A 115,343-nucleotide genomic window follows, 5' to 3' on the forward strand; every position below is an offset into this window, starting at 1 on the left:
TGTTTATCATGTAAATTCAAATAAAATAAATTTGATACGTAATCCTTTTTCTCTTTTTCGATATGTGTTTGTACGAATACAACTTCCTTCCCATTTGGAGAAAATTGTGGATCTACTATTGATTTCAACTCGTATAAATCTTCAGCTTGGATACCGCTTTTTGCCATTCAAATCACCTTCCACGTATTCAATCGAATTTAATATATTAATACATACCCTACCTATTTATTTCGCCACCCAAAACATTATACCTGCATTTATTTTTCAATTTTTTGATAATCGTGTCGATAATCTGCATTTTTATGGAGAAACTACCCGTCATAATTAACTTGAAATTTTTGATCATCACGCGTAAAATATATACGAACACATGTTCTTTTAAAAAGGAGGACTATCCAATGACAAAAATACCTGAAAATGACCGAAATATTATTGAGAAGGCCATTTATCTACCGATGATATTGATTGTATTAAATCGCGATTTGGAAATTATTAATAGTAGCCCATTCAAACTTAAAAATCCATATATTGAATGGATTGAGGAAACAATGAAATGTATCCAAAAAGAATTAGCCAGTGTGAAGCGTTATATGAAACAGCAGCAAATTAAAGTAGAAAAAATAAAATCGGATGATGCCTTTACAATGTATATGTTTCTTTATAAAGGTTATGAGGAAGAGCACAATTATTTTAATCCAAGACTGCGAAATCGATCAGAGGAATTAATGAAATACTATCTTTTTCAAAGATTTCAAAACGATTTAAATATAATGAAAGCCTAATGAAGAAAAAAGCAATCATTAGAGTTAGATTGCTTTTTCTTCATCAACTAGGCTTCTATTCCTCTAAAAATCTTTTGTAATCATATTCCCTTCTTCGCTCTGAAGCTTCCATGTTTAAATAAAAGCCGGTACGTTTATATTTATTATCCATAGTTTCTATATGTTGATAATATTTTATTTGCAGCTGCGAAGCCCTTCGCAATTGGTTGGTGAATGAACTGAAGGAGATTGGAATTTCTAACGTCTGTTTATTACGAAGAGTAACTAAGGTGTTATTAGATGATGATCGTTCGTGGTGAAGAATATGATTAAGTGAAAACCATATACAATCCGGATTCATAGGAGATGTGGTTGGAAACAAGTAAATAGACGAGTAAGGATCAACCATAATAGGTGCTTTATGCGTAATTCCAATAAGGCGTCTTGTCCCATTTTTCCTACCTTCATAGGAAGCCCCATAATACTCACAACTATTTTTCACGATTTCTAGTGGTTTAAATGGTGATATGCACCGATTTTCAACTTCTATTATTTCCGAATAAATTTTTGATCCATACGTGATCGGCAAAATTGCCATAGTAAATGGTGAAATCTCAAATTCTTCAATTATTTTTTCTGACACTTTTTTCTCCCCTTTTCAACAAAAATAGTTAAATATATACATATTATAATGTAAATTTACAATTTTGGCACTATTTATTTATAAATAACTAAAGTATTTCCAAAAGTATCTATCGGAATATTCAAAGTATTCAATTGACTTTTAGTGTAAATACCTTTACACTAAAAAAAAGGTTAGAGGTGATCATCGATGGAGAAAAAAGAATCCTACACAGAGATGGTTAATGCGTATGCGATGACACAAATAAAAAATGAAAAATTTATGGCAGAAATTTATGCAGAAATGATTTTAAATGAATTGCTGTTAACTCGGAGGAAAGAAGTAATAGTAAAAAAAATTGATCTTGCTCTAGACTGCAAAGACAAACGAGCATTTTTATTATTAACAGATGAATTAAAGGAACTGGAAAAACAATTCGGTTCATGATTAGAGCCCTCTAATGATTATTAGAGGGCTTGTGTTTTTAACGTTTGTTCTTTTCCTTAAAATCTTCAACCATCCTTATCCGTTCCAGCATCGTCGGATGATCGTAGCGGAAAATTTTCACCAGATATGGTGGATTTACTTGGCTAAGTCCGGATTTCGTTAAGTCATGGAATGTTTGAACAGCCGCTTTTTTATCATCGGTCATTTTCATTCCATAGCGATCTGCCCGCATTTCCTCATAACGCGATACCCAATTCGTAATCGGACTCGCAGCAAAAAGTAAAACGGAAGTAATTAATAAAAATAATGGGAGTGAACTTAAACTGGAAACAGCTGTAACTTTCAACTCTGTTCCTTTTTTCCGAACTAGTCTATTCATCACCCATGCGGTTATCCATAGGCCGATTCCAGTAAGGATAATGTAGCCTGCAATGCCAAAGTAAATATGTTTTTCTACATAGTGTCCCATTTCATGTGCCATGATAAAAAGAATTTCATCCTCATTCAGCTGTTCCAATGTCGTATCCCATAAAACTATTCTTGCATTGGAACCAATTCCCGTCACATAGGCATTTAATGAGTTTGTTTTTTCTGACATATTTACTTCATACACATGTTCAGCAGGAATATTTGCTTTTTCGGCTAATGCTAAAATTTTCGTTTCTAAGTCTTTATTTTTTAAAGGGTAAAAGTCATTATATAATGGATCTATAACAACGGGCTGAATAAACATCATGAAAATCATAAATGGAATCGATAGGAGCCAAGCTGGAACCCACCATCTTCTTTTAAAACGTTTCATCAGCCAATATAGCACCGATACGATTATAAACATTTCAATAAAATTCACCCAAAAATCAATCACTTCATCTTTCATCCATAATGAAAAGGTTTGAGTTGAAATATTATAAGTCTTTGAAAAGCGGTACGAAATATAACTTAACGGAAAAGTGACGATAAATGAAATGACAGATAACAAAAATAGGTAGATAGCAGACTGTACAATGTGAAACCTCGATGTACTTTTCGCCCATCTTTCAAACCCTTTTGATATTCCAAAAATAAGGATTAAAAAGTAAAACAGCCACTCATAAGGTGTAGAAATGAAAAATAGTAGGTTTCTGATTTTGGAATATTCCTCGCTAAGCATAATTTCCCTGCTATTTAAGAATGTTGCAGGATCAACACTTGTCCCTTTTAGATGGTCAGGAACAGAAGCACCCGCTAAATAAAATAGATAAACATATATGGCTATTCCAAATAGCAAATAGGCGATGACTGCACGAAATGTCCATTTTCTTAACAAAATTTCTCCCCTCCTTGTCCCTCTTTATAAATGTAAGTAACATAAGAAAATTTTAGAACGGAAACTTTTGTCATAGTAGAAATATGCCCATTTTTACCATTGTTTATTTTAACCTAGGCTGTTTTCATGAAGTTTGTTGTTTTGAAATTGTCCGTTCCTTTCCGCTGCAGGAGCTTGCTTTCCACGGGGAGGAAGTCGAGCCTCCTCGGCGCACCTGCGCCTGTGGGGTCTCGACCTTTCCTCTATGTCCCGTAGGAGTCAAGCTCCTTCCGCTCCAATCCACTCTGCGTTTCCAATATTATTTAGTTTTTTGAATCCTTTAGAAAAGGGCCTAATCCTAAAATAAAATATCGGTTATCTCTTTTCAGTGATAACCGAATCAATGTTTTTATAGTGAATCATAGCCAAGTTTTGCAAGGGCGTCAGCAATCATACAATAACCGTGATGGTTCGGGTGAATATGGTCTGAGGATAATACTTTCTTCTCTCTGCCAATAAAAAGCTGATGTATATCCGCAACTTTGATAAGTGGTGATTTTGTAAGTCGTTCTATGTTTTGATTATATGCTTCAACCCACTTGTCAACACCATTTATTTCGGGAAAAGGATTATACAGATTCATCATGCGAATGATATATCGTTGATCATATTGTTTTAATTCAGTGATTCGCATGATGATATTGTCTAAGTTTCGCTTCCCCTGTTCTAATGCAATGAAAAAGTCTTTTTCCTTTTTATCTTGTAAAAATTTTTTCGCGGCATCGATTAAATCATTTCCGCCAGCTGTAATAGTGATAATATCTGCTGCTTTCATACCTTTATATAGAAATGGATGATTCAAACTCTTTAAAATATCACCAGTCGTTGCTCCTGTTTTTCCAAAAACGGCCGGATGTACGCGTGCGTGTAATGCCTGATGAGTTAAATACATATATCTCGTAATAAAGCCTTTTGAAAATATGTCTGAACCAATTCCAACAGTTAAAGAATCCCCGATTGCACAATAACGAATAATCCTTCGTTCCATCCCCTTCACCCCGATAAATAAGTATTACTACCAAGTTTATTCGGCTACAAGGGATTTGGAGATAGTGTTATTAATGATTCTACCCGCGAGAACTATTTATTTCCCCTTAAAATTAGGCTTTCTTTTTTCTGCAAATGCATGAAGAGCTTCGACCCGGTCCTCTGTAGGAATCGTCATTTCATAGGCTTTTCTCTCAATCTCTAAACCGGTATGTAAATCGACATTCATTCCATTTTTTATTGCAAATTTAGCTTGTTGAATAGCGATCGGTCCATTTGCTTGAATTCTACCTACAAACTCATTTACTTCGTCAAAGAAACGAGCTCGTTCGACCACCTTTGTCACTACACCGTATTGATACGCTTCATCGGCTGTCATTCTTTTCGCAGTTAAAATTAATTCCATCGCCTTTGCTTCACCAATCAACCGAGGCAATCTCTGTGTTCCACCGGCTCCAGGAATTATTGCTAAACTAGTTTCTGTAAGGCCCATTACTGCATCGGAAACAGCAATCCTAAAGTCACAGGATAAAGCAAGTTCCATCCCGCCACCAAATGCATAACCGTTCATAGCGGCAATGGTTGGTTGCGGCAGATTTGCAATCGATTCGAAAACTTCTCCGATTTTGAAAACATTTCTTCGGACCTCATAATCGGATAAAGTTTTTCTTTCTTTTAAATCCGCTCCAACACTAAAAGCCTTTTCACCTGCCCCTATAAAAATGACCGCACGAACTTCCGAATTCGTTCTAATTGATTCTACAACACTTGCAAGCTCACAAAGTGTATCGTAATTAAACGCATTCATTGCCTTTTCACGGTTCAGTGTAACATATCCAATATAGTTTTTAACCTTAAATAAAATATTCTCCATCGTACCCCTCCTCGTATCTACTACATTATTATTTCAACAAAGCTTATGAAAACCCTTTCCATTTTATAATTTTCCGATATATGAATGTGAAAAAATACAGATTTTCATCTGTATTTTTTGCAATCTACATTTTTATTTTTGTAATAATTGATCCTTCAACGCTCTTCTTAAAATTTTCCCTGTTGTATTTTTCGGTAGTTCTTCGATAAATTCAATCGAATGAGGCAGTTTATATTTGGCTAGATGCTGTTTACAGTATTCCATGAGAACTGCTTCTGTTAATGCGTCGTTTTTACGTACGACAAAACATTTAACAACTTCTCCTTGTTCAGGATCCGGGACGCCAATGACAGCTGCTTCAACTACATCTGGATGTTCATAGAGGACCTCCTCTACTTCCCTTGGATACACATTAAATCCGCCGACAATAACCATATCCTTTTTGCGATCGACAATGTAAAAATATCCTTCTTCATCCATTTTCGCTAAATCACCTGTGTAAAGCCAACCATCACGAATCGTAACAGCTGTCTCTTCAGGCATGTTGTAATAGCCTTTCATGACATTTGGTCCACGGACAACCAACTCACCAACTTGTCCCGGAGGTAGTTCTTCCCCTAATTCATTCACAACTTTATTTTCCACATGAATAATGTTTGTTCCAATTGACCCTGCTTTCCGGGGACGATCTAGTGGATTAAAGCATGTAACCGGTGATGCTTCAGACAATCCATAACCTTCCGATACAAACACATTAAATTTCTTTTCAAAGTTTTTCAGCAACGCAACGGGTAGTGAAGAACCTCCGGATATGCAAAGACGCAGGGAGGAGAAATCACTAGGGTTCCCCTCCGGATATTGATATAAAAAATTGTACATTGTCGGCACACCGGCAAAAACGGTTGCCTGATATTTTTTTATTAATCTAAAAATATCTTTTGGACTAAATTTAGGCACAATGATGATGGTTGAACCACTAATAAGTGGGGCATTCACGACAACACTTAAGCTAAAAACGTGAAACATAGGTAAGGTTGTAATTACCGTATCATCACTATTCATTTTTAAATAATCGCCAATATCTTTCGCATTGGAATAAAGATTTTTATGTGTTAACATTGCCCCTTTTGGGCGGCCAGTTGTTCCGGAGGTATATAAGATGACTGCAACATCATCTTCTAAAAGTTCAGGTCCTTCAAATTCGATTCTTCCTGAGGAAACAACACTTGAAAACGATTTCATTTTAGTGTTCGCTGGAAACTCCATTTTCTTCGTAGGATCTGACTCACAAATAATATAATTTTCCACCTTTGGAAGCAAGGAACCCATTTTCTCTGCCAATGGAACGAGTAAATCCAATGCAACAATAGCTTTCACATCACCATTAGTTACTATGTAGCCAATTTCATCCGGTGTGTAAATCGGATTAATCGGTATGACAGTGGCTCCTAAACGCATCGCGCCGTATAGCGCAATAACAAAATGTGGAGAATTACCTAATAATAAAGCAATATGATCACCTTTTTGTACCCCTAATTGCGCCAACCCACTTGCAAATTTTGTTACAGCTCCATCAAATTCAGCATATGACACAGGCTGATCCATAAAAAAATAAGCCGTTTTTTCTGCATTCTCCTTAGCTGTATGTTTCAAATGTGAAGATAAATTCATATTCCCTCCCCTTTCTGAATGAATAATCATTCATAATAATTTTCTAAATTTATTATATAGAAAGAATATTAGGCATTCAAGTATTATTGAAAAATTAAAATATTGTCATCTCAGAAATATACCATTACTACCTATTTTTCAAAAAAAGCCCGAAGCGATTACTTCGGACTTATTATTCGATACAACATTAATAAATCAAATCAATTAATTCTTCTTTTGTAATATTACCAAAATAATGTTTCACTTCAATATCGGTAAGTGCTTTTTCTATTTCAGACCGATCATAGCGCACGCCAGTCAACTTTTCCTCAATATCACTTACGTTTCCGACACCAAAGAAATCACCGTAGATTTTACAATTTTCGATTATTCCTTTGTTCACTTCTAAGCGTACGTCAATACCGCCAACTGGAAAACGATGTGTATGCTGTAAATTGAATTTTGGTGATTTCCCATAATTCCATTCCCAATTTTGATAACGTTCTTCAGAAATCTTATGAATTTTTGCCCAGTCATCGTCAGTTAGTTTGTATTCTTGAATATTTTCACTGCCGCCAAAAATATGTTTTAAGATTAATTGACGGAATTCTTCCATTGTTAATTTTTCTTCTAAAAATTCGGAGATATTCGCTACACGGCTACGAATAGATTTAATGCCTTTTGATTCAATTTTATCTTTTTTTACTTTTAATGCTGAAACAACATTTTCAATTTCAGAATCTAACATTAGTGTTCCGTGGCTGAACATTCTACCTTTTGTGGAAAATTGAGCATTTCCGGATATTTTTCGACCACCTACTTGAATGTCATTTCTGCCGCTTAATTCAGCATTTACTCCAAGTTTTTGCAATGCTTCAATAACTGGTTCCGTAAACTTCAAAAAATTGTGGAAGCTTTCCCCATCGTCTTTCGTGATAAAGCTGAAATTAAGATTTCCTAAGTCATGATAAACCGCTCCACCACCAGATAAGCGGCGTACGACAATAATATTATTTTTATCTACGTATTCTGTATTAATTTCTTCAATTGTATTTTGGTTTCTTCCAATAATAATTGAAGGCTGATTAATATAAAATAATAAATACGTTTCGTTAATATCTAAATGATTCAATGCATACTCTTCTATCGCTAAATTAATTTGTGGATCAGTAATCCCGTTATTATCAATAAACAACATCTGAATTTCCCTCCTGAATCAAAAATAATAAAATTCTACAACAAATCTATAACTAGACCTTCTTCTGCAATGAAAATAGTACCTGAAAACTTTTCAGCTGCTTCACTCTTCAATTGATTCAAGTCACCATATTGTGGTAAATGGGTAAGGATTAAATTTTTTACTTGAGCAGCTCTTGCGATTTCTCCCGCTTCATAACTTGTCATATGTCCTGCTGCTGAACCATCCATATCTCCATAAAAATTACTTTCACATAGAAGGATGTCCGCATTAGCAGCGAATGAAGCAAAGGTTTCTAAATAGGATGAATCTGCTGTGAAAACGAAAATAGCGTCTCCTGCTTCAATCCTCATAGCAAAACAGGATACAGGGTGTTTTGTTCTTAAAAAGGTGACCTTAAATGGGCCAATGGATACTTCTTCATTTTCCTCATAAGGCACACCTTTTGTAACATCATCAAAAAATAATGACTGGAACCCATGCTCATCTTCATTATGTCCGTATATTGGCAGCGTTTTTATGTTCTTGTCCATATATTTCCCGATAATTAATGCATGCTGAAGTACACCAATATCAGCGATATGGTCTGGATGATAATGTGAAACAATCACTGCATCTAACTGTTCCGGATTTATGTATTGTTGAAGTTTAGATAATACTGCACTGCCGCAATCGACTAAAAGGGAAAATCCTTCATGCTCAAGCAAATATCCTGCACTGGCACCATTTACTTTTGGGTAACCTCCCCAAGGACCGATGACCGTTAGCTTCATATATATCACTCCTAAATTATAATCTATCTAATCTATGTTATCAATTTCACTATACTCCTAAATACCCATTTATCGCAAAAAAAGTTGTCCATGCAGTATAACATGAACAACTTATAACGTAACTATTAGTTTCCCTTAATCAAAAACTTGATGTTCATGTAACCTTTTTTTATTTTCTACATGAACCTTACATTAATGGTTTCCTGCTTCTTCTTAATGATGATGATTCCCTTCCTCAGTTGATTTCACTTTGGATAGATCGGGATTCCCTACCACTACTGATTTTTTTGGCATCATGTGCATGTCTCTTGCCGTTACATGAACTTGTATCGTATAAACGCCATCATGGTCAAAAGCAACTTTTCCTGTATACTTACCATTTTTCTCATTCGTTGCTTTAATCATTTTACTAGAATCTTTAGCGCCTTCTTCCCAAACTTCATATTCAACTTTGGCTGCATCAGATACTTTTTCCTTGCCCTGTGTTACTGTAGCACTTAAAGGAATATTTTCATTTACCTTCGCTTTTTCTTTAACATCCAGCACTACATTTATTGGTTCAACACTGTTTCCGCTTGAATCGTTCCCATTATATTTCGTCCCACACCCAGCTATAATAAGAGTCGAAATAAACAGTACAGATAATAGCATTTTCTTCATTATCATAATGATTCCTCCTCAACTAACATACCCCCATAATAACACTTCAATCTAAGAAAAAATTTTACTATTTGTTAATAAGTATTGACGATTATGTGAAAATAATATGGTAGGAAAAGAAATAAATTATGTCTTTTTATTGAAATAAAACTAATAACCCAATACTCCGCACCAATATCATTTATAATAAAAAGAAAAGAAAGTGGGAGGGTACATAATGAAACATTTCCGCCTTTCATTTTTATTGATTGCAGCTATTATTTTAGTCAGTCTTAGTGCATGTTCAAACGTTAATAAAAATGGACATAAAATAGAAAATTTCACATTTACAGACCAAGACGGAAAAAAAGCAGGACTAAAGGATTTAAAAGGGAAAGTTTGGGTCGCTGATTTTATATTTACAAACTGTGCGACGGTTTGCCCCCAATTGACAAGAGATATGAGTGATGTACAAAAAGCGATTAAAGAAAAAGGGTATGATGACGTTAATTTCGTTTCATTTAGTGTCGATCCGGAGGTAGATACGCCAAAAGATCTAAAAGCCTATGCCTCTAAATTTGGAGCAGACTTTTCAACGTGGCATCTTTTTACGGGCTATTCTCAAGACGATATTAAAGACTTTGCAATGGATAATTTCAAAAATGTAATTGTTAAACCTGAAAACGATACACAAGTTGTCCATGGCACAAGTTTTTATCTAGTAAATAAAGACGGAGAAGTTGTAAAAGACTACTCCACACAAAATGGTTTTCCATTAAGTGAAATTGTAAAAGATATTAAAGCATTACGATAAAAAAACGGGAGCTATGATTCAATCATAGCTCCTGTTTTTTATGCTGTTGCATCATTCATCGTTGTTTTATGTGCCTTTTTGGATTTAAAAATAAAATATCCTAGAGTTAAAATCAAGAAGCTTACTAGATAGATAGCAAGTATTCCTAAATTATGCCACATTAATGAATAATCTCCGTTGGATATAACGGCCCTAAAGGCTTGAAGAGAATAAGTCATTGGCAATGCTTCATGAATCGGTTTTAATGCATTCGGTAATAACTCTAGTGGGAAAGTTCCGGCACTAGATGTTAATTGCAAGATTAAAACGATAATGGCAATATAGCGACCCGGATTATCCAGTGCTGCAACGAAAAACTGAATAATGGCCATAAATGTCAAACTAGTAACGATTGCTGACACGATAAATAATGGTACGCTTTTCACATCTACTCCAATCATACCGACGATAATCCAAACGGCGATTAGCGCTTGGAAAATACCGACGATAGCCATGATACCGTATTTACCCAAGAACCAAGAAAAGGCATTTTTCGGCACTACAGCTGGTTCGCGAACATTGAAAATGATTGTTAATAATAGTCCTCCGACAAATAATCCGAGTGATAAGAAATATGGAGTTAATCCTGTTCCATAGTTAGGGACATGATTTACTACATCCTTTTTAAGATGGATTGGGTCACTCATCATATCGTACTGCTTATCATTTCCCTTAACAGAGTTAGCATCTTTAGATGCATCGGATAATTTTTCTTTCATTTCTTTTGTTCCGTCTTTTAAATCTTTTGTACCATCATCCAATTTTTTTGAACCATCGGCAAGTTTCTGACTGCCGTCTTTAATTTGGGTAGAGCCATCGGCAAGCTGATTCAATCCATTATTGAGCGTTTTCGCTCCATCGGATAATTGATTTGCACCGGTTGCGGCATCATCCATTTTGCTAGTAAACAATCCCAAACTCTTAATATATTGATTTTGGCCATTTTGTAATTTAGCAGCCCCATTACTTAGTAATGTTGAACCTTTTGCAAGCTGCTCAATTCCCTTTTGAACTTTTACTTGGTTTTTATTAATGGTGTCAACACCGGCAATTAATTTATCAAATTGTGGATCTGTTTGATCCTTTATTTGTTTTTCTATTTGATCTTTATTGCCTGTCATTTGCTGATTCACTTGTTTTTTGAATGCAGTGAATCCCTGATTCATACCTTGATGAATACCTTGTGCTAATTGTTGTTCCATTTCCTTTGCTTGATCTTCGGCATTCGCTGTCAATTGTTGCTGAATTTGTTGAAGTGTTTGATCATCAACTTTTCCGTTTAGTGCAGCAAATAATTGTTGCATTTGTTCCGTTTGCTTATCCTTAATTTGCTTTGCAATTCCTGCTGTTAGCTGTTTCTCCATTTCACTTTGCAATTGATCGACACCTTGATTTATCCCTTTAACACCGTCAGTCAGTTGAGATGAAAAGGCCTTAGCAATTGCAGGAGGAAGTTCATCTTTAAATTTCCCAAGCCCATCCTGAACTTTCTTGGTACCATCTACTAGTGCAGGCATTCCTTTATTTAATGCCCCAAGCCCATCACTTGCTTGATTAATTCCTTTTGTTAATTCCTTTGTGCCGCTTTGCATATCTTTTGATGCATCATATAATTGATTGCTTCCATCATTCAGCTGATTTAATCCATTTGCTAAGTCATTCGATCCTTTTGATAAATCTCCGGCACCTGATTTAGCTTTCACTACTCCGTCATTAAATGTAATCGAATTTTTGGCGAGTAGTTCCAGATTTTCTTTAAGTGATTTCGTTCCATCACCTAATTTTTTTGCCCCATCATTTAATTTCGATGCCCCATCACTTGCAGTATTAAATCCATCACCCATTTTTTTAATTGCATCAAACATTTCTTCTGCATACGTGGTGGACACTTCTTTTGATACAGCATCCTTTATTTTGGTCATGGCTGATTCGCCAATTTTTGAGGATGTATAGTTTGCACTTTGATTTTGAACATATTTTAATTGTAATCGTTTTGGATCCTTATCAAGTAATGTTGTAGCATTTTCAGAAAAGTTTTCCGGAATCTCGATGACCATATAGTATTTTTGATTTTCCAATCCTTTATAAGCCGTATCCTTTGAGACGAAATGAAAATTCATGCTTTTCTTCTCTTTTAGATTATCAATTAACTTATCACCAATCTCAATTTTTTCATCCTGCATTACCGATCCTTTATCCTCATTTATTACGGCAACCGGTAATTTCTCTAACCGTCCATATGGATCCCAAAACGCCCATATAAACATCCCTGCATAAAGAATGGGAACTAAGATAATGGCCAAAACTTGTATTAAGGACATCGGATGGCGGACAATTCCTTTTAATTCGGCTAAAAATAATGAGCCTTTCATATAATAAGTTCGCTCCTTTCTAATTGACTGAATTGTTCAATTGGTCAGTTTTGTTTAAAAATATGAGGATCATCGTGTCGACAATCCTTTAAATAGGTATGCTTCAAACAAATCTGCAATTTCTTCCTTTTCAAGTGGACGATGATGCTGTTCCCAGTCAAATATCAATGAAATATAAAGTTTCAAAATAATAAACGCGGTGATTTCTGGATCACATTTTTTTATTTCTCCCTTATCCATTGCACGTTGAATGATTCCCATAATGTAATTTAAGACTGCAGTTTCCACTTTTTGAATAACATCAGACACAACAGGTGTTCCCATATCTTTTTCTTCTTGAAAAAGTTTAATCGTTAATTGATGCTTTTTGCGAAACTCCAATATCCGAAAAAGTACATTATGTACATTTTCAAAGAAAGGAAGATTAGGATCCATTGACTCTTCTGCAGATTCTTTCATATCCTTAATAAGAGTTGTCACTATTTCATCAAACAATTCATCTTTGTTTTTAAAAAAAGTATAGATCGTACCCTTTCCAACATTAGCAAGTTTCGCAACTTGATCCATTGTCGTGGCTTTATAGCCGAACAACGAAAAAGATTTCGTAGCTGCATCAATAATTAGTTGTTTACGATCAATCGCCAAAGTTTTTCACCTCAATCCACCAAATTGACCAAATGAGGAAAACAGTCAATAAGTTCACAAAAAGGAATATATCATATCCTCAAAAAAAAAACAAGTGAATAATTCATATTAGAATTATTCACTAACTAATTCGTTCTTAGTCGTATCCAATTTTCTTAAATACTGTAAAACATCTTTCACTATGGATTCACCCTGACTAATACAATCAGGTACACTCATTCCCTCAAATGAACTTCCACCAATAATAACACCTGGCAGATTTGCCCCAATGTTGTCTTTTAATTCTTTTACTCTATCTATATGCCCTATTGTGTATTGTGGCATTGCATTTTTCCATCTTGATACGATGGTAAAGTCGGGTTTATCTGAGAGTTCTACTAATTTATTTAGATCATCGAAAACAATTTGTTCAATTTCTGAGTCTGATAAATCAACGACTGTTTCATCTCCAGCTCTGCCAATATAAATGCGAAGCAATACTTTGCCATCAGGTGTTGAATGTGGCCATTTTTTATGTGACCATGTACAAGCATTGATTGTATAGTCACTATTTCTAGCCACTACAAAACCAGTTCCATCAAAGTTTTTTCTTATCGCTTCTTCAGAAAATGCCATTGCTACTGTAGCAACTGAAGTAGCCGGAACCGTGGAAAGTGGTTCAAAAAAGTCATACCCCGGCAGTATATCTGGGAGTAAATAATGTGGGAGAGCTATAATCACACTATCTGCTTGGAGATGCTCACCATTATTGAGGAAAATTTCATAACCTTGGTTCCTTGTCGACTTTTCCATATTAACAACCCGAATACCCTTCATAATAGCATTGTCCTCAAGCTTCTCTTCCATAGACTCTACAATTGATTCTAACCCATTCTTTAAGGTTAGGAATCTATTTGAATAGGTTTTATCCTTTTTTGTCCCAATTATTAAGCTCCGATATCTTTTTTCTGCCTCATAGAATTGTGGAAAAATTGACTTTAAGCTTAATTGATCAATATCCCCTGCATATATCCCTGAAAGTAAAGGTTCGATGAGATTTTCTACTACCTCATCACCAAAACGCCGGCGAAAGAATTGCCCAATTGAAACATCTTTTTTTCCTTTTAATCGTGGAATAATTAAATCAGCTGCAGCTCTTACTTTGCCAGAAAACGAAAATAAACTAGAAAGAATAAAAGGACTTAATTGAGTGGGAATTCCTACGACTGCCCCTTCCGGAATTAAATAAAGCTTATCGTTCGATATGACATATGTTTTATCCGTTTCACTTTCAATTAACTCATGTTGGAGACCTAATTTATTTACCAGTTTAGAAAAACTTTCTTTCTTTGTTAAAACAGAGTCCGGCCCCGTTTCTATGACAAAGCCATCCTTTCGAACTGTTTTGATTTTCCCGCCTAATCTTCTACTAGCCTCTATTAATTTAAACTCAATAGGTAAATTATTTTGTTTTATTTCTTGCTGTAAATAAAATGCTGAAGTTAAACCGGTAATCCCTCCACCGATAATAACCACTTTATGTTTTTTACCCGACACTGGGAATCACCTTCTTCGGCAATGATCATCTTTATTTAAGGTAGCTTACTTTTCTCGAAGGAACCTACGTGTATTTTTGTCTGCTCAGTATTTTTACAATGTTTAGATTTTAGAAAGCAGTGCTGTTTTAAAAATTATTGAGTAATAAAGTAACATCAGGGAAAATCCCTGATGCCGTTAATTATTCATTCATATTTAACTTTTTTAATATAACTGTTGTTAATGCGTCAATAAATTGAGGTTGTGCATTTGGCATTGGTGGTCGATGGTAGCTTGCCCCAACTTCCTCAGTAACCACTTTACATTCATAATCATTATCATAAAGAACTTCTAAATGTTCGGCAACAAATCCTACAGGAACATAGACAAATGCTTTATAGCCTTTTTCATTGTACAGATCACGAGTTAAATCTTGTACATCCGGCCCTAGCCATGGATCTGGAGTATTTCCAGCACTTTGCCATCCAATTGCATATTCCTTAATTCCTGCCTTATTAGCTATTAAATCAGCTGTTTCCTTAAGTTGTTCCGGATATGGGTCACCGTATTGAAGAATCTTCTCAGGTAAACTGTGTGCAGATACGATTAAACATGCAGAGTTACGCTCATCTTCTTTCATGCCCGCATAAGTTTCAGACAATCTATCTACCCAATAGTCGATAAATTTCGGTTCCTTATACCAGCTTTCAACGGATGTAATTGTAAGTCCACCTAATTTTTCAGCCGTTTCCTTTGCACGTTCATTATAAGACTTAACACTAAAAGTAGAGAAATGTGGTGCCAATACAAGTGAGACCGCTTCTTTAATTCCATCGTTATGCATTTGCTCTACTGCATCTTCAATAAATGGTTCGATATGCTTCAAGCCAATATAGACTTTAAATTCCACTTCGTCTTGGATTTCATTTAGATGGTTCTGAAGACCATATGCTTGTTCTTCAGTAATTTTCGCTAACGGTGATATTCCGCCAATTGCTTTATAACGGCTACGCAAATCTTCTAACATTTCTTCGGATGGCTTACGTCCGTGTCTTATATGGGTGTAGTATCTTTCAATGTCTGCTTCTTCATATGGCGTTCCGTAGGCCATAACGAGAAGTCCTACTTTTTTCTTAGTCATTTGTCAAACCTCTTTCCGTTTCTCGTATAGCTAGCTCTGTCTTTTTTTATTTTGCGCTATATTCATGAATGAATGATGTTAATCTTTTTAATGTTTCAGGGTTTACTTGAGGGAATACACCATGTCCTAGATTAAAAATGTAGCCCGGTGTTTTCATTCCTTGGTCCAATATAGTCTTTGTTTTTTCTTCAAGTACTTCCCACGGAGCTAATAAAAGCGCCGGATCTAAGTTTCCTTGAACAGCTTTTGAAATCCCCTTTTGTCTCGCCTCTTGAATTGGTAATCTCCAATCAAGTCCGACAACATCTAGAGGAAGGTCCTGCCACTCAAGCGCAAGATGGCTTGCACCAACTCCGAACATTATAAGTGGAACATTTTCTTTTCTTAACTCACTAAAGATTCTTTCCATAACAGGCTTAATATATATCCGATAATCTTCCACATTTAATGCGCCAACCCATGAATCAAAAATTTGAATCGCACTTGCTCCAGCCTTTATTTGTGCCCGAACATAAGTGATAGTCATATCCGCGAGCTTATCCATTAAGGCAAACCATGCTTTTGGCTCCGTATACATAAATGCTTTCGTTTTTTTATAATCTTTTGAAGGTCTCCCTTCAATCATATAACTGGAAACTGTAAACGGTGCTCCTGCAAAACCAATTAGAGGCACTGTCAATTGTTCATTGGTTAATAATTTGATAGTATCTAACACATAGGGAACATCTTCTTCAGGTGTAATTTCCCCTAATTTTTCCACATCTGCAAGGGATTGAATTGGATTATTAATAACCGGTCCGATCCCAGATTGAATTTCAACATCAACACCAATAGCAGGTAACGGCGACATGATATCTTTATATAAAATAGCTGCATCTACATTGTATTGCTCTACAGGCAATCGAGTAACATATGCACATAATTCAGGCTGATGGGTAATTTCAAATAAGGAATACTTCTCCTTCAATTCACGGTATTCTGGTTGTGAGCGTCCTGCTTGGCGCATAAACCATACAGGTACATGACTTGTTTTTTCACCTTTTGCAGCTCTCAAAAGGGTATCGTTCGTAATTTTTGTCATATGTAAAATGTCCACCTTTCAAAACAATCTTTTCATATTATATAATAATAATTATAAAAAGAGAAAAGTTCTAGTTCGATCTTCCTTATTAATTATGTAATCAATATAGTCTTTTTCATTCTAAATGTATAGTTCGCCTAACGAAATGTCATAAATTCTCCCTTTTTCTCGCCTTAAAATCGTCAAAAGTTACAATTTATCATTCGTTTTTTAATTTTTCATGAATATACTATCAATTAATTTTCAGAAAATTACTTTTTAACGTTCTTTAAATGGGTATAATAAAATGGAGGTGATAAAAATGAATCTTTATATGACGACCGGAACTTATGAATTTCTCATAAAAATATTGAATAAATATAAGGATGAACAAATGCTTTTAATGCAAAATGCTCAAAACTCGCTCATCATACATGAAACGATGAACAAATCTGTATTTGGTTCTCCAAGAAAATATGAGGTAATTGATGGAGAAGGGCATTTTCCAAATGAAGGATATGTTGTTTTTTACAATATTCCTATTTCCGATGAAGCCAAGCCCGTCTACGAATACAATGTGCAAAAAAATATGCAGCTTATTCAATCCGCACCAGGTATCGTTGCTATTCGTTTCTTAAAGCCGAAAAAAGGTGATACGTATATCATTTTAACCATATGGGCAGATGAAAAGGATTATAATAATTGGACAAGAACGGAATCATATCAGACAATGATAGCTCAGCAATCATTTGACGCACCATTATCCAGTAATACAATTTTTAATGGTACACCTTATGAAACCTACTATACCATCCCAAATGATGAAAAATAAGAAAGCGCAGCAATTATGTGCGCTTTCTTTTTTGAAAAATATTATTTTACTAATGTGATATTTTGCCGATTTGCATATATGGCTGCTTGTGTTCGATCAGATACCCCAAGTTTACTTAAAATATTACTAACATGGGTTTTTACCGTCTTTACACCAATAAACAAATAGTTACTAATTTCTTGATTTGTCATTCCCTCACCTAAACATTTAAGAACATCTAGTTCTCTTTCTGTTAAATCATCATGCGGTTTTTTTTCTTGTCTGAAGCGATTCATCATTTTATGAGCAACTTTAGGTTCTATTACCGATTCACCCTGTATCGATTTATAAATCGCTTCAGTAACCTCCTCTGCACGAGAAGTTTTTAAAAGATAACTATGAACACCAGCTTCTAAAGCCGGAAATACTTGTTCATCATCGTAATAGCTTGTAAGAATAATAATTTTGCAATGTGGCAGGAATTTCATAATTTCTTTTGTTGCCTCAATACCTGTTCCATTTTCCATTAATAAATCCATTAATATAACATCAGGTTCGTGGATTTTTGCTAACTTAATTGCCTCATCCCCGGATTTTGCTTCACCAATTAAATTAATATTTTCTTCCGTTAGTAGGTAAGACCTCATACCAAGTCTCACCATCTCATGATCATCAACAATCATCACGTTTATTTTGTCCACCATTTCCCCCCCTAAATCATCCGAATGATTCGATGGAATCGTTCATCCTTATTCATTCGAAAATGGTATTCGAATATTAATATATGTACCTTCTTCTTCCATAGAACGTATTTGAAATACCCCACCTAACTCTTCACACCGTTCCCGCATGGTCTGTAACCCGTATGAAGTCATTAAGCTTCTTTCAACTTTAAATCCCTTGCCATTATCACTTATATACAGATGAAGGTTTTCCTTAATCCGCTCTAGCGTAATCCTCACCTTTGTTGCTTGAGAATGCCGTAAAATATTTGAAAGCGCCTCTTGGACAATGCGAAAAACATGCTCTTCAATCGCTTTAGAGAGATATTCAATATTCTCAAGACGGCATTCAATATCTAACTGTGTCCTTTCTTTTAGCTCTTTTACTAATTTATTTAAACCATCAATTAATGTATCACCCTTTAAATCAATCGGACGCAAGTGTAATAGCAATGCTCTCATTTCCCCTTGGGCCTTTGCAGAAATATCCGCCACTTGTTTAAGTAATTCTTCCGTTTGTATTGGATTTTTCGATACAGTCCTCAAGGCAGCAGATGAAATCATCCCTAACGCGAATAACTGTTGGCTAACTGAGTCATGAAGGTCTCTTGCTAATCTTTGCCTTTCCTCCATCACTGCGGCCTGATGCGCTTGATTTGCTAAATCTGTTTTTTCATCTGCTAGTCTTTGAAGTGACCTAACTTGATCTTGAATGACAATAGCTAACTGATTCATTTCTTCAAAAATCAATCCTATTTCATCTTTTTCAATTTCTACTGCCCTTGCAGAATATTTCCCACTTCTCAAGATGGAAACAAAAGATAGTAACTCATCAAGTCTTTTTAATACATTTCTGCCACTGCGGTAACCAAATTGAACACTTAAAATTAAAAAAACCATTAGCATTAAAAGAGTTAGCATTAATATATTTTTTGTATTTAAAATTTGATCTCCATTCATATATAAATAAAATTGTAAAAATACAAAGTAAATTAATGATCCCATACATGTCATCATAATAAAATTTTTTATAAACCAAAATCTTACACTAGTCACCTTTCTCAAAAAATCCCCTCCCTTCTATACTCTATCAATTCGAATATCGCCAATCCCCATTTCAATTGTAATATCGATCTTTTTAATTGCTTCATGATAAGTAGGAGATTCATAATACAAATGGGGTTTCATATCCGTAGATTTCAAATCAAAAAGACGGATGTCCCCTACTTTTGTTTTCACTTCAATTTTAATAGGGATATCCTCAGGAACTAGCATTTTTACATCACCAATACGACTTTTAATCTTTATCGTGGTTTCTTCCTCGGGTATAAAAGCTTTATTAAAATCGAAATAAAAGTCTCCGATATTTGTATGTAAATCCATTGATTGTAATGGCCAATTTTGCTCATTAAAATGCATATCATTAATCAGTGATTTTTTATACCTTTTCCCTTTTACCTTTTTCGTTTTCTCATCTTCACTATTTTGAGTTGAATTAAATTCGACAACAATTTGAGCCTTCCCTTTAAAAAACAACATATTTACCGCTAAATAAATAAAAAACACCGGCCAAAGCTTCCACCAATCCCCGTAAGTGAATGATATTATCTTTTGCTGATTTAACATCAATAGCGATCCATATATTGTAAAATACAGTGCGAATAAAATAGATATGGAGGATTTATTACGTATACATTTAATAAAATAAACGATTCCAGCAAGAACCAACAATATAGGAATAAACATGACAAAAAACTCTCTTATTTCCAAGGAAATGACACCCACATTAATTAAAAGAAGGGCAATTCCAATTACAAGCAAAACCACTGAAAACAACATTATCATTCCCCGCCTTTATAAACCTTCATTTAATACAATTCTAGGAAAATAATAAAATTCCTTTTATTTGATGATAATTATACAAAACCAAATCGTTTTACATGAAGGTCCTCTCGCTTTACATTACGTCCGTCTTCAGACGGATTATTTTTTAATATTTATCACTCATCTTTAATTTCCACATATTTTATTACATAGTTATTAGCCTATATTTTCAAAATTTTCGTTTGGATATCGCTCATCTGCCCAATGGAAAATGCAACCTTTTGACTAAGTTTCACTAATTAAGGAGGAGTTTTTTATGTCAGTTGATCTTACAGCCATTCACTGGATCTATATCATTTTTATCGTATTAATTATCGGTTTAATGATTTTCCGCCGCGATACAACCATCATCTGTATTGCAGGAATTTTTATGATAGCTTTAACGGCAACCGGTTCAATTACTGCCTCTATTAGTAGTATTTTCACAAGTTTTATTTATGCAATCACAGAGCTATTATCGATAATTTTAGTCATATCAATAATTGTTTCGATGAGTAAAAGTTTAATGGCTACTGGCATTAATGATGTAATGATATCTCCTTTTGCCAAACTTATTAAAACCCCTTCTTTAGCCTACTGGACAATTGGTATTGTCATGATGGTGATTTCCCTGTTTTTTTGGCCATCACCAGCTGTTGCATTAATGGGGGCGGTTTTACTTCCTGTAGCGATACGTGTAGGCTTACCTGCAATTGGGGCTGCAATTGCGATGAATTTATTCGGTCATGGCATCGCTTTATCTGGCGACTACATTATCCAAGGTGCACCGAAAATTGCCGCCGATGGAGCAAACATTCCAGTAAATGATGTGTTACAAGCAAGTATCCCTCTCGTTATTACGATGGGGCTTGTTACAACGATAACTGCCTTTTATTTTCTAAAAAGGGAGATGAAAAATGGCAAGATAAAGCCAAGTAGTACAATGAACACTCCCCAGTTACCAGAGAAGAAAGAAATTACCCAACTTTCCACTTTTTCCAAACGACTCTTTGCATTATTGATTCCAATCTTTTTTATTCTTGATATCGTCGCAATGGTTGTCTTTCATCTTCAAGGGGGAGATGCAACTGCACTAGTTGGAGGCACTTCCATATTTATCTTATTACTTATTACCTTTGCAGGATATAAAAATAAAGCGCTTGAACAAACAACAAACTATTTAATAGAAGGATTGCAATTTGGATTTAAAGTATTTGGTCCAGTTATTCCTATAGCTGCATTTTTTTATCTCGGAGATGCTGGATTCCAATCCATGATTGGTGATTATTTACCTAAGACTTCACAAGGAATTGTAAATGATTTAGGTGCATCTTTAGCAAACATTGTCCCTTTAACAAAAGAAGTTGGGGCGATTACCGCAAGTGGTGTAGGAATCATTACCGGTTTAGATGGGTCCGGTTTTTCGGGACTTTCACTTGTTGGATCGGTTGCTAAGTTATTTTCACATGGGTTGGAGTCAGGTGTTGCCACCTTAACATCATTGGGTCAAATTATGGCAATATGGGTTGGGGGCGGAACACTCGTCCCATGGGCATTAATTCCAGCCGCAGCAATTTGTGGTGTTGATCCATTTGAACTTGCGAGGAGAAATCTCTTACCTGTTACGATTGGGATTGTAGTAACGACAATTGTCGCTATGTTTCTGCTTTAATATTTCACTATCAAAACTTATATACTAGTAATTGTATGGGAGGATACAAAATTTGTATTCTCTCATTCTTTTGTAAACTATGGATATTCATTTTTCACACAGTTTTGCCTATTTAAATGTTATAATAATAGCAAGATTTTGATTTTTTATAAAAAGGAGATGCGTAACTAACAATGACGATTCAAACTTTATCTCAAAAACTAGAACAATCATTTGATGAAATGGTAAGTATTCGAAGATATTTACATCAGCACCCGGAATTATCCTTTCAAGAGGTTCAAACCGCTAAATATATTGCTGATTTCTACAAAGACTTAGGAATTGAAGTAAAAGAAAATGTTGGTGGAAATGGTGTTGTTGCAAGAATTAAAGGAAAGTTACCGGGAAAAACAGTGGCACTGCGAGCAGATTTTGATGCATTGCCAATTAATGAAGAAACAGATGTACCATATAAATCCAAAGTACCTGGAGTGATGCATGCTTGCGGGCATGATGGTCATACCGCAACACTGCTCGTTCTTGCCAAAACCTTAAATGAAATGAAGGAAGAATTATCAGGTGAATATGTAATGATTCATCAACACGCAGAGGAATATGCGCCTGGTGGAGCTATTTCGATGATACAGGATGGTTGCCTAGAAGGTGTTGATGTCATATTCGGCACCCACTTATGGTCCCCTATCGAGTGCGGCACGATTTCATATCGAAAAGGACCGATTATGGCTGCAGCTGATCGTTTTGAAATCAAAATCCAAGGGTATGGAGGACATGGTGCCCAACCACATAAAACAAAAGATGCGGTGGTCATTGCTTCTCAATTAGTGATGAACCTGCAACAAATTGTTAGCAGGCGCGTCGACCCCATTGATTCCGCTGTCGTATCTGTAGGATCGTTCGTTGCCGAGAACGCCTTCAATGTGATTGCGGATTCTGCAAAATTATCTGGTACAGTTAGGACCTTTAATGAAAAAGTACGTGATTTCATCGAAGAAGAAATTGAACGTATCGTTAGAGGAACATGCTTAGCAGCTGGTTGTGAATTTGAGTATGAATATCATCGCGGATATCCAGCAGTTGTCAATCATGAAGAGGAAACAGACTTTTTGGTAGCTTCTATAAATCAGGTCCCCGATGTTCTACATACTGAAATTGCTGCACCTGAAATGGGCGGAGAGGATTTTGCCTATTATTTGCAACATGTAAAAGGTACGTTTTTCTTTACTGGTGCCAAGCCTGATGATGTAGAAATTCCTTATCCACATCATCACCCGAAATTTGAAATTAATGAAAAGGCATTACTCATTGCCGCAAAAACATTAGGTACCGCAGCGTTAAACTATCAAACTAACCAAAAGACCGTAGAAGTATAAAATGATGATCCCACTTGATTATCAAGTGGGATTCTCTGTTTGGATACGTTTTTGATTCAACCAACGAATGCGGTATGCATTTTTTACCGTTTCACCTAACTGATCCAGCAAATTATAGTTCGCATAGGCACCTATAACTGCCCCTATACCTGGGACAAGCTGAAGCATTTTCACAAAATCAATAAAATCACGATATTCCTGCTGTAATATTCTCCAATCAACATCCTCTAAATCGTTTTTCACCTGATCCCAATTCTCAATCGTTTGTAAAACAAGCTTTCGGTGATCATCACTAGAAAAGGCTAATTGGAATACATATAAAATAAACAAACGCTCATCATATTTCTTTACATCATATCCATAAAGTGAAGCAGCCTCAAATAAAAATTTCATTTTTATCGAAAGCAGCAAAGGAAAATCTGCTAATCCTAGTAAAATCCCCCCCGCTCCTGTTCCTGCACCTTCTACAGCTGCAACCTTTCGAAATTTATTTAAACTTTCCTCTATTAATTTTTCCTTTTCCTCTAAAGAGAAATTGGTGGTGTCCTTCTCTTTTGTTAAATATTCTGAGCCAAAAAGCGTAGCTTGCACCATTTTCTTAATACTTTCAGTTATTACTTGGTGTGCTTTTTCTGGAATGATATTATTTACTTTTCCTTGTGCCCTCTTCGTTAATCGATTGACGATCCCCGATTTTCTCATTAATTTACGTTTCCAGTAATCTACATCACTTTTTATTTGTTGTTCACTTGTCATTTGTGTGCTCCTTATTTCTCATTTTTATATACTACGATTTTAAGGAGGGGAAGTTTCACATACTCCGACTCATTTTCCGAAGCCTAATTGGAACATATGATTTTGCAAAAATGACAGAAAACAGGATACCAACCAAACATACAATTAGCCCGTTTAGCCATGATTGACTAAAAAGAACGATGACTCCGAAAAAGAGAGACTGAATGAAAATAGAAATTGTTAAAATGGTTAAAAATGATTTTTCCTTTAATGTTCGATCTACCGGGTAAAGATACTGCCAAATTTTCAATTCATGATAATTCACCATAGGTATTAGCTGAAAGCCTGTTAAGTAAAGAAATAAAATCGATATTCCAATCGACAAATAGATTTGGTTACTAAAATATAGTAGTATCCCACCAATGATGGATAATCTCATGTATAATCCAAAGAATTCACTTGAACGAATCAACGTTCTGGCAAATAGAAATGTGTATGTGTTTTTCTGATTGTATGGAATAAATTGGAATATCCCATCTAACCATTTTCTTCGTTTAATCTGACCTTTTAGTTTCGGAACATCTGTAAATAGATTTGCAAACCGATAAAATGTACTTAATCTTTTATGTTCCTTATCAATTAATACATCCCATTTTAAAGTTTTCCCTTTTACTGACTGATGATAAAAAACAAATAATGCTAAATAAAGAATAATAAACAATCCATAAATCCACGGATTCGCTCTTTCGATAATAAAATAAATAAAGCAAATATTTAATACGAAACGAATCAACCAATCAATAATGGCTGCTCTTTGATCCTGAATTTTCAACATATCCCATTGTAAGTAGAGGTTCCATACCTTCAATATAAATAGAACAATAAGGATATAAAGAAAAGATTGAAATCCATTACCGCTTGCTTGTACATACATAGGCATACAGACAGCGAGTAGCATAAGTAATAGATAGGCTTGTATGACAAAACTAAATAAAATTGATTTGCGGAAATAAGACGTCATTTTCATTTCTATCGGCAATAAGTATACTTTATCTGCTTCTTTTAATAACGTATAAATAGGACTCATCGTTAGGAAAAGGCCAAGCAAGATCCCCATAACTACACCGATAGGAAAATTCTCATCCAATGTTTTTACCCATCCGTTATAATAATAGGCACCCGCACCTAAAGCAAAAATAGCTACAAACAATAAATGATCATTAAATATATATTTTAAATACTTTCTTAACTCATGAATATATAGTTGGACTCGTTCTTTCCATAAACCCTCAATCTGTTTCATCGTTATCTTCCTTCGTTAACTGAATATAAATATCATCTAATGTAGCACCAGGCATATTAAATTCATCTTGAAGTTCTTTCAACGTTCCTTTTGCTCGAATATGTCCATTATGTAAAATAATAAAACCATCACAGTATCTTTCAGCTGTAGCAAGAATATGGGTAGAGATTAGAATCCCCGCCCCATTCTCTTTCATCTTCTTCATTAAATCCAATAAGGATTGAATTCCTAAGGGATCTAAACCGACAAATGGTTCATCTATAATATACAAATCAGGTTCCACTAAAAAAGCGGACATAATCATTACTTTTTGTTTCATCCCTTTTGAAAAATGGGCAGGAAACCAACTTAGTTTTTTTTCTAAACGAAACTCCTTTAACAATGGAGTAATCCTTGTTTGAAATGTTTCTTGATTTATTCCGTATGCCATTGCAGTGAGCTTCAGGTGCTCGTCCAATGTTAACTCATCATAAAGAATTGGGGATTCAGGGATATAAGAAAATTGTTTTCTATACTCATCAGGACCTTTTTTAAGTTCAAGATCATTGATATGAATCTTACCTTTTTTTGGTTCCATCAATCCAATAATATGCTTGATTGTAGTGCTTTTTCCGGCCCCATTTAAGCCAATTAAACCAATCATTTGATTTTTTTCAATCGTAAATGAAACATCTTTTAAGACAGGTTTTTTAGTATAACCACCAGTTAGATTTTGTACCTCTAGTAACGACATATCTATACGTCCTTTCCTTTTCTCAATATTCGTAGTCCACATCATAAAAAACGTAAAAATTCATGAATACTATTTTCTATATTGTACATGATAATAAGCGAAGGGGTTAACAAACGCAATTAATCGGGGTGGTTATTAAAGACCAAAACCGTAAAAGCGAATAGGGCAGGTCTAGGATATGGCAACAACGTTACAAATACACTTATCATAAATGAGGTGTTTGTCGAAGATCACTTACTGTTTTAAACGTTGAATAAATGTTAAAACAATAAGGGGATGATCGCGTTGAACAAAGGTCATTTACTCCGTTAAATTTGAAATAACACTCTTATCATAAATGAGGTGTTTATCAAAGGCAGACCATTGATTTTATAAACCCTTAATGTGTACCCCCTTCAATTGGGACGGGATTTCATCGGAATTCCCCGTCCCTTTTCTTTTATCTGTCCAGCACGAGAAGCAGACCAAAGCGCTTATGCTTTTCTTGTTCCATTATTAGCCATTATAAGATATACTAAATAAAAATTGAAAGGTGGGATAGTATGAGTGATTGTATTTTCTGTAAAATTATAAATGGTGAAATTCCATCCGCAAAAGTATTTGAAAATGAACATGTCCTTGCTTTTCTTGATATTAGTCAAGTAACAAAGGGTCATACATTAATCATTCCAAAGATACATAAAGAAAACGTTTTTGAATTGACTCCAGAAATCGCCAAGAATATTTTTGAAGTGGCTCCTACGATTGCAAATGCCTTAAAAGCTGAATTTAATCCGATAGGTATGAATCTTGTCAATAATAATGGTGAACATGCTGGCCAATCCGTCTTTCACTTTCATTTACACCTAATCCCACGTTATGGAAAAGGTGATGGCTTTGGTGCCGTTTGGAAAAATAATCAAAGTGAATACACACAAGATGATTATAAAAAAATCGCAGAAGCAATATCCAAAAATATTCAATAAATGTTTAAGATAATCCTGCTATTTAGGCAGGATTTTTTATGTCATTATTAACAATATAACAAATAATAATAAAGAGATAATCCCACCACTGCCTAAAAACACAATCCTCTGTTTTAAAATTTTTTTAGGCGGATAGACCCCCGGTCTTTGGTAATTTAAAACATTATAAATTGATCCTATCAAAAAGAAAATACATATAAGGAGGAGGCAAAAAATGATTCCACTCAATATCCACACCTCTTTCTCCATTTGGATTGAACAATTCCCTCGTTGATTCATTATATTTTTAAAATACTTCACACGATAAAAATATGCAAAATAAGCGAACTTCATGATTCTTAATTCCAATAAAATGTTAATAAAGTAGTTAATTTCAGTGCATTTTTTTAAAAATTGTACTATAATTTAAATATTCATGCAGGATTTTGCAAATTATTGTAGAAAAATAGATTATGGGGTATGCAAAAAATTCTTAATAATCACTTTATATTATAAAATGGGGTGTGGTCATGAACAAAAAAATGTTTGCTTACGGGATAATAGTAGGAGGAATTGCCGGTACTCTTTCAGCCTTATTAACAACTCCTACATCAGGTAAAGAATTAAGAAAACAACTATCCGATTCAAAAAACGATTGGATGTCATCTGCAAAAGATATAACAAAAAATGTACATGAGCTAAAAAACTCAATCCATGTATTATCATCGGAAGGTAAAGATATCGCAATCAAATTCGTCTCCGATATTAAATCCGCGATTTCCGATTGGCAAAATAATATTGAAGAAAATAAAGAAAGTATTTTTCATGAAGTACAAGCATTGAAAGATTCAATTGAGGAATTAGAGTCAAAAATCCAAGAACGGCCAAGCTCCCGCTAATTCCAAAGTGAACTTTTCCGAGACAAAATTTTTGTCTAAAAATTTTGTTAATTTACATCTTTATTAATCTTTATTTTATTGGCATAATAAATATATATATATATAAAGTGGGTGAAGTAATGACAGAGAGTCCTTATTCAATAAAGGAAGCCTTGCTGTTCAGTCAAAGAATTACGCAAATTAGCAAAGCGATTTGGAAAATGATTGAGAAGGATTGGCAGCAATGGATAAAACCATATGATTTGAACATTAATGAACATCATATTCTTTGGATTGCCTATCATCTAAAGGGGGCATCCATATCGGATGTAGCAAAATTTGGAGTAATGCATGTTTCAACAGCTTTTAATTTTTCAAAAAAATTAGAAGAACGGGAATTACTGGAGTTTTCTAAGAAGGAAAATGATAAAAGAAACACCTACATTCAATTAACAAAAAAAGGGGAAACTTTATTACTTGATTCGATGGAATCATTTAATCCTTCAAATAGCGTTGTATTAAATGGTGCATTGCCAATTAAAAATTTGTATGGAAAATTTCCTGAATTTATCGAATTAATGGCCATTATTCGTAATATATATGGGGAAGATTTTATGGAAATATTCGAAACTTCCTTTCATAATATAGAAACAGAATTTATTGAAGAAAACGGAAATGTTAAAAAGCTTCCAACAGAGAGTGAAAGCTTGAGTAATTTTTAAGATAAATTTTTATTTAGGATTTCCATAAGCTCTGGAAAAATATTTTGTTTTAAACAGGCTTGGATGACTTGTTCAGGATCTAACTTGGGATGAAGCTCATCTTTAAACTTTTTGAAAAGTGGGGAAAAAAAGACGAATTTATCAGCCTTTTGTTCTTCACTTTCTTTAGTTAATGTTTTACAGAGTCTATAGAAATCCTCCACATCTTTTTCTTGTAGATGGTTTTCAATAACGATTCGATAAAAATCATATTGATTTTCAGCAATCATTTTTAATAGTAATTTTTGGTGAAACTCTATACGCTCAAGCCTTTGTTCCATTGATTCCATATCATTTCACCTCATTTAGTTCTTTTCGATGACTATACCGTTTGTATTTTCCGTTATCATTAGCTTGTATCAGTATAATACCATTTTTCCCCTGTCATATTCATCTCATTGGGGAATAAAAATAGATGGTTTTTTATTTTAAACCTTTAAACACTTATCTAACGCTTTAATTACTATTTTCCAAAAGTAAATTACCATTTATTTGATTCTGATATCTCTTAAAATAGCTATCTTTTTAATTTAAAATTTGGTATCTTAAGCATAAACATTTAGGAAACACAGGAGGGATTGATAGTGATCTCCATTTTTATTCTATTTGCGATCATTATTGTTTATCTAATAAACAATATGACTAATTCACTTTGTATACAAAAAGAGATCCCGGAAGAGAGACAACCAAAGGTATTTAGAACCATTAATATACTTGTTACTATTTTACTTCTTTCTTCATATGTAGAGATTTTGTATACATAAGAAATAAACCGAGGAGTTTCAACTCCTTATATGACAACGTACGGAAATACATTTACGTAATATTTTTTAATGAAAAAGGTTATCTTAGAATGATTTATTTTACATCTAAGATAACCTTTTTTCAATTAATCATTTAACATGCCTCTCCTGGGAACCTATAATGGGTTTTTGGAATATTTTATAGAATATTAAGGAGGCCTATCTGACCTCATTGCATTCTATCCCAAAAGAGATGCTGTCGTGCCGCAATAGTGTGTTTCCATTCCCCTCGGGGTAATTTCTACAATCTACTACCTTTATTGGATAGTTTCCATCTCTTTAAATTATAAGACAAAGGCAACTTCCATTTGTAGCCAACCGCAAACATACGTGTTGTGACAACAATAATAACAATAAAAGTGAGTTGGACAGGATTTGTCCAATTTAACCAAATACAGATTGCACAGATTATTGTTAAAACAGCGTGTATTTCTTCTTTTAATGCCAATGGTTTACGACAAACTAATAAATCTCGAATCATTCCTCCTCCTACTCCGGTAAACATGGATGCTAAAATCGTTATCCCTAAATTATCGTACACTTTTACTGCTGCTAATGCCCCTTGAATGGCAAACGAAGCAAGCCCAATAGAGTCAAAAAAAAGCCCCCATCGTTTTCGATGCCGGATCCATTTCATTGGCAAAAATATAATAATAGTTAATGTCACTAAAACCGTTAAAATCGTTAAATGATTCCATATTTGTGAAAGTGGGATTCCGATAATTAGATTACGGATTACCGCTCCACCAAATGAAGTTGTTAATCCCAACACATAAATTCCTATAAATGAGTACCTAGCTGCAAGTGCGACCAAGGCACCACTAACAGCATAGGAAATAATTCCGATGACGTATAAAACAAGCCAAGACAAAACCAAAAACCTCCTATCGAATAATTGTTGTATTGAAATGATAAGCCATATATTTTTTCATTTTATTGAAACCAAAAAAACCGCCATAAAATAGAATCTGTAATTTCCATACAGATTCTATTTTATGGCGGGCTAATAACTAAACAGTTGTATCTGCCAATTATCCGTCACACCACCTTCAATGAAAATACAGGAGGTTAGGGCATTATTGTTACCCAACATCAATGATCTTTTCTTATTGCGTTTCGATTTAATTATTCAAATAATAGATTATTATTATCAATTAATAGGTTTGTCAAATACATAAACGGTCATTGCAGTATCAGTCTCTAAATCAATGTCCGTAAAGATGTTCACAATTTTCGCCTCTGTTAACTCCTCAAACTTTTTCATAACCACAGGATCCTTATAAATTTGCTTTACTAATTTAGTTCGTGCTTCATGAACAACTCGTTGTCCTTCTGTCGAGCTAATCATAAAATGTTCCACATTCGTTAGATTTCCTTTCATCTCACTAATAACCCAATTACCTACAAAACGGGTAGTAATTTCTCTAGGTCCATTCCCAACATACTCTTTGCGTACTTCACGAAGCAACATATTGAATTGATGTTCCATATTTTTTTCATTTCATTTCTCCTATCTGTCCTTCACTCATTTTATTTTCCGCGATAAATATGATGATGACGTGGCTTATTGTCAGTAAAAATCGCTAATGTTTTGGTTCCCCTTTGTTTACTATAATAAATCAAAATGCGGCCGCTATTCTAATGTATAAAAGATATCGTAACGGGAAATGGGTAATCAAAAAGCCCGCCATAAAATAGAGTGTATAATGAAATACACGTCCTATTTTATGGTGGGCTAATAACTTAGCAGTATTATCCTACTAGTAATCCTTCTCACCACATTTAACAAAAAAACATAATGTTAAAGGCAATTTATCATTACCTAACATCATTAATCTTTTCTTATTTACAATATATTTTTATTATAATATTTTACCGTACCCCTAACAAGCTTTATTAGGATTTTGAATAATAAAAGACTTTATTCTTGTTTCATTATTTCTCGCGAATGATAATTTCACCATTAACTAAATCTGCGACCAAGTCTTTGGCTTCCAAATGATCCAAATAGAAGTCAGTAACCTTGTCACGAATCTGTTGTTCAATCACACGACGCAATGGCCGTGCGCCCATGGCTTCATCATAGCCCTCTTCAATTAAATAAGCTTTAGCTTCATCACTGACCTCTAACGTCAACTCTTTCTTAGCCAACGTTTTGTTGACATCGGTAATCATTAAGTCAACAATTTGCTCTAGATCGCCCTTAGTCAAATGGCTAAACTCAACGATCGCATTGAAACGATTTAAGAATTCCGGACGGAAGAAAGGAGCCAGTTTGTCCATTAACGGCTTGTCCTTGGCTTCATCACCGAGCAATCTCTCATTTCCGAAACCGGCATTCGATGTCGCGATAATTACCGTATTCTTGAAGTTCACGACGTTACCTTGTCCGTCAGTCAAACGACCATCATCCATCACTTGCAATAAAAGCGTCAAAACTTGCGGATCCGCCTTTTCGATTTCATCGAGCAAAACAATCGAGTACGGATTTCGGCGTACACGTTCGGTCAACGTGTTGCTGTTGTCGTCATAACCAACGTAACCCGCAGTCGTTCCAATTAATTTTGAAACCGCTATGCGATCCGAATATTCACTCATGTCCAGTCGGATAACCGCATCTTTATTACCAAACATATCGAATGCTAATTGCTTAGCAAGCTCGGTTTTACCAGTACCGGTTGGACCAACAAATAAGAAACTCCCGATTGGCCGATTGCCTTCATCAAAACCTGCTCGATTCCGGCGAATCGCCCGGCTAACAGCTTCAACTGCTTCATCTTGGCCAATCACGCGCCCCTTCAATCGTTCACCAATCGTTTTCAAGCGTTCAATATCTGATGCTCCCATTTGCGAAACGGGAATACCAGTAAGGCGTTCTACACTTTCCGCTACATCGTTGACAGTTGCCACAACTTCTTCTGGTGGCTTTTCACCAGCGGTGATTTTACTTTCAAGATCATTCATTTTATTCTTTAATGCCAGCGCCTTTTCATAGTCTTCTTCACTAACTGCCTTGTCACGCTCGGATTTTACTGTTTTTAATTCAGCTTCTAAACTAACTACGTCACTCATTGGGTGTTTTGCCGACAAATGCGCCGCTGTCATATCGATTAAATCAATCGCCTTATCTGGCAATGAACGTTGCGGGATGTATTGAATGGAATAGTCCACAGCTGCTTTTAAAACATTATCCGGCATCTTGACGTTATGATGTTCTTCGTAAAGCTTGCGAATACCCTTTAAGATTTCAAAAGTATCTTCTGCACTTGGCGCATTCACTGTTACTTCATTGAAACGCCGCGCCAACGCCGAATTTTTCAAAATTGTGTTGCGGTATTCATCTTGTGTTGTTGCCCCAATTACGGTTAATTCACCACGACTCAACGCTGGTTTTAAAATATCCGCCAAGCCCTTAGAACCACTATCGCCACCGGTTGAGCCTGCGCCGATCATTTGGTGAATCTCATCAAAGAAGATAATCACATTCCCGGCCGCTTTGACATCGTCCACAAGTTTTTGTACGTTTTCTTCAAATGCACCGCGGAATTGTGTTCCCGCTTCTAAATTAGACAAATCAATTGAGTAAATTTCTTTGTTTTTAATGGCGGCGGGCACGTCACCATTGACAATCGCTTGCGCCAAACCTTCCACAACAGCTGTTTTACCAACACCTGCATCACCGACTAACACCGGATTATTCTTAATTCGACGACTTAATATTTCCGCCGTTTCTTGAATCTCCGCATTGCGGCCAATAACTGGATCAAGTAAACCTTCTCGCGCTTCTTGTGTCAAATTCCGGCCCAACTTAGCCAAAATACCATCTTGTTTAAGTTGACCATTTTGAGCTGGTAATGTTTGGTCACCCTGATTGCCCGGTAATTGTCCCGTTTGGCGATAATAAGCAAATTCTTCCGGGGTGACTTCACGACCGTTAATCAGATAACGACGCTCTGAGTTCACCCCATTCATCCCTTGCATCATTTTATTAAAAATTTCATGCATATCCGAATTAAATCCGAATGGATCACGATAATTTGCCATATTTGTTCACCTTCCCATGGATTGAAGTTTATTATCAAATTTAGTCTTTTTTACTTGACTAATTTTGACCGGTTTTAATTTTGCTCTTATCTATATAATAGACTTCTTTTGACCAATACAAACATTTCCCTTTTCCTTCAAAATTTAAATCACTTCGTAAATGTAAGGAATGGAACTTTAATGGGTTAATCCTTTAATCCTTCAATCCTTCTCCTAGTCCTTTCAAAAAGTTGATTCCAAACCCCATTGCACGGTTAACATCAGGATCTTTCATTATTTTAATTAGATCAAAAATAGTTACTCTTTTGTTTAATTGAAGTCCTTCCTCCGCTTTTTGAAGGCCTTTAGACAACCCTCCCATCATTTTTTTCATCATTTCGGGATCAAGTTCCGTTAACATGCCAGCTGCGGCCATTGCATTATTAAGTGCATTTGTTACAGGCGGTCGCAACATTTGTCCTACGGCTATTTTTGCCACTTCTTCTTTAGCTTCAACAAGATTATTGATGGCACCAAGAATTCCACTGACATGGAGTTCTTGGAGGAGTTGAATCGTTTCTTTTATCCCATCGGTATTTTGAGATAAGTCTTTTAAAATTTTTTCAAGTAACTGATCTTGTTTTTCTTTCTCGGTCAGAATGGGTTCATCTATCTTCGTAATTGGCTTTGCCATTATTTGTACCCTCCTGGTATATTCACGTCAGCAATTGCTTCGTAATCTTCACGTGCCCATTTACGTTCCACTTGAACACCTAGTTGTGGATTACGTGTTGCATATCTAGGATTATACATTGGAAGTGGTCTTTTTCCTTTTGCTTGAATTAACTCCATTTTTACTTTTGTTTCTTTATAGGCTGGGGTTTGGGTCCGAACATCCCCAACACTTCCGGTTAAAAGATTAACCGCATTTTCATGGCTTACCGAGTGCATAGGAACATACAATTCTTTTCCTTGGACTCGATCGGTTACAACTGCACGAAGCTTAATCGCACCATATGGAGAAACAAGCCGTACTAGAGAACCGTCCTCAACCTTTCGTTCTAGGGCAAGTTCAGGTGAAACTTCTACGAAAACTTCGGGCAATTTGTATTGAAGACCTTGCGACTTATTTGTCATATTACCTACATGGAATTGTTCCAAAAGTCGTCCGTTGTTTAACGTTAGGTCAAAGTCTTGTGTAAATTCTACAGGTGGAACATATTCCGTAAGTGAAAAGCGAGCCTTCCCATCCGGAAAGTTAAAGCGTTCTGTATATAGAAGCGGCTCATCTGTTCCATCTTTTTGCACCGGCCATATTAAACTATTCCATCCTTCAAGCCTTTCGTATGATACCCCTGCAAATGTCGGACAAAGATCAGCAATTTCGTCCATAATTTCACTTGGATGTTTATAGTTCCAATCGTATCCCATATATTTAGCAATTTGCCCTATAATCCACCAGTCCGGTTTTGATTCTCCTAATGGATCTAGCACTTGATACAAGCGTTGAATTCGGCGTTCCGTATTGGTGAACGTTCCGTCTTTTTCAAGGGACGGGGCAGCCGGTAGTACAACATCTGCGAATTGGGCTGTTTTTGTTAAGAAAACATCTTGTACAACAAAGAATTCTAACTTGCTAAGGGTTTCATGCACATGATTTGCGTTTGAATCCACCCATGCCATGTCCTCTCCCATAAGATACATAGCTTTTAGTTTTCCCTCTTCCACTGCCTCTAGCATATCAATGTTCGTAAATCCTGGTTTCTCAGAAATTTTTACGCCATAAGCTTTTTCAAAATTAGCACGTGCCGTATCGTCTGTTAATCGCTGGTTGCCTGCCAGCCATTGTGGCAACGTACCCATATCACATGAACCTTGTACATTGTTGTGACCACGAAGCGGAAATGCCCCTGCTCCATTACGACCGAAATTACCTGATACCAACAAAAGGTTAGCAATAGCACCAGACGTATGGGAACCCGCGATATTTTGGGTAACACCCATCCCCCATAAAATACATGTTCCATCTGCTTCATGGATCATTTGAGCCGTTTTAATTAGTTGTTCTTTTGGAAGACCGGTCACTTCAACTGCGTAGTCAAGTGTATATTTCTTAAGAACTGACATGTATTCTTTAAAGTTACTTACACGAGCTTTAATGAAATCTTCATTGTGCCAACCTTGGTCAATCATATATTTTGCAACGGCAGTTATCCAAACAAAGTCCGTTCCTTGTTTAGGATGTAAAAATAAATCGGAACGCTCCGCTAGTTCATGCTTACGAAGGTCAGATACAATCAATTTTTGTCCACGTAATTTCTTTGCTCGCTTTACTCTTGTCGCTAAAACGGGATGTCCTTCAGTTGGATTGGCACCAACCGTGATAACAAGTCCCGCGTTTTCAATATCCCGAATGGTACCTGAATCTCCTCCATATCCAACGGTTACCAGTAATCCATCTGAAGCTGGGGATTGACAGTAGCGGGAACAGTTATCCACATTGTTCGTTCCAAATACTTGACGAGCCAATTTTTGCATAAGGTAAGCCTCTTCGTTTGTTGTCTTTGACGAACTTACAAACCCAAGTGCATCCCCTCCATACGTTTCTTTAATGGATCCCATTTTTTCCGAAATTAATGTAAATGCTTCATCCCAAGTTGCGGGAACAAATGCTTCCCCTTTTCGGATTAAAGGAGTAGTAAGGCGTTGCTCACTATTTATAAAATCCCAGCCGAATTTCCCTTTCACACATGTAGAGACACTATTTACAGGACTATTTTCAGTTGGTTCTACTTTTAAGATCTTACGTCCTTTTGTCCATACCTCAAACGAACAGCCCACACCGCAAAAAGTACAAACTGTTTTTGTTTTTTTCGTTCGTTTATCACGAGCTGCTGCTTCCACCTCCGATAAGGCAAAAATGGTTTTATAATCGGGTTCGACCTCTTTTATGAGATCAACCATAGGGTTTAATAAGTCATTCGGAATTGCGGTCATAAGCCCTGCTTCACCTAACATCGATTTTTCCATTAATGCATTACATGGACAAACTGTGGCACACTGTCCGCAGGATACGCAAGAGGATTCATTGATAGACTTCCCATCATCCCACACGACACGCGGAATTTCACGGTCCCAATCGATGGATAAGGTTTCATTCACTTGTAAATCTTGACATACTTCTACACAACGTCCGCAAAGGATACATTGATCGGGATCGTATCTGTAAAAAGGATGTGACATATCAACCTCATATCCTTTTTTCCGAAATGGACGAGTTTGGTGTTCAATTTCTAATTGCTCTGCGGTATTATGAACACGACAATTCCCATTGTTATTATCACAAACTGTACAATACAGTAAATGATTTTCTAAAATGCGGTCCATTGCTTCTGTTTGAGCATTTTTGGCTCTATTTGAAGAGGTTAAAATATTCATGCCTTCTTCGAATTCTGTTGAGCAAGCTCTCAAAATTTTCCCGTCTACTTCACACATACAAGTATCACACGTTTGAATGGGACCCAAAACCTCCGAATAACAGATATGTGGATGATCTACCTCTTGTTCCAAAAGATAATCAAGAATTCGAGTCCCTCCTTCTACTTCATGTTGCTTTCCATTAATTATTACTTGGACTTTTCCTCCCATTTTTAATTCTCCTCTTTTTTAAAGTCAAAAAACCCGCCATAAAATAGAGCGTGCAAATAAATACACGTTCTATTTTATGGCGGGCTAATAACTAAGCAGTTTTATCCTACTAGTAATCCATCTCACCATTTACAATGAAAAAACAGGAAATTAAGGCAATTTCTTTATTACCCAACATCAATATTTTCTCATATTTCAGTTTATAAGTTTATTATAATACTTTACACATTTTACCTCAACAGCAAATTTCTTTGATACTGCAATAATTATAGTAAAATTACATAACAAAAATCGTTCTTATTACCCCCCACTTACTGGGGGGATAAATGCAATAATATCTTGATCTTTTATAATTTCATCATCTGTTACAAAGCTTTCATTGATAGCTGTCATAACTTGATTGAAAGATGAAAGAGAATAGTTATTAAGAAGATATTGTTTCAGTTGATAGATAGTTATATTTTCCATATCAATGTTTAATTTATCGGATCCAATCTCTTCACGTATTCCTGCAAAAAATAAAACCGTAATCACTTACTATTCCTCCTCGTCCGGTTTCCCCTCCGGATATTTAGTAGTCTCTAATTGATCTCCCATCCACATTGTTCCGTCTTCCCAAAATTCCTTTTTCCAAATAGGCACAATTTGTTTGATTCGTTCAATCGCATATTCATTTGCTCGGTATGCAGTTTTACGATGTGGTGAGGATACCGCGATTACTACAGCAATATCTGTTATTTCTAGCTTACCTATTCTATGTGTTATGGCAACACATGTATCTGGCCATTTCCCCTTGATTTCTTCACCTATTTGACTTAGCATTTTTACTGCCATTGATTCGTATGCTTGATACTCAAGAGATAATGTTCTCTTTCCTTTTGTAAATTCTCTTACAGTCCCGACAAAGAGTGTAATAGCACCTGCTTCTCTTCTGGAAACCTGATTCGATACTTCCTCTACAGATATCGTGTCGTGTACAATTTTAAATAAATCTTGTTGCACCTTTTTTCACCGCTTCTTCTATTAAAAAGTTTATATAATGTTTTTAATATATTAGGATTTTGACATCGGAAAAAATAGCCATCTATTCCATCGTAATAGGGATACGTTTTGTTCCCATAATTCTTATTAATTTTTAGCCTAGCAGGCGGTAATAAAGATTTTTAGCACGCTCAATATTGTTGGTTCCATGAATAAAGACACGCCCGTCTGTAAATATAACCATTCGATAGTCTTGAAGCTGACAACTTATTAAATATGGATTCTTGGTTACGGGACCGTAAACCTTTAGCGAATTCTCCAACTGGTCAAAATTATATTCAATCATTTTAGCTGGCCTAATTTGTACCGTATTTCGTCCACATACTACTTCTGCCTTTGTCTGATTTTCATAAGTTAAATACGGATAGGATTGGTCCATTCCACAGGATGGGCAACTTTCAGTTTTTATTTTGTCAATCTTAATAGAGTAGTATTGATTACTCCAAACATCAAAAGTCAAAAAAGTATTTCTTACTGTTGAAAAATCCTCTACAAGAATTTTGAATGCTTCCGTTACTTGATAGGCAGAAACAATTTGAACGGCTGGGCTAATAATCCCCGCCGTATCACAAGTTGCTCCTCCAGCGGGAATTTTTTTCAGAATACAATTCAAACATGGTGTTTTTCCGGGTATAACTGTATAAGTGGCTCCATAACTTCCTACACAAGAACCATAAATCCATGGAATGTTATATTTATTTGAAAGATCATTTAAAATAAATCGAATATCAAAATTATCTGTGCCATCGATTATAATATCAGTATTAACTAACAATTTCTCTAAATTATCGGCTCTTGCTTCCATTACAAACGCTTCAATTTCAACTTCCGAATTCATTTGTTTCAGATGCTTTTTGGCAGCAATTGCTTTTGGCAATTGATCATTAGCATCTTTTTCAGTATATAGCTGTTGGCGTTGCAAATTGCTCCATTCAACATAATCACGATCAATAATCGTTAACTTTCCGATACCTGCTCTTACTAAAGCTTCAGCACAAGCACTGCCTAGTGCTCCAGCACCTACGATTAGTACATGCTTACTCCTGATTTTTTCTTGCCCTTCAATACCTATTTGTTTGAATAGCTGTTGCCGTGAATAACGATCAGTCAATGAACTCTCTTCCTTCCTAACACAATATTACCGGACCTTATAAAGTTAGCCATGAATTAACCTTTGTTTTAACCGCCAATATGTGACATTTCCACTTTTGTTCGGTTGTTTGAATGACCATTTGCTCTTTCATCGGAATAACGGTCACCACGATGGTTCCAAATATCGGTGATTTTCTTAGTAATTGCGTCATCTGATTCCCCAGAGCGTAGTAAATGCCGAAGATCAAAGCCTTTTGAGGAAAATAAACAAGTATATAATTTACCTTCAGCAGACACTCGTGCCCTTGAACAAGTTGAACAAAAAGAATCGGTTACAGAAGAAATAATCCCAATTTCTTGGTCACTACCAATATAACGGTACCTAGTGGCTACCTCTCCCACATAATTTGGCTTAATTTGTTCAAGTGGCATGATTTTTTCAATTAGATCTAAAATCTCTTGTTTAGTCATGACTTCTTCCATTCTCCAACCATTTGAATTTCCCACATCCATGTATTCGATAAAGCGGAGAGTATGTTTCTGTTCTTTAAAATATTTTGCCATAGGTATGATATCTTGATCGTTTTTCCCTTTTTGAACAACCATATTTACTTTAACTTTTAATCCCACATTAGATGCCGCCTCAATGCCTTCTAACACCCTTGCCACATTGCTTTTATTTCCATTTAATTGGTTGAAGCGTTGGTCATCTAGAGAATCAAGGCTAACCGTCACTCTTCTTAACCCGGCGTTAAACAACGCGGGTGAAAATTTTTTTAAAAGAGACCCATTCGTCGTAATGCCAATATCCTCCACTTCTTTAATTTCCTTTAACCGACGAATTAATTCAGGAAGATCCTTGCGTAACAGTGGTTCACCTCCAGTAATACGTATCTTTTTGGTGCCTAAGGCAGCAAATATTCGTGCTAACCGTTCCATTTCATCAAAAGACAGAATTTTATCGGAGGATAAAAAAGGATATCCCGGACCAAATATTTCTTCCGGCATGCAATAACGACAACGAAAATTACAACGATCAGTCACAGATAAACGAAGATCTCTCAAAGGGCGTTGTAATTTATCCAGTATAATATTTTCCATATTTCCCTCTTCCTTTACTAGTAGATATCAATAATATTAAATTTCTTTTATTTCTTACCGTTTTTGAATTCGTTCCGGACATGTGTAAATATTAAAAGATTGATTCCTTATAAAACCTACTGTTGTAATCCCTAGATTTTCTGCCAGTTCCAGCGCTAATTCAGTAGGAGCGGATTTTGAAAGAACAATCTCACAACCGATTTTTGCAACTTTCAATAAAATTTCCGAAGATATGCGTCCGCTAAAAACAATGATTTTATTTCCAATCGGGATGTTATTTCTCAAACAATATCCGTATATTTTATCCAAGGCATTATGTCTTCCAATGTCCATCCGACTTAGCTTAAAACCATTTACATCACATAGGGCAGCATTATGAACTCCCCCTGTGTCTCGGAAAGTAGTAGCTGTGTCCTGTAAACTATTCATCAAACGAAGGCAGTCATCTGGAGAAATTTTCACTCGGATTTCATTCATTTTCTTAGCGGTTAGGGCATCGTTAGCGAAGACGAAACCTTGCCTGCTCATTCCACAACAGGATGTTATATAACGTTTATTCTGCAGATTTTGAAAATAAGGATTCAATTTATCTATTTTCACATGTACATATCCTTCTATTTCTTGAACCCAAATTTCCTTGATATCTTCGTATCTCCGCATAATTCCTTCGGAAGCTAAGTAACCGATAACCATATCCTCAATGTACTCCGGTGTGCAAACCATTGTAACCAATTCTTGTTCATTAACTTTTACCGTAACGGGAAATTCCGTAACAATAATATCCTCAGCGTCTTTAATATGTTCGTTTAAAAACTTTAGAATCCTTCTTTTCATTACCACTGGTTGCATACGGTCCCCACCTTTAAATTATATTTTTATAAAGTACTCGTATGTTCACTTTAAAAAAAACTAAAAGCCCATCATAAAATAAAATGTGTACAACTATACACAGTCTATTTTATGATGGGCTAATTACAAAGCAGTATTATCTGCCAGCGATCCATCTCATCACGTAATAAATAAAAAACATGATATTAAGGCAACTTGTAATTACCAAACACCAATGATTTTTTATACTATTATTATAATACTTTAAATGGCTACCCTCAAGTAAATATTCGTAAATTCTCTATTGTTCATATAAATAACTAAGTCGATCCCTGACTCTTGCAAAGTTATTTACCATATTTTCACGTACAATCATTTGTGTACATTTACCTAATTCAAAACAGTACGCAGTTTAGCTTGTGAATAATAATAAAAATCAGGTTCGCCTCGAACCTGATTTTTTTCCACTAATATATCCAAGATGCACCGATTATAATGAGCAATATAAATAATACAACAAGTAACGCAAATCCGCTTCCGTATGCTGCACCACCCATAATAGTCACCTCCCTAACAGAAATAATATATTCTATTCATTTTTAGTTTCGATGTTAATCTGGACTGTCTAATTTAACAAATAAATGCTGCACCTACAATCACCAAAAGAATGAACAATACAACGATTAAGGCAAATCCGCCTCCATAAGCAAATCCCATTTTAAATACCTCCTTTTTTTCTTTTCAATATATCCTATGTACAAACGACTAATGTTGACTAGAGCAAATGCCTAGATTTTCATAAGTGATTTCACACTTATAATCGAAAGTTAAAATTTGATGAGAATTCCGTAAAAATACCATAAGTCTTCCGTTATTATGTTTCTTTTCGGATAAAATTTATGGTATAGTAAGTTTTGTAAGTTTTTATTGGACGATTAATTAGACAGGGAGTTGTTAATTGATGAAAAAATGGGTATTATCCCTTTCATTAGCAGCGGGTGTTTTAGGACTAGCTGCATGTGGCAACAGTGGAGATGTAGTTGTAAAAACAAAAGCTGGAAATGTAACAAAGGACGAACTGTATGAAGCAATGAAGGATAAAATTGGCGATCAGGTTGTACAACAACTTGTATTTGAAAAAGTTCTTTCTGATAAATACAAGGTTTCAGATAAAGAAGTTGATAAACAAGTAGATCAAGCGAAAAAACAACTTGGTGATCAATTTGAATCTGCACTTCAACAATATGGTTACGCTAACGAAAAAGATTTCAGAAATACAATTAAAGTTGGACTTATGCAGGAAAAAGCTGCAACGAAAGATTTGAAAATTACTGATAAAGATATAAAAGATTATTATGCAAATAATATTAAACCTGATATTAAGGCAAGTCACATTCTTGTAGCTGATGAGAAAACAGCAAATGAAGTTGAGGCTAAACTTAAAAAAGGTGAGAAGTTTGAGGATTTAGCAAAGAAATATTCTACTGATGGAACTGCTCAAAAAGGCGGAGACCTTGGTTGGTTTAATACTGGCAAAATGGACCCAACTTTTGAAGCTGCAGCATATAAATTAAAGGTAAATGAAGTCAGTGAACCTGTAAAGACTCAATTCGGTTATCACATTATTAAGAAAACCGGTGAAAAAGATAAAGCACCACTTGATAATAAAATGAAAAAAGAAATCAAAGAAAAAATTAAAGCATCTAAAGTAGATCAATCAAAAATCGCTGAGATTATGAAGAAAGAAATTAAGGATGCAAAATTAGATATTAAAGACAAAGATTTGAAAAAATCATTTGATAACGTATTAAATGCTAATACGACAGATTCTACATCTAAAAAATAATAAAAAAGGGATCGTCTCCGAATTATCAGAGGCGATCCCTTTTTCTTTATATCTATTTAACCTACTTCTTTTACATTATTTCTTTTTTCTTTTTCGATTTCCATCCGTTCAATATACTCTTCCCCTTCTTTTTCAATCCATTCCTGTTCAAGTTTACGGTCTTCTCTCGATGTTTTAACAGCCATAAAAGCACTAACAGCAATTCCAGCAATGACGAAATAAATCCAAATTGGCAATGACATGTGCTTCTCTCCTTTTCAAGATTGTCCCTTTTTTACAATGTATGTAAAAAGTATGATCAAAATGACTAAATTATCGAGAAATCACAAAAAAAACACGTACGGAGATAAAACTCACATACGTGTTAAATATTTAATTATGAAAACTTGGTTTATAGAATGAACGATTTTCCAAAGCGAAGACTCGCTCGGAGAATTCACCTGGTTTTACTTGGCGAAGTGCTCGGTCCATCATGTTCATTTTCGCATCAAGATTATCAATATAATGAAGAATTTCTGCTTCCTTAATCATCGGTGGTTTTGCACTTCCCCATTCGGGTTTTCCGTGGTGACTCAAAACTAGATGTTTCAATACCATTACCTCTTCACCATGAATGCCTAATTCATCTGCCGCTTTACCAATTTCATTTACCATAATTGTTATGTGTCCTAATAAATTTCCCTCTACCGTATAAGACGTGGAAATTGGACCTGATAATTCTGTTACCTTTCCTAAATCGTGAAGAATAATTCCGGCATAAAGTAAATCACGATCCAAGGAAGGATAAAGACTAGTAATAGCTTTGGCCAAATCTAGCATTGATACGACATGGTAAGCCAACCCGGATACAAATTCATGGTGGTTTTTGGTAGCTGCCGGGTATACGAGGAAATCACTATTAAACTTTTTTAATAAATGTCTAGTGATTCTTTGGATATTTGGGTTCTTCATTTCAAAAATATATTGTGTAATCTTGCTCATCATTTCATCTTGGCTCACGGGTGCTGTCTCGAGAAATTCCGAAATAGAAACACCATCCTGATCCGTTGCGGGACGAATTTGACGAATCCGTAATTGTAAGCGGCCTCGATAATTCTGAATATCCCCCGCCACCTTTACGATCGTTTCAGCCTTATAGGTTTGTGCATCCGATTCTGATACATCCCAAAGCTTCGCTTCTATATCTCCAGTTTTATCTTGTAAGTTTAACGATAAAAATGGCTTCCCATTACTGGCAATTCCTTTAATACTATTTTTTATTAGTAGAAAAAGCTCGATTTGTTCTCCAACATCAAATTGCAAAAGTCCTTTTGTCATTATCGTTATCCCCCATTTTCTTTATCGTTTCTACAACCGTACACTGAATAGTAACAGAAGAAATTACTCATTTTAGTTATTTCATATATTTTTAGTATATCATGTGTCTTATTTTAACATGGAATATCGATATTCCTCATTAAGCACGAATATATTTTTTTGAGGAAATAACTGCAATATATGTTGATGACAGGTAAAATATATTATTTGCGTGTTTTGGCTTCTTTCTAATAAAAGTTGTACAATTCGTTTTGTACGTTCGTTATCAAAGTTAACAAAACCATCATCTATGATCAGCGGAAATGGATATTCATCTTGTAATACTTCCACAAGTGCTAATCGCAACGAAACATACACTTGTTCAGCCGTTGCTTGACTTAATTCATCGGGTTCAAAGGATAATTGATCAACCCTTTCAACCAAGAACCTCCCTGTTGGTGTAAAGAGAAGACGAATATATTCACCATCTGTCAGATAGCTAAGAAATTCTTCCGCCTTTTCCAATACCTTTGGAAAGCGTTCATTTTTCATTCTCTCCATCGTCCGATGAATGATCTTCTTTGCTAGAGCTATTTTTGCCCATTCCTTTGCTTTATCATTAAATATTGATTTCGACCGATAGAACTCGTGCAATTTTTCTGTAAAGGTACCTCCCTCCTCCAACTGTTCGATTTCATACTTTACTTCAGCTAAACGTTTATGAAGGAGTTCTAGTTTTTCATTATTCGATTTTAAACTATTTTCATTGATTAACAACTTTTCCTCAAGATCATTCAAATAAGCAAATTGATTTACCATATTCATATTTTCAATATTGATTTTTTTATTTATCATTTTTAGATTTGCTTGCAAAGATTGATATTCTTCATATTCTTTTCCACGTCTTCGAAAGTCTTCGGTGTTCTCCACTTCTACTTCATGTAAAAGATTATTAATTGCCGTTTCAATAGCAATGTATTCATTTTTCCATTTTAAATACTCGTTTTCCACATCTTCATTTTTATTAATTATTTCTCGATAAATAAGTTTATTTTCCCTTTCTTTTAATAAACTATTTTTGAGTCGGATAATTCCTTCTTCATTTGATAGTCCATCGAACTGAAGGCTACTTAGTTGGTTCTTTAATTCACATTCCCAATTAGCAACTTTGTTAAGTAATTCTGATTTTTGTGATTCTGAACGGTTTAACTGATTATCAAGTATTGCTAGTTCATTTAGTAATTCAAACGCATCTGAAAGATTCTCCGGAGAGAAATCCTTTTGTAAGCCAAGTTGTTCTTTTATCCTTCCCAACGCCTCCTCGGCCATCTTCCAATTCCTTTTCCAAACAGTTATGTTCTGTTCCTTTTCTTGGCAGCGAATCTGCTGATTTTCGATTTCGAGAACAAGCCCTTTCCATCGTTGTCGCAGCTTTTGTTGTTCATCATATAACGTACCCTTATCACCAATTTGATTCATTTCCGCTAAAATCTTTTCCGCTTTTACTAATACATGATTTTCTTGGTTCATGTTATGTTCGCTCATCTTTTTGTGATTGATCCAACTAGAGAAACTGAGGATTATGATACCAATTAATGCACCAGTCATATATACAAATTGATGTGTTGTAACGCTCCATACAAAAAATCCTATAAATAATAAATAAAAAAGAATAGTTGGAAGGTAATTATCTTTTTGTTTCGATCCTTTTGACAGGTTAATAAACTTCACCTGATCTTGAAGATGCTTATAATCATTTTGGAGACTTATATATTTTTGTTGACTTTCCGATAATTCGCGATATTCATCTTCATTTAAAAGGGCGGACTCTAGATTTACACACTGATTCTCAAGTTCTTGAAACCGTCTATTTTCATTTTCTAATTGTTTGTCTAATTCTATTTGCGAAGATTTTAAATAATAATAGTCTTTAGTAACCGTTCGAATACGTTCTTTCATATCAATACTTAAATCGAGAAAAGAAAGATTACTCATGTCGTGAATATGAAGTTCCCTTTTTATTACGGCTATTTGCTCATTCCACTTAGTAATTTCTTCTTCACGCCTAATAATTTCCTCTTGCCATTTAATTATTTGGGGCCATTTTTCAATCAATAATTGAATGTTTTCTTCGTGCTCTGCAATCAATTTATTAGGGAGCAATCTTGTTAATTCTTTCTCATACTCACCTTTTCTTACATCTATAACGTATAATTGATTTGCTGCTACTTGAAGTTGATCTTCCAACTTTTCCATTCTTTTTAGCCCATCAATTGGAAATGTGATATCACCAATATTGTTCAAACTCTGTAAAATATCTTTCCGCTCTTGTAACAATCCCCAATCTCGCTTTAATTGCTCTAATCTTTGAATATCTGCTTGGGACGCTGATATTTTCCCTTTTAGTTCACTTATATCTTGAACGAGATGTTGATAATCAAGCTGCAATTTTTCGTATGTTTGATTATATTGCATGCTTTTTTTCAGTTCTTTCTCTTGATCTTTTATTGTTTGAAGCATTTCGTTTAATTCTGGTTTCCGCCCACTTGGCTTGAATAATCGATCGAGTTCTTTTTGAAGCTTCTGTTCCGATTTAACTATTGCATCTGTCCCAATTGTACCCGCTGCGATCAGGTATGTTCCGATGTCTTCTCCCTTTAATTGGCTGACTCCTTGAATCCCATGAATATTGAAAGAAAAAATACTTTTAAACAACGCTTTATCCATGTTTTTTAATAAATCTTTAAGTAACTCTTCCCCACCTTGGGTTCCATCCTCAAGTCTTACAGTAACATATCCTGTAGCTTTTCCTTTTACTCTCTCAATCCATACCTCACCAGAATTACTTTCAATCGTTATGTATCCGCCATATTTCGTTCCCATCTTTGGTTCATAACGTATTTCTGATTGTTGCTTTGTTGGAAAGCCAAATAAGATTCCGTGTATAAAAGCCATTAATGTAGATTTGCCAGCTTCATTAACACCATATATAACTTGTATTGTAGAAGAAAAATTCAGCTTTACATTGGAAAGCTTTCCAAATCCATAAATATGTACTTCATTAATTTTCAATACTTATCCCCCCTTTATGAGTTGGCTGTTTTCGTAAAGTTTGTGGTTTTAGGAATAATCAATGTCCGTTCCTTTCCGTTGCAGGCACTTGCTTTTTTTGCGGTTCTGCGATGAGCCTCCTCGTCGCTTCGCTCCTGTGGGGTCTCATCTATCCAGCTAATCCCGCAGGAGTCAAGTGCCTTCCGCTCCAATCCACTCTGCGTTTTCAATATTATTTGGTGTTTAAAGTTTAAAGCAACAATTTTTTAGAAAAAAGCATTTCGAAACTAGCCTAGGTGTTTGATTGTAAAAGTTCATAAACCATTTGTTCGGCTTCGGCGACTAACTCTTTTTTTTCCTCTTCTGAAAGAATATCCAAATATCTGCTGCTAAGAATATGGCCGAATAAATCGGCTGTAGCTTCATCAAAAACTTCCTTACCATTTAATTCAGATATGGTTATTTCCAATTCCTGTTTAAAAGCGGATTCAACTTCTGTTACTAACTCATTACTCAAATAATCTACACGATACGTCCATACAAAGGATTCCTCATACTCTTCACCATCTTGCAAAACCTCTAGTAATTCTCCATTTCGGATTTTATCTAGGACACCATTTTCTAATCCATCAATATTCATAATTTCTAATTGCAAAAGTATTCCTTGTGCAGGGAGGCGCAGATTTTCAATTTCCTTTTTACAAAGTCCATATAAATCAGAAAAAGTTTTAATTGATGTTGCATCAAGCATGAGATTCTCCCAAATAATATCTGCCGTTTCTATCTGCTCAAATGTCGTTTCATACTCAGACAATTCCACAGCAATACATCCCTTTTTTCCTGATTCTTTTCTATGTCTTCCTTGAATATTCCCCGGGTAGATTATGTAAGGTTTACTTTCTGTGTGGAGTAATTGCTGTTTATGAATATGGCCTAATGCCCAATAATCCATCTTTTTTTCTATTAAATCAGAAATAGAAAAAGGTGCATATGGTTGATGTGCCGTGTTGCTACCCTCACAATGACCGTGCAACATACCGATGTGAAAGTCAGCTCCATCAATTTTTTCATAATCATTAATTCTCTTATCCGTCACATGTCTCTCAGGATAACTGAAACCATAAATATGTACTTTCACTCCAGCTTTCGAAATATAAGGTTTCATTTCTACCTCTGAAGAGAATAAATGAACATTCGGCGGCATTTCAATCGTCGTCCAGTTTCCGCTTAAATGATCATGATTGCCATATAGCACAAATGCATCAATCCCCGCCATGTGCAGTCTTTCCATTTGTTTTCTTAACCTTGCTTGAGCTTTAATACTTCTATCCTCACCATCATATAGGTCGCCACATATTAGCACAAAGTCCACATTCATAGAAATGGCGCTGTCGACTATCTTTGTGAAGGAGAAAAAAGTACTTTCCTGTATTCGATTAAAAATTGATTTAGGTAAGTATTGTAAGCCTTTAAACGGGCTATCTAAATGAAGATCTGCAGTATGGATAAATCGGATTGCATTCATCATTTCACCACCAGTCCAACGAATATATGTTCTTATATCTATTATAAACATTTTTTGTGAATATAAAAGTAAAAAAACATCCTCAAGCCTGAGGATGTTTCACATAAGTTATTCATTTTTAGATAATTGCAATGCTTTTTTTATGTTTTTTAATGAATTTGATTTTCCATACATGAGAACTCCGCCACGATAAATACGTGCTCCGATAATGGCCATAATGGCGATGGATATAATTAGTACAACTACACCAGATAAGCCTACCCATAATGGTAAATCGAGCATTCCTACCCGTAAAAACATAATCATCGGTGTGAAAAATGGGATATAGGAAGTTACGGTAACGAAGCCTGCTGCTGGATTGTTTAATCCCGACATTGCAATGAAAAATCCAATCATAATAAGAAATGTCATTGGCATCATCATTTGTTGGGCATCTTCAATTCGACTAACTAACGAACCTAAGAATGCTGCCAATGTGGCGAACAATAAATATCCTAATAGGAAAAAGACGATTGCATAGACGATTGTAGAAACCTTAATATCTGAGAAACCAAATACATCAAAGAATCCGCCTTCCAATTCGCCTAGATTTTGCCTGATTGTAAAGTATGCCACTGCTAACAAAAAGGCCATTTGCGTCAAGCCGAGCAACGCTCCTCCAATAATTTTCGCAAACATTTGCTGTGTTGGCGACGCACTTGATATTAGAATTTCCATGACACGAGATGCTTTTTCCGTTGCAATTTCCATTCCAACCATTGATGCGTAAAAAATAACAGAAAAATAAATAGCAAATAGGAGAATATACACAAGCCCTCTTGCTTGTGCTAATTCTTCGGCAGATTTTGCATTGTTTTCAAGACTCACTTCTTCAAAAGAAACAGGACTATTTAAAATGGCCAATTTATCAGCTGATAAATTCAGTTGAGACGCAGCCATACCCGCTTTTACCGTTTGTAATGCCTGTGTAAGTTGACCAGATAGTTCTGTATTCGTTAAGGTAGGTGCCTTGTAAACCGCCTTAGGTAATTTAGATTGATCAAGTGAGATGATTAAATAGGCTTTATATTTCTTATTATTTACCGCTTTTTGAAGAGCTGTTTCGCTTTTATCTACTTTAATTAACTGTATATCTTTATTAATCGTTTTTACCTGTTGTTTTAAAGGATCGAAAATAGTGTTTGATTCATCGATAACTGCGATTTTATCTTTTGTATCGCCTCCTGAAAACAGATCGATAATTCGATTCATATTTCCCAATATCAATACACCGATGAGCATTATGACCGTTGTAATGATAAATGATTTCGATTTTAATTTCGATACATAGGAATGACCTAGCATAATTCCGAATTTATTCATAAGAAGCACCTACCTTTTCAATGAAAATATCATTTAAAGACGGCTCTTCTAATTCGAATTTACGAATAAATCCTTTTCCATTGATTTCGTTTAAAATCTGTTGAGCCAAATCTTCATCGCTAATCTGTAACAGAACACCTTCTGCAGTTTTTTTACTTTTAACTACACCTGGGTAATTTTCTAAAAACGTTAAATCAAAATCCGCATGAATCGTTATATTTTTCTTACCGAATGATTTTTTTATTTCTTTTAAGCCCCCATGGACAACAGGCTTTCCATGATGCATAATACATAAATTTTCGCATAGCTCCTCAACATGTTCCATTCGATGGCTTGAGAAAACGATCGTTGAACCATTATCCTTTAATTCCGTAACTGCAGACTTTAAGCTTTCTACATTCACTGGATCAAGGCCACTAAATGGTTCATCAAGAATTAATAGTTTTGGCTTATGTAAAACAGCTGCTATAAATTGAATCTTCTGCTGATTCCCCTTTGACAATTCCTCTACTTTTTTGTCCAAGTATTCCGGAACATTAAATCGATCGAGCCAAATTTTTAATTCTGTTAATGCGTCCTGCTTACTCATCCCTCTTAATCTAGCTAAATAGACTAATTGGTCTTTTACCTTGAGCTTCGGATATAGACCTCTTTCTTCTGGTAAATAACCGATAAAACGACTTGTGGAATAATCTATTTTTTTTCCATTCCAAGTAATACTTCCTTCATTTGCATCCATCAATCCTAAAATCATTCGAAAGGTCGTTGTTTTTCCAGCACCATTTGCTCCTAAGAAGCCAAACATTTCTTTTTCTGGAATCGTAATGGATAAATCATTAACCGCAGTAAATGACCCGAATCTTTTTGTTACATGACTTAAAGATAGTGACAATTTTTTTTACCCCCATTTATAAAAAAAGCTTATAATTGCATACGTATTAATAATACGAATACCTATGAAAAAGGTTCCAAATATTTTTTCATTTTCATTACCAACATTCGATTTTCTATCAAAAGTGATAAATTATATGATAAAATATTAATAGGATAGTTTATTAGATTCATATTTTTGAGGCATGAAAGGGGTTAACAATGGAAAGCTTTTTTCCTGTTGGACTAGCATTTACTTCGGGTGCATTGTTGGTATTATTAAAAATTATTGCAATTGATATCATTCTTTCTGGTGACAATGCTGTTGTTATTGCAATGGCGACAAGAAATCTACCAAAAGAACAACAAAATAAAGCTATTTTCTGGGGAACCGGAGGAGCTGTCATTTTACGAATTATCTTTGCCATTATTATTGTGCAACTTTTAAAAATTCCTTATGTTGAAATTGTCGGCGGACTTTTATTACTTTGGATTGCCTTTAAGGTACTTGTCGGAGGAGAAGAAGACGTTCATGTAAAATCTCAAAGCGGTGTTATGAAAGCGATAGGAACAATCATTTTAGCCGATGCCATCATGAGCTTGGATAATGTTGTTGCACTTGCAGGCGCTGCAAATAATCACGTAGGGTTAATCGCTGCTGGGGTTGCGATTAGCATTCCCGTTATGATTTTCGGGTCAAAAATGATTGTTAAAGCTATGAATAGATATAGTTGGATTGCATATATTGGCTCCGGGATTCTTGCATGGACTGCCGGAGAAATGTTGATGAAAGATGAAAAGCTTTTGCAACTTTTAAATATATCACACGGACCAATCACATATATTATTGCGGCACTTATTACGGTCTTTATATTAGTGGCTGGGTATACCGCTAATCGTGCCATTGCCGCAAAAAGAGAGATGCAACACCAACACGTGCATTAATTATTTATTGGATGGGAGAGTTTATAATGGGGATTTATAAATTAACTGCTTTTGAACCAAATGGGGAGAAAATAATTGATGAATCAATTGAGGCAACAAATGAAAACGAGGCAAAGTCAAAAGGGGAAACTTTACTAAAAGAAAAAGGTGCTCTTGAAAAAACGCATCGTTGCACATCACCACAAGGGAAATTAATTTTATTCCATAGATAAAGTAAAAAGGCACCCATTTTGGGTGCTTTATTTTTACCTGCTTAACAAGGCGCTTGCGCTTTTCTAATTATTCTCCAATAAAATTTGGCTTTCTTTTTTCTACAAAAGCTTTTATACCTTCTTGGTGATCCTTCGTTTGTCTCATTTTCCATTGGGCTTGTTTTTCCAATTCTAATGCTTTAAGTAAATTTTGTCGTTTTAATTCTGTATATATCTTTTTTGTTTTAATCATCGCTTGCAATGGTTTAGCATTCCATTGATTAAGTTTTCTTTCTAAGGCTTCAGGTATGTTATCTGTTAGTTCATCAATTAACTCACGTTCCATTGCTTCTTTGGCAGAAAGTACTTTTCCTTCCCAAATCAGTTGCTTTGCTTTATTTTCGCCAATTCTCCGTTTTAACAGAAAATGCCCTCCACCGTCTGGAATGAGACCAATCCCAATAAAATTCATGGCAATCTTACTATTTTTATTAGAAATAATATAATCTGTTGCTAAGGCAATACTTAGACCTAGACCAGCTGCGGCCCCTTCAATTGCTGCGATCGTTAATTTGGGCATATTATATAGTGTCGAAATGAGTTCATTAATTTGATCCATGGCAGAAAAGAATGCTTCTTCCCCGTGTAATTGGAGCATTTCTTTTATGTCTCCTCCTGAGGAAAATGCTTTCCCTTTTCCTTGTAAAACGACAATTTTTATCGTTTCATGTAAAGTAATTTCTTTTAGACATTCTACTAAATCTTTAATTAATACAGTATTTAATGCATTTAATGATTCAGGTCGATTGAATCGAATATAAGCTGTGTTTCCTGTTTGTTCTAGTTCAAGCGTTTGGTACGTTGACAGTTTCATGCATTCCCCTCCAGTTAGCTTTCATTAATTTAAGCATAACTGAATGGCTATTCATTCACAATAAAAATTTTAAAAATTCAATCGTATTCTCTACCTTATTAATTTTTACTATGTTGGCACTTTCCACTTGCATATATTTATTTAATTTGCTAATATAACTAACGAACGTTCGTTAACTAAGAGGTGATTTTAATGACAAGTGAGGCAATTAAAGAGGCAGCTCTGAAATATTTCACTATTCATGGTTATGAAGGAGCTTCTCTTTCTCTCATAGCCGATGAAGTTGGCATGAAAAAACAATCTATATACTCCCATTTCAAGGGAAAAGATGATCTTTTTCTCCAAGTATTACGTGATGCAAAAGAAGTTGAGTTATCTTCAAAGCTAAAATACTTCAGTCAAATTGATTCACAAAATCCTGAAAAAGATTTATACGGATTTCTGCAATTAGTCATTGATCTTTTTCAAAAAAATGAGCATTTAAAGTTTTGGCTGCGTATGTCCTTTTTTCCTCCCGCACACCTTGCCAAAGCAATTGAAATAGAGGTAATCGATATAGAAGAGAAAGTGCAGGATATACTTGAAAGTAAATTTCAGGATTGGATAGATGCTAAAACAATTATCGAAGATACAGCAAAAACACCGACTTTAGCCTTCTTAGGAGTTGTCGATTCCATTCTGTTGGAGCTTGTATACGGAAATGATGAGAAAAGGCTGAAGGATAAATTAGAAGCCTCCTGGACAATATTTTGGAGAGGTATATCACATCAATGATTATAACTGAAAGGGGTGTCACTATATGAAAAAAACAATAAAAGAACAAAAGACAGTATTATTTATTCTACTAAGCAATATATTCATTGCATTTCTCGGAATTGGTCTTATTATTCCAGTTATGCCATCCTTTATAAATGTCATGCATTTATCAGGAAAAACGATGGGCTATCTCGTCGCAGCATTTGCGTTGGCACAACTGATTATGTCACCAATAGCCGGGAGATGGGTTGACCGTTATGGAAGAAAAAAAATTATCATTATTGGCTTATTTCTTTTTGGGATTGCGGAGCTTATTTTTGGTTTAGGAACGCATGTATCAATACTTTATTTGTCCAGGATACTAGGGGGATTTAGTGCCGCCTTTATTATGCCGGCCGTCACTGCATATGTCGCAGATATTACATCCGTTAAGGAACGACCAAAAGCGATGGGCTATATTTCTGCAGCCATTAGTATTGGTTTTATTATCGGACCTGGCATCGGTGGCTTTATTGGTGAATACGGAATACGCATGCCATTTTTCTTTGCAGCAGCGATCGCCTTTATAGCATGCATTTTATCAACCTTTATTTTAAAAGAATCATTAACAAAGGAACAGCTTGCAGAAATTTCTGCTAATGCAAAGCAAACAAACTTTTTCAGTGATTTAAAAAGATCAATTCATCCAATTTACATTATTGCCTTTATCCTTGTATTTGTACTCGCATTCGGCTTATCAGCATACGAAACAGTTTTTAGCCTTTTTTCTGATCATAAATTTGGCTTTACGCCGAAGGATATTGCCATTATTATTACAATCAGCTCAATCTTCGGTGTTGTGGTGCAAATATTTTTATTTGGAAAAATGGTGGATAAACTTGGAGAAAAGAAACTCATTCAATTATGTTTAATTGTTGGGGCAGTATTTGCTGTCGCGTCAACTGTGATCTCTAGCTTTTTAGCAGTGTTGGTCGTAACTTGCTTTGTCTTTCTTGCGTTCGACTTGCTGCGTCCTGCATTGACGACATTTTTATCGAGGGCCGCTGGAAAAGAGCAAGGGTTTGTTGCCGGTATGAACTCAACCTATACGAGCTTAGGAAATATCGCCGGACCGGCCATTGGCGGAATACTTTTTGATATAAATATCAACTATCCTTATCTTTTCGCTGCTGTCATTATGGTCGTTGGTCTTGGAATTACAGTCGTTTGGAAAGAAAAGCAATTAACCGAAAAGTTAGCTAAATAAGAATTTAATACAGACAGAAATAGAAAGGTACCCGATACGAAGTGATCGAGTACCTTTCTTTTTGTCTAACAATTATTTAATCAAATTCATTTTCTTCAGGAATTCTATTGGTTGTTGTTTACGGAAATGTTCTTTCACCATATAAGATACTCCGTTTTCATTGTTTGAACGTGTAATCCAGTCAGCCGCATGTTTTAATTTAGCGGATGCATTTCCCATGGCAACACCGAGTCCTGCCCATTCAATCAATGCAAGATCATCCTTACCAGAACCAATCATAACAACTTCCTCACGTTGAATATTTAGACGATCACACAAGTACAAAACACCTTTTAATTTTGACGTTCCCTGAGGAACAATTTCCAATAAGTGTTTGTCATTTTCAATACAATTAACCTCATGAAACATTTCTTGTATCGCTTTTCTTGCATCAAATAAATCAATACTATTATCAAATATAACTTCAATTTTTGGTGGCGATACCGGGGTTTCCTCTAGTTTATCAATTAAGGAATCTACATAGGATTCAGCATAAGAATTCCGATTACCCGTTTGTATGACCAATTTACCCATAATATTCGTTGGAAGCTTTTTCTTATTTGCAATGGTGTAACGCTCGTGAACTAACCGAATATGGCAATTAAACGCTTCTAAAAATCGTACTAAATCATTTGTCACTTCCTCGCTGATTCTTTTAACTAAAATAGGTTTATCCAAATCACTTGCAACAAATGAACCTTGATGAGTAACTAAGCATGTCTCCAGTTTTAACTCCTTTGCTACTCTCGTTGCTGAAGAAAAGTTTCTTGAGGTAACGAGTGTAACCTTTATTCCTTTTCCAACAGCAAACTCGATTGCTTCTTTCGTTGCTTTATTTAAACGACCATTGTCTTGCAACAAGGTACCATCAATATTTAATGCTAACATTTTGTAGATCATAGGTGCTCCCCCTTCACTGATGTCCATTCAAGTTGAATTCAATGTGATAACCCTTTCTATAGTTTTATGAGAGGGACAAAACGTATAGAACAAAAGCTCAGGCCAATAACCCCTTTTTGAATAAAAAAAAGAATCGGCATAAGCCGATTCCTATTTATTCATTTCCCCATATAGTTCATCAAGTGGTTTCATGATAATTTTATTTAATTCATTAATAGCCATACTCATTCGTTGTTCAGATTCCATTAATTTTACAATTTTAGGACTTTGTTGGACTTGTGCAGCAAAGCTTTGGGCTTTCTGTACTTCTTGTTCCGAAATATCCTGTCCTGTCATTTGTTTTTCTTGTAAATTCATTTGAATCATTCTAAATTCATCGAACATCTTTTTTGAAGATGGATCCTTCAGAACAGCATCATACATAGCTTTTAAACTAGTATATTCCTCACTTTTTCGTAATGCTTTTTCTAATTCATAAGCATAATCATAAAAATTTGTTGGCACAATATACCCTCCTCAAATTTACCTTCAACGAAGAATTTCTTTTACCACTATAACAAAGTATGGGTATTATTGCGAATCTGACACAAAAAAGAAAAGTGGAGAGGGAATGAACCGTTCCTTTCCGCTGCAGGCACTTGCTTTCCGCGGGGCTGGCGATGAGCCTCCTCGTCGCTTCGCTCCTGCGGGGTCTCATCTGTCCAGCTGGTCCCGCAGGAGTCAAGCGCCTTCCGCTCCAATCCACTCTGTGCTTTGAATATTGTTAAACACACTATACTTTTCAAAAACGGACTTTATCAAAGATAATATCCCTTTTATCTTCAATGAGATAGACTTAATTTGCCCATTGAAGAACCAAATGCGCCTATGTTTCATACGATGAATTCAAAGAGCCTAGATTTACAAATGGGGATTGTTTATGATAAGCCTAATTTTTATTCAACCTTCATTTACTTTAGATGAAGAATTTCCGGTCATTGAGATTTCAAATTTTTTGCTCAAAAAATTCCATTTACATGACAACGGAATGATTACCGTCCAAATAGGGCAAAAACAAATCAAAGCTCATTGTAAAGTCGTAACTAAGGAAGCGGATAGTGAAACTATTTGGTTGAATCAATCATGCTTAAACCATTTTAATCTCCCATCGAGAACAATGAAACTCCAGGCATTCAAACATCAAAATTGTTTAGTACTTGGTCCAGTTGTTGCGATTATTACTGAGATAAAAATGAGTGAAAATAAGACGCCACTCTTCCCTTCCATTCAAACATTTTGTCAAGAATTACATGAGTACAGCGAAAATCATGGTGGATTATTTTTTGTCACAAATATATCTCGATTTCCAACCAAAGGATTTTACTATCAAACCAGTTGGGAAGAAGATGTTACACCAACCTCCAATATCATTTATAATCGCATCCATTCAAGACAATTAGAGAAAAAACCAAATTTCCAACTATTAAAAAATTCATGGGAACAGAATGGTCTATTACTCTTTAACGATCGATATTTTTCAAAATGGGAAATCCATGAAATGCTATTGTCAAAAAAGTGGCTGCAATCTTATTTACCATCTACGATTATTTTTACTGAAGATAACCTACAATATTGGCTGAAAACATATAATGATTTTTATTTAAAACCAGATTCGGGGAGTCAAGGCCGTCAAATCATTCATTACTGTATGAACGACAATCGATTTCAACTAGAGCAAACGTCCTTTTCCAGCAAAACTTTATATACTTTCGAAACGGTAGACGATGCAGCGAATCAAATAAGGAAATGGATACGTTCAAAAGAATTTATCATGCAACAAACAATTCCACTAATACATGTAGACGATCGAAAAATTGATTTCCGATTTCTTTGTCATAAAATCTCGACTGATAGATGGACGATTACATCTTCAGTCGGAAGAATGTCTGGAGAAAAAAGTTTTGTGGCAAACATCGCCCAAGGAGGCTCAATTGTCCGACCTGAAAAAATTATTAATACTCTATTTGAAAAAGAAAAAGCAAAACAAATACTTGATTTAATGAGGGAATTAGCTATTGAAATTGCTACAACCATAAGTAATGAAACGAATGGTTTAATCGGTGAACTAGGCATCGACATTGGCGTTGATTTAAATGGAAAGCCATGGTTAATTGAAGTAAATTCAAAGCCTTCCAAACAAAGCGACAATGATTCACCAGTAATCCGCCCGTCCGCAAAAGCGATATTTAACTACTGTACGAATTTATGGATTGAAAGGAGTACATTACATGACAAGACTAGGGATATTAACGATGATACCTTTTGAAAGCAATTCATATTTTGATGAGATGGCTAAACGAGCAAAAGAATATCAGATTGTTTTATTTTTATTTTCACCATTAGCAATTAAACCTGCGACAGAAATGGTCGAAGGATTACGCTATGATTCTGTTTCCGATAAATGGGAAGTTGACCAGTTTTCAATACCGGAATACTTATATGATCGTTGTTTCTACGGAGAAGATCGAAAATCGGCAGAAGCCAGATCCGTCGTTTCTTGGTTAAAATCGAATAAAAATATTCAGTTTCTCGGTTATGGACTACCTAATAAATGGAGATTGTATGAAACATTAAAAGAAGTCCCTGCTATCTCTCCCTATTTACCAGAAACAAAAAAAGCCTCAAGCCCCGAAAAAATAATAAATGAACTTAAAAAACACGATGAAATTATTATTAAACCGATTGATGGTGCACACGGTTTCGCAGTATACTCACTTCAAGAAATCGATAAAAAAATTAAAATAAGAACGACTAAACAAGGAAATGTGGTCGAAAAGCTTTTTGATAATGTATCAAGTGTAACAGCATGGCTTGAAAACCTATTAAATAAACAAATATTTTTAATTCAACCAAGACTCAATAATTTTAATTCAACCTATGAGCCTTATGATCTTCGAGTGTTTTTACAAAAAAATGCAGAAGGAAAATGGGAAGAAAAAGCAAAAGCTTTACGCGTGGGGAAAAAACATGGATTATTAACTAATATAAGTGCAGGCGCAAATGTTTATTCATTTCAAAAGTTGAAAGACCTTACCCCCCACTTAAACCATAATTATATTCAGCACGAACTAAATGACATATTAAAAATCCTCCCGGAAAAACTTGAAGATAAATTCCATCCATTATTCGAATTAGGAATAGATATTATCATTGCAAAAAATCAATCCCTTTGGATATTAGACATGAACTCAAAACCGGGAAGAAAAATAGTCAAATTGACTGAACCTAACAAACTCGACTCCCTTTACTCGGCTCCTCTTGCTTATTGTTCATATCTTGCCTCACAAAACAAGAATGTATTATCAAATCAAAACTAAGCGGGGTGCTTCAAATGCCTAAACGATATAAAATTGAATTTATCGAGCAAAAAGACTTAATTTGTTATTATCCTGCCAGTTTCACAACAATTGAATCTCCGAATGAAATCGTTTTTGGTTCAAAAGTGGTCAAATGTATGTGCAAAAAGCAACCAAATGGCAGAAACATTATTTCGATTAGCAGTGCTTTGGCTGAACAACTTTGTCTTCCTACATTTATTACAGCAATTACACTTTTTGAAAGTGATAAGTATCTTGTCCTTGGGCCATTAATAGGAGTATTTTCATCCGGGTTCACTAAATTTTCGGTCAAACCAATTGGAGAACGCTCATCAATCTTTTCTAAATTATTATCCATGCATTCCTCTGTTGGTGTAGTCCCTTTTCTTTTTGGCGAGGAACATATTGATTGGGAAAAAAAATTAATAAAAGGATTTTTCTTTACGAAGGAGGGGTGGACTCAACTAACCATTCCTTTTCCAAATGTAATTTATGACCGACTTCCAAATAGAAGAAGTGAAAAGTTAAAAACATCCATGCTAGTTAAGGATAAATTAGAAAAAGAGTATTTCATTCCATGGTATAATCCTGGTTTCTTCAATAAATTAGATGTTTATGAACGATTATTTAATGACCGAAAAGCCATATTATATTTACCGGAAACAGCACCATTTACCTCCTTTGATCAAATCGAAAGAATGCTATCTAAATACGGCCATATTTATATCAAGCCAATGAATGGTAGTTTAGGTCTAGGTGTCCACCAAATCATTTTAGATAAAATCAAAAATAGCTATTACTGCCGTTACCATGATTCAAAAAATCATTTATTAAAATTCCCATCATTGGAAGCGCTAATTAATCATGTATTTGCCAATAAAAATTTAGATCGGATGATTGTACAGCAAGGAATATCTCTATTAAGAGATAAACGCAGGCCAATTGATTTTCGCGTACATGCTAATAAAGATGAACATGGGAATTGGCATATAAGTGCAATGGCTGCAAAAGTTGCTGGATTAGGAAGTCCGACTACTCACGTGAAAAATGGCGGTGAAATCAAAACAATTGAAGAAGTTTTTAAAGATAAGGAAGAACAAATAAAATACAAAAAGAGACTTGAGTATGCCGCTCTCGATTTAGCAAATGCAATTGAAAAACACTTAGATGGAATAATTGGTGAAATTGGGTTTGATTTTGGAATCGACAATAAAGGAAATGTTTGGCTCTTTGAGGCAAACTCGAAACCTGGAAGATCAATTTTCGCGCATCCGAATCTGAAAGAATTTGATTTATTAACGAGAAAACTAACCCTTTCTTACTCTATTTATTTAACAGAGAAATTTTTAAATAAATATAGGGAATTATCTATATGAATATCTACTTTGATAAAAAAAGAAAGATTTTTGTTCATAATGAAAAAGCGAATTCACCATTATTTTGGGGAATGTTTGATGAATTACTCCCTCTTACTGTTGAAAAAACAGACTCATCACTATTAAAAATAAATGTAAAAAAAAATGGATGCAGGGTTGGACCGCTTGTTGGAATTTTGACTAGTAAAACAAAAGATGGCGATGTTATTGGCAGTAAAGATGTATTTATTAATATTCAAAATCAACTTCAACATTCTGGCGGTCTCTCTTTTGTCTACACAATTGAAGACTGTCAGGAGCAGTATATTGATGGGGCATTTTTTGTTGAGGAGGAAAACTCATGGTTTAAAGCCTCTTTCCCCTATCCAAATATTATTTATAATCGAATATCTACAAGAAGTGATGAAAAATCCGAACAATTTATCAATCACACAAACAAACTGCTGAATCAACAGATTTATTTCTTTAATCCATCCTTTATTGACAAGTATTCGATGTATCAATTGTTTTCAAAAAATCCTTTACTTCTTCCATTATTACCTTCCACTCGATTGATTAAGGAGAAAGATGATTTATTTGAGTTTTTAGACATACATTCTATCATTTATTTAAAACCGACCATTCGCTCCCAAGGAAATGGTATTTTTCATATTAAAAAAGAGGAAAATGGATCCTTTATTTGTAAAAACTCAAAAAGAACCTATACATTTTTAACTTATTTAGAATTGTGGAGCTTTGTCGAAAAGGCGATTCAAAAAAATTCATATATTGCGCAAGTTGACATCGAAAGTGCAAAAATCTCGGAAAATAAATTTGATTATCGGATCCTAAGCCATTTTGTTAACGATGAGTATCAAATAACAGGCATTGGAATTAGGGTTGCTGACTCTGGGAAGATTACTACCCATGTATCAAAAGGCGGATCCATTTTTCCATATGAAAAAGTCCGTAAAAAGTCATTAGAAAAGGTATTTCATTGGATTTTACAAGAATGTGGAAAAACCTTATCGAAAGAATACGGAAACTTTGCCGAATTCACCATCGATATGGGTCGAGATCAAAGTGGAAAGTTGTGGATATACGAGGTCAATTCAAAGCCAATGTCCTTTGATGAAAAGGACATCGAAAAAAAGAGAATAAAAAGTCTCATACAAATTTTTTATAATCAAACAATTTATAACTGACTAATGGTCAGTTTTTTCTTTATCCATTATAATATAAATAATATAATCATTTGGAGGGTAACGGTCCCATGATCCAGCATTTCCAATATAAATCACTATACGAGAATCAACAGTTGCCTGGCTGGTATATCAGTTTTTACTACCAAAAAGAAAAACATGAAGGAATTTATCATCCAGAGGGGAGAATAGAGTGGACAAGTCCATATTCTTTCGATATCGAAACAGAACAAAATGTAAAAAAACAAATTCACGAACTAATGCTTTACCATGTTTATGATAATCGTTAATTATTGCCAAGCAAATAACTGCATGATATGAACCTTGAATTGCCAAACTAAAATATGTGTACAAACGCTATTTTAGGAGGATATCATACATGGAAAAGAAAAAAGATCCAGAATTTCTTCCGGATTCACATTATGAAGGCAAGAATAACTTCTACTTAGATGTCGATCGCATGGTGAATGAAGGCATGTCTGGTGGCTCCGTCCATATGCGTGCAGATTCAACCAATATAGAAGAAGCTGTCGATTTCTTTCCAGAAGACCCGCCAAAAGAAATTGAATAATTTCGTGTTTAAGGCTGCCATTAAGGTAAGCCTTTTTTAATGTAAAAGTTTAAAAAATTGAATGAAATCGGCAAATTTTATAAAATGAATTTAAGTAAAGAAAAAAGAAGGAATTGTATATGCTGAAAAAATTAAAAAGACGTTATCCAAGTGCTGAAATTAAATCGTCCCCTTCAAATCTTTCTAATATGATTTGGTTTTTTATTGATGAGGATCAAAAATATTTCGGTATTCCATTAAATAAGATAACATCATCGGAAATAGAATTATTAAAAACACTATTTCCAACCTTTCACACCGACATGGCTTTGAATACGTCCAATCAATCAAAAAAATGGTTTGACTATTTATTTAATGATCATCCCGCTTTACCTGATGACGATGTAAAAAAATCCTTTCGCATCATCCAATTTTTCATCTCACAATACGAAGATACCCTCGATGCCAAGAGCTGGGAGGAGGCAATAAAAGCACTATTTCCCCATGAAGTAAACATTGTGTTTTCTTCTGCAAAGGAAGGCATTATTATCGAAGAAAAAAAGGATTACATCCTCTCTTTATCAGAATTACAAACTTCTATCAAAACTTTAGAAAGCGATTTCCTTTTTACTATTCATTTTTATTTAGGCCAGTTTTATTCAATTATTGATCTTAAATCAATATTTCAATTAGAACAATCATTTTTTCATTTTGCCTCTACAGAAATGGCAAAGGACCGTATTTTTTCGCTTACAAATGTTTTACCATTATATTTATTAAAAAATACTCCTAATAAACTACGTGAATCTTTTTTTGCTTCCATGTTTGAAATTTTTAAAGAAGATAAGGAATTACGAAGAACAATTAAACTGTACATAGAAAATAATTCAAATGCTAGTTTAACCGCAAAACAATTATTTTTACATCGTAATAGTTTACAATACCGTATCGATAAATTTGTTGAAAAAACGGGATTGGACTTAAAAACCTTTCCAAATGTATTAATTGTTTATCTTGCTTGCATTGATTTTGAATATTTTCATTAGAAATTACAGGCTGCCCAATAATCTACATCTTTTTTTGTGCAGCCTGACCATACCCATTTGTAAGGGCTTTCCTTATCATTTGTAGTAAGAAATAGAGGAGGTTCTAGTAATGGCGGAAATTAAATTAGAACATGTATATAAAATCTACGATAATAAAGTGACAGCGGTAACTGATTTCAATCTTCATATCCAAGATAAAGAGTTTATCGTCTTTGTTGGTCCTTCCGGCTGCGGAAAATCAACTACTCTTCGTATGATTGCGGGTTTAGAGGAAATATCAAAAGGTGATTTTTATATTGATGGCAAGCGTGTGAATGATGTTCCACCGAAAGATCGGGATATTGCCATGGTATTCCAAAACTACGCATTATACCCACATATGACTGTTTATGATAATATGGCGTTTGGTCTTAAGCTTCGAAAAGTCCCAAAACCTGAAATCGATAAACGTGTAAAAGAAGCCGCAAAAATTCTTGGACTTGAAGAATATTTAAAACGTAAACCGAAAGCATTATCCGGTGGACAAAGACAGCGTGTTGCACTTGGACGAGCGATTGTCAGAGATCCGAAAGTATTCTTAATGGATGAACCACTTTCTAATCTTGATGCTAAGCTTCGTGTACAAATGCGTGCTGAAATAGCTAAATTACATCAGCGCTTACAGCCAACAACGATTTATGTAACTCATGACCAAACAGAGGCGATGACAATGGCAACACGGATCGTCGTAATGAAAGATGGGGTCATTCAACAAGTTGGTACACCGAAAGAAGTATATGATCATCCAAAGAATGTATTTGTTGCAGGATTTATTGGGTCACCAGCAATGAACTTCTTTAATGGTAAAATTGAAGATGGCCATTTTACGATGAATGATACCTTAAAGTTCACAATACCGGATGGAAAAATGAAGGTTTTACGTGAACAAAATCTTGTTGGAAAAAATATTATTTTCGGAATACGCCCGGAAGATATCCATGACGAACCGTTATTTATCAACTCATCTCCCGGTACTAAATTTACGACAACAATTGACGTTTCTGAATTAACAGGGGCAGAAACGATGTTATACTCTCAATTAAGTGGACAAGAATTTATTTCTCGAGTAGATTCACGTTCTGACATTAAACCTGGCGACAAACTTGAATTTGCCTTTGATATGAATAAAGGGCATTTCTTTAACCCCGAAACAGAAGAAAGAATTGGATAGAGTTTATTTAATATGAATATTTCCTTTTAAAAAGCAGTCGGTTTTCCCGATTGCTTTTTAATAAGTAATTTTTTTGGGCATATCCACCCCACAGCTGCCACATTTAAATAAATGAACACATTCATTACGCTTTGAACTATTTGGTACTCCATCTGCTAACTTTATTAAATCAATATCCATATAAGCGCTATAATCATCGTAAAAATCATATATTCTCCCCTGATCCCGCATCTGGCCACCACATGCCGGACATAATAAACTGTCATCATTTACCCCATTACAACGTGGACACCAGTCCCAATCCATATCATCACCAACTTTAAAATAAATCTTCTTTATATGAGTTTGTGAATAATGGACAATAATATTCTTTTCATTCTAAGTTAATATCGGCAAAAATTACCTAATTACAAGGTTGTATATTTTAGTCTAAAAAAAACATAATACTTAGTACAAAGCAAGCAACACCTACTTCTACCGATGGGTTACTCCAATAGATGGATACACTCAACAGTGTTGCTGGTGCAATTCCAGCTAACCCAACCATAAAAATCAACGAGGAGGATTTAAATCATGGCAAACAACAACAACTCAAACCAATTAGTAGCTCCTGGAGCACAACAAGCAATCGATCAAATGAAATTTGAAATTGCTCAAGAATTCGGTGTTAACCTTGGTGCAGACACAACTTCTCGAGCTAACGGATCAGTAGGGGGAGAAATCACAAAACGCTTAGTTCAAATGGCAGAACAACAACTTGGCGGCGGATTCTCTCAACATTAATCAATTTATTGTCACATTTAACTAAATATAATGGATTGAAAGGGGACACTTTAAGTGTCCCCTTTCCTATTATAAACCCTTCAAATTTACCATTTTTTTCGGATCAATCCATTGTTGATACTGTTCCTCTGTAACATATCCAGTTTTTATCGCCGCTTCCTTTAATGTAGAACCTTCTTTAAAAGCAAGTTTTGCTATTTCAGCTGCTTTTTCATAGCCTATATAAGGATTTAATGCAGTTACTAGCATTAAAGAACGATTTACATTTTCATCGATAACCTCTTTATTCGGTTCAATGCCCACAGCACAGTTTGTATTAAATGAACGGATACTGTCAGCTAATAGGTTAACGGATTGAAGGAAATTGTATATAATCACCGGTTTAAAAACGTTTAACTCAAAATTCCCCTGACTTGCAGCAAAACCAATCGCGGCATCATTTCCAAATACTTGTGTAGCAACCATTGTTAATGCCTCACTTTGAGTAGGGTTAACTTTTCCCGGCATAATCGAACTTCCTGGTTCATTCGCCGGGATGCTAATCTCTCCTATTCCGCTCCTTGGACCACTTGCAAGCCATCTTACATCATTGGCTATCTTCATAACGTCTGCGGCTAAAGCCTTCAATGTTCCATGTACATGAACAATTTCATCATGACTAGTTAATGCATGAAATTTATTATTAGATGAACGGAATGAAAACCCTGTAAGGTTATTTAATTCCCGTGCGACCTTCTCTCCGAAAGATGGATCTGCATTTATTCCAGTACCAACAGCTGTTCCGCCTATTGCTAAGTTTAATAGGTGCTCACTACTTTCAAGAAGCATTTTTCTGCTTTTTTCCAGCATAGCTCTCCAACCGCTAATTTCTTGACCAAGTGTTAATGGGGTTGCATCTTGTAAATGTGTTCGACCGATTTTAATAATATCCATAAACTCATTTTCTTTTTGTACAAAAGTATCGGTTAATTCCGCTATTGCTGGTAATAGTTTTTCTTGTACAACATGATATGCCGCAATATGCATCGCAGTTGGAAAAGTATCATTTGAACTTTGGGACATATTAATATCATCATTTGGATGTATATGTTCCTTCGATTCATTTTTCTGTAAGATCTCATTTGCCCTTCTGGCTATTACTTCATTTACATTCATATTTGATTGGGTTCCACTGCCTGTTTGCCAAACAACAAGCGGAAAATGATCATCGAAACGTCCTTCTAACACTTCTTCACAAGCTTCCACAATTGCTTGTTTCTTTGCATCTGATAACTTTCCTAAGTTATGGTTGGCTATTGCCGCGGCTTTTTTTAATTGAGCAAAGGCTTGTATGACCTCCATTGGCATTTTTTCCGAGCCAATTTTAAAGTTTTCCTTGCTCCTTTGTGTTTGTGCTCCCCAATATTTATCCGCAGGGACCTTCATTTCTCCAAGTGTATCTTTTTCGATTCGGAATTGCATTTTACCACTCCTTATCTCAATATATTTTTTATTTTCCCATAAATTTAGTAAATCTTCATGTGAAATGCATTCAAAATGATTCTCTCATCATTATGTACATATTTTATAAAAAAAAAAGCAATTCCAACAAGGAACTGCTAATTACTTACTACAGGTTGATCTTCCACTATCGTTATGCCTTTTTTTAATAGTCGGGGAAGCACTATCATATAATAGATTCCAACAAGTAAAAGCCCTCCTCCTACAATACAATAAAGCGTTTCAATCTGTATAAATTTTTGAAAGGAAATACTAATAAATGCTAATGTTAATGTTTGCGCAAGCATCATTAAAGGACTAACCCAGCCTTGTACACGTCCCATATACTTTTTATCGACAATACTTGGCATCCAGCCACCGATAGCGATATTTACTAATGGCAATGTTATTGCTGAGATAAAGATTAATACGAAAAACAGCATTAAATTATTGGCATAACCTGATAGGACAACAAACGTACCAGTAATAATAAGTCCCACAATCATTGCTTGATAGAATTTAACTTTTTGAATGATGAGCGAAGAAATTATACTGCCAATTAAAACTCCGGTTCCGAAAACCACACCTAGTATTACGGAATACTCCTCATAGTTTTGCGGTGCTAGCTTATATTTTAAAATAAATATTGGCATGACTGAAAAACCGCCATTAACAATTCCAAAAATGCAAAATCCGATAATTAGTGAACGCAGTAGCTTGTTTTTAAGAATATAAAATGCACCTGTTTTAAAATCTTTAAAGACAAAACTAATATTCAAGTCCTTCCATTTATGATGACCATTTGGTAATCTAACCTCTTCGGGAATTTTGCATGCTCTCATCAAAAGTCCACTGATGATAAATGAGAGAGAATCAATAACAATTGCACCATACACACCTGTAAAGCGGTAAGCAAGAATCCCTAATGCACTGCCAAACAACATAAATAAACTAGAAACCATTTGATTTAATCCCGCTGACGTAGCATAATCATCCTTTGATAAAACACCTTGTAAGATTCCACTTTCAGCCGGAAAGAAAAATTTAGAAATAGCACTTCTTAGAAAAAGTACAGCAAAGATTAACGGCATCCACCCAATATAGATTGCCCCTATTAAGACGATGGATAGAAATGCACTTAGCGTATCACAATGATAGGCGATTTTTTGCCGATCCATACGATCCGCCAATACACCAACGATAAAGAATACGGCTAATGTTGGCAGCGAGTACATCATCTCGGCAACAGATGCATAGGCTGGCTGATTGGAGAAACGATCGAGTAAATAAAATGTAAATGCTGTAATCCCGATGACACTGCCCATTTGTGAGGTGAAATTCGCAAAAAACAGCTTAACAAAAATAGGATTTTTAAATATTTCCTTAAATTTTTTCATTTTCATACCTCATTTTTATATAATTTTCCTTTATTATAAGTATGGATTTTGATTAATGGCAGGATCTTGTGAAGGTTCTTTTCTCGGTCTATAGTCTGATTTCAATTCGTCCCACTATACTAATGATAAACAAAAAAAACCTCCAAACTGTACTTAGTTTGAAGGTTATTCACCTTTGAATTTTTTAATTTTTTCTTTTATTTTCTCTTCAAGGATTTTCCATTCACTTTTTCCATCTTCTAGTTTTTCTTTGAGTTTTTCTGTACCTTGTTTCAACTTTTCATTTATTTCTTTTGCTTTCGTTTTAATTGGGTGATCTGATTCATATTTTTTTTGGATTTGGCTATTTATCGATTCTGTATCAAATTTTTCCGCTTTCGTGTATTTTAACGTGTTTTGCATAATTGATTGAAAAACAGGAACAACGCCTTGGGCACTTAACCCATATAAATAATGCTCTCGATCGGTTTTATCATAGCCAATCCAAACAGCACCGACAAGATTAGGAGTATAACCGACAAACCATTGGTCAGCCGTTCCGTCTATATTATCATATGGAACTTGTGTTGATCCCGTTTTACCTGCCATTTGATAGCCCGAAACTTTTGCACCTTTACCTGTCCCGGTTTCCATTACATTTAAAAGCATCGATGTCATTTTATCAGCTGTTTTCTTATCCGTTACTTTTGTTACTTTTGGTTTTCTTTCAACAATAATTTTTCCTGTCGGGCCAACAATTTTAGTAATGATGTGCCCATCTTCACGTTTGCCTTCGTTGGCAAATGCCGAATACGCCTCAGCCATTTGTAAAGGAGATACTCCTTTTGTTAATCCGCCAAGTGCAATGCTTAAATTTCGATCTTCATCTGTTAATGGAATGCCAAATCTCTTGACAGCGTCCATTCCTTTATCAATACCAATCTCATTTAATAACCAAACAGCCGGAATATTAATCGAGTCTTCCACTGCCTTATACATCGGTACTTCACCTTGATATTGGCCGTTATAATTTGTCGGTGAGTAATTATGACCAAATGTCATCTTTTCATCCTTCAACATTGAATCAGGCTTATAACCTTCTTCTAAAGCCGGTGTATACACTGCTAATGGCTTAAAGGTCGATCCCGGTGACCGTCTTAATTGTGTCGCTCGATTAAAACCACGAAAAACCTTTTCCCCTCTGCCACCGACTAACCCACGAATTCCACCGGTTTTTGGATCTAGCAGGATTGAACCACTTTGTACAATTTGACCGCCTCTCCCTTGAGGAAAATTATAATTATTGTTATATACATTTTCCAACGAAGATTGTATATTTTGATCCATTTCTGTGTAAATACGATAACCACGGGTCATAATTTCATCTTGCGTCAATCCGAATTTATCTGTCGCTTCTGCTAAGACCGCATCAACATAATAAGGATATTTTCCTTTCAATGGATCTTTCTGTTGATCATCAAGTACTAATTGTTCTTTTTTAGCATCGCCGAATTGTTTTTTCGTGATGTAGCCATATTGTTTCATTGCCCCAAGAACGATGTTTCTGCGCTTTATCGTTCGATCCATATGATAATAAGGATCGAGTGCAGATGGCGCATTTACAATTCCCGCAAGTGCGGCTGCCTCACTAAGATTAATATCTTCTACATCTTTACCAAAATACCGTTGGGCAGCTTTTTGAACTCCCCATGCACCATGTCCAAAATAAACTTGATTTAAATACATTTCTAAAATATCGTCTTTAGTATATTTTTTTTCGATTTCTATTGCTAAAAACAGTTCTTCGATTTTACGCTTATATGTTCTTTCATCTGACAACAAGGCATTTTTAGTTAGCTGTTGGGTAATTGTACTTCCCCCAGCTGTTATGCCACCTGCAGTAAAGTTTTTAAAGAGTGCACTAGTTATTCCTTTCACATCAAAACCACCATGTTGGTAAAAACGATGGTCTTCAATAGCAACAATTGCATCTTTTAAATGTTGAGGCATTTTTTTTATCGAAACGCCTTCTGTTCGGTTTGCGGAGATTTTGCTTGCAACATCTCCGTCTTTATCGTAAATAACAGTCGATTGTGCTAAGCCCTTTTTCAAAGACTCAACATTAGCCGTAGCTGCAAAATATCCAAAAAAGGCAAGAAACGCTAATAGGGTTACTGAGCCTACTAGAATAATTATTTGATTCATATGTGCCTTTTTCCAAAATTTCTTTACAGCTTCACGAAATCGCTGTAACCATTCCATACTTTTCCCTGCTTTCAATTAGTAAAAATTAATACACCTATTTCTAACGTAAAGCATATTATTTTAGATTAGAAAAATCAATGAAAATTAATTTACTTTGTAATAATTTTGTAATATAAAGCATTTATTTGAGTGTTAATTGCAATGTATAAAGGGTATATAGTAAGTAATTTAAAGAGGAGCTGATAAATATGTATCATCATATTTTAGTTTGCTTTGATAACTCAGACGGTAGTAGAAAAGCATTAGAAATTGCGGCAAATTTATATTTATTAAATCCAAACTGTCAATTAAGTGTTGTTCAAGTAATAAACGGAACTTCCCATTCCATCGATACGCCACTGCCGGAAGATAGCTTGGGTAAGTCTGGATATACTGCTATCCCACGTTCAGATGGTGGTGTCTATGCCACACACCTTCCCCCTGAACATTCGATTCAAGAAAATACAAAACACTTTATACAAGATGATGAACCCGATCTTCATGCGGAAGTTGATGAGATTTTACAACCTAAAGGGATATCCTTTCATTTTGATACGCTTTATGGAAAGACTTCCGAGAATATATGCGAATACTCGGAGTCAAATCAAATAGATTTAATTGTCGTTGGTCAGAGTGAAGAAGGGATTTTCAAGCGGATTTTTCTTGGAAGTACTGAGGAAAATATTATTAAAAATACTACCAGAGACGTTCTAGTTGTGAAATAAAAGGTACCTAACTACTAGGTACCCCCTTTTCTTTATTTTTTTATTTGGACAAGCCTTGGGGCAATAAACAAAATCATAATGACAAGTACCGAGCTTAAGACAAAATTGATCGACATATACGTTCCGTTATAAATCAATGAATATAATGCAACCGGTTGCCCTTTAGGTGCATACGATCCGAAAAAGACAATTCCTGTGTAGAAATGGGCAAGGAAACGTAATAAACTACCGAGAAAAACACCAAAAACAGTGTATGTAATCCATCTTCCAGTATTTCCGTTTTCAATAGATGTTTTGATTTTCTTTGCAAAAACACCTGCGAAACCAATCACTGTAAAGGCGACAAAATAGTCGACAATTCCTTGAACTGGATGATAAAACACAGAAAATCCTGTTACGACCTGCAGAACACCTAATATAAATCCAGTTAGCAGCCCGCCTTTTAAGCCCCAGCGATAGGCCATTAAAAAGATCGGTATCATAGCTAATGAAACCGAACCACCTTCAGGCCAAATAGCTTTACAAATAAGTGCTGAAACAAGATCAAGCAAGTAAGCAAGAGCTCCTAGAACAGCTACTTCTACTAAAAACAAAGTTTTTTTATTCATGTTATATTCCCTTCCTTTCTTTTCGTCTGAAGAGTGACTATGCAAAAGCGTGGAGGGAATGTAAAAACAACCGTATTGCGTTTTTTACACAAAAAAAGCAATACAGGACGGTTTAAGGAAATCGCTGCATTGCTTTCTATTCCATCAAACCACAGTCCCTGCGCTAGCATTATCTAACAGGTTCATAGGGTCAGAACTCATACGTTCACTCTCAGCCGATTTAGGCTCCCCTTGTGGGAAAATATTTATTTAATAATACTAATTAACTATACTATTTTTTAAAAGCATTGACAACAAATATATCCATATTCTTAACGATAATATATATGTTCGTTTATTATTATTTTATGAGATTATAAGGACATTTATATAACTTTAACTTGGTATTGTTTAAATATTTTGATATATTTTAAATAAAGAAATTTTTGCTAATTACTATTCTGAAGAAAGTGAGGTGAGAAAGTGATACCGCTTAGACAAGATATCGTTGCATTTTTTGATAGAAATATTGATAAAATTGTTGTGATTTGGAATGAACAATTGTTAAACTCCAAGTCAAATCCTTTAAATTCCAAGTTTTTCAATAAAGATATATGCCATGATTTTTTTATTCAATCATTGTCAATATCAAAGGAGAATTTGGAACACTTTTTAAAATCCCTTGCATCTAATTTTGCTAAAGAAAAACTTGATCAAAATGTCGATTTAGGTGAGCTTACTTATAATTTAAGTATAGGTAAATCCATTATTACTAAATTTTTATATAATGATTATTTAAATTTGAACGATGTACACGCCTACATTGATAAGATTAATTATGCTTTTGATAAATTATTATTTTATGTTGTTACATATTATTCCAATGTTAAAGATCAAATCATTGATAAGAAAAATGAATACATAAACACGACACATCATGAACGTCTAACACTTCTAGGGCAAATGACATCCAGCTTTGTTCATGAATTTCGTAATCCGTTAACTTCCATTCACGGATTTGTGCAATTATTACGTTCCGAAAATCCACAATTACCTTATTTGGATATTATTTCTAATGAACTTGAGCAATTAAAATTTAGTATCTCACAATTTCTTATGCTATCAAAAAAAGAAATTGTGTCGAGTGAAATGACCTCTTTTTCATTAAATGATTTAATTGAAGAAGTCTTATCCTTTTTGTATCCTCGTATTTTAGAAGTAAATGTTGATATCCAAAAACATTATTTACATGAAATTAGTATACAAGGCTTTAAAGATGAAATAAGACAGGTACTTATTAATATTATTTTTAATGCAGTTGATGTACTTAAAAGAGTGGAGAATCCGATTATCCAAATTGAATTAGATATAACAGAAACCTCTGTCATTATTGATATCAGCAATAATGGACCAAAGATACCCGAAGCAATGGTCGATACGATTTTTGAGCCCTTTGTTACAACAAAAAAAAGTGGAACAGGACTCGGTTTGTATGTTTCCAAAAATACAATTGAAAAACACGGTGGAACTTTAACTTGTCAATCTAACGATGATTGGACTATTTTTACAATTATTTTCCCATTATTATAAAAAATATTGAATAAAGCGCATCCACCTTGTTCATCGACGTAAAAACTAGAAGGACTTTGACTGAGATAAAGAAAACACTGGCGATGTAAGGCGAATCGATGTTGACTTATCGTAGGGAAAGTCTTGAAGTTTAAGTCAAAAGACTCCCTTTTAATAAAGGGAGTCTTTTTCAAGTGGCAACGTCCTACCAGAAAAACCAAGGAAGAATCGCTAATCCAGCTATGGCACCAAGTGCGACACCCCAGCCAAATCCACCCCATCCCCAGCCCCAGCCGTACGCGTATCCTCCAAAATTCCTTCGTGGCAGCGGGTCTAGGTAAACCATCCGATTATCTACACGACGAATGATTCCTCGATGTACTCTCCCATCATGTGTTCTTATCTCAACAGGTTTCCCAATATTTCTTTGACAAGTATGATAATGTGAAGCAGACATGTATAATCACCTCCAAGTATCCTTCCACACCATTTTATGGTTAAGTCTCTTAATTGGAGTGGGACAATGGAGCAGGGTAAACGTTTGATTATACCACGAAAAGCGGAAGCGACTTGCTCATCGACGTAAAAGACTTACGGGACTTTGACTGAGATAAAGGAAACACGTTGAGCCTGAAAGGCGAATCGATGTTGACTTATCGTAAGGAAAAGTCCTGAAGTTTTCTAGTCGATAGGCGCTGAAGCTAGACATCTAGAAAAGCGGAAGCGACTTGCTCACCCCCGACATTCAAATGTTTTAAATCTAAAGAAGTCCAATTGTACAAAAGATTACTTTTTCTTAAAATAAGAAAAGTCCAGTCTTAAAAGACCAGACTTCCTTACTTTACCTTAATATACATATGCTGCTCCTACAATGATAAGTAGGATGAACAATACGACGATTAATGCAAATCCTCGGCCAGCACCCCAGCCGCCACCATAGCCGTATCCTCCTGCCGGATAACCACAACCGCAACCGCCACCATACCACATAAGCTTATCACCTCCTTTTAATGATAATTTACCAATTAATTATTAGTTACCTGTTCTCCTCTAATAGGTTCATAGCCCAATTCATGTAGTCGATTTGCAATTTCAATATGACCTAATTGATTTGGATATAGATTGTCACTTGTAAACCAATTGTCCAATTGATCTTGAAAATGATCATGGAGATTCACCATTTTTAAACATTGACGATTCGCTCTACATTCGATATAGCGATTTATGCGCTTTACCCATTTATCTGCTAAAAGATTATCAGGATATGGATTGTGTATACCAAGAGTAATAAGCATATAGTTATCGTCTTGCTCCTCTTTCAAATCGCGTATACCAAGAATGATGTCATCAATTGTACTTCTACATATCCTTGATTTATGAATAAACTCCTCTTCATTGCCCGTTTCATCGTAATTTTTCTTCGCGGTTTGTAAATCTTGATGTCCCACAGATAAAACAATCATGTCACTTTGTTTAACGCTTCTCATGATATTTGGATCATCTAATGATTGAAGAATATCATTGGCATGATTATTTGCATCAGCAATATTTGTTACAAGTACCCTTTCGCCTAAATTCTGTTCAGCTAGACGTGCATGTCGATGTACAAAACTTGGAGATAAAAATGGTGCACCATTCCCTGTACAAAGTCCGTCACCAATCGCGAGATATCTCATGTCACCCCTCCCCACCCATCAAAAGATAAATCTTTATTTATATTTATTCAGCTCTTGATATGTGGTAACTGTCCATATTAAAAATGGGCTTTTGTCTATAAACGAAAAAATTCTATTCAAGGATGATGTCCATTGTCCAAACCTATTAATATGGTATAATTCACTAGTTACTAACGGTTCCCGACTTTTAGAGAGGTGAAAGTCGAAAATTTATATATTAAAAGAGGTGTAATTTTTGAGATTAGCTACATTAAAAAAGGAATGGTTTGGAAATATAAGAGGTGACATCCTATCAGGTATCGTTGTTGGTTTAGCACTTATACCTGAGGCAATTGGGTTCTCTATTATTGCGGGGGTCAATCCAATGATTGGATTGTATGCTTCCTTTTGTATCGCTGTCGTGATTGCTTTCGTTGGCGGTCGGCCGGCAATGATCTCTGCCGCCACTGGTGCAACAGCCGTATTAATGGGAGGGCTTGTACGTGACCACGGATTGCAATATCTTTTAGCGGCCACCATTTTAACAGGAATTATTCAAATCATCCTTGGGATTTTTAAAATTGGCCGGTTAATGAAATTTATTCCGCGCTCAGTTATGACCGGTTTTGTGAATGCATTAGCTATTTTAATTTTCAGCGCACAATTGACTCATTTCAAAGGCGAATCATGGGTAATGTATGCGATGGTTGCAGGAGGACTTGCCATTATTTATCTGTTTCCTCGAATAACTAAGGTAATTCCTTCACCACTTGTTGCAATAATAATTATTACGATCATTTCAATTGCTGCGGGGGCACATGTTAGAACAGTCGGTGATATGGGACAATTAACACAATCACTACCGACTTTTTTGATTCCTGACATACCATTTACAATCGATACATTAAAAATTATCTTTCCAACTTCATTAGCCATCGCATTAGTTGGTTTGTTGGAGTCACTATTAACCGCACAAATTGTGGATGATATGACCGATACAGCAAGCGATAAAAATAAAGAAGCGAGAGGTCAAGGCATTGCAAATATCGTTTCCGGACTTTTCGGTGGAATGGCTGGCTGTGCTATGATTGGTCAATCTGGAATAAATGTTAAATCCGGTGGGCGTGGACGGCTATCAACATTTGTTGCTGGAATATTTTTAATGATATTAATTGTTATCCTAAATAATTTACTCGTCCAAATTCCGATGGCAGCTTTAGTTTCCGTAATGATTATGGTATCAATTGGGACTTTTGATTGGTCCACGTTAAAGAAATTACACAAAATGCCCAAAAGTGATGCAGCCGTTATGTTAGTTACCGTTATTATTGTTGTTGTAACGAATAATCTTTCAATCGGAGTTATTAGCGGTGTTCTCTTAAGCGCGATTTTCTTTGCTGCAAAAATTTCTAACGTTCATGTAGAAAGTGAATTGAAATCACATGCACATTCAAAGATTTATTATGTAAAAGGACAATTATTCTTTGCATCAGTATCTGAGTTCATTACACACTTTAATTTTAATGATGATGTTGAAACGATAATTATTGATGTAACCGAAGCACATATTTGGGACGACTCCGCAGTAGGCGCCATTGACAAAGTCATCTTAAAATACCGCGAGAAAAACAAACAAATTGATATAATCGGATTAAATAAAGCAAGCTCATCACTAATAGATAAATTAGCTATTCATAATAAATAGTACAAAAAAGCTTGGAACACCAAGCTTTTTCACTTTTTTAATAGCTCTCTTTTATGAAAGATTGTTACTTTGTTAAAATACTAAATAATATTGAAAATGCTGAGTGGATTGGAGCGGAATACGAGACTCCTGCGGGATATAGAGGAAAGGTCGAGACCCCACAGACGGAACGTCAAGGAGTTAGAAAAGTAGAGGCGGCTTGCTTATCGACGTACGAACTGGAGGGCATCGACTGAGATAAAGGAATCACGGTGAACCCAAAGGGTGAATCGATGATGACTTATCGTAGGGAGGTGACCGGAAGTTCGATAGTCGATAGCCGCCGGAACTAGACAGGCTCGACTTCCTCCCCGCGGAAAGCGAGTACCTGCAGCGGAAAGGAACGGACCATTTTTTATTCCATGACTTTTAAAGGTATTTCAAGCTAAAATAGCGTATACATCAATAAAGGAAATGAGTTTTCGAAAGATAGGTGATGATGAAATGGAAATGATCAAAAACCTGATTCACAGCCAAAAGCAATTTTTTTCTTCTGGCCAAACGAAAGGCCTTGATTTCCGTATAAAAAATTTAAAAACCTTAAAATCAATGATTATTGAGAATGAAAATGCATTAATGGAAGCATTAAATAAGGATTTAAATAAATCCGAATTCGAAGCATATACGACCGAAATCGGTTTTGTCTTATCAGAAATATCCTTTACCTTAAAAAATATAAAAAAATGGTGTAAGCCTAAACGAACGAAATCAACACTAACCCATTTCGGCTCTAAAGGATATGTTTACAAAGAACCTTATGGAATCGCGTTAATTATTTCGCCATGGAATTATCCTATTAACCTTGCCCTTGCACCAATGATTGGAGCCATTGCTGCAGGTAATTGTGCAATTCTTAAACCTTCAGAATTAACGCCAAATACATCAGGATTATTAAAAATATTAATAAATAAATATTTTCCAACCGAATATATTGAGGTAATTGAAGGCGATTCACAAATAAGCCAAGCATTATTAAATGAAGATGTCGATTATATTTTTTTCACAGGAAGCACCCATGTTGGAAAATTAGTAATGGAGGCAGCCGCAAAGCATTTAACACCTGTAACACTAGAGCTAGGCGGGAAAAGTCCAACTATTGTACATAGCGATGCAAAGCTCACCCTTGCGGCTAAACGAATCGTATGGGGAAAACTATTGAATGCTGGACAAACATGTGTCGCTCCGGACTATTTATTTGTACATGAATCAATAAAATACTCATTCATTGAAGAGGTAAAAAAAGCAATATCTGACCTTTATGGATTGAATATATTAAACAATTCAAACTACACAAAAATTATTAATAAACATCATTTCCGACGATTAACTAAGATGATTGCAGAAACTGGAGGGCAAATTCAATTAGGCGGGAACTGGGAAGAAGATCAACAAAAAATTGAACCAACAATCATCGAAAATGTTACTTGGAATGACTCAACAATGGCAGAGGAGATTTTCGGACCAATTATTCCACTTATTACGTATCAAAATATAGAGGAAATCATCAAGCATCTTTCATCTAGTCCAAAACCACTAGCATTATACTTGTTCACTGAAAGTAATCAAGTTAGTAATAGATTGATCGAGGAACTTTCGTTTGGGAGTTGCTGCATAAATGATACAGTTTATCAAATTGCCAATCCCCATTTACCATTTGGAGGTGTAGGTGCGAGTGGAACAGGTTCTTACCATGGAAAAAAGAGCTTTGACGAATTTTCTCATGAAAAAAGTGTTTTAAAACAAACGACGTTATTCGATATTCCTTTACGCTATCCGAACAATAAAAATGGTTTAGGATTGATTAAGAAAATAATGAAATGAATTAAAATGGTGTATCGTGAAGTGATACACCATTTTTATTTTCGTTATTGAATTAAATAATCATATACTGCCTTACCGATTCGGGCAATAACTTGCTTCCCCTCAAATTGATTATTTAATTGATCGATTAGTACTGTAATTAATACTTGATCGTCATTATGCCTAATAATTGCAACATCATGCTCAACACCGGGGATTTCCCCTGTTTTATTAGCGACAAATACATGATCCAGATCCATCATTGCAGGTAATTTATCTTGAAACTGCTGACCGGTAAGGATATTCAATATTTCATGACTACTCTTTGAAGTAAGAAATCGATTTTCCGCGATTTCCTTTAGGAATTTTACCATATCGGATGCAGAAGTAACATTATCTAATCCCTTATCCCTGGCCACATAATCCATTAATCTTCTTTCTAGTTTTGTATGTTTGCATCCTAGAAGTTTATTAAATTGATTAATCGTTTCCTGACCAATTAGATCAATCATCATATTTGTTGCCGTATTATCTGAAACGATAATCATTAATGTCAAAAGATCCTTAACTGATAAAAGGGTTCCTTCTGTTAAATATTGAATAACGCCGGCCCCCCCTACTTTATGATCCGGCTTCACCACTATTTTCTCTTCTAAATCTATTTTCCCTAATTCAGCTTGTCGATAAGCAGCTATAATAACTGGAATCTTTATTAAGCTAGCAGAAGACATTTCGCGTTCACTATTTTTACTAATTATCGTCTCTTCGTTTATTTCTACGACTATGCTTACATTGCCTATTGACTGTTCGATAATCCCTTCGATTTGTTTTCTTAACCTTTTTGCACTTCTCATTATCATGATCCACTCGTAAGTAGTGCTTCTTTATTCATTCCAGGGTGATTATTGTATAAGTGACAGGCGACAAAATGTTCTTCTTCTATTTCTTTCCATTCTGGAATTTTCGATTGACATATATCAATTGCAGCCGGACATCTCGTTCGAAATACACACCCACTCGGAGGATTTATCGGACTCGGTATTTCCCCTTTTAAAATAATTCTTTCACGTTTATCTTCAATTTCAGGATCTGGTATTGGGATTGCTGAAAGTAATGCCTGTGTATATGGATGAAGTGGATTTTTATATAAATTACTACTACTTGTTAATTCCACTAAATGTCCAAGATACATGACACCTATGCGATCACTAATATGTTTTACCATTGATAAATCATGAGCAATGAATAGGAAAGTAAGTTTTTTCTCTTTCTGAAGCTTTTTTAACAGGTTTACTACTTGCGCTTGAACAGAAACATCTAGCGCTGAAATCGGTTCATCAGCAATTATAAACTCCGGATCTAACGCTAAAGATCTTGCAATCCCAATACGTTGACGTTGCCCTCCGCTAAATTCATGAGGGTAGCGATTTGCATGCTCGCGATTTAAACCGACATCTTCTAAAAGTTCATAAACCCTTTGACGTCGTTCTTCTTTATTTTTAAATAATCCATGCACTTCCATTGGCTCAGAAATAATCTCTTGTACTGTTGAACGTGGGTTTAATGATGCATACGGATCTTGAAAAATCATTTGTATTTTACGATTAAAGGCAAACTGTTCCCTTTTATTTAATAGGTGAATATTTTTCCCTTTATATAAAACTTCACCTTCAGTAGGTTGATACAGCCTCATTATTAATCTACCAGTTGTTGACTTTCCGCAGCCTGATTCCCCAACTAGTCCGAAGGTTTCACCCTCATTTATATGAAAACTAACATTATCAACCGCTTTTAACCATGCCCCTTTTCCAACTTCAAAATGCTTCTTTACATGATTAATTTCTAAAACTTTGTTTATCTCCATATGTATACCTCCAAACTAGATCCAATAGCGACTTGCTGCACAAAGTTCTTTCTTATATGTTCCGGCTATTTCTTCTATCACGATTGATTTCCCAGTATTCGGTGAATGAATCATTTTCCCTTCTCCGTAATAAATAGCGACATGATGAATATGCCCTTTTCCTTCATCATAAGCAAAAAATAGTAAATCACCTGGCTGAATATGTTGAATCTCTACATTTATTCCTCCATCTGCCTGCTCATGTGCATCCCTTGCGATTATACGGCCAGCAGCCTTACACATCGAATAGCTGAATCCGGAACAATCAAAACCGAATCCACTCATCCCTCCCCAAAGATATGGAAGTCCGATAAATTTTTCCGCTTCGTGAATAATAAATTCCCCATTTTGTTTAGGAATTTCGTTTGCTTTAAAAATATGAATATCTTCATTTTTCAAGTAACCGTAACCGGAAGGTACTTTAACTTTAATATAATCTTCACGTATTTCTACTATTGGCAATGCCGTTTGATAACTGACTTCCATCCATTTGTTATTTGGATCTTTGTACAGGGTGGCTATTGGTTGATAAACTACGGCTACTTGATCAAATTTATCTTCTTCCTCTTCTTTTTTCATTAATTGATTCAACGGAATCCATCCAGGGTAGCCACGGTCATCCTTCTTACTTAATTGACTTGGAATTACACAGAATGCCCAATCTCCGTTAATCTCTAATACTTGAACCTCTTCACCTAGTAAAACTTGAGATTGCACCAGATTGTCATTGCAAAGATCTAGTTTTGTATCATAAGTTAATGAATGTAGCCATTTTGGGATATCTACTGGATTTGAAATGGCATCCACATCTATTTGTCTCGCTGAATCTTTCGATGTCCATAAAGTTGCAACTGCTACATTTATTTGATAAAGTTCCATATTCCCCTCCAAGGTTTACTTTATTTGAGGAAAAAACCTTATCAACAGATACGCATGATAAGGTTTCTTCCAAGTTCCAATAATCTACCACTCTATTTATTCAATGGTTGTTTTCGTAAAGTTTGTGTTTGGGTCTCAACACTGACCGTTCCTTTCCGCTACAGGCACTTGCTTTCCACGGGAAGGAAGTCGAGCCTCCTCGACGCTACGCGTCTGTGGGGTCTCGACCTTTCCTCTATATCCCGTAGGAGTCAAGTGCCTTTTGCTCCAATCCACTCAGCGTTTTCAATAATGTTACGTGTATCAATCCCTTAGAAAAGATCTCTACTCAATATATGCCCATTTTAGTTCTAAGTAGCCAACCGGGTGACGAACAATGCCTTTTACATTGTCTTTTTGTAATGTCACTTGGTTATAGAAATGGATTGGGATAATCGGCATTTCATCAAATAGAATTTTTTCTGCTTCGTGCATCATTTCAAATCGTTTCGTTTCGTCTGCTTCATTTTTCGCATCTTTAATTAACTGATCAAACTTTTTATTGCTCCATGCTGTTCTATTCATCGTATGTCCTGTTTGGAAGTTTTCTAAGAAGTTAATTGGATCCGCATAATCAGCTAGGAATGAACTTCTTGATAACTGGAATTTAAATTTTTTCTGTTCTTCTTGGAAAACATTCCACTCCATATTTGCTAGTTTAATATCGACACCTAAATTTTCTTTAATCATTGCTTGCATTGTTTCAGCGATTTTTTGATGGGCAGGGCTTGTGCTGTATGTTAGCGTGATTGCAGGAAGTTTCTTATAACCTTCTTCCTTCATTCCTTTTTCTAATAACGCTTTTGCTTCTTTTGCATCAAATTTAATTAAATCTCCACCCGCTTCACGAAAATCCTTTCCATCTGGTTGGTTAAAACCATTTGAAACAAAACCGTGTGCAGCTTTTTCTTTATTTTTTGTGACGAAATCAACGATTTGCTGTTGATCGATTGCCATTGCAAACGCTTTTCGAATATTAACATTTTGGAAAGGCTCCAATTTTAAATTGAAACGATAAAAATACGTTCCCGCTTGATCTTCAATTTGTTCTTTGCCTTCTTTAAAGATTTGTTCACTTGCTTCAGCTGGAATACCGGAAGTGTCTAATTCATCATTTTGATACATTTGATATTCTGTCGTAGCATCATTAACCATTGCCCATGTTACTTTGTCTAATTTAACATTAGCCGCATCCCAATAATTTTCGTTTTTGGCCATTTCCATATTGCTGTCATGTTCCCACTTCGTTAATTTAAATGGACCGTTCGCAACAAAAGAATCTGCCTCAGCAAACCATTTTGGATTAGCTTCAGCCACCTTTTGATTAATCGGGAAAAATGCTGGATTAGCAATGACACTTAAGAAATATGCTTGAGGACTTGTCAATACAACCTCAAACGTTTTTTCATCCACCGCTTTTACTTTGACATCATCTATTTTACCTTTTCCGGTATTAAACGCTTCTCCACCCTCAATGAAATATCCTAAGAATGATGCTGGTGATCCTGTTTTAGGGTCAAGAAGGCGCTTCCACGCATATTCGAAATCTCCTGCAGTAACTGGATCCCCATTCGACCATTTTGCATTTTCGCGAATATGGAATGTATATGTTTTTCCATCCTTACTAACATCCCATTTCTCTGCAGTTGCTGCTTCTGGATTATGATCCTGACCTAATCTTGTTAACCCTTCCATTAAATTGTTTAAAGAGCTCCATGAATACGAATCAAATCCAATTGGTGGATCAAACGAGGTAGGTTCTGCCCCATTATTTAGCCGTAATACTTGTTCTACCTTTTTATCCTTATTATCGTTCTTATTCGTGTCTTTCTCGTCCTCTTTACCAGCTTCTTTTGAAGTGGTACATGCTGCTAAAGAAAAAACGAGGAAAAGCGTCATTATTGTACCGATAAGCTTCTTCATCATACTCCCCCTTATATTCTTTAATATTATTTCATCTACGAGCTCTGGCCCATAGTCGAAATCGAAAGCTGTCTTGCCCTTTCATCTTGAAGCCAGCAGCTAACATGATGATTGGCTGAAAAACTGTACGTATCAGGATAAACTTTTTCACATACTTCCATAGCAAACGTACATCTGGCAGTGAATGGACAACCGATTGGCGGTGCAAACAGATCAGGTGGTGATCCTGGTATCGGAACCAATTCCTCATCTTCTAAATCAAGTCTTGGAACCGAACTTAATAGTCCTTTCGTATATGGATGCTTAGGTTTATAAAAAATTTCCTTCCTCGTTCCTGTTTCAACAATTTTCCCGGCGTACATGACAGCGATTCGATCGGCAACTTGAGCAACCACACCTAAATCATGAGTAATCAAAATAATCGATACGCCTGTTTTCTCTTGAATCTCTTTAAATAACTCAAATATTTGAGCTTGGATTGTTACATCCAAGGCGGTTGTAGGTTCATCAGCAATAATAATTTCCGGTTCGCAAATTAACGCCATCGCAATTACAATACGTTGCCTCATCCCACCACTAAATTGATGAGGGTATTGCTTTAATCTTTCTTTGGGATTTGAAATGCCAACTAACTGAAGAATGGAAAGAACTTTTTTTATCGCTTCTGTTTTTGATATATTTTGATGCTGTCGAATCGATTCAATTAACTGATCGCCTATCGTTAATGTTGGGTTCAATGCGGTCATAGGATCTTGAAAAATCATAGAAATTTCTGCTCCGCGAATCGACCTTAACCCTTTTTCACTCATCTTAGTCAAATCCTTATTTTTATAAAGGATGGCACCATCTGTTATTTTCCCTGAAGATTTTGGAATCAAGCCGATGATACTTTGTGATGTTACACTTTTCCCGCATCCCGATTCACCGACAATCGCTAATATTTCACCTTTTTTCAATTCTAGGTGAACACCTCTTACAGCTTGAACTGTTCCTCCATAGGTTGAAAATGACACATGCAAATTCTGAATTTCTAGGACGTTCTCCATCATTCTACCTCCTTAACTTCGGATCTAGCGCATCCTGTAAGCCATCACCAAGAACATTAAAAGCAAACATTGTTAATGAAATAAAGAATGCAGGGAAAAATAATGTCCACCAATGTCCCGACAAAATGGCAGGTAATCCATCATTTGCCATCACTCCCCAACTGGCAAAAGGAGCTTGTATCCCTAAACCGATAAAACTTAAAAAAGCTTCTGCGAAAATAGCGCTTGGAACGGTTAATGTCATTTGCACGATAATAGTTCCCATCGTGTTAGGTAATAAATTTTTTCGGATAATTCGAGCCGTTTTCGTCCCAAAGGTTTTGGATGCTAATACATATTCATAATTTTTGATTTGCAGCACCTGGCCACGGACAATCCTTGCCATACCAACCCATCCAGTAACAGATAAAGCGACAATGATTGTTTTTAATCCCGGCCCCATAACTACCATAAGCAAAATAACAACTAACAAATATGGCAATCCATATAATACCTCTACGACTCGCATCATATAATGATCAACTTTTCCACCTTTGTACCCGGCTATTCCGCCGTAAATGACCCCAATGATGAAATCGATGAGGGCTGCCATAACACCAACAAATAAAGAAATTCTCGCTCCATACCATGTCCTCGTGAAAACATCTCTCCCCAAATTATCTGTCCCAAACCAGTGTGTGGATGAAGGAGCGAGATTTTGGTCTTTGAGCGTGACCTTGGTAACACTTTGAGGCGAAAACATTGGACCAATGATTGCCATGATAATGAGAAGAACAAATATGATTAGCCCAAACATCGCTAATTTATTTTTCAATAATCTTCTCCATACATCTTGCCAATAAGAGATGCTAGGGCGGACAACTGCTTCGGCGATGCCTTTTTTCTTATTCACTGGAACGAACCATTCAGTTGGTATATTGGGTCTAATTTGCTGATCCTCTTGTTTTAAAGCGCCCACTCAAGTTCACTCCTTTTTATGTAACTTAATTCGTGGATCTAGCACGCCATACGCTAGGTCTACAACGAATAACATTAAAATAAGAAATACACTATAAAAGACCGTTGTTCCCATAATCACTGGATAATCACGGGTATTAATACTTTCCACAAAATATTTCCCCATTCCAGGAATAGCAAAGATTTTTTCAATAACAAAACTTCCAGTAAGAATTCCTGCTGTTAACGTACCAAGTATCGTAATAACAGGCATAAGAGCATTACGAAGTGCATGCTTTATAACTATTTTTACCGGAGATAGACCTTTCGCCCTTGCCATTTTAATATAGTCCTGCGTTAATACTTCAAGCATACTTGAACGGGTTAAGCGTGCTATAATCGCCATCGGACCTGTTGCAAGAGCGGCTGTTGGTAAGATCATATGCTTTGTACTTGCCCAAGTAGCTGCGGGTAGTAGATGCCAATTAACAGCAAATTGTTGAATTAATAGCGTAGCCATTACAAAGTTTGGAATCGATATACCTAATACTGCAATTGTCATAGCTAAGTAATCAATCACTCCATTATGTTTTAATGCAGCTAAAACACCTAAGATAATCCCTGATATAACAGCTATGATTAGCGCAGTTATACCTAATTCAAAGGAAACTGGAAATCCTCGCCCTAACATATCGTTTACTGTTTGGGACGGCTTTTTAATGGAAGGTCCAAAGTCGAATTGTGCGATTGATTTTAGATAAATGAAATATTGCTCATAAAGTGGTTTGTCCAAATGATAATGTGCTTCTAAGTTTTTGCGCACATGTTCATTTGTATTTCGTTCTTCATTAAAAGGAGAACCAGGAATTGAATGCATTAAAAAAAAGGTTAATGTCGTAATTACCCAAATTGTAATGAGCATGGCTACGAATCTTTTAACTATGTATCTTCCCATTACATGATGCACCTCCCTCTATGTATTCGGTTACATTTTAATCAACTGAAGAATTGATATATTTAGATTATATTAATTTATCAAAATTTTCAATACAGATTCAAAATAAGTTTTAGATTGGTTTTTCTTTATACTCTTTTCGTAAAGTTTGATGTTATTGATTAGTATGAAGGAGATTGTGATTTCCGCTCCAGGGTGCTCGCTTTCCGCGGGGCGGGCGGTGAGCCCGCAGGAGTCTCGCACCCTTCCGCTCCAATCAACATGGCGTAAATATCAACACTGAACTTAGGGTAAATATATAAGAAAGGCAATCAGATAGACTGAATGCCTTTGATATGAATATTCGACTTATTTCGGACGATGATTAAGAAAGTTCTTATAAGCGAAACCTTCTACTTGTTCCTCTGAATAGTATTTTAATAGTTCATTTACTAAGTTTTGATATTTTGAGGAGTCTTCTAGATTTTTTACCTTTGTCGAGATTCCGTCAAAATCGGAACCAAAACCGATTTTGTCAACACCGCCTAATGAACAAAAATGATCAATATGTTTAATAAGGTCAGGTATGGTTGCCTTTTCACTTTCATTTATAAATGGTGGATTAAAAACAACATGAATTAAGCCGTCTTTTTCAAATAATGCTCTTGCTTGCTGATCTGTTAAGTTTCTAACATGATTACATAGTACTTTGGCATTTGAGTGGCTGGCGATTGGAAAATCAGCTATTTCAATCACATCCCAAAATGCTTTTTCGCATAAATGAGAGACGTCGGTTAATATACGATGCTGATTATTGAATTGCACAATTTCTTTACCGAAAGATGTGAGTCCAGCGCCACGTGGCTCCCCTGCCCCATCAGCCGCTAGATTTGCGTTATTCCAAGTAAGACCAACAGATAAAACACCTAACTCATGCAAAATACTAAGTTTTTGTATATCATTTCCGATTGCATCGACGCCTTCCAAGGTTAGCATCGCACCTATTTCATTTTCTTTTAATTGATCAAAATCACGCCAATTCATAATCTGCTTCATTTCAATGTTCTTGGCTAAAACTTCATTTTTTAAATAGTAAATTTGATCAAGGGCAGCCTGAAATTTCTGATCCGATTTAATATCTGGATCAATAAAGATTGCAAAGGATTGTACTTTGACATCTCCTTTTTGCAATCGAACTTTGTTCGTGTCCAATTCTATTGATTCTGAATAGCGTAAAGTGCCCTTTGCATCCGCTAATTTCATTAATGCATCACAATGTAGATCGATAATTTGCATTGTTTTCACCTCATATACTAGATTGAATGAATCGTTGAAAGATTCTTTGTGAGATCGGATCGCCATGGACAGCCAATGGCTCTGGATGCCATTGAAGTCCCACTACAAATTTATGTGTTTTACTTTCTATCGCCTCAATAACACCATCTGATGAACGAGCAACCACTTCAAATGGCTTAGGAACCTTCTTGACAGCTTGGTGATGAAAAGAGTTCACTTTAAATTGAACTTGACCTGCAATTTCTGCTAGTAAACTATTTTTTTCTACTTGAACATAGTGAGACAAATGATACCTTACCGCATTTTGGCTATGCTGAAGGACAGGCGTGTCAATCTGACTATATATATCTTGGTACATATCCCCTTCAACAGCTATATTTAATATTTGAATTCCTCTGCAAATGGCTAAAATTGGCTTATCAAGCTTAAGCATATGTTGAATTAATTCTATTTCATAATGATCCCTTCCAGGTGAAATCGACCCTAATTTTTGATGAGGTTCTTCACCAAATAGTGTAGGATCAATATCTCCTCCACCAGATAAAACTAATCCATCTAATTTTTTCGCTAAATGGGCTGCATCGCCAACCACTCCTGCTGGCAATATGACTGGAATGCCGCCGGCTTGAATGACAGACTGTAAATAGTCATTCCCAAGTGTATGCTTCCAATCAAATTCCACATGCGCTGTAATTCCTATAAGAGGCTTCACTTGCTATCTCCCCCTTGTGTCATTTTCTTTTGTACGTAAGGTCATTATACTTTATTTTATCAATAAAATATTATGAATGTTGTAAATATTTAAAAGGAATCTTTAACTATTTCGAGAATTGTTATTTATATAAAGAGAGGGAGGGATTTGCTTGGAGCTTTTCTATTACGTTTCGGGGATATTACAGGCGAAAATACTAATGGGAGAAAAAATAGAGATTCACACTATAAATAAAAATATGAATTCATGTGTCTTTTCTATGGAGAGAATTCAAAACATCCTCCATGAAGGGAAGCATTTGAACTGGACGGAAAGAGAAACAGTATTATTGAATTCTGGTGAACAGTTTACACGCTATGAAAAAGTCGCAGATTCCGTCTGGATCTATGCGATGACTGGAGGAAAGCAACCAATTGATTTAGTAATAGAGCATAATCAAATTATTGCATTCCTTTATCATGAAGGGGTAGATAGTGCAGTCTTAGTTGTCCCGGGTTACGAACAATTAACACCGCTAAAAATGTGGAATCATTCCTTGCTTTCCAATGCTTCATTTGAAATTCAGCATATTGGTAAAATCGATATTGAGATGAGAGATGGTGTGAAATTAGCAACGGAGATCTGGCTGCCGAAAAATTTGAAATCGGGAACACGAATCCCTACGATATTGATTAGAACGCCATACGGAAGAATGTCATACGGATTAAATAAACTTCGTTTTGTCCAACGAGGATTTGCTGTCATTTCACAAGATGTGAGAGGACGGGAAGATTCCGAAGGAGAATGGCTCCCGATGTATCATGAAATGAATGATGGTGATGATACGCTAAATTGGATTGCTTCGCAAAGCTGGTCTGATGGGAATGTTGGGATGATTGGTTCCTCCTACAGCGGATTTGTTCAATGGGCTGCTGCAGCAAGTGGAAACCCCCATTTAAAAGCAATAATAAGCATTGTCACGGCAGGCACTCCATTTGGGGATTTACCTCGAAAAGATGGTCTTTATTCTTCCGGATTAATGGCATGGATTTTTATGATGGCTCAACAAAGAACAAATAGAGATGCATTAAAACGGGATGATTGGGATGAGGTGCTAGCCATTCGTCCGCTCAAGGATATTCCGAAAAAAGCACTCGGTTTTGACATTCCTTTTTGGAATGAGTGGATGGAACATCCTGACTACGATGAGTTTTGGGCATCCTTTGATTGGTCAAAACTAGGTGAAAAAATCAATGTACCTTCCCTTTATATTTCTGGTTGGTATGATGATGATGGAAATGGCACGACAGAGGCATGGGAGCTAAATCAGCAACATCAACGTGAGAATCAAAAGTTAATTTTGGGGCCGTGGTATCATAATGCAAATGCTACACGTGAGATTCATCATGTCCAATTTGGTTTAAATGCGATTCGATATGATCTTGATCTATTATGTCAGCGTTGGTATGATCGCTTTTTGAAAGGAATTGAAAATGGAGTAGAAAGAGAAACACCCGTTGAATTTTATACAGTTGGTGAGAATCAATGGAAAAAGGCCGACAACTGGCCTCCTATCAATGTGGATTTAACAAGCTTTTATCTTCAAAGTAAAAAATGCGCTCAAACAAGATTCGGTGATGGCACAATAAGCATCTCCCCTTCAAAGATTGATGGCAGTGATCATTATCTATTTGATCCGAAGGACCCTGCCCCCTATTTAATAGATGTGTCAGAAAATGAGTGCAGTGTTCCGGAAAATTATCGGGACGTAGAAATTAGAAAAGATGTGTTAGTCTATACTTCCGAACCTTTGAATGAGGAGATTGAGATCGCCGGTGATATTTACGCAATCATTTATGCTGCTACTTCTGCAAAAGATACCGACTGGTTAGTTCGGATAACCGATGTCGATGAAATGGACAATTCCATTCGCCTATCGGATGGAATGATTCGCGCTAGATATCGATCATCCTATGAAGATCCAAAATTAATTACTCCTCATCAAATTGAAAAATATGAAATAAAATTATCTAAAATTGCTCATTTATTTAAGAAAGGGCATCGTATCCGCATTGCTATTACGTCCGGAGCAAAAAATGCTTCTTTTCCGAATCATAATACCGGAAACAATCCGGCTACTGACAAAGAATGGGTAATAGCAGAACAAACGGTTTTCCATTCAGAGCAATATCCAAGTCATATCAAATTTCCAATTGTGGGTAAAATGGGGCATACTAAATAAGAGTATTTATAGTAAGGAGTACACCCATGATTAGAACGTTAGCAGTTACAAAAACTTATGAGTTACTATACGATGTTTCGCTTGAGGAATTATCTTCTTCCAAATATATATGGTATTGGATAGACTTCGATCGTCCTACCGAAGAAGAAATTTTGAAATTAAGAAATCCATTAAAATTTCATCCTCTAGCAATTGAGGACTGTATTCATAAACTTCAAAGGCCAAAATTAGATTATTATGAAGATCATACATTTTTTGTTATGCACAGTCTCCATCCTGATGAGTTAGTAAAAGAAGAAATCAATATTTTTCTAGGAGATAATTTTGTTGTTACTTTTCACCATCACAAAGCAAAGGAAATTACTGAGGTATGGAATCGCTTTATCGAAAGCGAATCCTTGGAAAATTGGGACTCTTACCTTATTTTATATGAAGTGATGGACAAAATTGTTGATAATTATTTTCCGATTATTTATAAGTTTGAAGATCAGCTTAATGAAATTGAGGACAATTCTAAAGATGAAACAATGGAAGTGTTGTTAGAGAGTTTATTTGATACGAGGCATGATCTGCTATCGATGCGAAATACGGTCACACCTATGAGCGATTTACTATATCGCATGTTAAATTCCCACCGTTTAGAAGGGATTCAAAAGAGAATCGCCTATTTTGCCGATATCCACGATCACTTGTTAAAACTTGCTGGCATGATCGATTCCAGTCGGGAATTAACAGCAGACATTAGGGACAGCTATCTATCATTAAACGCACATCAAACAAACCGTGTCATGAAAGTTCTTACAGTAATCACCACCATCTTTATGCCGTTAACACTAATCGCAGGAATTTACGGAATGAACTTTGATTACATGCCCGAATTACATGGGAAATTTGGCTATTTCATTATCCTATTCATCATGTTTTTTATTGGAGCAGGCATGTCCATATGGTTTATGAAAAAGGGTTGGTTTAAATAAAAGGATTTTTTTAAAAGATTGTTGCTTTTAAAAAAACGCAGAGTGGATTGGAGCGGAGGGAGCTTGACTCCTGCGGGAAATAGAGGAAAGGTCGAGACCCCGCAGGCGCGATAGTGCTGAGAAGGCTCGACTTCCTCCCCGCGGAAAGCAAGCTCCTGCAGCGGAAAGAAACGGACAATATTTTCACATTTTCAATACCCGTATGACGTGGTAAAATATAAAATATTCAAAAGAGTGATTTAAAAGGAGCTGATAAACGTGTCTAACTTTCTTTTGTTTACTTTTATGTGTATTTGCTTAATTATTTTACCAGGTCCGGATACTGCAATTACAACAAAAAATACATTAAGTTTTGGAAGACAAGGTGGATTTCAAACTCTTTTTGGAACATGTTGTGCACTATGTGTTCATACCTTTGCGGTTATCGTTGGACTATCGGCAATAATCGTTAAATCTGCTATTCTTTTTTCTATTATTAAATATGTAGGTGCCATTTATTTAATCTATTTAGGGATAAAAACATTATTATCCATTAAGCAAGACATGAACAGTGATGCGACTGAAGTAAAAAGCAACAAGAGCCAATCTCTTTTTCTTCAAGGCTTTTTAACAAATCTATTGAACCCAAAAGTTGCCGTATTCTTTTTAACTTTTCTACCTCAGTTTTTAAATCCATCGGAGAATTCGTGGAGTCAATTTCTTATAATGGGAATCACATATATTGTTCTGACAGTGATTTGGTTTCTGGTGTATATTACGTTAATTCAAAGAATCAATGTCTTTATGAAAAAGCCTAAAACTCAAAAATTTATTCAAGGGATCACAGGCGTAGTTTTAGTCGGCTTTGCGATAAAACTTGCTTTTGAAAAGGCCGCTTTCAAGTAGACGGAAACCCGGCACAAATATTAAAGAAAATTAATATTGTAGACATTTAAAATTATGGTAAAATGAAATCAAGTTAATGATTTGGTTGGAGATTCAGAGAGACCACACAACATTTTAGTACGATTACTAATATGCTTGTTGTGGTCTCTTTTTGTATTCTTACTTTTATTACTTATGTTTATGGAAACGATCCTACAAAGGGGGGATTCAAATGAAAAACACTTTTTCAGAAAATACCCGAACTGAAAACTTTGAACAAATGAGCAAAGGTAAATACGATCTTTTCATTATCGGTGGAGGGATTACCGGTGCGGGGATTGCTTTAGACGCTGTTACACGCGGGATGAAAGTTGCTTTAGTAGAAATGCAGGATTTTGCTGCCGGAACATCGAGCCGATCGACCAAACTTATCCATGGAGGGCTCCGTTATTTAAAACAATTTGAAATAAATGTTGTCAAAGAAGTTGGAAGAGAACGTGCAATTGTTTATGAAAATGGCCCTCATGTAACTACACCTGAATGGATGCTTCTTCCCTTCCATAAAGGCGGAACTTTCGGCGGTTTTACCACTTCCATCGGACTGAAATTATATGACTTTTTAGCACAAGTAAAAAAAACAGAACGCCGTACAATGTTATCTGCTGAAGAAACCTTACAGAAGGAACCCCTAATTAAAAAAGAAGGATTAAAAGGTGGCGGCTATTATGTCGAGTACCGTACAGATGATGCGAGATTAACAATCGAAGTAATGAAAGCTGCTATAGAAAATGGGGCTAATGTTGCTAACTATGCGAAAGCGGAACAATTTATTTATGATAGTCACAAAAAAATTATTGGTGTAATTGTTCGCGATTTATTAACAAATAAAGAGATTGAGATTCATGCTGCAAAGTTTGTAAATGCCGCAGGGCCTTGGGTAGATCAAGTTAGAGGAATAGATTACTCAAAAAACAATAAACAATTGCGATTAACAAAAGGAATTCATCTAGTTTTTGACCAATCTGACTTTCCATTGCGACAAGCAGTTTATTTTGATACACCAGATGAACGAATGATTTTTGCTATTCCACGTGATGGTAAGACATATGTTGGGACAACTGATACCTTTTATGATAAAGATACTGCTCATCCAAAGATGCTTTCATCTGATCGTGATTATATCATTAATGCTATTGGCTATATGTTCCCGGATGTAAAAATTACAAAAGACGTTGTAGAATCCAGTTGGGCGGGGGTTCGTCCACTTATTTACGAACAAGGCAAAGATCCTTCCGATATTTCAAGGAAGGATGAAATATGGGAAGCGGACAGCGGCTTAATTACGATTGCGGGCGGTAAATTGACCGGATACCGTAAGATGGCTGAAAATGTCGTTGATATAGTAGCAAAAGAAGTATCTGCCACACAGCAAAAGAATTTAAAACCATGTCAAACCATTCACTTTCCTATTTCTGGAGGGAATCTAGGTGGTTCCTCCAATTATAAATCCTTCATTAATAAAAAAGCGCATGAAGCCATTCAATTTGGATTAACTGAAGAAGAAGGATATGCACTTGCAAGTAAATATGGTACAAATGTTGATTATCTATTCGACTATGCAATGAATTATAAGGAACTCGTCGAAGACCGGTTAACACCTTTTGTATACGCACAACTGATGTATGCAATTGAAAAGGAAATGGTCCTAAAACCTGTCGACTTCTTTATTCGACGTACGGGTGCTCTATTTTTTAATATTAACTGGGTAAAAAGATGGAAAGAGCCTGTTCTTGCAAAAATGGAAGAAGTGTTTGGTTGGGATCCGGAACAAACGAAAGAATATACCGCTGAATTAGAAAAAGAATTAAAAGATGCGGTTGTACCAATTGACGAGCAAGTATTCTAAAAATTGAGGGGTGAACCCTTGAAAAAAGTTCACCCTTGTAACTGTTTCTGATATTTACTGTGTTCATTCGTAATGCCAAGAAATTCAAATCCATTATTTTGATAAAATTGATTTAGTTTTTTATTGAATGCGACACAATCTAATTTCAAATATTTCTTATCTGTTTGAAGATGCCCTTCTTCCAACCATTTAAAAACGTCTTTCCCAATTCCATGCTTCATATAATTTGGCTTAACGGCAAGTCTATGTAAATAAATAGAATCCGCTGGAGCTTCCCCCCAAATTTGTTGGTCCCACTCATTTTGCTCGGAGTATAATGTGAAAGTCGCAACAATTTCCGAATCCATTATTGCCACATATGTCAGCTGATCAGCAATACAATGGATGATTTCTTGATCTTCTCCCCCATCTAATAAATATTGCCACTGGTCAATTCCTTGCTCTTGTATCCATGTTGCTGCTTCTTTTAATAGACGAATGATATAGTCTCCCTCTTCGATAGCAGCCAATCTAATATAAAATTTGTTCAATCGAATCTTCCCCTTCTTATTTATACATCTTATCTTAATTTAAAGGATTCATTGGTGTATAATCAATAGTTTTCGATATTTATACAAATAATTAGTTCTCTTTCCAATCTTCTAAATGATATATTTATTGTGTATAAATAAAAAACATTTCACGGAGGTGAACCCTTCACATATGTGGAGGAAATAATTGGACATAGTAAACTTAATGGTTTTGGTTATTTTAATTGCATTAACAGCATTTTTTGTGGCTGCTGAGTTCGCTGTTGTAAAGGTTCGTACAACAAAAATTGATCAGCTAATCCAAAATGGAAATAAGACCGCAATTTCAGCAAAAACAGTAATAACTCATTTAGATGAATATTTATCTGCTTGTCAGCTCGGCATTACGGTAACAGCACTCGGAATTGGATGGCTAGGGGAACCATCGGTTGGAAAGATGTTAGAGAAGTTTTTTCACCAATGGAATTGGTCACCTTCCACATCACACTTAATTTCCATCATTGCTACATTTTTTATTATTACATTTTTACATGTAGTTATCGGAGAGCTGGCACCTAAAACACTTGCTATACAAAAGGCAGAAACCATCACTCTTTTAGTTTCAAAACCATTGATATTGTTTTACAAACTACTCTATCCATTCATTTGGGCACTTAATGGGTCGGCCCGTTTCATTACAGGATTATTCGGATTGAAACCTGCTTCCGATAATGAACAAGCACACTCTGAAGAAGAACTACGCCTTATTCTTTCTGAGAGCTTTCAAAATGGTGAAATTAATCAATCTGAATATAAATACGTAAATAATATATTTAAATTTGACGAAAGAATTGCTAAAGAAATCATGGTACCGCGTCCTGAAATTGCGACTATATCTATAGATTCAACAATTAAAGAAGTATTAGAAATAGTTAATTTTGAAAAATACACCCGATATCCAGTAATGGACGGCGATAAAGATAATATTGTCGGTATAATTAATACAAAAGAATTGATGGCAGCATGGATCAAAAAAGAGATCACGTCAGGAAATATCTCGATTGATCGTTTTGTTAAGCCTGTCATACGTGTTATCGAGAGTATTCCCATTCATGAGCTTTTAGTAAAACTACAAAAGGATCGCACACATTTGGCTATTTTAATTGATGAGTATGGTGGAACTGCAGGTCTAGCTACGATTGAGGATATTCTAGAAGAAATTGTTGGTGAAATACGAGATGAATTTGATATTGATGAAATCTCAGAAATCAGGAAAATTTCCGATGGACAATACTTATTCGATGCGAAGGTACTCATCCGTGAAATAAACGACTTATTAGGGATTAACTTAAATGAAGACGATGTTGATACTATTGGCGGATGGATCCTAACACAAAAATATAATGTAAAAAAAGATGATATCATTGAAAAAGAAGGATATTATTTCAAAGTAAAGGAAATTAACGAACAACATATTTCCTATGTTGAAGTAACTAAAAAATAATTAATAATCATTAAATAATTTAATTAATAAGTACCTTTTTGAACTGCCCGACATGTGTTAGTAAGGAAACTAACATATGATTAAGCCATTTCAATTAGGTACTTTTTTCATTTAGTAGGATACTGATCTACTGTCGCTCATGCTTCCGGCATTGGTGTCGGTGTTGGTTTAGCATAGCCTTCTTTATACTTTTCATCAATACTTTTGCGAATCTCTTTCATCGATTTGCCTTTATTGTAATCTACGATTGATTGTGCCGCAATTTCTAAGCACACATCACAATTCACTCCATGTTCGTCCCAAACAACGGCCCCATTTTTTTTATTCTCTTGTATAAAACAATCATAATTGCTTTGATGCCCCATCTCTCCACAGCCACAATAACAAGGCATATGCTCTAATAATTCTTGATGTGAGGCGGCAGCTTGATAGATCGTTTGCACTGTTTCTGATGTATTATCTAAAAATGTTGGTAAAACATCTTTACTCGTTGTCTCTTCCCCCATTGGCATAGTATGTTCAACAGTTTTCTTTTCGTGTGATTCCTTGCTTCCATCTTTTGAGCTGGTACAAGCAGAAAGCACAAGTATCAAAGCAAAAAGTAATAAAAGCATCTTTCTATCTTTATACATAATTTCCCATCCTTTCACAAAATTATCTTATCTTTATTTTAAAAATAATTAAAAAGGGAAACAAGCTTTATGAAAGAAATGACATAAAACGATCACACGCTAACTAATTTTCCCAAAGTAATTCATTCATATAAGGGGAAAATATCAATTGTACCTACTTATTGGCTAAGAAAGGATTGAAAACATTTGAATCAAGCAGTAGAAGAAAAACATGAATGGAAAGATATATTAAAAACCGTAAAAAAGTTAGATCCAAAAAAATTAGAAATTGTTAAAACAACCCTCCCGATTGTTCAAGAACATGGTGAAAAAATTACAAAACAATTTTATAAAAGATTATTTGAAAATCATCCCGAATTGAAAAATATTTTTAATATGACACACCAAATAACCGGCCATCAACCGAAAGCATTAGCAAATGCGGTGTATGCAGCTGCTGCTAATATTGAGGATATGAGTGCCATTATGCCCGCTTTAGAACGAATTGGGCAAAAACATCGAAGTTTACAAATTAAACCTGAGCAATATCCAATTGTAGGTGAAAATTTATTAGGCGCCATAAAAGAAGTACTTGGGGATGCTGCAACGGATGAAATTATCGATGCTTGGGCAGATGCATATGAAGTAATTTCAGATGTATTTATCCGAATGGAAAACCGTTTATATAAAACAGCTGAAACTCAACCTGGAGGATGGGCCGGGTTTAAAGACTTTATTATTGACCGGAAAGTGAAAGAAAGTGAGGTCATCACTTCATTCTACTTGAAGCCAAAAGACGGAAAGGAATTACCCCAGTATATTCCCGGACAATATATCACCGTAAAAATTGATATTGAAAAAGAGAAGTATACTCATTTACGGCAATACAGTTTATCCGATCGCCCTGGAAATGATTATTATCGCATCAGTGTAAAGCGGGAAGATCCAAAATCGGAAGAACTTCCTCCAGGAGTGGTTTCGACAGATTTACACGAATTATTTAATGAAGGTGATATTCTCCCAATTTCCTGTCCTTCAGGCGATTTCTACCTCGATATGAATAGTCATTCTCCTGTCGTGTTAATATGCGGAGGCGTGGGAATAACGCCATTAATGAGTATGCTCAATACGATTATTGAAAAACAACCAGACAGAAAAGTCTATTTCATTCATGCTGTTATGAATGGGAAAGTTCAAGCATTTAAGGATTATCTTAAACAAGTAGCAGCTAAAGAGCCTAATGTTGAAACATATTCCATATACTCAAATCCAACGGATGAAGACAAAAAAAATAAAGCGTTTGATAAAGAAGGCTTTATTACATTGGAATGGTTAAAAGAAGTATTGCCAAATCACGATTCACAATTTTATTTCTGTGGACCGGAACCGTTCATGAAGGTTGTGAATCGGGCATTGTTAGACTGGGGTGTTCCTAAAGAGGATATTCATTATGAATTTTTTGGCTCGTTCGGAGATTTAGAAGGATAAATTTATTAGATAGGAGTTTATCGCTCTCATTCTTTTTAAAAAAATTATTGGCAGCCGATACACTTCGACTGCCAATATTATTATAAATACTTCCTTTGAACACTACGTCCATCATACGTAAATAACATTTCCTTATTTTCCACAATTGATTCCAAATGGACCGTTCTTCCCCATACTTGATGAAGATACGGCAAGACCTTTTCTAAATATTTTAAATCCAATTCAATTCCTTCGAACCAATGTTTTAAATACAATTCCCCATTTTTCATATAATCGCCATCATTTACTGTAATATAAGGAAATCCCCCATTTACGCGGCTATTTACCAGCTGATCACGGACTTTTTTCCAATCTTTATCAACAATTTTATAATCGCGGCCTTGCTTTTGGAAAAGGTACATATCTTCACGCATGACCAAATCTTTCGTTAAATAATTCCTAAGAAATGAAATATCCCCTTCAATTTCCCGAACTTCAAACATTTTTTCTCTGCCTGATCCTGTTTTTTCTCCCCGTTTGATCATATCTTCTGTCGGATTATTGTATCGCTCCTCAATATCCTCAAAAATTTTCACACCTAAATAATAAGGGTTAATTCCTGTTTTGGACGGTTGGACAACACCTGCATTCAATTTAGCAAATTCAATCGCCTCATCGCTCGTTAAATCCATTTCACGAAGAATTCGTTGGTGCCAAAACGATGCCCAACCTTCATTCATGATTTTCGTTTCCAACTGTGGCCAGAAATATAGCATTTCTTCACGAATCATTGTCATAATATCCCTTTGCCAATCTGTTAATTCACGGCTGTATTGTTCGATAAACAACATAATATCTTTTTCTGGCTGTGGAGGAAACTTTTTTATTTTTTTCTTTATCTCCGTCTTTTTATCCTTTTTCTCGTCTAACGACCATAAATCATCATAGGGTGAGGAAACTTTTTTCTCTTCTTCCCATTCATCCTCCTCTTCAAGGGACCAGGTTAGTTTTGGTCTCATAAGTGATGGATCAATATGTTCTTCAATCGCAAGTACAGCATCGATAAATTTTTCGACTTCACTTTTTCCGTATTTAATTTCATATGCGCGTATTCGTTCTGCAGTAGCTGACATACTTTCAACCATATCACGCTTTGTATTTTGAAAGCGTACATTGTTTTTGAAAAAATCACAATGTGCCAAAACGTGTGCAACAATTAATTTGTTTTGAATAAGCGAATTTGAATCAAGTAGGAAAGCATAGCATGGATCAGAATTGATAACTAATTCGTAAATTTTACTAAGTCCCAAATCATAATGAAGTTTCATTTTAAAAAATTGTTTTCCAAAGCTCCAATGTGAAAATCGAGTGGGCATTCCATAAGCCCCAAACGTATAGATAATATCAGCCGGGCAAATTTCGTAACGCATTGGATAAAAATCTAATCCAAATCCTGTAGCAATTTCGGTTATTTCTGATATGGCGTATTCCAAGGCTTTCTGATCTTCATGATTCATCAATATCCCCCTTTTCCTCGGACTCCATTATCGATAACAGAGTATACTGTTGGAACAAACCTCTTACAACAATGTATGAAGGATATCGATAAATCATGTAGTGGAATTCGCAGCATAATTTTACTTAGTTATAAATATCTAACACATCTTCCCAGTCCCTTTTTTCATAATATTCAGGAACTGTATCAATTTGTTTAATATAGATTTTAGCCATCTCACCATTCGGCTTTGCCATCCACAAGTCTGTTTTTTTGCGATTAGATCGAAGCCACGTTAATCGATTTGCATTTGTCACGTATATTGGATGATAATCCCCATATCCTTTTTTAGGGGAAGTAATCTTTGCTTGCTCATTTTGTTTTGTATCTATTTTGTATAAAGAAGGAAGTGATCTTTTTTGAGGATTATTCGACCACTTCATCTCTTTCGCTCTGGATACTGTAAGAAGCGATGGATCTTGCCAAGTAAAATCCCAATCGACAAATCCTTTTGGAGTATACGAGCTCGATTTTATAGTCGGCAGTATCTTTATATTTAAATGTTTATTTTCAATGGCTATTCTTCCTTCCCCGCCAATATATCCTAAATAATTTTTCTCCGGTGCCCATTGAAACCAAGACTCATTTAAGATCATATCATCAAGCTTTGTAAAATTCGTTCCATCTGTACGAATAACGCAAAGCATATCATTATCCATTGACCAGGAAGCAGTTGGTGTGGCCAAAAAAGCGATCCACATTCCGTTAGCAGACCATTTAAAATGACTTGTTTGAATGGCGAAAAAATCAGAAGATTGTTTAGGTAGTGTATAGAAATGCTGAATTTTGGCAGGGTTGTTTTTTGCATCTATCGGTATTTTGTATAATTCTACACTTGTCCAACCTGTTGGTAACAAATTCGATGTTGAAGAAGCCAAAAATTCCTTTCCGTTTGGAAACCATGAATAATTACCTACACCGGATGCAACATTTTCAAATCCTTTGTTTAGTTTTTCTACATCGATTGTGTTGATATCGTTAAAAATTTGAAAAGCAATGGTATTTTTATTTGGGGACCATTGATAATTTGACGCCTCGCCTTGGTATAAGCGATATTGTTTTTTCAAATGAATATTATATGCCCAAAGTTCTTTGCCTTTTTTAAAGGCAATCCACTTTCCATCGGCAGACCATTTTGGTCCGGTTACATTTCCTTCTTTTGTGATTTGTTGTTCTTTATTTCCTACTTTCAGCCATAAATTTGTGTGTCTTATAAAGGCTACTTTGATTGTTTCTGTTTTTGCGAATAGTGGATCTGTATTTGTAAAAAGAAAGAAGCCAATCATTATAGCGATTATCCAGTGTTTTCGTTTCATTTTCTCACCTTCCCGACAAAAATTCTTCCATTACTTAGTTTCGCCTTTTTGTCGGGAAATATTTCGGTTTTGTTTTATTGGAATAAGTGAACCGTTCCTTTCCGCTACGGGAGCTTACTTTCCGCGGGGAGGAAGTCGAGCCTCCTCGGCGCTACCGCGCCTGCGGGGTCTCGACTTTTCCTCTATGTCCCGCAGGAGTCAAGCTCCCTCCGCTCCAATCCACTCTGTGCTTTTTTAAATCTACCATTTATTGCTAAAAGTAATTTCAAGGATGATGTCCTTTCTCCAATAAATAGTAAATACTTAAAACAATGGTCAGAATGCTTGTTATTACATACAGTGAACCTATGCCAAGTACATTAATTATCAATCCGAATGTTAATAGGCTAATCACCATTGCACATGTTAAAAGGAATTCATTTTGTCTTAAGATACCTTTTTTTATTAGTCTTGAAGTATGGATGGTTTCTCCAATTTGTGAGGTAACACCACCAAGTAGGACGCAAAAAACCATCCATAAATGATGTGTAGTAAAGGACATTACGAATAATATAATGCTCATACAAAATGTATTGACAATTCGTATCTTCCGTTCAAACAAAAGGAATGTTGAATGAAATTTCATGAGTAAAAAATAGGCAAACGTGATTCCGGTAAAAAACACGGAATTGAGAATTCCCCACCAAGTTACTTGATTGTGCATGAATAAAAAAAGAATGACTGCCGCCCAGGAGGTTTTAACCATGATTTCAATTATATTTATAATATGTATATTTTTACTTTTACATATTTGGTTTTTCCGAAGGAGAATAACCGAATTTTGAGAAGGAATAGTATAAAAAATAATTAAGCTAATCATGGATAAAATAATTGCAACGAAAAGGACATTTTCAATATTCCCTCTCAATAATAAAACAGTGCCGATAAACCAACTACTCAAAAGTGTGAGCGGGTCTAAATATGAATGAAACCCATTCGACTCTAACATATCTTCACGTTTTGGAATGAATGATTGCAGAGTATTTATGTTATGAATAAATAATCCATCAAGCGTTGCTATTACAAAGCTAAAAACAAGGAGTGGGAAGATCGTTATCCATTGGTTTATAACAAAAACAAAAAAAAGAATGAATACAATAATTTTTGTGCTCTGAAAAGCGAACATGTAATTATTCGCTAATTTTAATCCAAAACTATTCCCAAAATATTTACCCAATAGAACAAGACAACTAATAAATACCAAAAATAAAGGTGAATGTGTAAGTCCGAAAACGATAGAAATTAAAGAAATAAGGTAGAAAACCTCTGCATGCTTAATTAGAATTTTGGCCAGCCATAACATTCGAAAAACTTTAGTTTTCATCCCTTTTCCTCCAAAGTTTTGTTTCACTTCCTTCTTCATTTTACCTAACTATTCATACTATTCCTAGAATGATTATAATTAGTGACTATCCATGTCAAAATAAAACAACCATGTAGAATCAGCATCACCAAGTTTTTCAGCAACAAAAAATAGTAGTGATGCATATACTAATAACAACTCCTTAAAAGTGTTAAGTTATCCAGTTGATTGATAAAGGAGGAGGTTTGTTTTGAATAGTGTTGACTATGATCGTGCCCTTTACTATACCCATCGATCACAATGGGATAATTTATTGATTTTGATGGTACGAACAAAGGACGATATGCTTTCCAAGAGAATCGAGCATCTACTTCATGCGTATCATTTTTCGCACGATTACACAGTAATTGAACGTAACCTATATTCCCTGCTCCGCTATATTGATCACGCACATGAAATGAATGTATCAAATGATGTAATAAGCGCCGAAGCCGTTCATTATACAAAGGTATAAAAGAGAAAGATCGACAAAAGCGGCTTTTTCCACTTGGAAAAGCCGCTTTACATTTTACATTTCCTATAAATAAATAATATACTTTCTTTAAGAAATAATCGGTTAATCGATTATTTCAATTAGTACGAAATCAGAATTTAGTTAAGGAGTAACATTATGCAAAACAAATATATGCTTTGGAATTTTGCTTGGATTGTTTCAATTATTGCGATGTTAGGCAGTCTTTACTTTTCTGAGATAAGGCATTTCGTTCCTTGCGAACTATGCTGGTTCCAGCGAATTCTCATGTATCCTTTAACATTAATTATCGGAGTGTCTATCTTCAGAAAAGAATACCAGCTCTCACTTTACACTGCCATCTTATCAGGAATTGGAATTCTGACATCACTTTATCATTATTCCATTCAAAAAATTCCTTTTTTCAGTAGCCATGCACCTTCATGCGGACAAATATCCTGTACAGGTGAGTATATAAATTGGCTGGGCTTTATTACTATTCCTTTTTTAGCACTTATTGCATTTGTTTTAATCTTTTTATCCAGTATTATTGTTTATCGAGAATTCAATAAAAAATAAGATAAAAGCGCGGAAAAGAACGGTTCATTTTATATTAATATTTCGTTTGCCGCGCTTTTATAAATGCTAAAAGATTCCGTAGATGTTTTATTACTGGAATTAAATTGAGAATAAAAAAATGGGAAGGAAATTGTAAATTTATCTAAAATTTGTACATTATGATTAAATAAGTCTTCATATCGCTTATTAATTGGTTTATGAATTTTTTGTTCTAAAATGACGATTATAGTCTGCAAACTGGCTACCACTTGGTATGCATCCTTCAATGTCCCGAATTTTTCAAAATGGTGCTTCTCTATTTTTAATATACCAATGTTTTTAAATTCGGCAATCTCATCATCATCATAATAATATGGAAAGATATCACTATAAAAATAGGTAACCAATTCTTTTATTTTTTCCTCTTGCTCCTTTGTTGATGCGAATAAAACCTTCACTAGTGACCCACCCTTGTATTTGTATTACACATTGATCCCTTGTTATATTTAAATAAAGAATAACATATAAAAACAGTAAAAAAGCGTGGTAATTATGACCATGTGAAAGGATAAATTATGCAGACAAATCAATCAGGAAAATGGTTTCAATTACATATCCCACACAATTGGAATAATTTCACCATTGATAACATTTTAAAAGAGGAATGGAAAGTTCCAAAAAAACTGCTTCATGAAATTCGAATGGATAAAGGGGTACGTCTTAATGGAGAATATGTAAACTGGAACACCGCCTTAAAAACTAATGACCTATTTGAGATCGCTATTTATCAAGATGAGGATTATGGTGTGGTCCCACAAGATTTATCAATTGAAGTACTTTATGAAGATGACCATCTAATAATTGTCAATAAGCCTGCTGGAATTGATACACATCCAAATATTGATGGACAAAAAGGTACTTTAGCAAACGGTGTAGCCTATTATTTCCAAGAAAAAAATGAGTGTCACCGTGTTCGTCATATTCATCGCTTGGATCGTGATACCTCGGGCGCAATACTATTTGCAAAGCATTCTTTGAGTCATGCTATTTTAGATCGATTACTTAATGAAAGAAAAATAAAGAGAACCTATTATGCACTAGTTCAAGGGCTCATCAAAAAGCCTTCTTTTGTTATTGATAATCCAATTGGTCGTGATCGGCACCATTCAACGAGAAGAAGAGTGTCAACATCCGGTCAAACCGCTATAACAAGAGTAACTGTTTTAAATGTCTTTCCTAAGGAAAAATATAGTCTTATTGAATGTTCCCTAGATACAGGCAGAACTCATCAAATTCGAGTTCATTTAAGCTCTATTGGACATCCACTTGTTGGTGACACGCTTTATGGAGGAAAACCGGTTTTTAACAGACAAGCCTTGCATGCTAGGAAATTAGCCTTTGTCCACCCATTTCTAGGAAAAAAGGTGGAATGCATCGCACCTTTTAATGATGAATCTTCTATTTTTGAAAAGTTTACATAATGTTTTTCACATTTGAACATTCGTGCATTGTATCGATAAATATCGTATAATTAATCTAACCTTTTTAAATTTTCAATCTTTTGGTTCGTATACATAAAGGAGAGATGCGCATGAATACACTTTTTATTGCTGGACATGCCAAACTACCCGCTGGGATGGCTGCGAAGAGTATATACGAAACATTAACGATTACTGCGGAAATTGATCGGAAATACGGGGTAATCGTTGAAGCTACCTGTACACTTGCCACGTCTCATGGGCGCGATTTCATCGCCCATTTGTTAAAAGGTTATAGCCTAATGGATGGGATTGAGGCACCCCTTCACGAATTAAAAAGCTGTTATTTTGGAAAAGCTTATAATGCATTATCTTCTGCATTAAAAGATTTACATAAACAATATTCAATTATGTCGGAAAAAAAATAGAGAAGACTACAATGTCTTCTCTATTCTTTATCGATCATTTTAAACTGGAAGATTTGAATCTACCTGAAACGGCCAGGATGGAAGCATTTCATTTAATGGTTTATCCGTTCGGTATCCCAATACATATTCGGCTTGCATAATTGTATGGATTTCACGGGTTCCTTCATAAATAACTGGAGCCTTTGAATTTCTTAAATATCGTGCGACTGGGTATTCATCCGAATAACCATATGCACCATGAATTTGTACAGCATCATCTGCCGCCTTATTAGCAAAATCACATGCTTGCCATTTTGCTAAGGATGTTTCCCTAGTATTCCTTACACCTTTATTTTTCAATTCCCCTGCTTTAAAAACAAGAAGCCTGCTCATTTGTAATCCCGCTTCCATATTTGCAATCATTTGTTGGACGAGTTGATGTTTTCCAATCTCTTTTCCAAAGGTTTTTCGTTCGTGGCAATATTTCACACTTGCTTCCAGCGAAGCCATAATTAAACCACATGCTCCTGCTGCCACTGTAAATCTACCATTGTCTAATGCAGACATCGCAATTTTGAATCCTTCACCCTCTTTACCAAGAAGATTTTCCTTTGGCACCTTTACTTGATCAAAAAAGATTTCTCCCGTGTTTCCTGCGCGAATTCCTAATTTATTTTTGATTGCCTTTGAGGAGAAGCCCGGCATCGTTCTTTCTACGATAAATGCCGAAATGCCATGATGCTTTTTACTTTTATCCGTGTATGCAAAAACTAAAAAATGATCGGCCACATCACATAAAGAAATCCATGTTTTTTGTCCATTTAAAATATAATGATCTCCATCTTTCACAGCGGTTGTACTTAATGCCGCTACATCAGAGCCTGCACCTGGTTCAGTTAATCCAAAAGCTCCTACTTTTGTTCCCTTCGCTTGAGGAGTTAAGTATTTTTGTTTCTGTTCCTCCGTTCCCCATTGCAATAATGTTAAACTATTGAGACCAGTATGGACAGATACAGCCGTACGATAAGCCGTATCCCCTCTCTCTAATTCTTCACAAACGATAGCTAAGGAATTATAGTCCATTCCACTTCCACCATAGCTTTCTGGTATACAAACTCCCATTAACCCTAACTCTGCCAGTCGTTTCATAATATGAGGCTGAAAAAGTCCCTCAGAATCCCATTCACCAATAAACGGCACAATTTCTTTATCTACAAAATTCCTTACTGTGGATCGTAACATCACTTGTTCTTCAGAATAGTCGAAATTCATTTTCTACACTCCTATACGATATGATTGTTTTTTAATTCACTAATTTCCTCATTTGAATATCCAATTGAATGGAGAATTTCATGTGTATGCTCGCCAGCAATTGGCGGATGATGCTTTATTTGAATTGGTGTTTTTGAAAGTTTTAGCGGACTTCCAACAAGTTTAATCATTCCTGCGGAAGGATGCTCCTTTTCCACAACCATTTCTCTTGCTAACACTTGTTCATTTTGAAAAACCTGCTCAAGATTATTAATTGGTCCCGATGGAATTCCATTTTCGTCACACAAGGCTTGCCAATATTCCGTCGGCTTCTCACTTAACACTTGCTGTAATATTGGAACTAATTGTTTCCTATTCTCGACCCGTTTTGAATTACTTGAAAATAACGGATCCTTTGATAAACCGTCTTTACCAATCAATTTGACAAATTTTTCAAATTGGCGGTCATTCCCAACTGCAACAACCATTTTTCCATTTGCTGTATCGAATGTTTGATATGGAACAATGTTGGCATGGGAGTTTCCTAGTAATCCTGGGATTTTTTCCGACATTAAATAATTGCTTGCAATATTTACAAGTGAGCTCACTCCGGCATCAAACAAGGAAATATCTAATTTTTGCCCAGTTCCGGATGTTTTTCTTTCAAGCAATGCCGCTTGAATCCCGATACATGCATATAATCCCGTTAATATATCAGTAATTGCGACTCCGACTTTTTGTGGTCCCGAATCCGATTCCCCGGTAATACTCATTAACCCGCACATCGCTTGAATGATAAAATCATATCCAGCTAAATCCTTATATGGACCTGTTTCACCGAATCCTGTAATAGAACAATAGACAAGTTCGCTATTTATCGTTGATAGATTTTCAAAATCCAAACCTAAGCGCTCCATTGTACCTGTTTTAAAATTATGGATAAGTACATCACAATCTTTGACTAATTTCTTGATAATTTCTTTGCCTTTTTCAGATTTTAAATCTACGGTCAAACTTTTTTTATTGCGATTTGCACACAGATAGTAGGCACTTACTCCATTTTTAAATGGCGGACCCCAATTTCTTGTATCATCACTGCCATTTGGAGCTTCAATTTTAATCACTTCAGCACCTAAATCTCCTAATACCATTGTACATAACGGTCCGGCTAAGACTCTCGTAAGATCGAGTACCTTTATTCCATTTAATGTTTCAACCAGACTAATCCCTCCTTTCTAAAGGCAGATTGCTAAAGTTTGTTTTTATTGGGATTTAACAATAAACCGTTCCTTTCCGCTACAGGAGCTTGCTTTCCACGGGGCTGGCGATGAGCCTCCTCGACGCTAAACGCGTCTGTGGGGTCTCATCTGTCCAGCTGATCCCGCTGGAGTCGAGCTCCTTTCTAAAAAACAAAAAGCCAGTCCTTCATTTTGCGAGATCGCTAAAATGAAAGACTGGCTTATAATCTGATTGTTTCATTTCGGCAAGAAATGTATACAGATTTTAACAGTCAAAATGATGTATTACTAATTCCTGAAATCTGCCTAAAGGTAATTTAGGTCAAAGGAATTTATATATTAATATTTTACTCTATTCATAATTGTTTGTAAATATAAATTAAAAAAGAACCAGATCATTTTTGATCTGGTTCCTAGTTTTTTCAATCGATGAACAAGGCGCTTACGCTTTTTTGTCTAGCTTCAGCGCCTATCGACTAGAAAACTTCAGGACTTTTCCCTACGATAAGTCAACATCGATTCGCCTTGCAGGCTCATCGTGTTTCCTTTATCTCAGTCAAAGTCCCGTAAGTCTTTTACGTCGATGAACAAGGCGCTTACGCTTTTTTGTCTAGCTTCAGCGCCTATCGACTAGAAAACTTCAGGACTTTTCCTTACGATAAGTCAACATCGATTCGCCTTGCAGGCTCATCGTGTTTCCTTTATCTCAGTCAAAGTCCCTCCAGTTTTTACGTCGATGAACAAGGCGCTTACGCTTTTCTAATTATTGTAATCCTGCTTTTACCCATTCAGCAACTTGAACAGTACGTTTTGCTTGGTGTTTTACTGCTGCTTCTGCATCTTCAACAATTCCTTGATCTGTTACAGTAACAGTTGTTCCGTATGGGTTTCCGCCTGCTGCATAAATGGATTGGTCTGTATAACCTGGTGCAGCAATAATCGCACCCCAATGCATCATAGAAGTGTAAATAGTATGAATGGTTTGTTCTTGTCCACCATGTGCATTTCCTGCAGATGCCATTGCACTTACTACTTTATTAGCAGTTTTCCCTTGTGCCCAGAAACCGCCTAATGTATCTAAAAATTGCTTCATTTGTGAAGGAATATTACCAAATCGTGTAGGAGCGCTGAAAATAATTGCATCTGCCCATTCAATATCATTTGCTGTTGCCACTGCAACATTTTGTGTTTCGTCGACATGTTTTTTCCAAGCTGGATTAGATTCAATCGCTGCAGCTGGAGCTAACTCTTCAACTTTTAAAACTTTGACTTCTGCACCAGCTTCTTTAGCAGCTTCTTCTGCCCATTTTGCAAGCTGATAATTTGTACCAGTTGAACTATAATATACGATTGCTAAATTAACTTTTGTCATAATAAACTCTCCTTTTTCTGTTATAACATTAGAAGTTGTAAATGAATTTCATACGAACAATTTTAATATGCTCAAATCTAAATAAGTTAATCCTAATTTAAATCTCTCAAAACTTCGAATCAGAAAATCTCAACTTCGAGATAAAATATAAATAATTTTAGGACTTTTGTCAAACAATAAATATTAACTAAAATATAGACAATATATAATGTGAAAAATTAATGGCGGTATGTAAGCGCATCCACCAAAAATTTCGACATATTTCTTTTATCTTTTGCAAAAATCATATAAAATAAATACGTTTGATAATACAAAGCTTTTAGGAGGCTCTTTATGGTATTTAAGAACAAAAAGGACAAATTTGCGGTGTTGTTAGGGAATATTTCTACAAACTTGAGAGAAAGCATGAATTATTTTGCAGATTATAAATTGAATAATTCTGGTGATTTAAAAATCTTTGCTCAGAAAATGAAGGAATATGAAACACAAGGAGATACATATGTACATCAAATGATATTGGAATTGAATGATACATTTATCACTCCAATTGAAAGAGAGGATTTATTAACATTAACGAACAGCCTAGATGATATTCTTGATGGCTTAGAACATTGTGCATATATTTTTGAAGTATATAATATAACCGCAGCGGATAGTTATATGTATAAATTTGTTGACGCCATCAGAAATTGTACGGTTGAAATTGATAAAGCGATTGATTTAATGTTCAATAAAAAGCTTCCAAGTATGCGACCACATGCAATTAAAATTAAAGAATACGAATCCATGTGTGATGACGTTTTAAGGGAATCAATCAAAGAGTTGTTCAAAAATGAAAAAGATCCTATCCGTTTAATTAAATATAAAGAAGTTTATGAGGACCTTGAAGAAATCGCCGATTATTGTCAAAGTGTTGCAAACATTTTAGAAACTATAATAATGAAGAACGCATAAGGAGTCTTTTTATGGATAGTGTATTATTAATAACCATACTCATCGTCGTTTGCGCGCTGGCTTTTGATTTTATTAATGGGTTTCATGATACAGCAAATGCAATTGCTACTGCTGTTTCGACTAAAGCTTTAAAGCCTAGACATGCGATTATAATGGCTGCTATTATGAATTTCCTAGGAGCAATGACCTTTACAGGTGTTGCTAAAACCATTACAAAAGATATTGTTGATCCCTTTACACTACCTAATGGATCAATTGTTATCCTTTCTGCCTTAATTTCAGCTATTGCGTGGAATTTAATTACATGGTATTTCGGAATACCTAGTAGTTCCTCGCACGCAATTATTGGTTCTATTGCAGGTGCTGCAATTGCAGCAGCAGGATTTGCTTCGTTAAATTATAAAGGGTTTATCAAAATTATTGAAGCTCTACTTTTATCACCTGTTATTGCTTTTGCACTTGGATTTATAGTTTATAGTATTTTTAAAGTCGTGTTTAAAAACTTCAATTTAACGAAAACGAATAAAAGTTTTCGTCTCATACAAATTTTCACAGCTGCTCTTCAATCTTATACACATGGTACGAATGATGCGCAAAAGGCAATGGGGATTATTACGATGGCCCTCATTTCAAATGGATATTTGACCGCGGCAAATGCAGATGTTCCCCTATGGGTTCAAGCATCCTGTGCTACTGCAATGGGACTTGGTACATCTATCGGCGGTTGGAAAATTATTAAAACCGTAGGCGGAAAAATTATGAAAATCCGCCCTATTAATGGAGTTGCTGCAGATTTAAGTTCTGCAATGATTATCTTTGGTGCAACCTATATTCATCTACCCGTGAGTACAACACATGTTATATCTTCTTCAATCTTAGGTGTTGGATCATCACATCGTATTAAAGGTGTAAAATGGGATACTGCCCAAAGAATGATTATTACTTGGGTTATCACTCTTCCAATATCTGCTTTATTAGCTGGATTGATTTATTTACTTTTAAATAGTATTTTATAATTTTAAATCGAGTAGGAGGGAGTGATTAACTCCCGACCTCTCACACCACCGTACGTACGGTTCCGTATACGGCGGTTCAATTAAGATAAATGACGCAAGTTTTTATAACGTTCTTGTAGACTTTTAAGCCCTCGGTCACTCCAATAAGAGTTGTCGAGGGTTTTGTGTAATATTGGACTGTTTGCGATACGCCAATAGCCTTTCCGGCTATTCCCCCATTCAAAGGCTTTCCATTCCGGAACGCCTAGTTTTATCAGATTACGTATCTTTGTCTTTGGTTTCTTCCAATTTTTCCATAAGCACATGCGAAGCCTTCTTCGAACCCAGCCATCTAGTTTGAAGAATACTGTTTTCGTATCAGCTAGCGCGAAATATCCACACCAACCTATCAAATATTGGTTCAATTTCTCAATCCGGTACTCCATTGGATATGGCATCTTTCTTGAAGTAATTTCTCGCACTTTCTTCTTCATTCGCGTTAAACTCTCTTTGGCAATACGAACCTTTGGTTCTTTTGAAGAAGTAAAGCTAAAACCCAGAAACTTTCGTCTCCATGGTCTGTCTACTGCCGACTTCTTCTCATTCACCTTCAAACGGAGTTTTCTCTCAATGAATTGTTGAATACTCGTCATTGTTCGTTCTCCTGCTCGTCTTGATTTCACGTAAATATTACAGTCATCTGCGTAGCGAACGAATTTATGTCCTCTTGCTTCTAATTCCTTATCTAGTTCGTCAAGAACTATATTAGAAAGAAGTGGGCTTAAAGGTCCACCCTGTGGTGTACCCTTGTTTGTACTTGAGATTATTCCATTTATCATGACACCAGCTTGTAAGTATTTGCGGATGAGTTTTAATAGTGGTTTGTCCTTGAACTTTTTCGCAAGTGTATTCATGAGTCTATCATGGTTTACCTTGTCAAAGAACTTCTCTAGGTCCATGTCTACCACCCATATATATCCTTCTTTGACATATCCTTTTGCTTTCCTAACTGCATCATGGGCGCTTCGATTTGGACGAAAGCCATAACTATGTTCGGAGAACATCGGGTCATATATCTTCGATAATATTTGGGCAATTGCTTGTTGAATCAAACGATCTGTCACAGTTGGGATACCTAATAACCGAACACCGCCATCAGGTTTCGGGATTTCGATTCTTCGGACAGGCATTGGTTCATAGGTACCCTTGAAAATTTCCTCTCTAATAGAAGTCCACTTTTCGACTAAGTGCTGACGTAGGTTTTGTACGGGCATCTTATCTACTCCGTGGCTTCCTTTATTCTGTTCTACTCGTTTTAATGCTAGAAGCATATTTTCCCGTGACAGGATTTGACTTAAAAGCATTGTTATTCTTCCTTCCGTGAATAGCTGTTCTTCTTATGCCAGTAGTCACTCCACCCTCCAAGAGGTCCCCCACGGAATTCACCGTTTCCTTCCTCAAGTGAGGTACTGCGTTTTCTGTGTTCATTATGACTCACTGAATGCCAAGGGCTATTCTCTCCTAATTGTTCGGTCCTTCCGGATCGTTCTAGACCGATTCGTACTATGACCTCTGCTGACTTCTGATGGTTCAGCTGCTTATCACTAAGCAGGTTATGAAGGGTACTTCACGTATCCACCAGACCTCCCCGGGTAAGAATGTAATCTTTCCTTCCATCTATCTGCTTCATTTACTTTGTATCACCTTCGGCAGAAAGAACTTTGTCTTGTTTTGCAGACTCATTCAATGATACCTAGCCTTCTATGAAGTTCGTGTTCCTCAGACCGAAAGTTTGCTGCCCGCTTCCTTCAGATTCCGCGTCACCACGGACACCCTTGCGTTAAGCTAACCGCTACTTCTGCCTTCACGGCTCGGGACTCTCACCCTAGAGATTACACCCATGCCGGGCGCACAAAAATGAAAAAGCAACGAAAAATACTTTCGGTGCTTTTTTTCTTTTGATTTAATAAAATTTCCCAAATGCCAGCTATGATTATTTATCAATAATTGGTAAAACTAAAATAATCAATATCTAGATAAAAATTTATTGCCAAAGCTACCAAAAACGAATAATATATTATTTGTGACAAAAAACGTTCGTGTTTCGGAGGAAAACTTATGCTTAAGCTTTTTAAATTAAAAGAAAACGGCACAAATGTTAAAACAGAACTTATTGCCGGTTTAACTACATTTTTAACGATGGTCTATATTGTGGTCGTCAATCCGGTGATTCTTAAAGATGCTGGTGTGCCATTTGATCAAGTCTTTATGGCGACGATTATTGCTGCTGTAATCGGGACATTATGGATGGCATTGTTCGCCAACTATCCTATTGCGATTGCTCCCGGAATGGGATTAAATGCCTATTTTGCTTATTCGGTCGTTGGATCTCATGGAAATATTGATTATGTAACAGCATTTTCAGCTGTTTTTGTAGCGGGAATCGTTTTTGTTGTTTTATCGATTACACCATTTCGAAGTAAATTAATTGAAGCCATTCCCGAAAATTTAAAACACGGTATTACCGCAGGTATCGGTTTATTTATTGCTTTTATTGGCTTAAGACAAACGGGTATCATCACTGCCCAAAAAGAAAACTTAGTTCAATTAGGAAATCTTCACAATCCATTAACTATATTAGCTTTAATAGGACTTGCGGTTACGCTAATCTTAATGGCGAGAAATATTCATGGTGCACTATTTATCGGTATGATTATCACCGCCATCATTGCGCTTTTAACAGGTCATCTGTCCTTTGACAAAGGATTTGTCAAAATGCCACATTTCCCTGAATTTATTATCCATAATCCAATTAACGCCTTTAGTGATGTTATTCACCACAGTCTATACGCTGTCGTGTTTTCGTTTTTGCTAGTAACGATATTTGACACGACTGGAACGATGGTAGGAGTGGCTGAACAAGCTGGATTAATGAAAGGCAAAACGATGCCACGAGCGCGGGAAGCATTGTTATCAGACTCTATTGCAACAACCATTGGGGCTATTTTCGGTACAAGCCCAACGAGTGCATTTGTTGAATCAACTTCAGGAGTTGCTGCCGGAGGAAGAACAGGATTAACAACAGTTACCGTTGCTGTACTCTTTATCATTTCTTCATTCTTTGGCCCATTAGTAAGTGCTGTATCCGGACTTTCCGCGATCACAGCTCCCGCTTTAATTATTGTAGGTAGTATGATGATTGGCAGTGTTTCGCATATTAAGTGGTCTGAGGTTGATGAAGCCTTTCCTGCATTTATTATTATTTTGAGTATGCCATTGACCTCTAGTATTGCCACCGGAATTGCTTTTGGATTTATTTCTTATCCGATTTTAAAAGTTGTGCGTGGGAAATGGCGCGAAGTTCACCCACTCGTTTATTTATTTGCCGTATTATTTTTCTTACAACTGGCATTTATACCTCACTAATCTATCGGGATCAGCATTGAGCTGGTTCCTTTTTTAACTCTGCTTATTGTTGATTTTAAACATTACGTTTTTTTGAAATTGAATAGGAATTCATGCCGTAATATTGTTTTTTTCCTGATAAATAAGCATGTAATTTATCAGGAATAATGGAATGAAAAAGGGACTTGGAAGTATTTCCGAAGCCCCTTAATACTATTTGTTTTATTGCTTTGGTGATATTATCTCAATGTGTAATGCTTTTGTGGATACGGGAGCTGATGTATCTATACCGCCATCTACCCATACAACAACTTGCTGCCCTTCTTGATAATTATTGGTGCTCCCATTTTCGGTTAACGCAACCCAAGTTAAACCTTTATCTTTATCATCTACTAAAATGCTTTTTTCTTTAGCATTTATTTCAACAACATTTCCCTTAATA

The 115,343-nt window shown here is 35.5% G+C and carries 112 protein-coding genes and 1 riboswitch (2 of these 113 cut by a window edge); of the genes, 41 read left to right on the plus strand and 71 right to left on the minus strand.

Annotated elements, in window-relative coordinates; translation table 11 throughout:
• A protein-coding gene (locus I5776_RS14455; RefSeq protein ID WP_202777087.1) for a S9 family peptidase crosses the window boundary here: on the minus strand, nt 1–167 show its start. The gene continues 1,819 nt to the left of window position 1, outside the view; 167 of the gene's 1,986 nt are visible here — the first part of the coding sequence; the start codon lies at nt 165–167; the stop codon falls past the left edge of the window.
• 231 nt (nt 168–398) lie between these two features.
• Between I5776_RS14455 and I5776_RS14460 the strand changes: the two genes are divergently transcribed.
• Entirely contained in the window at nt 399–782 is a 384-nt protein-coding gene (locus I5776_RS14460; protein WP_202777088.1) for a YhjD family protein, read from the plus strand.
• A 55-nt stretch (nt 783–837) separates the two neighbouring features.
• Here I5776_RS14460 and I5776_RS14465 read toward each other — a convergent pair whose 3' ends face one another.
• Nucleotides 838–1,404 carry a competence protein ComK gene (locus I5776_RS14465; protein WP_246483798.1) on the minus strand — a complete coding sequence of 189 codons (567 nt, stop codon included), beginning with the start codon at nt 1,402–1,404 and terminating at the stop codon, nt 838–840.
• Between the two features lie 189 nt (nt 1,405–1,593).
• On the opposite strand from I5776_RS14465, the gene I5776_RS14470 reads away from it, so the two are divergent.
• Nucleotides 1,594–1,830: an IDEAL domain-containing protein gene (locus I5776_RS14470; protein WP_202777089.1), complete on the plus strand. Its 237-nt coding sequence runs from the start codon at nt 1,594–1,596 to the stop codon at nt 1,828–1,830.
• Between the two features lie 37 nt (nt 1,831–1,867).
• Here the strand turns inward: I5776_RS14470 and I5776_RS14475 are convergent, their stop codons facing one another.
• The 7 genes from I5776_RS14475 to I5776_RS14505 form a co-directional block, all read right to left on the minus strand.
• A complete protein-coding gene (locus tag I5776_RS14475) occupies nt 1,868–3,136 on the minus strand; it encodes a M48 family metallopeptidase (RefSeq protein WP_202777090.1) in 1,269 nt (422 codons plus the stop codon).
• 388 nt (nt 3,137–3,524) lie between these two features.
• Entirely contained in the window at nt 3,525–4,163 is a 639-nt protein-coding gene (locus tag I5776_RS14480; RefSeq protein WP_202777091.1) for a GDSL-type esterase/lipase family protein, read from the minus strand.
• A gap of 96 nt (nt 4,164–4,259) precedes the next feature.
• Complete coding sequence (locus I5776_RS14485) at nt 4,260–5,036, minus strand: enoyl-CoA hydratase-related protein (protein ID WP_202777092.1); 777 nt, start codon at nt 5,034–5,036, stop codon at nt 4,260–4,262.
• 132 nt (nt 5,037–5,168) lie between these two features.
• On the minus strand, nt 5,169–6,707 hold the full coding sequence (locus tag I5776_RS14490) for a fatty acid--CoA ligase family protein (RefSeq protein WP_202777093.1): 1,539 nt from the start codon (nt 6,705–6,707) through the stop codon (nt 5,169–5,171).
• 187 nt (nt 6,708–6,894) lie between these two features.
• The gene (gene lplA, locus I5776_RS14495; RefSeq protein ID WP_202777094.1) at nt 6,895–7,884 is read right to left on the minus strand and encodes a lipoate--protein ligase; all 990 of its coding nucleotides are present in this window, start codon (nt 7,882–7,884) and stop codon (nt 6,895–6,897) included.
• 35 nt (nt 7,885–7,919) lie between these two features.
• Entirely contained in the window at nt 7,920–8,657 is a 738-nt protein-coding gene (locus tag I5776_RS14500; RefSeq protein WP_202777095.1) for an MBL fold metallo-hydrolase, read from the minus strand.
• Between the two features lie 213 nt (nt 8,658–8,870).
• Entirely contained in the window at nt 8,871–9,323 is a 453-nt protein-coding gene (locus I5776_RS14505; RefSeq protein WP_202777096.1) for a FixH family protein, read from the minus strand.
• Nucleotides 9,324–9,534: 211 nt separating this feature from the next.
• Between I5776_RS14505 and I5776_RS14510 the strand changes: the two genes are divergently transcribed.
• Nucleotides 9,535–10,110: an SCO family protein gene (locus tag I5776_RS14510; RefSeq protein ID WP_202777097.1), complete on the plus strand. Its 576-nt coding sequence runs from the start codon at nt 9,535–9,537 to the stop codon at nt 10,108–10,110.
• Nucleotides 10,111–10,148: 38 nt separating this feature from the next.
• On the opposite strand, the gene I5776_RS14515 is transcribed toward I5776_RS14510, so the two are convergent.
• The 5 genes from I5776_RS14515 to hemE form a co-directional block, all read right to left on the minus strand.
• Nucleotides 10,149–12,521: a YhgE/Pip domain-containing protein gene (locus tag I5776_RS14515; RefSeq protein ID WP_202777098.1), complete on the minus strand. Its 2,373-nt coding sequence runs from the start codon at nt 12,519–12,521 to the stop codon at nt 10,149–10,151.
• A 69-nt stretch (nt 12,522–12,590) separates the two neighbouring features.
• On the minus strand, nt 12,591–13,166 hold the full coding sequence (locus I5776_RS14520; protein WP_202777099.1) for a TetR/AcrR family transcriptional regulator: 576 nt from the start codon (nt 13,164–13,166) through the stop codon (nt 12,591–12,593).
• Between the two features lie 114 nt (nt 13,167–13,280).
• Entirely contained in the window at nt 13,281–14,702 is a 1,422-nt protein-coding gene (hemY, locus tag I5776_RS14525; protein WP_202777100.1) for a protoporphyrinogen oxidase, read from the minus strand.
• Nucleotides 14,703–14,883: 181 nt separating this feature from the next.
• Nucleotides 14,884–15,822 carry a ferrochelatase gene (hemH, locus tag I5776_RS14530; protein WP_202777101.1) on the minus strand — a complete coding sequence of 313 codons (939 nt, stop codon included), beginning with the start codon at nt 15,820–15,822 and terminating at the stop codon, nt 14,884–14,886.
• A gap of 46 nt (nt 15,823–15,868) precedes the next feature.
• Nucleotides 15,869–16,903: a uroporphyrinogen decarboxylase gene (gene hemE, locus I5776_RS14535; RefSeq protein ID WP_202777102.1), complete on the minus strand. Its 1,035-nt coding sequence runs from the start codon at nt 16,901–16,903 to the stop codon at nt 15,869–15,871.
• 301 nt (nt 16,904–17,204) lie between these two features.
• On the opposite strand from hemE, the gene I5776_RS14540 reads away from it, so the two are divergent.
• The gene (locus tag I5776_RS14540; protein WP_202777103.1) at nt 17,205–17,714 is read left to right on the plus strand and encodes an antibiotic biosynthesis monooxygenase family protein; all 510 of its coding nucleotides are present in this window, start codon (nt 17,205–17,207) and stop codon (nt 17,712–17,714) included.
• Nucleotides 17,715–17,755: 41 nt separating this feature from the next.
• Here I5776_RS14540 and I5776_RS14545 read toward each other — a convergent pair whose 3' ends face one another.
• The 3 genes from I5776_RS14545 to liaF are packed head-to-tail and all read right to left on the minus strand — an operon-like array spanning nt 17,756 to nt 20,254.
• Nucleotides 17,756–18,394, minus strand: coding sequence for a response regulator transcription factor (locus I5776_RS14545; protein WP_281397243.1), 639 nt, complete (start codon nt 18,392–18,394; stop codon nt 17,756–17,758).
• 48 nt (nt 18,395–18,442) lie between these two features.
• The gene (locus tag I5776_RS14550; protein WP_246484008.1) at nt 18,443–19,471 is read right to left on the minus strand and encodes a sensor histidine kinase; all 1,029 of its coding nucleotides are present in this window, start codon (nt 19,469–19,471) and stop codon (nt 18,443–18,445) included.
• Nucleotides 19,472–19,495: 24 nt separating this feature from the next.
• A complete protein-coding gene (gene liaF, locus I5776_RS14555; protein ID WP_202777106.1) occupies nt 19,496–20,254 on the minus strand; it encodes a cell wall-active antibiotics response protein LiaF in 759 nt (252 codons plus the stop codon).
• Nucleotides 20,255–20,555: 301 nt separating this feature from the next.
• Here liaF and I5776_RS14560 point away from each other — a divergent pair, with 301 nt between their 5' ends.
• Both I5776_RS14560 and I5776_RS14565 read left to right on the plus strand, forming a co-directional pair.
• The gene (locus I5776_RS14560; RefSeq protein WP_202777107.1) at nt 20,556–21,950 is read left to right on the plus strand and encodes a hypothetical protein; all 1,395 of its coding nucleotides are present in this window, start codon (nt 20,556–20,558) and stop codon (nt 21,948–21,950) included.
• Between the two features lie 173 nt (nt 21,951–22,123).
• A complete protein-coding gene (locus tag I5776_RS14565) occupies nt 22,124–23,320 on the plus strand; it encodes a M20 family metallopeptidase (RefSeq protein WP_202777108.1) in 1,197 nt (398 codons plus the stop codon).
• A gap of 21 nt (nt 23,321–23,341) precedes the next feature.
• On the opposite strand, the gene I5776_RS14570 is transcribed toward I5776_RS14565, so the two are convergent.
• Genes I5776_RS14570 through I5776_RS14580 form a run of 3 tightly spaced genes read right to left on the minus strand, consistent with a single transcriptional unit; the run spans nt 23,342 to nt 26,091 of the window.
• Complete coding sequence (locus I5776_RS14570) at nt 23,342–24,076, minus strand: EcsC family protein (protein ID WP_202777109.1); 735 nt, start codon at nt 24,074–24,076, stop codon at nt 23,342–23,344.
• 55 nt (nt 24,077–24,131) lie between these two features.
• Nucleotides 24,132–25,358, minus strand: a complete 1,227-nt coding sequence (locus tag I5776_RS14575) for an ABC transporter permease (RefSeq protein WP_202777110.1) — start codon at nt 25,356–25,358, stop codon at nt 24,132–24,134.
• Nucleotides 25,345–26,091, minus strand: coding sequence for an ABC transporter ATP-binding protein (locus tag I5776_RS14580; protein WP_202777111.1), 747 nt, complete (start codon nt 26,089–26,091; stop codon nt 25,345–25,347). Before I5776_RS14580 ends, I5776_RS14575 begins: the two co-directional genes overlap by 14 nt.
• Nucleotides 26,092–26,633: 542 nt before the next feature.
• On the opposite strand from I5776_RS14580, the gene I5776_RS14585 reads away from it, so the two are divergent.
• Nucleotides 26,634–27,056, plus strand: a complete 423-nt coding sequence (locus tag I5776_RS14585; RefSeq protein WP_202777112.1) for an HIT family protein — start codon at nt 26,634–26,636, stop codon at nt 27,054–27,056.
• A 36-nt stretch (nt 27,057–27,092) separates the two neighbouring features.
• On the opposite strand, the gene yhzF is transcribed toward I5776_RS14585, so the two are convergent.
• Complete coding sequence (yhzF, locus tag I5776_RS21860; protein WP_484496854.1) at nt 27,093–27,389, minus strand: membrane protein YhzF; 297 nt, start codon at nt 27,387–27,389, stop codon at nt 27,093–27,095.
• Nucleotides 27,390–27,565: 176 nt separating this feature from the next.
• On the opposite strand from yhzF, the gene I5776_RS14590 reads away from it, so the two are divergent.
• Together I5776_RS14590 and I5776_RS14595 are read left to right on the plus strand one after the other, a co-directional pair.
• Nucleotides 27,566–27,934, plus strand: coding sequence for a YtxH domain-containing protein (locus I5776_RS14590; protein WP_202777113.1), 369 nt, complete (start codon nt 27,566–27,568; stop codon nt 27,932–27,934).
• 119 nt (nt 27,935–28,053) lie between these two features.
• Nucleotides 28,054–28,635 carry an HTH-type transcriptional regulator Hpr gene (locus I5776_RS14595; protein WP_202777114.1) on the plus strand — a complete coding sequence of 194 codons (582 nt, stop codon included), beginning with the start codon at nt 28,054–28,056 and terminating at the stop codon, nt 28,633–28,635.
• Here I5776_RS14595 and I5776_RS14600 read toward each other — a convergent pair.
• A complete protein-coding gene (locus I5776_RS14600) occupies nt 28,632–28,964 on the minus strand; it encodes a DUF1878 family protein (RefSeq protein ID WP_202777115.1) in 333 nt (110 codons plus the stop codon). The two genes, I5776_RS14595 and I5776_RS14600, sit on opposite strands and share 4 nt — an antisense overlap.
• A gap of 294 nt (nt 28,965–29,258) precedes the next feature.
• On the opposite strand from I5776_RS14600, the gene I5776_RS14605 reads away from it, so the two are divergent.
• Entirely contained in the window at nt 29,259–29,438 is a 180-nt protein-coding gene (locus tag I5776_RS14605; RefSeq protein ID WP_202777116.1) for a hypothetical protein, read from the plus strand.
• A 280-nt stretch (nt 29,439–29,718) separates the two neighbouring features.
• On the opposite strand, the gene I5776_RS14610 is transcribed toward I5776_RS14605, so the two are convergent.
• From I5776_RS14610 to I5776_RS14665, 12 genes are all read right to left on the minus strand, one after another.
• The gene (locus I5776_RS14610) at nt 29,719–30,348 is read right to left on the minus strand and encodes a trimeric intracellular cation channel family protein (protein ID WP_202777117.1); all 630 of its coding nucleotides are present in this window, start codon (nt 30,346–30,348) and stop codon (nt 29,719–29,721) included.
• Nucleotides 30,349–30,627: 279 nt separating this feature from the next.
• Nucleotides 30,628–30,966, minus strand: coding sequence for a Na-translocating system protein MpsC family protein (locus I5776_RS14615; protein WP_202777118.1), 339 nt, complete (start codon nt 30,964–30,966; stop codon nt 30,628–30,630).
• 446 nt (nt 30,967–31,412) lie between these two features.
• Nucleotides 31,413–33,521, minus strand: coding sequence for an ATP-dependent Clp protease ATP-binding subunit (locus tag I5776_RS14620; protein WP_202777119.1), 2,109 nt, complete (start codon nt 33,519–33,521; stop codon nt 31,413–31,415).
• 193 nt (nt 33,522–33,714) lie between these two features.
• Nucleotides 33,715–34,194 carry a helical membrane plugin domain-containing protein gene (locus I5776_RS14625; protein WP_202777120.1) on the minus strand — a complete coding sequence of 160 codons (480 nt, stop codon included), beginning with the start codon at nt 34,192–34,194 and terminating at the stop codon, nt 33,715–33,717.
• Nucleotides 34,194–37,148: a formate dehydrogenase subunit alpha gene (fdhF, locus tag I5776_RS14630; RefSeq protein ID WP_202777121.1), complete on the minus strand. Its 2,955-nt coding sequence runs from the start codon at nt 37,146–37,148 to the stop codon at nt 34,194–34,196. Before fdhF ends, I5776_RS14625 begins: the two co-directional genes overlap by 1 nt.
• A gap of 300 nt (nt 37,149–37,448) precedes the next feature.
• Nucleotides 37,449–37,682 carry a molybdopterin converting factor subunit 1 gene (moaD, locus tag I5776_RS14635; RefSeq protein WP_202777122.1) on the minus strand — a complete coding sequence of 78 codons (234 nt, stop codon included), beginning with the start codon at nt 37,680–37,682 and terminating at the stop codon, nt 37,449–37,451.
• A gap of 3 nt (nt 37,683–37,685) precedes the next feature.
• A complete protein-coding gene (locus I5776_RS14640; RefSeq protein WP_202777123.1) occupies nt 37,686–38,150 on the minus strand; it encodes a molybdenum cofactor biosynthesis protein MoaE in 465 nt (154 codons plus the stop codon).
• Between the two features lie 133 nt (nt 38,151–38,283).
• Nucleotides 38,284–39,300, minus strand: a complete 1,017-nt coding sequence (locus I5776_RS14645) for a molybdopterin-synthase adenylyltransferase MoeB (RefSeq protein ID WP_202777124.1) — start codon at nt 39,298–39,300, stop codon at nt 38,284–38,286.
• 68 nt (nt 39,301–39,368) lie between these two features.
• Nucleotides 39,369–40,382 carry a GTP 3',8-cyclase MoaA gene (gene moaA / locus I5776_RS14650; RefSeq protein ID WP_202777125.1) on the minus strand — a complete coding sequence of 338 codons (1,014 nt, stop codon included), beginning with the start codon at nt 40,380–40,382 and terminating at the stop codon, nt 39,369–39,371.
• Between the two features lie 54 nt (nt 40,383–40,436).
• A complete protein-coding gene (gene fdhD / locus I5776_RS14655) occupies nt 40,437–41,216 on the minus strand; it encodes a formate dehydrogenase accessory sulfurtransferase FdhD (RefSeq protein ID WP_425490386.1) in 780 nt (259 codons plus the stop codon).
• Nucleotides 41,217–41,677: 461 nt separating this feature from the next.
• Nucleotides 41,678–41,767: a YjcZ family sporulation protein gene (locus I5776_RS14660; protein ID WP_078110109.1), complete on the minus strand. Its 90-nt coding sequence runs from the start codon at nt 41,765–41,767 to the stop codon at nt 41,678–41,680.
• Between the two features lie 73 nt (nt 41,768–41,840).
• Nucleotides 41,841–41,927, minus strand: a complete 87-nt coding sequence (locus I5776_RS14665; RefSeq protein ID WP_058004738.1) for a YjcZ family sporulation protein — start codon at nt 41,925–41,927, stop codon at nt 41,841–41,843.
• Nucleotides 41,928–42,171: 244 nt separating this feature from the next.
• On the opposite strand from I5776_RS14665, the gene I5776_RS14670 reads away from it, so the two are divergent.
• Complete coding sequence (locus I5776_RS14670; protein WP_202777127.1) at nt 42,172–43,056, plus strand: peptidylprolyl isomerase; 885 nt, start codon at nt 42,172–42,174, stop codon at nt 43,054–43,056.
• Between the two features lie 56 nt (nt 43,057–43,112).
• Here I5776_RS14670 and I5776_RS14675 read toward each other — a convergent pair whose 3' ends face one another.
• The 6 genes from I5776_RS14675 to I5776_RS14700 all read right to left on the minus strand — a co-directional run bounded on the left by I5776_RS14675 (nt 43,113) and on the right by I5776_RS14700 (nt 51,182).
• Entirely contained in the window at nt 43,113–43,298 is a 186-nt protein-coding gene (locus I5776_RS14675) for a sporulation YhaL family protein (RefSeq protein WP_202777128.1), read from the minus strand.
• Between the two features lie 130 nt (nt 43,299–43,428).
• On the minus strand, nt 43,429–44,373 hold the full coding sequence (gene yhaM, locus I5776_RS14680) for a 3'-5' exoribonuclease YhaM (RefSeq protein WP_202777129.1): 945 nt from the start codon (nt 44,371–44,373) through the stop codon (nt 43,429–43,431).
• 108 nt (nt 44,374–44,481) lie between these two features.
• On the minus strand, nt 44,482–47,424 hold the full coding sequence (locus I5776_RS14685) for an ATP-binding protein (RefSeq protein WP_202777130.1): 2,943 nt from the start codon (nt 47,422–47,424) through the stop codon (nt 44,482–44,484).
• A 271-nt stretch (nt 47,425–47,695) separates the two neighbouring features.
• On the minus strand, nt 47,696–48,979 hold the full coding sequence (locus I5776_RS14690) for a metallophosphoesterase family protein (RefSeq protein ID WP_246483799.1): 1,284 nt from the start codon (nt 48,977–48,979) through the stop codon (nt 47,696–47,698).
• 57 nt (nt 48,980–49,036) lie between these two features.
• Complete coding sequence (locus tag I5776_RS14695) at nt 49,037–50,290, minus strand: ABC transporter permease (protein ID WP_202777131.1); 1,254 nt, start codon at nt 50,288–50,290, stop codon at nt 49,037–49,039.
• Nucleotides 50,283–51,182, minus strand: coding sequence for an ABC transporter ATP-binding protein (locus I5776_RS14700; RefSeq protein ID WP_202777132.1), 900 nt, complete (start codon nt 51,180–51,182; stop codon nt 50,283–50,285). The genes I5776_RS14695 and I5776_RS14700 overlap by 8 nt, the downstream gene beginning before the upstream one ends.
• A 200-nt stretch (nt 51,183–51,382) precedes the next feature.
• On the opposite strand from I5776_RS14700, the gene I5776_RS14705 reads away from it, so the two are divergent.
• Both I5776_RS14705 and I5776_RS14710 read left to right on the plus strand, forming a co-directional pair.
• Entirely contained in the window at nt 51,383–52,105 is a 723-nt protein-coding gene (locus I5776_RS14705; RefSeq protein WP_202777133.1) for a TerC family protein, read from the plus strand.
• 26 nt (nt 52,106–52,131) lie between these two features.
• Nucleotides 52,132–52,317, plus strand: coding sequence for a YhzD family protein (locus I5776_RS14710; protein ID WP_202777134.1), 186 nt, complete (start codon nt 52,132–52,134; stop codon nt 52,315–52,317).
• A gap of 67 nt (nt 52,318–52,384) precedes the next feature.
• Here the strand turns inward: I5776_RS14710 and I5776_RS14715 are convergent, their stop codons facing one another.
• Nucleotides 52,385–53,170 carry an enoyl-CoA hydratase gene (locus I5776_RS14715; RefSeq protein ID WP_202777135.1) on the minus strand — a complete coding sequence of 262 codons (786 nt, stop codon included), beginning with the start codon at nt 53,168–53,170 and terminating at the stop codon, nt 52,385–52,387.
• A gap of 192 nt (nt 53,171–53,362) precedes the next feature.
• On the opposite strand from I5776_RS14715, the gene I5776_RS14720 reads away from it, so the two are divergent.
• Nucleotides 53,363–53,944, plus strand: coding sequence for a TetR/AcrR family transcriptional regulator (locus I5776_RS14720; protein ID WP_202777136.1), 582 nt, complete (start codon nt 53,363–53,365; stop codon nt 53,942–53,944).
• Between the two features lie 25 nt (nt 53,945–53,969).
• Complete coding sequence (locus I5776_RS14725; RefSeq protein WP_202777137.1) at nt 53,970–55,172, plus strand: MFS transporter; 1,203 nt, start codon at nt 53,970–53,972, stop codon at nt 55,170–55,172.
• Nucleotides 55,173–55,244: 72 nt separating this feature from the next.
• On the opposite strand, the gene I5776_RS14730 is transcribed toward I5776_RS14725, so the two are convergent.
• Both I5776_RS14730 and I5776_RS14735 read right to left on the minus strand, forming a co-directional pair.
• The gene (locus tag I5776_RS14730; RefSeq protein ID WP_202777138.1) at nt 55,245–56,111 is read right to left on the minus strand and encodes a Cof-type HAD-IIB family hydrolase; all 867 of its coding nucleotides are present in this window, start codon (nt 56,109–56,111) and stop codon (nt 55,245–55,247) included.
• A gap of 150 nt (nt 56,112–56,261) precedes the next feature.
• Nucleotides 56,262–56,615: a YlbF/YmcA family competence regulator gene (locus tag I5776_RS14735; protein ID WP_202777139.1), complete on the minus strand. Its 354-nt coding sequence runs from the start codon at nt 56,613–56,615 to the stop codon at nt 56,262–56,264.
• A 415-nt stretch (nt 56,616–57,030) separates the two neighbouring features.
• On the opposite strand from I5776_RS14735, the gene I5776_RS14740 reads away from it, so the two are divergent.
• The 8 genes from I5776_RS14740 (at nt 57,031) to I5776_RS14775 (ending at nt 64,830) form a co-directional block, all read left to right on the plus strand.
• A complete protein-coding gene (locus I5776_RS14740; RefSeq protein WP_202777140.1) occupies nt 57,031–58,416 on the plus strand; it encodes a YheC/YheD family endospore coat-associated protein in 1,386 nt (461 codons plus the stop codon).
• On the plus strand, nt 58,379–59,467 hold the full coding sequence (locus tag I5776_RS14745) for a YheC/YheD family endospore coat-associated protein (protein WP_202777141.1): 1,089 nt from the start codon (nt 58,379–58,381) through the stop codon (nt 59,465–59,467). Before I5776_RS14740 ends, I5776_RS14745 begins: the two co-directional genes overlap by 38 nt.
• Nucleotides 59,468–59,481: 14 nt before the next feature.
• The gene (locus tag I5776_RS14750) at nt 59,482–60,843 is read left to right on the plus strand and encodes a YheC/YheD family endospore coat-associated protein (RefSeq protein WP_202777142.1); all 1,362 of its coding nucleotides are present in this window, start codon (nt 59,482–59,484) and stop codon (nt 60,841–60,843) included.
• Nucleotides 60,840–62,027, plus strand: a complete 1,188-nt coding sequence (locus tag I5776_RS14755) for a YheC/YheD family endospore coat-associated protein (protein WP_202777143.1) — start codon at nt 60,840–60,842, stop codon at nt 62,025–62,027. Before I5776_RS14750 ends, I5776_RS14755 begins: the two co-directional genes overlap by 4 nt.
• A gap of 68 nt (nt 62,028–62,095) precedes the next feature.
• Nucleotides 62,096–62,314 (plus strand): YheE family protein, encoded by a 219-nt coding sequence (locus I5776_RS14760; RefSeq protein WP_202777144.1) that lies wholly within the window; start codon nt 62,096–62,098, stop codon nt 62,312–62,314.
• A gap of 89 nt (nt 62,315–62,403) precedes the next feature.
• On the plus strand, nt 62,404–62,595 hold the full coding sequence (locus I5776_RS14765; protein ID WP_202777145.1) for a hypothetical protein: 192 nt from the start codon (nt 62,404–62,406) through the stop codon (nt 62,593–62,595).
• Between the two features lie 119 nt (nt 62,596–62,714).
• Nucleotides 62,715–63,620 carry a PucR family transcriptional regulator gene (locus I5776_RS14770; RefSeq protein WP_202777146.1) on the plus strand — a complete coding sequence of 302 codons (906 nt, stop codon included), beginning with the start codon at nt 62,715–62,717 and terminating at the stop codon, nt 63,618–63,620.
• A gap of 109 nt (nt 63,621–63,729) precedes the next feature.
• Nucleotides 63,730–64,830, plus strand: coding sequence for an ABC transporter ATP-binding protein (locus I5776_RS14775; RefSeq protein ID WP_202777147.1), 1,101 nt, complete (start codon nt 63,730–63,732; stop codon nt 64,828–64,830).
• A 57-nt stretch (nt 64,831–64,887) separates the two neighbouring features.
• Here I5776_RS14775 and I5776_RS14780 read toward each other — a convergent pair whose 3' ends face one another.
• Nucleotides 64,888–65,136: a hypothetical protein gene (locus tag I5776_RS14780; protein ID WP_202777148.1), complete on the minus strand. Its 249-nt coding sequence runs from the start codon at nt 65,134–65,136 to the stop codon at nt 64,888–64,890.
• Between the two features lie 267 nt (nt 65,137–65,403).
• On the opposite strand from I5776_RS14780, the gene I5776_RS14785 reads away from it, so the two are divergent.
• Nucleotides 65,404–65,613 (plus strand): alpha/beta-type small acid-soluble spore protein, encoded by a 210-nt coding sequence (locus I5776_RS14785; RefSeq protein WP_202777149.1) that lies wholly within the window; start codon nt 65,404–65,406, stop codon nt 65,611–65,613.
• A gap of 69 nt (nt 65,614–65,682) precedes the next feature.
• On the opposite strand, the gene fumC is transcribed toward I5776_RS14785, so the two are convergent.
• The 3 genes from fumC to I5776_RS14800 all read right to left on the minus strand — a co-directional run bounded on the left by fumC (nt 65,683) and on the right by I5776_RS14800 (nt 70,730).
• Nucleotides 65,683–67,074 carry a class II fumarate hydratase gene (gene fumC, locus I5776_RS14790; RefSeq protein WP_202777150.1) on the minus strand — a complete coding sequence of 464 codons (1,392 nt, stop codon included), beginning with the start codon at nt 67,072–67,074 and terminating at the stop codon, nt 65,683–65,685.
• Between the two features lie 137 nt (nt 67,075–67,211).
• A complete protein-coding gene (locus I5776_RS14795; protein ID WP_202777151.1) occupies nt 67,212–68,489 on the minus strand; it encodes an MFS transporter in 1,278 nt (425 codons plus the stop codon).
• 165 nt (nt 68,490–68,654) lie between these two features.
• Nucleotides 68,655–70,730 (minus strand): transglycosylase domain-containing protein, encoded by a 2,076-nt coding sequence (locus I5776_RS14800; RefSeq protein WP_202777152.1) that lies wholly within the window; start codon nt 70,728–70,730, stop codon nt 68,655–68,657.
• Nucleotides 70,731–70,921: 191 nt separating this feature from the next.
• On the opposite strand from I5776_RS14800, the gene I5776_RS14805 reads away from it, so the two are divergent.
• A complete protein-coding gene (locus I5776_RS14805) occupies nt 70,922–71,437 on the plus strand; it encodes a universal stress protein (RefSeq protein ID WP_202777153.1) in 516 nt (171 codons plus the stop codon).
• A 32-nt stretch (nt 71,438–71,469) separates the two neighbouring features.
• On the opposite strand, the gene thiT is transcribed toward I5776_RS14805, so the two are convergent.
• Nucleotides 71,470–72,045 carry an energy-coupled thiamine transporter ThiT gene (gene thiT, locus I5776_RS14810; protein ID WP_202777154.1) on the minus strand — a complete coding sequence of 192 codons (576 nt, stop codon included), beginning with the start codon at nt 72,043–72,045 and terminating at the stop codon, nt 71,470–71,472.
• Between the two features lie 137 nt (nt 72,046–72,182).
• Nucleotides 72,183–72,287, minus strand: a riboswitch (TPP riboswitch).
• Between the two features lie 220 nt (nt 72,288–72,507).
• On the opposite strand from thiT, the gene I5776_RS14815 reads away from it, so the two are divergent.
• Nucleotides 72,508–73,614, plus strand: coding sequence for an ATP-binding protein (locus I5776_RS14815; protein WP_202777155.1), 1,107 nt, complete (start codon nt 72,508–72,510; stop codon nt 73,612–73,614).
• 184 nt (nt 73,615–73,798) lie between these two features.
• Here the strand turns inward: I5776_RS14815 and I5776_RS14820 are convergent, their stop codons facing one another.
• The 3 genes from I5776_RS14820 to I5776_RS14830 form a co-directional block, all read right to left on the minus strand.
• A complete protein-coding gene (locus I5776_RS14820; RefSeq protein WP_202777156.1) occupies nt 73,799–74,050 on the minus strand; it encodes an LSm family protein in 252 nt (83 codons plus the stop codon).
• A 389-nt stretch (nt 74,051–74,439) separates the two neighbouring features.
• Entirely contained in the window at nt 74,440–74,583 is a 144-nt protein-coding gene (locus tag I5776_RS14825) for a YjcZ family sporulation protein (RefSeq protein WP_202777157.1), read from the minus strand.
• A gap of 35 nt (nt 74,584–74,618) precedes the next feature.
• Nucleotides 74,619–75,269 (minus strand): SGNH/GDSL hydrolase family protein, encoded by a 651-nt coding sequence (locus tag I5776_RS14830; protein WP_202777158.1) that lies wholly within the window; start codon nt 75,267–75,269, stop codon nt 74,619–74,621.
• Between the two features lie 235 nt (nt 75,270–75,504).
• Between I5776_RS14830 and I5776_RS14835 the strand changes: the two genes are divergently transcribed.
• Both I5776_RS14835 and I5776_RS14840 read left to right on the plus strand, forming a co-directional pair.
• Nucleotides 75,505–76,953 carry a SulP family inorganic anion transporter gene (locus I5776_RS14835; RefSeq protein ID WP_202777159.1) on the plus strand — a complete coding sequence of 483 codons (1,449 nt, stop codon included), beginning with the start codon at nt 75,505–75,507 and terminating at the stop codon, nt 76,951–76,953.
• 483 nt (nt 76,954–77,436) lie between these two features.
• Complete coding sequence (locus I5776_RS14840) at nt 77,437–78,813, plus strand: aldehyde dehydrogenase (RefSeq protein WP_202777160.1); 1,377 nt, start codon at nt 77,437–77,439, stop codon at nt 78,811–78,813.
• Between the two features lie 44 nt (nt 78,814–78,857).
• Here the strand turns inward: I5776_RS14840 and I5776_RS14845 are convergent, their stop codons facing one another.
• The 9 genes from I5776_RS14845 to I5776_RS14885 form a co-directional block, all read right to left on the minus strand.
• On the minus strand, nt 78,858–79,646 hold the full coding sequence (locus I5776_RS14845; protein ID WP_202777161.1) for a serine hydrolase: 789 nt from the start codon (nt 79,644–79,646) through the stop codon (nt 78,858–78,860).
• 2 nt (nt 79,647–79,648) lie between these two features.
• Nucleotides 79,649–80,656, minus strand: a complete 1,008-nt coding sequence (locus I5776_RS14850; RefSeq protein ID WP_202777162.1) for an ABC transporter ATP-binding protein — start codon at nt 80,654–80,656, stop codon at nt 79,649–79,651.
• Between the two features lie 15 nt (nt 80,657–80,671).
• The gene (locus tag I5776_RS14855) at nt 80,672–81,574 is read right to left on the minus strand and encodes a C40 family peptidase (RefSeq protein ID WP_202777163.1); all 903 of its coding nucleotides are present in this window, start codon (nt 81,572–81,574) and stop codon (nt 80,672–80,674) included.
• Nucleotides 81,575–81,898: 324 nt separating this feature from the next.
• Nucleotides 81,899–83,536, minus strand: coding sequence for a peptide ABC transporter substrate-binding protein (locus I5776_RS14860; protein WP_202777164.1), 1,638 nt, complete (start codon nt 83,534–83,536; stop codon nt 81,899–81,901).
• A gap of 35 nt (nt 83,537–83,571) precedes the next feature.
• Nucleotides 83,572–84,585: an ABC transporter ATP-binding protein gene (locus tag I5776_RS14865; RefSeq protein ID WP_425490280.1), complete on the minus strand. Its 1,014-nt coding sequence runs from the start codon at nt 84,583–84,585 to the stop codon at nt 83,572–83,574.
• A gap of 1 nt (nt 84,586) precedes the next feature.
• On the minus strand, nt 84,587–85,540 hold the full coding sequence (locus I5776_RS14870) for an ABC transporter permease (RefSeq protein ID WP_202777166.1): 954 nt from the start codon (nt 85,538–85,540) through the stop codon (nt 84,587–84,589).
• A 6-nt stretch (nt 85,541–85,546) separates the two neighbouring features.
• Nucleotides 85,547–86,473: an ABC transporter permease gene (locus tag I5776_RS14875; RefSeq protein WP_202777167.1), complete on the minus strand. Its 927-nt coding sequence runs from the start codon at nt 86,471–86,473 to the stop codon at nt 85,547–85,549.
• A gap of 348 nt (nt 86,474–86,821) precedes the next feature.
• Complete coding sequence (locus I5776_RS14880) at nt 86,822–87,748, minus strand: dipeptidase (protein WP_202777168.1); 927 nt, start codon at nt 87,746–87,748, stop codon at nt 86,822–86,824.
• 10 nt (nt 87,749–87,758) lie between these two features.
• Complete coding sequence (locus tag I5776_RS14885) at nt 87,759–88,460, minus strand: gamma-glutamyl-gamma-aminobutyrate hydrolase family protein (RefSeq protein ID WP_202777169.1); 702 nt, start codon at nt 88,458–88,460, stop codon at nt 87,759–87,761.
• A gap of 151 nt (nt 88,461–88,611) precedes the next feature.
• Here I5776_RS14885 and I5776_RS14890 point away from each other — a divergent pair, with 151 nt between their 5' ends.
• From I5776_RS14890 to I5776_RS14905, 4 genes are all read left to right on the plus strand, one after another.
• Nucleotides 88,612–90,681 carry a CocE/NonD family hydrolase gene (locus I5776_RS14890; RefSeq protein ID WP_246483800.1) on the plus strand — a complete coding sequence of 690 codons (2,070 nt, stop codon included), beginning with the start codon at nt 88,612–88,614 and terminating at the stop codon, nt 90,679–90,681.
• A 26-nt stretch (nt 90,682–90,707) separates the two neighbouring features.
• Complete coding sequence (corA, locus tag I5776_RS14895; protein ID WP_202777170.1) at nt 90,708–91,658, plus strand: magnesium/cobalt transporter CorA; 951 nt, start codon at nt 90,708–90,710, stop codon at nt 91,656–91,658.
• Nucleotides 91,659–91,943: 285 nt separating this feature from the next.
• On the plus strand, nt 91,944–92,543 hold the full coding sequence (locus tag I5776_RS14900; RefSeq protein WP_202780812.1) for a LysE family translocator: 600 nt from the start codon (nt 91,944–91,946) through the stop codon (nt 92,541–92,543).
• Nucleotides 92,544–92,754: 211 nt separating this feature from the next.
• Entirely contained in the window at nt 92,755–94,428 is a 1,674-nt protein-coding gene (locus tag I5776_RS14905) for a glycerol-3-phosphate dehydrogenase/oxidase (protein WP_202777171.1), read from the plus strand.
• Nucleotides 94,429–94,457: 29 nt separating this feature from the next.
• Here the strand turns inward: I5776_RS14905 and I5776_RS14910 are convergent, their stop codons facing one another.
• The gene (locus I5776_RS14910) at nt 94,458–94,958 is read right to left on the minus strand and encodes a GNAT family N-acetyltransferase (RefSeq protein WP_246483801.1); all 501 of its coding nucleotides are present in this window, start codon (nt 94,956–94,958) and stop codon (nt 94,458–94,460) included.
• Nucleotides 94,959–95,145: 187 nt separating this feature from the next.
• Between I5776_RS14910 and I5776_RS14915 the strand changes: the two genes are divergently transcribed.
• Nucleotides 95,146–96,441 (plus strand): hemolysin family protein, encoded by a 1,296-nt coding sequence (locus I5776_RS14915; protein ID WP_202777172.1) that lies wholly within the window; start codon nt 95,146–95,148, stop codon nt 96,439–96,441.
• Between the two features lie 137 nt (nt 96,442–96,578).
• Here I5776_RS14915 and I5776_RS14920 read toward each other — a convergent pair whose 3' ends face one another.
• Nucleotides 96,579–97,073: a PCYCGC motif-containing (lipo)protein gene (locus tag I5776_RS14920; RefSeq protein ID WP_202777173.1), complete on the minus strand. Its 495-nt coding sequence runs from the start codon at nt 97,071–97,073 to the stop codon at nt 96,579–96,581.
• Nucleotides 97,074–97,259: 186 nt separating this feature from the next.
• On the opposite strand from I5776_RS14920, the gene hmpA reads away from it, so the two are divergent.
• Entirely contained in the window at nt 97,260–98,540 is a 1,281-nt protein-coding gene (gene hmpA, locus I5776_RS14925) for an NO-inducible flavohemoprotein (protein ID WP_246483802.1), read from the plus strand.
• Nucleotides 98,541–98,620: 80 nt separating this feature from the next.
• Here hmpA and I5776_RS14930 read toward each other — a convergent pair whose 3' ends face one another.
• The 3 genes from I5776_RS14930 to I5776_RS14940 all read right to left on the minus strand — a co-directional run bounded on the left by I5776_RS14930 (nt 98,621) and on the right by I5776_RS14940 (nt 102,753).
• Entirely contained in the window at nt 98,621–100,036 is a 1,416-nt protein-coding gene (locus tag I5776_RS14930) for a SpoVR family protein (RefSeq protein ID WP_202777174.1), read from the minus strand.
• Nucleotides 100,037–100,160: 124 nt separating this feature from the next.
• On the minus strand, nt 100,161–101,390 hold the full coding sequence (locus tag I5776_RS14935) for a TolB family protein (protein ID WP_202777175.1): 1,230 nt from the start codon (nt 101,388–101,390) through the stop codon (nt 100,161–100,163).
• Between the two features lie 265 nt (nt 101,391–101,655).
• The gene (locus I5776_RS14940) at nt 101,656–102,753 is read right to left on the minus strand and encodes an MFS transporter (protein WP_202777176.1); all 1,098 of its coding nucleotides are present in this window, start codon (nt 102,751–102,753) and stop codon (nt 101,656–101,658) included.
• 229 nt (nt 102,754–102,982) lie between these two features.
• Here I5776_RS14940 and I5776_RS14945 point away from each other — a divergent pair, with 229 nt between their 5' ends.
• Complete coding sequence (locus I5776_RS14945) at nt 102,983–103,246, plus strand: YhdB family protein (RefSeq protein WP_107920800.1); 264 nt, start codon at nt 102,983–102,985, stop codon at nt 103,244–103,246.
• A gap of 156 nt (nt 103,247–103,402) precedes the next feature.
• Entirely contained in the window at nt 103,403–103,822 is a 420-nt protein-coding gene (locus I5776_RS14950) for a disulfide oxidoreductase (RefSeq protein ID WP_202777177.1), read from the plus strand.
• A 29-nt stretch (nt 103,823–103,851) separates the two neighbouring features.
• On the opposite strand, the gene I5776_RS14955 is transcribed toward I5776_RS14950, so the two are convergent.
• Nucleotides 103,852–104,259, minus strand: coding sequence for a DUF5365 family protein (locus tag I5776_RS14955; RefSeq protein ID WP_202777178.1), 408 nt, complete (start codon nt 104,257–104,259; stop codon nt 103,852–103,854).
• A 117-nt stretch (nt 104,260–104,376) separates the two neighbouring features.
• Between I5776_RS14955 and I5776_RS14960 the strand changes: the two genes are divergently transcribed.
• Both I5776_RS14960 and I5776_RS14965 read left to right on the plus strand, forming a co-directional pair.
• On the plus strand, nt 104,377–105,282 hold the full coding sequence (locus I5776_RS14960; protein ID WP_202777179.1) for an RluA family pseudouridine synthase: 906 nt from the start codon (nt 104,377–104,379) through the stop codon (nt 105,280–105,282).
• A 110-nt stretch (nt 105,283–105,392) separates the two neighbouring features.
• Nucleotides 105,393–105,707: a DUF3870 domain-containing protein gene (locus I5776_RS14965; protein ID WP_202777180.1), complete on the plus strand. Its 315-nt coding sequence runs from the start codon at nt 105,393–105,395 to the stop codon at nt 105,705–105,707.
• Nucleotides 105,708–105,746: 39 nt separating this feature from the next.
• Here the strand turns inward: I5776_RS14965 and I5776_RS14970 are convergent, their stop codons facing one another.
• The 3 genes from I5776_RS14970 to wrbA all read right to left on the minus strand — a co-directional run bounded on the left by I5776_RS14970 (nt 105,747) and on the right by wrbA (nt 109,547).
• Nucleotides 105,747–106,958, minus strand: a complete 1,212-nt coding sequence (locus tag I5776_RS14970) for an acyl-CoA dehydrogenase family protein (RefSeq protein WP_202777181.1) — start codon at nt 106,956–106,958, stop codon at nt 105,747–105,749.
• Between the two features lie 11 nt (nt 106,959–106,969).
• Entirely contained in the window at nt 106,970–108,157 is a 1,188-nt protein-coding gene (locus I5776_RS14975) for a CaiB/BaiF CoA transferase family protein (protein WP_202780815.1), read from the minus strand.
• A 781-nt stretch (nt 108,158–108,938) separates the two neighbouring features.
• Nucleotides 108,939–109,547, minus strand: a complete 609-nt coding sequence (gene wrbA, locus I5776_RS14980; RefSeq protein ID WP_202777182.1) for an NAD(P)H:quinone oxidoreductase — start codon at nt 109,545–109,547, stop codon at nt 108,939–108,941.
• A gap of 333 nt (nt 109,548–109,880) precedes the next feature.
• On the opposite strand from wrbA, the gene I5776_RS14985 reads away from it, so the two are divergent.
• Complete coding sequence (locus I5776_RS14985) at nt 109,881–110,501, plus strand: DUF47 domain-containing protein (protein ID WP_202777183.1); 621 nt, start codon at nt 109,881–109,883, stop codon at nt 110,499–110,501.
• 11 nt (nt 110,502–110,512) lie between these two features.
• Nucleotides 110,513–111,517, plus strand: a complete 1,005-nt coding sequence (locus I5776_RS14990; RefSeq protein WP_202777184.1) for an inorganic phosphate transporter — start codon at nt 110,513–110,515, stop codon at nt 111,515–111,517.
• An 80-nt stretch (nt 111,518–111,597) separates the two neighbouring features.
• Here the strand turns inward: I5776_RS14990 and ltrA are convergent, their stop codons facing one another.
• Nucleotides 111,598–112,860 carry a group II intron reverse transcriptase/maturase gene (gene ltrA / locus I5776_RS14995; protein WP_202777185.1) on the minus strand — a complete coding sequence of 421 codons (1,263 nt, stop codon included), beginning with the start codon at nt 112,858–112,860 and terminating at the stop codon, nt 111,598–111,600.
• 754 nt (nt 112,861–113,614) lie between these two features.
• On the opposite strand from ltrA, the gene I5776_RS15000 reads away from it, so the two are divergent.
• Entirely contained in the window at nt 113,615–114,922 is a 1,308-nt protein-coding gene (locus I5776_RS15000; protein ID WP_202777186.1) for an NCS2 family permease, read from the plus strand.
• A gap of 201 nt (nt 114,923–115,123) precedes the next feature.
• Here I5776_RS15000 and I5776_RS15005 read toward each other — a convergent pair whose 3' ends face one another.
• On the minus strand, nt 115,124–115,343 hold the 3' portion of the coding sequence (locus I5776_RS15005) for a DUF3221 domain-containing protein (RefSeq protein WP_202777187.1). The gene runs 65 nt beyond the window's last position; the window shows 220 of its 285 coding nt (coding positions 66–285); its start codon lies beyond the right edge, outside the window; its stop codon occupies nt 115,124–115,126.

It is taken from the genome of Heyndrickxia vini, from assembly GCF_016772275.1.
In the GTDB taxonomy this organism is placed as follows: domain Bacteria; phylum Bacillota; class Bacilli; order Bacillales; family Bacillaceae_C; genus Heyndrickxia; species Heyndrickxia vini.

Coding starts and splice junctions, on each gene's coding strand:
- I5776_RS14460 (WP_202777088.1), top strand. CDS start 399: ATGACAAAAATACCTGAAAATGACCGAAATATTATTGAGAAGGCCATT.
- I5776_RS14470 (WP_202777089.1), top strand. CDS start 1,594: ATGGAGAAAAAAGAATCCTACACAGAGATGGTTAATGCGTATGCGATG.
- I5776_RS14480 (WP_202777091.1), bottom strand. CDS start 4,163: ATGGAACGAAGGATTATTCGTTATTGTGCAATCGGGGATTCTTTAACT.
- I5776_RS14485 (WP_202777092.1), bottom strand. CDS start 5,036: ATGGAGAATATTTTATTTAAGGTTAAAAACTATATTGGATATGTTACA.
- I5776_RS14490 (WP_202777093.1), bottom strand. CDS start 6,707: ATGAATTTATCTTCACATTTGAAACATACAGCTAAGGAGAATGCAGAA.
- lplA (WP_202777094.1), bottom strand. CDS start 7,884: ATGTTGTTTATTGATAATAACGGGATTACTGATCCACAAATTAATTTA.
- I5776_RS14500 (WP_202777095.1), bottom strand. CDS start 8,657: ATGAAGCTAACGGTCATCGGTCCTTGGGGAGGTTACCCAAAAGTAAAT.
- I5776_RS14505 (WP_202777096.1), bottom strand. CDS start 9,323: ATGATAATGAAGAAAATGCTATTATCTGTACTGTTTATTTCGACTCTT.
- I5776_RS14510 (WP_202777097.1), top strand. CDS start 9,535: ATGAAACATTTCCGCCTTTCATTTTTATTGATTGCAGCTATTATTTTA.
- I5776_RS14515 (WP_202777098.1), bottom strand. CDS start 12,521: ATGAAAGGCTCATTATTTTTAGCCGAATTAAAAGGAATTGTCCGCCAT.
- hemH (WP_202777101.1), bottom strand. CDS start 15,822: ATGACTAAGAAAAAAGTAGGACTTCTCGTTATGGCCTACGGAACGCCA.
- hemE (WP_202777102.1), bottom strand. CDS start 16,903: ATGACAAAAATTACGAACGATACCCTTTTGAGAGCTGCAAAAGGTGAA.
- I5776_RS14540 (WP_202777103.1), top strand. CDS start 17,205: ATGAATCTTTATATGACGACCGGAACTTATGAATTTCTCATAAAAATA.
- liaF (WP_202777106.1), bottom strand. CDS start 20,254: ATGTTGTTTTCAGTGGTTTTGCTTGTAATTGGAATTGCCCTTCTTTTA.
- I5776_RS14560 (WP_202777107.1), top strand. CDS start 20,556: ATGTCAGTTGATCTTACAGCCATTCACTGGATCTATATCATTTTTATC.
- I5776_RS14565 (WP_202777108.1), top strand. CDS start 22,124: ATGACGATTCAAACTTTATCTCAAAAACTAGAACAATCATTTGATGAA.
- I5776_RS14570 (WP_202777109.1), bottom strand. CDS start 24,076: ATGACAAGTGAACAACAAATAAAAAGTGATGTAGATTACTGGAAACGT.
- I5776_RS14575 (WP_202777110.1), bottom strand. CDS start 25,358: ATGAAACAGATTGAGGGTTTATGGAAAGAACGAGTCCAACTATATATT.
- I5776_RS14580 (WP_202777111.1), bottom strand. CDS start 26,091: ATGTCGTTACTAGAGGTACAAAATCTAACTGGTGGTTATACTAAAAAA.
- I5776_RS14585 (WP_202777112.1), top strand. CDS start 26,634: ATGAGTGATTGTATTTTCTGTAAAATTATAAATGGTGAAATTCCATCC.
- yhzF (WP_484496854.1), bottom strand. CDS start 27,389: ATGAAGTTCGCTTATTTTGCATATTTTTATCGTGTGAAGTATTTTAAA.
- I5776_RS14590 (WP_202777113.1), top strand. CDS start 27,566: ATGAACAAAAAAATGTTTGCTTACGGGATAATAGTAGGAGGAATTGCC.
- I5776_RS14595 (WP_202777114.1), top strand. CDS start 28,054: ATGACAGAGAGTCCTTATTCAATAAAGGAAGCCTTGCTGTTCAGTCAA.
- I5776_RS14600 (WP_202777115.1), bottom strand. CDS start 28,964: ATGGAATCAATGGAACAAAGGCTTGAGCGTATAGAGTTTCACCAAAAA.
- I5776_RS14615 (WP_202777118.1), bottom strand. CDS start 30,966: ATGGAACATCAATTCAATATGTTGCTTCGTGAAGTACGCAAAGAGTAT.
- I5776_RS14620 (WP_202777119.1), bottom strand. CDS start 33,521: ATGGCAAATTATCGTGATCCATTCGGATTTAATTCGGATATGCATGAA.
- I5776_RS14625 (WP_202777120.1), bottom strand. CDS start 34,194: ATGGCAAAGCCAATTACGAAGATAGATGAACCCATTCTGACCGAGAAA.
- fdhF (WP_202777121.1), bottom strand. CDS start 37,148: ATGGGAGGAAAAGTCCAAGTAATAATTAATGGAAAGCAACATGAAGTA.
- moaA (WP_202777125.1), bottom strand. CDS start 40,382: ATGGAAAATATTATACTGGATAAATTACAACGCCCTTTGAGAGATCTT.
- fdhD (WP_425490386.1), bottom strand. CDS start 41,216: ATGAAAAGAAGGATTCTAAAGTTTTTAAACGAACATATTAAAGACGCT.
- I5776_RS14660 (WP_078110109.1), bottom strand. CDS start 41,767: ATGGGTGGTGCAGCATACGGAAGCGGATTTGCGTTACTTGTTGTATTA.
- I5776_RS14665 (WP_058004738.1), bottom strand. CDS start 41,927: ATGGGATTTGCTTATGGAGGCGGATTTGCCTTAATCGTTGTATTGTTC.
- I5776_RS14670 (WP_202777127.1), top strand. CDS start 42,172: ATGAAAAAATGGGTATTATCCCTTTCATTAGCAGCGGGTGTTTTAGGA.
- I5776_RS14675 (WP_202777128.1), bottom strand. CDS start 43,298: ATGTCATTGCCAATTTGGATTTATTTCGTCATTGCTGGAATTGCTGTT.
- yhaM (WP_202777129.1), bottom strand. CDS start 44,373: ATGACAAAAGGACTTTTGCAATTTGATGTTGGAGAACAAATCGAGCTT.
- I5776_RS14690 (WP_246483799.1), bottom strand. CDS start 48,979: ATGTTTATAATAGATATAAGAACATATATTCGTTGGACTGGTGGTGAA.
- I5776_RS14695 (WP_202777131.1), bottom strand. CDS start 50,290: ATGAATAAATTCGGAATTATGCTAGGTCATTCCTATGTATCGAAATTA.
- I5776_RS14705 (WP_202777133.1), top strand. CDS start 51,383: ATGGAAAGCTTTTTTCCTGTTGGACTAGCATTTACTTCGGGTGCATTG.
- I5776_RS14710 (WP_202777134.1), top strand. CDS start 52,132: ATGGGGATTTATAAATTAACTGCTTTTGAACCAAATGGGGAGAAAATA.
- I5776_RS14715 (WP_202777135.1), bottom strand. CDS start 53,170: ATGAAACTGTCAACGTACCAAACGCTTGAACTAGAACAAACAGGAAAC.
- I5776_RS14720 (WP_202777136.1), top strand. CDS start 53,363: ATGACAAGTGAGGCAATTAAAGAGGCAGCTCTGAAATATTTCACTATT.
- I5776_RS14725 (WP_202777137.1), top strand. CDS start 53,970: ATGAAAAAAACAATAAAAGAACAAAAGACAGTATTATTTATTCTACTA.
- I5776_RS14730 (WP_202777138.1), bottom strand. CDS start 56,111: ATGATCTACAAAATGTTAGCATTAAATATTGATGGTACCTTGTTGCAA.
- I5776_RS14740 (WP_202777140.1), top strand. CDS start 57,031: ATGATAAGCCTAATTTTTATTCAACCTTCATTTACTTTAGATGAAGAA.
- I5776_RS14745 (WP_202777141.1), top strand. CDS start 58,379: ATGACAAGACTAGGGATATTAACGATGATACCTTTTGAAAGCAATTCA.
- I5776_RS14750 (WP_202777142.1), top strand. CDS start 59,482: ATGCCTAAACGATATAAAATTGAATTTATCGAGCAAAAAGACTTAATT.
- I5776_RS14755 (WP_202777143.1), top strand. CDS start 60,840: ATGAATATCTACTTTGATAAAAAAAGAAAGATTTTTGTTCATAATGAA.
- I5776_RS14760 (WP_202777144.1), top strand. CDS start 62,096: ATGATCCAGCATTTCCAATATAAATCACTATACGAGAATCAACAGTTG.
- I5776_RS14765 (WP_202777145.1), top strand. CDS start 62,404: ATGGAAAAGAAAAAAGATCCAGAATTTCTTCCGGATTCACATTATGAA.
- I5776_RS14770 (WP_202777146.1), top strand. CDS start 62,715: ATGCTGAAAAAATTAAAAAGACGTTATCCAAGTGCTGAAATTAAATCG.
- I5776_RS14775 (WP_202777147.1), top strand. CDS start 63,730: ATGGCGGAAATTAAATTAGAACATGTATATAAAATCTACGATAATAAA.
- I5776_RS14780 (WP_202777148.1), bottom strand. CDS start 65,136: ATGGATTGGGACTGGTGTCCACGTTGTAATGGGGTAAATGATGACAGT.
- I5776_RS14785 (WP_202777149.1), top strand. CDS start 65,404: ATGGCAAACAACAACAACTCAAACCAATTAGTAGCTCCTGGAGCACAA.
- fumC (WP_202777150.1), bottom strand. CDS start 67,074: ATGCAATTCCGAATCGAAAAAGATACACTTGGAGAAATGAAGGTCCCT.
- I5776_RS14795 (WP_202777151.1), bottom strand. CDS start 68,489: ATGAAAAAATTTAAGGAAATATTTAAAAATCCTATTTTTGTTAAGCTG.
- I5776_RS14800 (WP_202777152.1), bottom strand. CDS start 70,730: ATGGAATGGTTACAGCGATTTCGTGAAGCTGTAAAGAAATTTTGGAAA.
- I5776_RS14805 (WP_202777153.1), top strand. CDS start 70,922: ATGTATCATCATATTTTAGTTTGCTTTGATAACTCAGACGGTAGTAGA.
- thiT (WP_202777154.1), bottom strand. CDS start 72,045: ATGAATAAAAAAACTTTGTTTTTAGTAGAAGTAGCTGTTCTAGGAGCT.
- I5776_RS14820 (WP_202777156.1), bottom strand. CDS start 74,050: ATGTCTGCTTCACATTATCATACTTGTCAAAGAAATATTGGGAAACCT.
- I5776_RS14825 (WP_202777157.1), bottom strand. CDS start 74,583: ATGTGGTATGGTGGCGGTTGCGGTTGTGGTTATCCGGCAGGAGGATAC.
- I5776_RS14830 (WP_202777158.1), bottom strand. CDS start 75,269: ATGAGATATCTCGCGATTGGTGACGGACTTTGTACAGGGAATGGTGCA.
- I5776_RS14840 (WP_202777160.1), top strand. CDS start 77,437: ATGGAAATGATCAAAAACCTGATTCACAGCCAAAAGCAATTTTTTTCT.
- I5776_RS14845 (WP_202777161.1), bottom strand. CDS start 79,646: ATGAGAAGTGCAAAAAGGTTAAGAAAACAAATCGAAGGGATTATCGAA.
- I5776_RS14850 (WP_202777162.1), bottom strand. CDS start 80,656: ATGGAGATAAACAAAGTTTTAGAAATTAATCATGTAAAGAAGCATTTT.
- I5776_RS14855 (WP_202777163.1), bottom strand. CDS start 81,574: ATGGAACTTTATCAAATAAATGTAGCAGTTGCAACTTTATGGACATCG.
- I5776_RS14860 (WP_202777164.1), bottom strand. CDS start 83,536: ATGAAGAAGCTTATCGGTACAATAATGACGCTTTTCCTCGTTTTTTCT.
- I5776_RS14865 (WP_425490280.1), bottom strand. CDS start 84,585: ATGATGGAGAACGTCCTAGAAATTCAGAATTTGCATGTGTCATTTTCA.
- I5776_RS14875 (WP_202777167.1), bottom strand. CDS start 86,473: ATGGGAAGATACATAGTTAAAAGATTCGTAGCCATGCTCATTACAATT.
- I5776_RS14880 (WP_202777168.1), bottom strand. CDS start 87,748: ATGCAAATTATCGATCTACATTGTGATGCATTAATGAAATTAGCGGAT.
- corA (WP_202777170.1), top strand. CDS start 90,708: ATGATTAGAACGTTAGCAGTTACAAAAACTTATGAGTTACTATACGAT.
- I5776_RS14900 (WP_202780812.1), top strand. CDS start 91,944: ATGTGTATTTGCTTAATTATTTTACCAGGTCCGGATACTGCAATTACA.
- I5776_RS14905 (WP_202777171.1), top strand. CDS start 92,755: ATGAAAAACACTTTTTCAGAAAATACCCGAACTGAAAACTTTGAACAA.
- I5776_RS14920 (WP_202777173.1), bottom strand. CDS start 97,073: ATGTATAAAGATAGAAAGATGCTTTTATTACTTTTTGCTTTGATACTT.
- I5776_RS14930 (WP_202777174.1), bottom strand. CDS start 100,036: ATGAATCATGAAGATCAGAAAGCCTTGGAATACGCCATATCAGAAATA.
- I5776_RS14935 (WP_202777175.1), bottom strand. CDS start 101,390: ATGAAACGAAAACACTGGATAATCGCTATAATGATTGGCTTCTTTCTT.
- I5776_RS14940 (WP_202777176.1), bottom strand. CDS start 102,753: ATGAAAACTAAAGTTTTTCGAATGTTATGGCTGGCCAAAATTCTAATT.
- I5776_RS14950 (WP_202777177.1), top strand. CDS start 103,403: ATGCAAAACAAATATATGCTTTGGAATTTTGCTTGGATTGTTTCAATT.
- I5776_RS14960 (WP_202777179.1), top strand. CDS start 104,377: ATGCAGACAAATCAATCAGGAAAATGGTTTCAATTACATATCCCACAC.
- I5776_RS14965 (WP_202777180.1), top strand. CDS start 105,393: ATGAATACACTTTTTATTGCTGGACATGCCAAACTACCCGCTGGGATG.
- I5776_RS14970 (WP_202777181.1), bottom strand. CDS start 106,958: ATGAATTTCGACTATTCTGAAGAACAAGTGATGTTACGATCCACAGTA.
- wrbA (WP_202777182.1), bottom strand. CDS start 109,547: ATGACAAAAGTTAATTTAGCAATCGTATATTATAGTTCAACTGGTACA.
- I5776_RS14985 (WP_202777183.1), top strand. CDS start 109,881: ATGGTATTTAAGAACAAAAAGGACAAATTTGCGGTGTTGTTAGGGAAT.
- I5776_RS14990 (WP_202777184.1), top strand. CDS start 110,513: ATGGATAGTGTATTATTAATAACCATACTCATCGTCGTTTGCGCGCTG.
- ltrA (WP_202777185.1), bottom strand. CDS start 112,860: ATGCTTTTAAGTCAAATCCTGTCACGGGAAAATATGCTTCTAGCATTA.
- I5776_RS15000 (WP_202777186.1), top strand. CDS start 113,615: ATGCTTAAGCTTTTTAAATTAAAAGAAAACGGCACAAATGTTAAAACA.